Source organism: Streptomyces sp. NPDC050448 (genome assembly GCF_040655295.1).
GTDB lineage: Bacteria > Actinomycetota > Actinomycetes > Streptomycetales > Streptomycetaceae > Streptomyces.
Window position 1 is genome coordinate 65,995 of the sequence record NZ_JBFAJR010000016.1, and the last position, 103,100, is coordinate 169,094.

Consider the following 103,100-nt stretch of genomic DNA (forward strand, 5'->3'; position numbering starts at 1 on the left):
GCCGCACCCCCCCCCGGGGCGGGCCCGCCCCGGCGCGGGCGCCCCCCCCCGCGCCCGCGGCGGGCGGGGCCCCGCGGCCCCGGGGGGGGGGGGAGCCCGGGTCCCGGCGAGGGTCCAAGGCGCAACCCGTGGCGGCGGAGGGCGGCCGGGCCGAGCGGCGCCGGCTGGCCCGCCGGGTCCGGCGGCGCAGGCGTACCCGCCGGGTGGGCGAGGTGCCGCTGCTGATCGTCGTGGCGCTGTGCATAGCGCTCGTCCTCAAGACCTTCCTCGTGCAGGCCTTCTTCATCCCGTCCGGATCCATGGAGCAGACGATCCGGATCGGCGACCGGGTACTGGTCGACAAGCTGACCCCGTGGTTCGGATCCAAGATCGAGCGCGGCGACGTCGTCGTGTTCAAGGACCCCGGCGGCTGGCTCAAGGGCGAGTCCGCGCGCCCGGCTCCCGACCCGGTCGGCGTCAAACAGATCAAGGAGACGCTGACCTTCATCGGCCTGCTGCCCTCCGCCGACGAACAGGACCTGATCAAGCGGGTCATCGCCGTCGGCGGAGACACCGTCATGTGCTGCGACGCCAAGGGCCGCGTCACGGTCAACGGGTCGCCGCTCGAAGAGCCGTACGTGAGCCCCGGCAACGCACCCTCCGAAATCCGGTTCGAGGTGCAGGTGCCCTCGGGCCGGCTCTTCGTCATGGGCGACCACCGGGCGAATTCGGCCGACTCCCGCTTCCACCTCGACGAGGCCTTCGACGGCACCATCGACGAGAAGGGCGTCGTGGGCCAGGCCGTCGTCATCGCCTGGCCGTTCGACCACTGGCGCAAGCTCGAACAGCCCGCGACCTTCCGAACGGTGCGCGATCCGGCGCCGAGGGGGCGACGCGGCCGTCGTGGGCGCCGTCGTGGTCCTCCGTTCGCATAGTGTGTCCTCGGTCTCCCGCGCCCTAGGGAACTCCCGCTCGTTAAGGGAGGGGAGGGCCCGTGCCCGATCCGGCACGGGCGGCGACTTGCGAGTGAGGAGTGGATGTGGGGGATGTGGCGGTAGGCGCGCGATCCGGACGCGACGAAGGCGAGGAGCGGCCGGACGAAGCCGAGCGCGAGGCCGAGGACGGTGGTGCCGAGGCGCGCCCGCACCGCTCGTTCTGGAAGGAGCTTCCGCTCCTCATCGGCATCGCCCTGCTGCTGGCCCTGCTGATCAAGACCTTCCTGGTGCAGGCGTTCTCGATCCCGTCCGACTCGATGCAGAACACCCTGCAGCGCGGCGACCGGGTGCTCGTGGACAAGTTGACCCCGTGGTTCGGCTCGGAGCCCGAGCGCGGCGAGGTCGTGGTCTTCCACGACCCCGCGAGCTGGCTGGCCGGGGAGCCCACCCCGGAGCCCAACTTCGCGCAGCAGATCCTCAGCAAGATCGGCCTGATGCCGTCCGCGGACGAGAAGGACCTGATCAAGCGGACCATCGCCATCGGCGGTGACACGGTCGAGTGCAAGAAGGGGGGACCTGTCATCGTCAACGGCAAGGCGCTGGACGAGCCGTACATCTTCCCGGGCAACACCCCGTGCGACGATGCTCCGTTCGGCCCGATCACCGTGCCCAAGGGCAAGATCTGGGTGATGGGCGACCACCGGCAGAACTCCCAGGACTCCCGCTACCACATGCAGGACTCCACCCAGGGCTTCGTGCCGGTCGGCAAGGTCGTCGGGCGGGCCGTGGTGGTGGCATGGCCGATCACCCGCTGGGCCACCCTGCCCGTCCCGGACACGTTCGACCAGCCGGGCATCGGGAACCAGACCAAGGCGACCGCGATGGGTCTCGGGGCCGCCGGACTGGCTCCGGTCGGGCTCGGCCCGGCCGCGCTGGGCCTCGTCGGCGCGGTTCCGGTCGTGATGTGGCGCCGGCGGAGGCTGACCGACGGGACTACCGGCAGGTAGGGTGCCGCCCAGGTCGTCGATCCCGGAAGTGTGGGGGCGCTGCAATGGGCGGAACGCAGGCAAGCGGTACAGAAGGTATACGCGGTGGCAAGGACGGCCGCGGCGGTCTCGGCCATGTGCTGTCGGGACTCGCCGTGGCCGTCGGCTTTGTGCTCTTCCTGGGCGCCTTCGTGTGGGGGGCGCTCGTCTACCAGCCGTACACGGTGCCGACCGACTCGATGATGCCGACGGTGAAGCCCGGGGACCGGGTGCTCGCGCAGCGGATCGACGGCGGTGAGGTGCGGCGCGGCGACGTGGTCGTGTTCACTGATGCCATGTGGAGTGACTCGCCCATGGTCAAGCGGGTCGTCGGCATCGGCGGCGACACCGTGAAGTGCTGTGGCGAAGGCGGCCGGCTCACCGTGAACGGCAAGGAACTCGACGAGCCCTACATCGAGCACACCAAGCCCGAAGCGGCGGCCGCGGGCACGGGTCTGGGCGTGGCCTCCGACACGCCGTTCGAGGTGAAGGTGCCCGAGGGCAACCTCTTCCTGCTGGGCGACCGGCGGTCCGCCTCGCTCGACTCCCGGGCCCACCTCCAGGAGGCCGGCCAGGGCACCGTGGCCCGGTCGGCCGTACGCGCCCGGGTCGACGCCCTCGCCTGGCCCTCGATGACGATGCTCGACCGGCCCGCCACGTACGCCTCCCTGCCCGGCGGGACCTCGCAGCCGGGGCCGCTGACCCTCCAGCTGGCCGCGGTGGCGGCCGGAGCCGCCCTGGTGGTGCTGGGGGCCGCGTACGGGCCTCTCGTACGGGTCCTGGGACGCGGGCGGCGGCGGGAGCCGGCCGGTGTCCGCTGACACGGCCGCCGAGCACGGCCCCCGCAAGGTGTCACGGGTGATCCTGCTGGACCCCTCGGACCGGATCCTGCTGCTGCACGGCTGCGAGCCGGACGACCCCGCGGACCACTGGTGGTTCACCCCGGGCGGCGGGCTCGAGGGCGCCGAGACCCGGGAGCAGGCCGCGCTGCGGGAGCTCGCCGAGGAGACCGGGATCACCGAGGTGGAACTGGGGCCGGTGCTGTGGCACCGGTACTGCTCCTTCCCGTTCGACGGGCGGCGCTGGGAGCAGGACGAGTGGTACTACCTGGCCCGGACCACCCGGACGCGGACCGAGATGGGCGGGCTCACCGAGCTGGAGCGGCGCAGCGTCACCGGTGCCAGGTGGTGGACTTCCGAGGAACTTCTCGCGGCCCGTGAGACGGTGTACCCGACCAGACTCGCCGAGCTGCTCCGTACGCTGCTCGACGACGGTCCTCCGGGTGCGCCGGTGGTCCTGGCCCCGGAAATCGTTTAGGGGCGCACGGCCCTGGCGCACAATAGGGGGACGCACGGCTGAAGGGGAACATGCCATGAGCGCCGAGGACCTCGAGAAGTACGAGACCGAGATGGAGCTGAAGCTCTATCGCGAGTACCGCGACGTCGTCGGGCTGTTCAAGTACGTGATCGAGACCGAACGTCGGTTCTACCTCACCAACGACTACGAGATGCAGGTGCACTCGGTCCAGGGGGAGGTGTTCTTCGAGGTCACGATGGCCGACGCCTGGGTGTGGGACATGTACCGGCCGGCCCGCTTCGTGAAGCAGGTGCGGGTGCTGACCTTCAAGGACGTGAACATCGAGGAGCTCAACAAGAGCGACCTCGAGCTGCCGGGCAGCTGACGCCCGGACCTTCGCCGCCTGCGCGCTCCCTCGCGCGTCCCGCCATGGATTCCCCCTCAGGAGTGAGGGGGTTGTCCACAATGCCCTGGCTGTCCACCAAGATCCACAGGGTGGGCGGGATCGCGGGATCGTCGGCGTCGGAGGTGGTGCCCGATGAACGCGAAGGGCGTGGCACAGCAGGCATTGGGGCGGTACGGCGAGGAGCTCGCGGCGAGGCGGCTGGCCGAGGCCGGGATGACCGTGATCGCGCGGAACTGGCGGTGCCGCAGCGGGGAGATCGACATCGTCGCGCGGGACGGGGACGCCCTCGTCGTGTGCGAGGTCAAGACGCGCCGGTCGGGGGAGTTCGAACATCCCATGGCCGCCGTCCGCCCGGGCAAGGCCGAGCGATTGCGCCGGCTCGCCGGGCGCTGGCTCGCCGACCACGGCGGACCGCCCCCGGGCGGGGTGCGCATCGACCTCGTGGGAGTCCTGCTGCCGCGGCGCGGTGCGCCCGTGGTGGAGCACGTCCGGGGGGTGGCGTGATGGGGTTCGCACGAGCCTGCTCGGTCGCCCTGGTGGGGGTCGACGGCGTGGTGGTGGAGGTCCAGGCGGACCTGGAGCCCGGGCTCGCCGCCTTCACCCTGGTGGGGCTGCCCGACAAGACGCTGGTCGAGAGCCGGGACCGGGTGCGGGCCGCCGTCGTGAACTCGGGTGCCGCATGGCCGCAGAAGAAGCTCACCGTCGGGCTCAGCCCCGCCTCCGTACCGAAATCGGGCGCGGGATTCGATCTGGCTGTGGCGGCGGCGGTGCTGGGCGCCGCCGAGGTGGTCGACCCCGCCGTGATCGCGGACCTGGTGCTCATCGGGGAACTGGGCCTGGACGGCCGGGTGCGGCCCGTCCGGGGCATCCTGCCGGCGGTCCTCGCCGCGTCGGACGCCGGGTACCGCAACGTGGTGGTGCCGCAGCAGTGCGCCGCCGAGGCCATGCTCGTCCCCGACGTCTGCGTGCTCGGTGTCCGCAGCCTGCGCCAGCTGATCGCGGTCCTGACCGATGGGGAGGTCCCCGAGGAGGAAGCACCGGATCTGCAGGGGCGGCCGGACCCGATGCTGGCCGGGCTGGTGGTCCCGGGTGCGGGACTCGGCACCGGGATCTCCCGGAGCCGGGGCGGGGAGGGGGAGGCCCCGGACTTCCCCGACCTCTCCGACGTCGCCGGGCAGCACGGCGCCCGCCGGGCCCTGGAGGTGGCGACCTCCGGCGGCCACCACCTCTTCCTCAGCGGGCCCCCGGGAGCCGGCAAGACGATGCTGGCCGAGCGGATCCCCTGGATCCTGCCGCCGCTCTCGCGGCAGGACTCCCTGGAGGTCACGGCCGTCCACTCGGTCGCCGGGATCCTGCCGCCCGGCGAACCGCTGGTCGCCCGGCCCCCTTACTGCGCGCCCCACCATTCGGCGACCATGCAGTCCCTGGTCGGCGGCGGAGCGGGGGTGCCCCGGCCCGGGGCCGTCTCCCTGGCCCACCGGGGGGTGCTCTTCCTGGACGAGGCCGCCGAGTTCAGCACCAAAGCACTCGACGCGCTGCGCCAGCCCCTCGAATCGGGGCACGTGGTCATCGCCCGGGCCGCCGGGGTGGTGCGGCTTCCGGCCGGATTCCTGATGGTGCTCGCGGCGAACCCCTGCCCCTGCGGGCGGCACACCCTGCTCGGCGCCGGCTGCGAATGCCCGGCCTCGGTGATCCGGCGCTACCAGGCGCGGCTGTCCGGGCCGCTGCTGGACCGGGTGGACCTGCGGGTGGAGGTCGAGCCGGTCACCCGCTCCGACCTGCTGGGGCACGGCGGCCGCGGGGAGGCCACGGCCGTCGTCGCCGACCGGGTGCGCGAGGCCAGGGACCGCGCCGCGGCCCGGCTCGCCGACACCCCGTGGCGGCTCAACGCCGAGGTGCCCGGGCACGAGCTGCGGACCCGCTGGCAGGCGGTCCCCGGGGCGCTGGCGCAGGCCGAGCGGGACCTGGAGCGCGGACTGCTCACCGCCCGCGGGCTGGACCGGGTGCTGCGGGTCGCCTGGACCGTGGCCGACCTGCGGGGCCGGGACCGCCCGGAGAGGCTGGACGTGGCCGTCGCCCTGGAACTGCGGACCGGGATCGCCCGCGGGGCGGCCCTGGCCATGGGGGCCGGGTCATGAGCGCCGCCGACGGGTCCGGGCCGGCGGCCGGGCCCGAGAGAGCTGCCGGGCCCGATCCGGAGCTGCTGGCCCGGGCCGCGCTGACCCGGGTGCTGGAGCCCGGCGACGAGCACGGCGGGCGATGGCTGCGCGAACACGGCGCCGTCGGGCTGATACGGCTGCTGACCGGCCCTGACGCCGAGGCGGCGGCCCTGGCCGGGGTGGGGGAGCAGCGGCTCGCCGGATACCGCAGACGGGCGGTGCTCGCCGATCCGCGGCGGGACCTGGCGACCGCCGCCCGCAGCGGCGGCCGGTTCATCTGCCCCGGCACGGCGCAGTGGCCGACCCAGCTGGACGACCTCGGCGACGCCAGGCCCGTCGGGCTCTGGCTGCGGGGCAGACCGGACCTGCGGACCTGGGCCCTGCGCTCCGTCGCCGTGGTCGGGGCCCGGGCCTGCACCCCGTACGGCGCACACATGGCGCAGACGCTGGCCGCCGGGCTCGCGGAGCGGGGCTGGGTGGTGGTCTCCGGGGCGGCGTACGGGGTCGACGCCGCGGCCCACCGCGGGGCCCTCGCCTCGGGCGGCGCCACGGCCGCGGTGCTCGCCTGCGGGGTGGACATCGCCTATCCCCGCGGCCATTCCGGGCTGCTCGACCGGATCGCCGGCCAGGGGCTCGTGCTGGGGGAGCTGCCGCCCGGCAGCCACCCGACCCCCAGCCGGTTCGTCCTGCGCAACCGGGTCATCGCCGCACTCACCCGGGGCACCGTGGTGGTCGAGGCGGCTCACCGCAGCGGCTCGCTGGTCACGGCCCGGCGGGCCCAGCAGCTCGGGCGGTTCACCATGGGCATCCCCGGACCGGCCACCAGCGGGCTCTCGGGCGGAGTGCACGAACTGCTGCGCGGCGAGGCCGTGCTCGTCACGGACGCCGCCGAAGTGGTCGAGCTGGTCGGCGGCATGGGCGAACTGGCTCCCGAGCGCCGCGGCCCGGTGCTCGCCCGGGACCTCCTGGACCGGGACACCGCCCGCGTGCTCGAAGCCCTCCCGGCAGGCCGCCTCGCGCACGCGGACGAGGTGGCACTCGCCTCGGGCACCGGCACCGATGAAGTCATCGGCAGACTGTACGAACTTCACTCTCTGGGGTTCGTCGAACGGCAGGGCGAGGGCTGGCAGTTGACCACACAATCACCTGAAGGAGGCACACAAACCGGTGGCACCCGGCGAGGCGGTCGTTGACCTGGGGTGTTCCGGTGAAAGAGTGAAGCCGATGAGAGACGCGGTCTTCCCGGTGGCAGCCGCCGGGGCCGAGCGCCAGGCGCCGGTCCCGGGTCGCCCGCGCGAGTCAGGACGCCCCGGTGCCCGTGCGCGATCCCGTACTCTTCGCGCACCGCGACACTTCCGTCACGCTACGCTCCCAAGGATTCCGGCTCCGGCAAAGGCGAAGCATGCCCCAGCACACCTCAGGGTCTGACCGCGCTGCGGTGCCCCCCGCTGCCCGCGGCGGCGTGCGGACCACCGCGCCCTCGTCCCTCGAGGTGCTCTGGCGCTCGTACAAGGAGAACGGTGACGAGCGGCTGCGGGAGCAGCTGATCCTGCACTACTCGCCCCTGGTGAAGTACGTGGCCGGCCGGGTCAGCGTGGGCCTGCCGCCCAATGTGGAACAGGCCGACTTCGTCTCCTCCGGGGTCTTCGGACTGATCGACGCCATCGAGAAGTTCGACATCGACCGGTCCATCAAGTTCGAGACGTACGCGATCACCCGAATCCGGGGCGCGATGATCGACGAGCTGCGGGCGCTGGACTGGATCCCGCGCTCGGTCCGGCAGAAGGCGCGGGCCGTGGAGCGGGCCTACGCCACGCTCGAGGCCCAGCTGCGCCGCACCCCGACCGAGCACGAGGTCGCCGGCGAGATGGGCATCGGTGTGGAGGAACTCCACACCGTGTTCAGTCAGTTGTCCCTCGCCAACGTGGTCGCCCTGGAGGAGCTGCTGCACGTCGGAGGGGAGGGCGGCGACCGCCTCTCGCTGATGGACACCCTGGAGGACACCGCCGCCGACAACCCGGTCGAGGTGGCCGAGGACCGCGAGCTGCGCAGGCTCCTGGCCCGGGCCATCAACACCCTGCCGGAGCGTGAGAAGACCGTGGTGACGCTCTACTACTACGAGGGCCTCACGCTGGCCGAGATCGGCAACGTACTGGGCGTCACCGAGAGCCGGGTCAGTCAGATCCACACCAAGTCGGTGCTCCAGCTGCGGGCCAAGCTGGCGGATGTCGGCCGGTGAGCTTGCGGCACCTCCGTAGAGTGGATGCGTGCCCAGGATTCGAGCGGCCTCCGTGGCCGAGCACCGGTCGATGCAGCGCGGCGCCCTGCTGGACGCTGCGCGCTCCCTGTTGTCCGAGGGCGGGACGGAAGCGCTGACCTTCCCCGCCCTGGCGGAGCGCACGGGCCTTGCCCGGTCCTCCGTGTACGAGTACTTCCGCTCCCGCGCGGCCGTGGTCGAAGAGCTGTGCGCGGTGGACTTCCCCGTCTGGGCCGCCGAGATCGAGGCGGCGATGGAGCGGGCGCAGTCGCCGGAGGCGAAGGTCGAGGCCTACGTGCGGAGCCAGCTGGGGCTGGTCGGGGACCGGCGGCACCGGGCGGTGGTCGCGATCTCGGCCAGTGAGCTGGACGCCGGGGCGAGGGAGAAGATCCGTGCTGCGCACGGGGGACTCGTGGCCATGATCGTGGAGGCGCTCGGAGCCCTCGGGCACGAGCAGCCCCGGCTTGCCGCGATGCTGCTGCAAGGTGTGGTCGATGCCGCGGTCCGGCGCATCGAGCTCGGCGCCGCCGAGGAGCCCTCCGTCGTGACGGAGGCGGCCGTGGCCATGGCGCTGCGGGGCGTGCGCGGCTGAGGTCCCGGTGGCTCCCTCCCCCGCCTCAGCCGCCCGTCGCCCCGAGCGGCAGGAGTCTTGGAGTGGGGCGGGGGAGGAGGGTCAGGGGGTTCAGGTAGGTGGCGCCTGACAGGAGGCCCCAGTGGAGGCAGGGCATCCCGCAGTGCGTGCCTTCCGTGAGGACGGCGACCACCTGGCCCGCCGTGACCTCCTCGCCCTCCGCGACCAGGGGCCGCACCGGCTCGTACGTGGTGCGCAGGCCCCCCGGGAGCGTGAGGGAGAGGACGCCGCGGCCGGCGACCAGGCCTGCGTAGTGCACCCGGCCCGGACCGACCGCGCGGAGCTCCGTACCCACCGGGGCGGCCAGATCCACCCCGCGGTGCCCCGCCGCGTACGGGGTCGGGGGCGGGTCCCACCAGCGGGCCACCACCAGTGGGGGCGGAAGCGGACGGGCCCCCGGTGCGAGTGTCTGGGCCAGGGTCAGCAGCAGCGTGAGCAGCAGTGTCGTCATGCCGTCCAGGTTGCCGCGGCCTCGCGCGGGGTGACCGGGCCTGTGGACAGGCGGCCGGGTGTGGACAACGGCGTCACCTGGCATACCGCCCGGTCCCGTACACTTCTTACGGCGATCCGGGTCACCGGGTCGACTTCGCACGCCCCAGCACCAGCCGCTCAGGCCGGGTGAAAGCGCCTCTCGGTCCCCTCGTCGGGGGCAGGGCGCGGTGGGGCGTCAGGAACCAAACCGAGAAACCAAGGAGATGGCCATGGCCGTCGTAACGATGCGGGAGCTGCTGGAAAGCGGCGTCCACTTCGGTCACCAGACCCGTCGCTGGAACCCGAAGATGAAGCGCTTCATCTTCACCGAGCGCAACGGCATCTACATCATCGACCTGCTCCAGTCGCTGTCGTACATCGACCGCGCCTACGAGTTCGTGAAGGAGACCGTCGCCCACGGCGGTTCCATCATGTTCGTCGGTACCAAGAAGCAGGCCCAGGAGGCCATCGCCGAGCAGGCGACGCGCGTTGGTATGCCGTACGTCAACCAGCGCTGGCTGGGTGGCATGCTCACCAACTTCTCCACCGTCTACAAGCGCCTTCAGCGTCTGAAGGAGCTTGAGGCGATCGACTTCGAGGACGTCGCCGCCTCGGGTCTCACCAAGAAGGAGCTCCTGGTCCTCTCCCGCGAGAAGACCAAGCTGGAGAAGACCCTCGGTGGTATCCGCGAGATGTCGAAGGTCCCCAGCGCCGTCTGGATCGTCGACACCAAGAAGGAGCACATCGCCGTCGGTGAGGCGCGCAAGCTCCACATCCCGGTCGTCGCGATCCTCGACACCAACTGCGACCCCGACGAGGTCGACTACAAGATCCCGGGCAACGACGACGCGATCCGCTCCGTCACCCTGCTCACCCGCGTGATCGCCGACGCCGTCGCCGAGGGCCTCATCGCCCGCTCCGGCGCTGCGACCGGCGACTCGAAGCCGGGCGAGAAGGCCGCCGCCGAGCCGCTCGCCGAGTGGGAGCGCGACCTGCTCGAGGGCGAGAAGAAGGCCGACGACGCCGAGGCCGCCCCGGCCGAGGCCGCTGCCCCGGCCGCCGACGCCGAGGCTGCCCCGGCCGTCGAGGCTGTCGAGGCCCCGGCCGCCGACGCCGAGCAGGCCTGACCCACTGAGAGCGCCCGGCGTTCACGCGCCGGGCACTCGCAGCACGGACGATGACGGCGGGGGAGCCGCGCCTGGGGCGCGGCGCCTCCGCCGTTCACCCGTAGATCTACGACTTCGAGAGAGAATCACAGACTCATGGCGAACTACACCGCCGCTGACGTCAAGAAGCTCCGCGAGCTCACCGGCGCCGGCATGATGGACTGCAAGAACGCGCTGGTCGACTCCGACGGTGACGTCGACAAGGCCATGGAAGCGCTCCGTATCAAGGGTCAGAAGGGCGTCGCCAAGCGCGAGGGCCGTTCTGCCGAGAACGGTGCCGTCGTCTCCCTCATCGCCGACGACAACACCTCCGGTGTCATCGTCGAGCTGAAGTGCGAGACGGACTTCGTCGCCAAGGGCGAGAAGTTCCTGGCCGTCGCCAACCAGCTGGCCGCCCACGTCGCCGCCACCTCCCCCGCCGACATCGAGGCGCTGCTCGCGTCCGAGATCGAGGCCGGCAAGACCGTCCAGGCGTTCGTGGACGAGGCGAACGCGAACCTCGGCGAGAAGATCGTCCTGGACCGCTTCGCGCAGTTCACCGGCGGTTACGTCACGGCGTACATGCACCGCACGATGCCCGACCTGCCGTTCCAGATCGGTGTCCTGGTCGAGCTCGACAAGGAGAACGCCGAGGTCGCCCGCGGCATCGCGCAGCACATCGCCGCGTTCGCCCCGCAGTGGCTGTCCGCCGAGGACGTCCCGGCCGAGAAGGTCGAGTCCGAGCGTCGCATCGCCGAAGAGGTCACCCGCGCGGAGGGCAAGCCCGAGGCTGCCATCGCCAAGATCGTCGAGGGTCGCGTCAACGGCTTCTTCAAGGAGGCCACCCTCCTCGGCCAGCCGTACGCGCTGGACAACAAGAAGTCCGTCCAGAAGGTTCTGGACGAGGCTGGTGTCACCCTGAAGCGCTTCTCGCGCATCAAGGTCGGCATCTGAGTCCGTCCGTACAACGACGGACACCGGACCCCGATAGGGTCTGAAGCAGTCGTCCGCGCACGCGCGCAGCGACCGCAGATCTGACGAGGAGGCCATTGCCGTAGAGGGAACCGCGAGGACCCACCGGCAATGGCCTTCTTCGTATGTGCACGAGGAGATCTCCATGAATCAGGGCGTGGACCCCCACACCGCTTCCGACGACAAGAGCGACCACGGGAAGAAGGGCCGCCGCTTCATGCTGAAGCTGTCGGGCGAAGCCTTCTCCGGTGGTGGAGGACTGGGCGTCGACCCCGACGTCGTCCATGCCATCGCGCGAGAAATCGGCGCGGTGGTCCGTGACGGCGCGGAGATCGCCGTCGTGATCGGCGGCGGCAACTTCTTCCGCGGCGCCGAACTGCAGCAGCGCGGCATGGACCGTGCGCGGTCCGACTACATGGGCATGCTCGGCACCGTCATGAACTGCCTCGCCCTCCAGGACTTCCTGGAGAAGGAAGGCATCGACTCCCGCGTGCAGACCGCCATCACCATGGGCCAGGTCGCGGAGCCGTACATCCCGCTGCGCGCCGTACGGCACCTGGAGAAGGGCCGCGTCGTCATCTTCGGCGCCGGCATGGGCATGCCGTACTTCTCCACCGACACCACGGCGGCCCAGCGCGCCCTGGAGATCGACGCCGAGGCCCTGCTCATGGGCAAGAACGGCGTCGACGGGGTCTACGACTCCGACCCGAAGAAGAACCCCGACGCGGTGAAGTTCGACGCGCTCGAGTACAGCGAGGTGCTGTCCCGCGACCTCAAGGTCGCCGACGCCACCGCCATCACGCTGTGCCGCGACAACAAGCTGCCGATCCTGGTCTTCGAGCTGCTCGCCGAGGGCAATATCGCCCGCGCCGTCAAGGGTGAGAAGATCGGCACGCTCGTGAGCGACCAGGGCACCCGGGCCTGAGCGTCCCGACGCCGGGCCCGGCCCCACTGGGCCGAGCCCGCCCCGCCCGCCTGAACCATCCAAATCTGACATGCAGGAGCACGTGGTGATCGAAGAAATCCTCCTCGAGGCCGAGGAGAAGATGGAGAAGGCCGTCGTCGTCGCCAAGGAAGACTTTGCGGCGATCCGCACCGGTCGTGCGCACCCGGCGATGTTCAACAAGATCGTGGCGGACTACTACGGCGCCATCACCCCCATCAACCAGCTCGCGTCCTTCTCGGTGCCCGAGCCGCGCATGGCGATCGTGACCCCGTTCGACAAGAGCGCCCTGCGCAACATCGAGCAGGCCATCCGGGACTCCGACCTGGGCGTCAACCCCAGCAACGACGGCAGTATCATCCGGGTGACCTTCCCCGAGCTGACGCAGGACCGCCGCAAGGAGTACATCAAGGTCGCGCGCACCAAGGCCGAGGACTCCAAGGTCTCGATCCGCTCGATCCGCCGCAAGGCGAAGGACGCCCTCGACAAGCTCGTCAAGGACAAGGAGTCCGGCGAGGACGAGGTGCGCCGCGCGGAGAAGGAGCTCGACGACACCACCGCGAAGTACGTCGCGCAGGTGGACGAGCTGCTCAAGCACAAGGAAGCCGAGCTCCTCGAAGTCTGATGAACGACTCTCCCTGGGCCACGGAGCCGGTTCCGGCGGGTCCCGCATACGATGCGCTGGTGGGCCCGCACACTCGGCCCATGCCCATCGTGCCCGATGCCGCCGGCCGTGACTTCGACGACCGGGAAGCACGCGATCGGGGGGCCGCCGCCGACGGCGGCCACCCGATCCGCGCCGAGATGCCGCCGCAGGAGCCCATGCCCAGCCCCCCGCCTCCGCCCTCGCAGGCACCGCAGGACGCCTCGCCCCCGCCGCCGAAGAAGCGGGCGGGGCGAGACCTGCGTGCCGCCATAGGGGTCGGTGTCGGCCTCGGTGCGGTGATCTTCGCTTCGCTGTTCATCGTGAAGGCGGTCTTCGTCGGCGTCATCGTCGTCGCGGTCGTCGTGGGCCTGTGGGAGCTCACCTCCCGGCTCCAGGAGAAGAAGGGCATCAAGGCGCCGCTCGTCCCGCTCGCGGTCGGCGGCGCCGCCATGGTCATCGCCGGTTACGTCCGGGGGGCCGAGGGCGCCTGGGTTGCCATGGCCCTGACCTCGCTGGCGGTCCTGGTCTGGCGGATGACCGAACCGCCCGAGGACTACCTCAAGGACGTCACCGCAGGCATCTTCGCGGCGTTCTACGTGCCCTTCCTGGCCACCTTCGTCGCGATGCTGCTCACCGCCGACGACGGCCCGCAGCGGGTGGTCACCTTCCTGGTCCTGACCGTGGTCAGCGACACCGGGGCCTACGCGGTGGGCTGGCGCTTCGGCAAGACCAAGCTGGCGCCGCGCATCAGCCCCGGCAAGACCCGCGAGGGGCTGTTCGGCGCGGTGGCCTTCGCGATGGCGGCCGGCGCGCTGTGCATGGAGTTCCTGATCGACGGGGGCGCCTGGTGGCAGGGCCTGCTGCTCGGTCTCGCCGTCGCGGTCAGCGCCACGCTGGGCGACCTCGGCGAGTCGATGATCAAGCGGGACCTGGGCATCAAGGACATGGGCACGCTGCTGCCTGGCCACGGCGGCATCATGGACCGGCTCGACTCCCTGCTGCCGACCGCCCCGGTGGTGTGGCTGCTGCTGGCGGCGTTCGTCGGCACGGGCTGACACCGGCCTCCGCGGGTTCCGCCCGGCGGGTGGTTCACCAGGGGATCCCGCTGAGCCGGGACGTCGTACATCCGAAGGCTTTGGGTGGGTCCGGGCGGTTACTCTTGAAAGGCGCGCTGCTTCTGCGGCGCGCCTTTCGTCTTACGAGGAGTACCAGCCATGGCCCGCCCTGTCCCGGGAGAGCTCACCTTCGTCGCCCCTCGCGGAGCCAAGAAGCCGCCCCGGCATCTCGCCGACCTCACGCCCGAGGAGCGGCGCGAGGCGGTCGCCGCGATCGGTGAGAAGCCCTTCCGGGCCAAGCAGCTCTCGCAGCACTACTTCGCCCGGTACGCGCACGACCCGGCCGAGTGGACCGACATTCCGGCGGGCTCCCGCGAGAAGCTCCAGCAGGAGCTTCTGCCCGAGCTGATGAACGTCATCCGGCACATCTCGTGCGACGACGACACCACCCGCAAGACCCTGTGGAAGCTGCACGACGGCACGCTCGTCGAGTCCGTGCTGATGCGCTACCCCGACCGGGTCACCATGTGCATCTCCTCGCAGGCCGGGTGCGGCATGAACTGCCCGTTCTGCGCCACCGGCCAGGCGGGCCTGGACCGCAACCTGTCCACCGCCGAGATCGTCCACCAGATCGTCGACGGCATGCGCGCGCTGCGCGACGGCGAGGTCCCCGGCGGGCCGGCCCGGCTGTCCAACATCGTCTTCATGGGCATGGGCGAGCCGCTGGCCAACTACAAGCGGGTCGTCGGCGCGATCCGCCGCCTCACCGACCCCGAGCCCGACGGCCTGGGCCTGTCGCAGCGCGGCATCACCGTCTCCACCGTCGGCCTGGTTCCGGCGATGCTGCGGTTCGCCGACGAGGGCTTCAAGTGCCGCCTCGCGGTCTCGCTGCACGCCCCGGACGACGAGCTGCGCGACACCCTCGTCCCCGTGAACACCCGCTGGAATGTCCGCGAGGTCCTCGACGCGGCCTGGGAGTACGCCGAGAAGTCCGGCCGCCGGATCTCCATCGAGTACGCGCTGATCCGCGACATCAACGACCAGGCCTGGCGCGGCGACCTCCTCGGCCGGCTGCTCAAGGGCAAGCGTGTCCACGTCAACCTGATCCCGCTGAACCCGACGCCGGGCTCGAAGTGGACCGCCTCGCGCCCCGAGGACGAGAAGGCCTTCGTCGAGGCCATCGCCCGCCACGGCGTGCCGGTGACCGTCCGTGACACCCGCGGTCAGGAGATCGACGGCGCGTGCGGCCAGCTGGCTGCCTCGGAGCGCTAGCCTGCGGTTTTCTCCGCCTCGGTTCGGCCGCGGGGTACCCTGTGGCCGAACCAATCGCATATTCCGACAGGGGAGCGCCACAGCGCTGAGAGTGCGGTAACCGTCATCCGCAGACCCTCTGAACCTCGCCCCGGTCATTCGGGGTAGGAAGTTCGGTCATCACTCAAGCTGTTGCGCCCTGCCCGGCGACCGCTCGCACTGAGCGCCGGGCAGGGCCGCGTCTTCTCCTGGTCATCCCAGGAGGAATCACCAGTGAGCACCACCAAGAAGTTCGCGGGCGCAGCACTCGCGGCCGCGGTCGGCGTCGCCACGCTCAGTGCATGCGGCGGCGGCGATGCCAAGGACAAGTCCGGCGCGAGCGAGGCGCCGAAGTCCAAGACGGTCACGCTCGTGTCCCACGACTCCTTCAACGTGACCGACACGGTCCTCAAGGAGTTCGAGCAGCAGAGCGGCTACACCGTCAAGGTCCTGAAGTCCGGGGACGCGGGCGCCGCCCTCAACCAGGAGATCCTCACCAAGGGCTCCCCCCGCGGCGACGTCTTCTTCGGTGTGGACAACACGCTCCTCTCGCGCGCCCTCGACAACGGGATCTTCACGCCGTACGAGGCCAAGGGCCTGGCCGAGGTGAAGCCGGAGTACGTGCTCGACAAGGAGCACCGGGTCACCCCGGTCGACTCCGGCGACATCTGCGTCAACTACGACAAGGCGTACTTCGCCGACAAGAAGCTCGCCCCGCCGCAGACGCTGGACGACCTGATCAAGCCGGAGTACAAGAACCTGCTGGTCACCGAGAACGCGGCGACCTCCTCGCCGGGCCTCGGCTTCCTGCTCGCCTCCGTCGGCAAGTACGGCGAGGACGGCTGGAAGGACTACTGGAGCAAGCTCAAGGCCAACGGCGTCGAGGTCGTCGACGGCTGGGAACAGGCCTACAACGAGCGCTTCTCGGGCTCCGCGGGCGGCAAGAAGGCCAAGGGCGACCGCCCGCTGGTCGTCTCCTACGCCTCCAGCCCGCCGGCCGAGGTCATGTACGGCGAGCCGCAGCCGGCCGAGGCGCCCACGGGCGTCTCCACCGGCACCTGCTTCCGCCAGGTCGAGTTCGCGGGCCTGCTCAAGGGAGCGAAGAACGAGGAGGGCGGCAAGGCGCTCCTCGACTTCCTGGTGAGCAAGAAGTTCCAGGAGGACATGCCGCTCCAGATGTTCGTGAACCCGGTGGTCAAGGACGCGAAGCTGCCGGAGCTGTTCACGAAGCACGGCGTGGTCATCGAGAAGCCGGAGAACGTGGCTCCGGAGACCATCGCCAAGAACCGTGAGCAGTGGGTCAAGGCATGGTCCTCGCTCGTCGTGAAGTAGGACGCGAGAGCACTCCCGTGAAGGAGGGCGTACGCGGTACGGCCGTCAGGCTCGCCCTGATGGCCGTACCGCTCGCCTTCTTCGGGCTGTTCTTCGCCTATCCCGTCGCCGCGATCGTCGGCCGCGGGATCAAGACCGAGGCCGGCTGGCAGTTCGGCCGGATCGGCGAAGTGCTCACCCGGCCCGACATCGCCGAGGTGCTCTGGTTCACGACCTGGCAGGCGTGCGCGTCCACGGCGCTCACGCTGCTGATCGCACTCCCCGGCGCGTACGTCTTCGCGCGCTTCGAGTTCCCCGGCAAGCAGCTGCTGCGGGCGGTGGTCACCGTCCCGTTCGTGCTGCCGACCGTGGTGGTCGGCACCGCCTTCCTGGCGCTGGTCGGGCGGGGCGGACTGCTGGACGAGCTGTGGGGCGTGCGGCTGGACACCACCGTGTGGGCGATCCTGCTCGCGCACGTCTTCTTCAACTACGCCGTCGTCGTACGGACGGTCGGCGGGCTGTGGGCGCAGTTGGACCCGCGCCAGGAGGAAGCCGCCCGCGTGCTGGGCGCCGGGCGGTTCGCCGCCTGGTGGCGGGTGACGCTGCCCGCGCTCGGGCCGGCGGTGGCCGCGGCCTCGCTGATGGTGTTCCTGTTCACCTTCACCTCCTTCGGCGTCGTGCAGATCCTGGGCGGGCCCTCGTACGCCACCCTCGAGGTGGAGGTCTACCGGCAGACCGCGCAGCTGCTGGACCTGGCGACGGCCGCCGTCCTCACGATGGTCCAGTTCGTGGCGGTCGGCCTGATCCTCGCCGTCCACGCCTGGACCGTGCGCAGGCGGGAGACCGCCCTGCGGCTCGTGGACCCCGCGCGGACCGCGCACCGGCCGAGCGGGCCGGGGCAGCTCGCCCTGCTGGGCGGGGTGCTGCTGACGGTGGCGCTGCTGATCGTGGCCCCGCTGGCGGTGCTGGTGGAGCGCTCCCTCGACGCGCCCGGCGGGTACGGGTTCGGCTTCTACCGGGCGCTCCAGGACGCGGGTGCCGGCGGCGGAACGTTTCTGGTGCCACCGCTGGAGGCGATCTGGAACTCCCTCCAGTACGCGCTCGCCGCCACCGCCATCGCCCTCGTGATCGGGGGGCTCGCGGCCGCGGCACTGACCCGGCGCGCGGGGCGGTTCGTGCGCGGCTTCGATGCGCTGCTGATGCTTCCGCTGGGGGTGTCGGCGGTGACCGTCGGATTCGGCTTCCTGATCACCCTGGACGAGCCGCCGCTGGATCTGCGGACCTCGTGGATCCTGGTGCCGCTGGCCCAGGCGCTGGTGGGCGTGCCGTTCGTCGTACGGACCATGCTGCCGGTGCTGCGCGCCGTGGACGGACGGCTCCGCGAGGCCGCCGCCGTGCTCGGGGCGTCCCCGCTGCGCGCCTGGCGGGAGGTGGACCTGCCGCTGGTGCGGCGGGCGCTGCTGATCGCGGCCGGGTTCGCCTTCGCCGTCTCGCTGGGGGAGTTCGGCGCGACGGTGTTCATCGCGCGGCCCGACCGTCCGACGCTGCCGGTGGCCGTGGCGCGGCTGCTGGGGCGGGCCGGTGAGCTCAACTACGGGCAGGCGATGGCCCTGAGCACGATTCTGATGCTGGTGTGCGCGGTGTCCCTGCTGGTGCTGGAGCGACTGCGCCCCGACAAGACCTCAGGAGAGTTCTGATGACGTTGCTCGAACTGGCCGGGGTGTCGGTCCGCTTCGGCGAGCGTGCCGTCGTCGACGCGGTGGACCTGCAGGTCGCCGAGCACGAGACCGTATGCGTGCTCGGGCCGAGCGGGAGCGGCAAGTCCACGCTGCTGCGGGTCGTCGCCGGACTCCAGCCGGTCTCCGGCGGGCGGGTCCTGCTGGGCGGTGCGGACCAGGCACGGGTGCCCGTGCACCGGCGCGGGGTCGGCCTGATGTTCCAGGACCACCAGCTGTTCCCGCACCGGGACGTGGGCGGGAACGTCGGCTTCGGCCTGCGCATGCGGGGTGCCGGGCGTTCGCCGGGCCGCTCGTCGGGCCGCTCGTACGAAGCCCGGGTCGCGGAACTGCTCGAGCTGGTCGGGCTCCCCGGGGCCCAGGGCCGGCCGGTGTCCTCCCTGTCGGGCGGTGAGCAGCAGCGGGTCGCCCTGGCCCGGGCACTGGCCCCCTCGCCGCGGCTGCTCATGCTGGACGAACCGCTGGGACAGCTGGACCGCGGACTGCGCGAGCGGCTGGTGGTGGAGCTGCGGGGGCTGTTCTCCCGGCTCGGCACCACGGTGCTGGCCGTCACCCACGACCAGGGCGAGGCGTTCGCCCTGGCCGACCGGGTGGTGGTGATGCGGGACGGGCGGATCGCGCAGGCCGGGACCCCGCTGGAGGTCTGGCAGCGGCCGGCCTCGGAGTTCGTGGCGCGGTTCCTCGGCTTCGAGAACGTGATCCCGGCGACGGTGTCGGGCGGGGCCGCCGCGACGGCATGGGGCAAGGTCCTGGTGCCGGCCGGGTCTCCGGAGGGCGAGCGGCGGATACTGATCCGGCCGGCAGGCGTGGTGCTCGCCGCCGCGGGCCTGCGCTGCGAGGTGCTCGCCCGCACCTTCCGCGGCACCCACGTGGCGCTGCGGCTGCGCCCGGAGGCGGGCCCGGAGCTGGAGGCCGAATGCGGTCTGGCCGGCGCCCCGACCGTGGGCGAGCGGATCGCGGTGTCGTTCACCCCGTCCGAGGTGGTCGTCCTCCCGGCGGGGTGACCGCAGCGCGGGGCGGGTCAGGCGACGGGGACCGGAGTCTGATATTCCGAAGAGGCCTCGGCACCGTCGTGGTTGCCGTACCAGGCGACGGCCACGGCGCCGGTCACGGCAAGGACGAAGCCGAGGACCGCCAGCCACGCCAGGCCCGGCCGGGAGGCGTCGCCCAGCCACAGGACGCCGATCGCACCCGGCAGGACGGTCTCGCCGACCACCAGCGCGGCCGTCGCGCCGTTCACCGAGCCGATCTGGAGGGCGACCGTGTGCAGGTACATGCCGCCGATCCCGGCCAGCAGGATGGCATAGAGGGCCGGGTCGGCGAGGAGCGTGCCCAGGTCGAACGGGTCGATGCCGTCGAGGATCCGCACGCCCACGCCCAGCGCGCCGAAGGCCAGGCCCGACAGCAGGCCCGCCAGGATCGCGGCCCGGGCACCCAGGAGGCGGACGGCCACCGTGCCGCCCGCGATGATCAACAGGGTCACGGCGAACAGCCACCAGTGCGTGGACATCGGGGCGTGGTGGCCGCCCTCGTGGCCCGCCGCCGTCGCCAGCAGCACCAGCGCCGCGCAGACGACGCCGATCGAGGTCCATTCCTTCCGGGGCAGCCGGATGCCCAGCATCTTCACGCTGAGCACGGCCGTGATCACCAGGTTGGCGCTGATCACGGTCTGGGAGAGGAAGAGGGGCAGCAGCCGGGCGGCGAGCGCGCCCAGCCCGAAGCCCACGAAGTCCAGGACGGTGCCGACGATGAACTCCCACGTCATCGCCGCCTTGGCGGTGGACGAGAGGTTCGGGCCGCCGTGCGCGGTCACCCCGGCGGCGGCCGGGGACGTCCGGGCCGCCCGTCGTGAGCCCACGGCTTGCAGGACGGACCCCGTCCCGTAGCAGATGGACGCCGCGATCGCGGTCAGCAGGCCTATGAGCACCGAGGGCTCCGTTCACGTCTGGCAGGGTTTTGCACTTTGATTACCTATGGCAGACGTGGGATCGGGCCGGGAAGTTGCCTCGGGCCGGCCCTCACTTCATCGCGGCCCTCACTTCATCGCGGCGGGCACGGCATCGAGGCGAGCACGGCGGGCACCTCGTCCACCGAGTCGACCAGCGCGATCCGGGACTCCATCGCACGCCCGCGCGCCAGCGCCTGGAGCAGCGGCCACGCCGGCAGGTGCTCGGTCCAGTGCCTACGCCCGACCAGCACCATCGGGGTCGGCTCGCCCCGCGACCCGTAGTAGTTCGGCGTGGCGTTGTCGAAGATCTCCTGCAGGGTGCCCGCGGCGCCCGGCAGGAAGACGACGCCCGCGTTGGACCGGGCGAGCAGTCCGTCCTCCCGGGTGGCGTTCGCGAAGTACTTGGCGACGTGGCCGGCGAAGGCGTTCGGCGGCTCGTGCCCGTAGAACCAGGTGGGGATCCCCACCGAGTCGCCGCCGCCGGGCCAGCGGTCCCGTACGGCGAACGCCGCCTGCGCCCAGTCGGACACCGAGGGCGTGAAGGACGGGGCCTTGGCCAGGATCTCCAGGGCCTCCGCAAGGGCCTCGTCCGGGGCGGGCGCCAGGTAGGCGCCCAGGTTGGCCGCCTCCATCGCGCCGGGGCCGCCGCCGGTGGCCACCGTCAGCCCGGACCGGGTCAGCTCCCGGCCGAGCTCCGCCGCGCCCCGGTAGTCCAGGCCACCGCGGGCCATCGCGTGGCCGCCCATGACGCCGACCACCCGGGCGCCGGCGAGGTGCTCGTCGAGGGCGTCGGAGATCGCGTCGTCGTGGATGGACCGCAGCATCGAGGCGAGGACGTCGCCGTCCGCCTTGGTCTCCTGGAACCAGGCGTACGACTCGGCGTCCGGGGTGGCCTCGTAGCCGGCGGCCAGCCCCGCGAACAGCTCGTCCGCGGTGTACAGCAGGCCGCGGTACGGGTTGTAGGGCAGGTCCGGCACCGGCGGGAAGACCAGCGCGCCGTCCGCGCGCACCTTGGCCGAGGCGTCGGGCTCCATCGCGCAGCCCAGGAAGACGGCCGCGGAGGTGTCGGCGGACAGCAGGGCGAACGTGCGCTCCAGCAGGTTGACCGACTGGATCCGGTAGCCGTTGAGCGAGCCGCGGGCCACGACCTGGTCGAATTCGGCGAGCGTCTCGATCTCGATGTCTGCGTTGACCATTCGGCCCACACTAAGGGCTGCCCGGGTCAGCGGGTCAATGCCAGAGAGGTCAGCTGTGCCACACCCCACACGACCGGTACGCACACGGCCACCAGCGCGGTGGCCCGCAAGGTCACGGCCGCGCGCAGGACGGTGCCCGGAGTGCCGAGGTCGCGCAGGGTCTCGCGGGTGGCGGACCGGCCCTGGCGGATCTCCGCGGCACAGGTGAGCAGGGTCGCGGCCGCGCACAGCACCACCAGGGCGCAGGCCGGCCCGGTCAGCGGGCCCAGCGGGAGGGGGAGGCCGCCCCGCTCGCGCAGGGCCGCGGCGGTGAGGGCGCCCGCGCCGACCGCGCACAGCAGCCCGAGCGGGCGGCCCAGCCGGGGCGCCTCCTCCTGGAGGATCCGTCCGGCCAGCAGCCGCATGGCACCCGGCCGGACCGCCTGCACCAGGGTGCCGCAGGCGTAGGCCAGCCCCGGGCCGGCGAGGGAGAGCCCGACGGCGGTGAGTGCCCAGCCGGCCGGCAACCCGGTGCCGCCGAGGCCCGCGTACGCCTCGACCGCCAGTCCGCAGGCGGTGAGCGCGATGCCCCAGGGCAGGCCGGTCTGCGGGGCCAGCGGCGGGTGCGGGCGCAGGGCGAGGGCCGTGGCGGCGGAGGCGGCCAGCGGGACCAGGGCCAGCAGGGTGAGGGCGGCCGTCAGGGGCAGCGGCCGGTCGGCGTGTAGCAGTCCGGCCCCGGCTCCGTCGAAGGGCAGGCCGGCGAGGTCGCCCCGCAGGTGGAGGAAGGCGGCCAGGGCCAGGGCGCTGCCCAGGGTGCACGAGACGGCGGTGGAGACCGCCGCGACGAGGGTGAGCCGTACGGGGCCCAGCCCGACGGCGTCCATCCCTTCCCGGGGCCGGGTCGCGGGGTCGGTCCGGGCGACGGCGACCGCGAACTGTGCGGTGACGGCGAGCGGGACCAGGGCCCACAGCAGGCGCGGGAACGATCCGGCAGGCCGGGCGGTGGCCTCGGCGAGCACGTACAGCAGGAGGAATCCGGTGCCGGCGCAGGCGGCTGCGACCAGCAGTCGGCGCAGCTGGACGAGCGGGCGGGAGCCGCGGGCTAGGCGGAGAGCGAGCACGCGGCCTGGCCCTCCGGGGTCTCGTCGGACGGACCGCCCACGCCGCCCGCGCCGGTGGCAGCGCCGATGGCGGCCGCGGTCCCGGCGGGGCGGCCGTCGAGCAGCGCGACCCGGCGGTCGGCGACGGCGGCGGTCTCCTCGTCGTGGGTGGCCAGCAGCACGGTGATCTCGTGCGAGCGGGCCGCGGTGGTGAGCGCACGGAGCAGCAGGGCGCGCTCGGCGCGGTGCAGCGGGGCGGTGGGCTCGTCGGCGAACACCACTGCGGGCTCGTTGACGAGGGCCCGGGCGAGGGCGACCCGCTGGGATTCGGCGCGGGTCAGGGCGCCGGGGCGCTTGCGGGCGAAGCCGCCGACGTCGAGGCGGTCCAGCCATTCGCAGGCGGCGGCCTTGGCGGTGCGGTGGGAGGCGCCGGCGATCAGCAGGGGCAGGGCCGCGTTCTCCCACACCTTGAGCTCGGGCAGCAGCAGGGGATCGGGGCCGATCCAGCCGAACCGGTCGCGGCGCATCCGTTCGCGGGCGAGGGCGCCCAGGGTGTGGACGGGCACGCTGTTGAACCAGATCTCGCCCTGTTCGGGCACCACGTGTCCGGCCAGGCAGCGCAGCAGGGTGGTCTTCCCGCTGCCGCGCGGGCCGGTCAGGGCCAGGATCTCGCCCTCGCGGACGCCGACCGAGACCCCGATGAGGCCGGGTGAACCGCTGTGGGAGTAGTGAACGGACCGAGCCCAGAGGACGTCATTGTCCGGTGGGGCGTTGTCCGGTGGAGCCACCATGGCGTACACCTCCGTCCGGGGGAACGAAGCGGAGCCGGTTCGGTCACTGGCGCCACACTGAGATGTAAAGAGATGAACGGCTTGGATGGTGACAGCACACGGCCCGGACCCCCGCGTTCTCACTCGAACGGAGGATCCGGGCCGTGTGGTTCGGACTATTTACTGCTCTTTACAGCTTGGTCCACGCCTCGGTGAGCACCGAGCGCAGGATGCCTTCGATCTCGTCGAAGGTGCCCTGGTCCGCGATCAGCGGCGGGGCCAGCTGGATGACCGGGTCGCCACGGTCGTCGGCACGGCAGTACAGGCCGTTCTCGAAGAGCGCCTTGGAGAGGAAGCCGTAGAGCACGCGCTCGGTCTCCTCGTCGGTGAAGGACTCCTTGGTGACCTTGTCCTTGACGAGCTCGATGCCGTAGAAGAAGCCGTTGCCGCGGACGTCGCCGACGATCGGCAGGTCGTGCAGCTTCTTCAGCGTCGAGAAGAAGGCGTCCTCGTTGTCCAGCACGTGCTGGTTGAGGCCTTCCTTGTCGAAGATGTCGAGGTTGGCGAGCGCCACCGCGGAGGACACCGGGTGCCCGCCGAAGGTGTAGCCGTGCAGGAAGGTGTTGTCGCCCTTGTAGAACGGCTCGGCGATGCGGTCCGAGACGATGCAGGCACCGATCGGGGAGTAGCCCGAGGTCATGCCCTTGGCGCAGGTGATCATGTCCGGGACGTAGTCGAACTTGTCACAGGCGAACATCGTGCCGAGGCGGCCGAAGGCGCAGATCGTCTCGTCGGAGACGAGGAGCACGTCGTATTCGTCGCAGATCTCGCGGACCCGCTGGAAGTACCCGGGCGGCGGCGGGAAGCAGCCGCCGGCGTTCTGCACCGGCTCGAGGAAGACGGCGGCGACGGTGTCGGCGCCCTCGAAGAGGATCTCCTGCTCGATCTGGTCGGCGCACCAGCGGCCGAAGGCCTCGGGGTCGTCGCCGTAGATCGGGGCGCGGTAGATGTTGGTGTTCGGCACCTTGTGCGCGCCGGGGACCAGCGGCTCGAAGGGGGCCTTCAGGGCGGGCAGGCCGGTGATGGACAGCGCGCCCTGGGGGGTGCCGTGGTAGGCGACCGCGCGGGAGATGACCTTGTACTTGGTGTGCTTGCCCTGCAGCTTGAAGTACTGCTTGGCGAGCTTCCAGGCGGTCTCGACGGCCTCGCCGCCGCCGGTGGTGAAGAAGACCTTGTTCAGGTCGCCGGGGGCGTAGCCGGCGAGGCGCTCGGCGAGCTCGACGGCCTTGGGGTGTGCGTACGACCAGATGGGGAAGAACGCGAGTTCCTGGGCCTGCTTGTAGGCGACCTCGGCCAGTTCCTTGCGGCCGTGACCGGCGTTGACCACGAACAGTCCGGCGAGACCGTCCAGGTAGCGCTTGCCCTTGTCGTCGAAGATGTAGGTTCCCTCACCCCGAACGATGGTGGGGACGGGGGAGTTCTCGTACGACGACATGCGGGTGAAGTGCATCCACAGGTGGTCGTACGCGGTCTTGGAGAGGTCCTGGCTCACGGGCTATCGAGTTCCCCACATGTAGGTCTGCTTCTTCAGCTTCAGATAAACGAAGCTTTCGGTTGATCGCACGCCGGGGAGCGCGCGGATCTTCTTGTTGATCGTCTCCAGCAAGTGGTCGTCGTCCTCGCAGACGATCTCCACCATCAGGTCGAACGAGCCCGCGGTCATCACCACGTACTCACACTCGGCCATCTGAGTCAGTGCGTCGGCCACCGGGTCGAGGTCTCCCTCGACGTTGATGCCGACCATGGCCTGGCGTCGCAGGCCCACGGTGAGCGGGTCGGTGACGGCGACGATCTGCATGACGCCCTGGTCGAGCAGCTTCTGGACGCGCTGGCGCACCGCCGCCTCCGACAGGCCGACGGCCTTGCCGATCGCTGCGTAGGGGCGGCGACCGTCCTCCTGCAGTTGCTCGATGATCGCCAGGGACACAGCATCGACCGAAGGGGACGGTTGTCTGTTCCTGGAATCTGCGTTTCGACTGACCACGACCTCACTCTGCACGAGGAGTCGTCTGTTCCGCAAGACGGAATCGATGAAATCCGTTGTCTGGCGACCCAGATATCACTGATTTCGTAGTTGGTGGCGTCCGGCCCTGTCGAAAGCGTCCGCGTAGGGGCTAGGCTTGGTATTCGTCTCAATCGTTGGACATGTGATCAGGAGTGTGGCTGGAGTGACCACCGAACTGCGTCGTCTGCGCAACTACATCGGCGGAGAGTTCAAGGACGCCGCCGACGGGCGGACCACCGAGGTGGTCAACCCCGCCACCGGCGACGTGTACGCCACCGCCCCGCTCTCCGGCCAGGGCGATGTCGACGCCGCCATGGCCGCTGCCGCAGCCGCCTTCCCCGGCTGGCGCGACACCACCCCCTCCGAGCGGCAGAAGGCCCTGCTCAAGATCGCGGACGCCTTCGAGGCGCGCGCGGACGAGCTCGTGGCAGCCGAGTCGGAGAACACCGGCAAGCCGCTGGGCCTCACGGCCAGCGAGGAGCTGCCGCCGATGGTGGACCAGATCCGCTTCTTCGCGGGTGCGGCCCGCCTCCTCGAGGGCCGCTCGGCCGGCGAGTACATGGACGGGATGACCTCGATCATCCGCCGTGAGCCGGTCGGCGTATGCGCCCAGGTCGCGCCGTGGAACTACCCGATGATGATGGCCGTGTGGAAGTTCGCCCCGGCCATCGCCGCGGGCAACACCGTGGTGCTCAAGCCCTCGGACACCACCCCGGCCTCCACCGTCCTGATGGCCGAGATCATCGACTCGATCCTGCCCAAGGGCGTCTTCAACGTCGTGTGCGGCGACCGCGAGACCGGCAAGGCCATGGTCGAGCACTCCACCCCGGCGATGGCCTCCATCACCGGCTCGGTGCGCGCCGGCATGCAGGTCGCCGAGAGCGCCTCGAAGGACGTCAAGCGCGTCCACCTGGAGCTCGGCGGCAAGGCCCCGGTCGTGGTCTTCGAGGACGCCGACATCGCCAAGGCCGTCGAGGACATCGCGGTCGCCGGCTACTTCAACGCCGGCCAGGACTGCACCGCCGCGACCCGCGTGCTCGTGCACGAGTCCATCCACGACGAGTTCGTGAGCGCCCTCGCCAAGGCCGCCGCCGACACCAAGACCGGCCAGCCGGACGACGAGGACGTGCTCTACGGCCCGCTGAACAACCCGAACCAGCTCAAGCAGGTCGCGGGCTTCATCGAGCGACTCCCGGCGCACGCCAAGGTCGAGGCGGGTGGCCACCAGGTCGGCGAGAAGGGCTACTTCTACGCCCCGACCGTGGTCTCGGGCCTCAAGCAGGACGACGAGATCATCCAGAACGAGGTCTTCGGCCCCGTCATCACCGTCCAGTCCTTCACGGACGAGGCCCAGGCGCTGGAGTACGCGAACGGCGTCGAGTTCGCCCTCGCCTCCTCCGTGTGGACCAAGGACCACGGCCGTGCGATGCGGATGTCCAAGAACCTCGACTTCGGCTGTGTGTGGATCAACACCCACATCCCGCTCGTGGCCGAGATGCCCCACGGCGGCTTCAAGAAGTCCGGCTACGGCAAGGACCTCTCCGCCTACGGCTTCGAGGACTACACGCGCATCAAGCACGTGATGACCTCGCTCGACGGCTGATCGGTCTTCTCGGCGATCGCATCGATCATCGAAGGAGCCTGAGAGGGCGGGCAGTAGACAATGTGTCTATTGCCCGCCCTCTCCTCGTTCCCCGAGGCTTTGCCCATGCCTGAACTCGCCTTCTCCCGCCGCACGGCACTGCGCGGCCTCGGTGCCGCCGGCCTGTTCGCGGCCCTCACCGGCTGTGGTGTGCCCGCCGCCTACGTCCCCGAGGACCGGCGGGGAGGCCCGGACCAATCCGGCCGGGACAAGCGGGTCGCCTTCTCCAACTGGCCGCTGTACATCGACACCGACGAGCAGGACGGGGAGCGCCGTCCCACGCTGGACGCCTTCTCGGAGAAGACCGGCATCGAGGTCCGGTACACCGAGGAGATCAACGACAACGACGAGTTCTTCGGCAAGGTCAGTCCGGCCCTGATGAACCACCAGGAGACCGGCCACGACCTGGTGGTGGTCAGTGACTGGATGGCCGCCCGCTTCGTCCACCTGGGCTGGGCCCAGAAGATGGACAGGTCGGCGCAGCCCAACGTCGCCGCCCATCTGGACCCGCAGCTGCGGTCACCCGCCTTCGACGAGGGCCGCCTCCACACCGTTCCGTGGCAGTCGGGGATCACCGGCATCGCCTACAACCGCAAGGCGCTGGGCCGGGAGATCAAGTCCGTCAAGGACCTGTGGCACCCGGACCTGGCGGGCAAGGTCACCCTCTTCTCCGGCCTGGACGAGTCCTTCGCCCTGCTGATGCAGGGCAACGGCGTGGACGTCACCCGGTGGACCGAGTCCGACTTCCACCGGATGTGCGACCAGGTGGAGAGCATGGTGAAGAAGCAGCACATCCGCCGCTTCACCGGCAACGACTACACCTCCGATCTGAGCAAGGGCGATGTCCTGGCCTGCCAGGCCTACTCCGGCGACGCCATCCAGCTTCAGGCCGACAACCCCGATATCGAGTTCGTGGTCCCGGAGGAAGGCGCCGAGCTCTGGGCGGAGAGCCTGCTCGTCCCCAACCTGGCCCGGCACAAGGCCAACGCCGAGGCCCTGGTCGACTACTACTACGCCCCGGAGGTGGCCGCCGAGCTCGCCGCCGCCGTCAAATACGTCTGCCCGGTCCCGGCCGCCCGCGAGGTGCTGGCCGGCTCCGGCGACAAGGGGACCGCGCGACTCGCCGAGAACCCGCTGATCTTCCCCGACGAGGAGATGCGCAAGCGGCTCGTCGTGGCCCGGGACATGTCCTCGGCCGAGCGCCGGTCCCTCGCCCAGCGCTGGAACGCCATCGTCGGTCTCTGAGCGCCGACGGGAAACCGATCACGTCCCGCCGCAGGAACTGAACATGTTCATAGATTTGGCTGAACGCGTTCAGAAACCGGCGTAGGCTTCCTCCCATGAGCGAGAGAAGCGCCCTTCAGCGGCGGATCCGTGCCTGGCTGATCCTGTTCATCGTCTGCCTCGTACTCAGCGGTCTCACGGCCTTCCCCCTGGTCAGCGAGCTCCACTGGGCCAACTCCCTCGTGTCCCACGAGTGGCTGCGACGGGTGGGAGACGGGCTGGACCGGGCCGATGCGGACTACCCCTTCCTCCTCTACGGCACCGACTGGCTCGCCTTCGCCCACCTGGTGATCGCGGTGTTCTTCTACGGAGTCCACCGCGACCCCGTCCGCAACATCTGGATCGTCGAAGCCGGCATGATCGCCTGCGCCGGCGTGATCCCCCTGGCCCTGATCTGCGGCCCCATCCGGGGCATCCCCTTCTGGTGGAGCGTCATCGACATGTCGTTCGGAGTCTTCGGGGCCATACCCCTGCTGGTGCTCCGCCGCATGATCAAGCGACTTGAAACGCTGCCCGCCTGACGGCTACTTGGCGAAGGCCGCCGCGACGATCCCGTAGGCCACCTTGTTCATGTCCTGACCCTTGGCGTCCGTGGCGTTGACCGAGTAGACGAGGGTGCGGGAGAGGTCCCGCGTCCCGCCGATCACAGTGCTGTAGCCGTACCGGGAGCCCGTCTTGCCGTAGACCATCGTGCCGTCCGGCAGCACGAACCGCTTCATCCCAGCGGTCTGCACGGCGTCCTTCCCGGACTCGGAGTCCTTCACCACGGGCACCGTGAACATCTCCTCCAGTTGCGCCTTCGGCACCACCCGGCCGCCGAAAAGGGCCCCGGTGAACTTCTCCAGGTCCGCCGTGGTCGATATCAGGTCCCCGGCAGCCCAGTTGGAAGAGGAGTTCCACTCCGTCACATCCACCAGCGAGGTCCCTCCGCCGGGCTTCTCCACCGCCTGGTAGCCGTGGTGGTGCGGTCCCGCTATCCGGTTCTCCCCGCGCGACGGAATCGAAGTGTGGTGCAGCCCCAGCGGCTTGAGGATCCGAGTGGACAGGGCCTGCTCGTACGTCGTCCCCGTCAGCTTCTCGATCAGCACGCCCAGGATCGTGTAGTCGATGTTGAGGTAGTGCTGCTTCTCGCCCGGCCGGAACTCGGGCCCCTTCGCCACCGCTTCTGCGATCAGCGCATGCGGGTCGACCACGTCGAACCGGTGGGCGTACTGCGCCTCGAACGAGTCCCCCGGGCCCTCGGCCGGCTGGATGCCGCTCGTGTAGTTCAGCAACTGCCGCACACTGACGGGCTCGAAGCCCTTCGGGCCGGCCGGCAGCAGCCCCGGCAGGTACCGCTGTACCGGCTCGTCCAGATCGACCTTGCCCTCGGCGGCCAGCTGGAGCACCACCGCCGCCGTGAAGGTCTTGGTCACCGAACCCGCCCGGAACCGGGCGCCGTCGATCGCCTCGCGGCCGGTGCGGACATCGGCCACGCCGGAACTGCCCACCCAGCGGCCGCTCGTACCGCCCACCCGGACCAGCGCGGCCGTCGCGTCCTTGTTGTCAGGGCCGACGCCGGCGATCGCCTTGCGCAGCGCCGCCGCGTCGGGCGGGGTCGTGTAGACGGGCGGCGCCGTGACGCCCGCGGACACCGGGCCGGTCGCCTGCGAGGTCGACGCCGCAGCCGCCGGTCCGGGCGCCGGGGCTGCATGGGCGACGGCCGGCCCGGCCGCGATGCCCAGGACCAGAGCAGTGCCGATCAGTGTGCGCGTACGGACCTTCATGGCGGGAACCCCCTGTGAGCCATCCGGGCCCCAGCGGCCCCGATGACTCAATGCTGCAGGTCAGAGGGGTCTTCGCGGATCACCACCAAGAGGGGTCTTCACCAGTACGACAACTCACCGGCGCGAGGGATCCGACCGCCGGTCTCTCACTCCCCAGAGGGAGATACCCCAGAGCCGGCCCCCGCCCCGGCCGCGATCAGGCCCGTCTCGTACGCGCAGATCACCGCCTGGATCCGGTCCCGCAGCCCCAGCTTCGCCAGCACATTCCCCACGTGCGACTTCACCGTGTGCTCGCTCACCACCAGCGCGGCCGCGATCTCCGCATTCGACAGCCCCCGCCCCAGATGCAGCAGCGTCTCCCGCTCCCGCGCCGTCAGCACCTCCAGCCGCTGCGCGGGCAGCGCCCCCGCGGCCGGGCGCGCCGTCGCCGCCGTGTACTCCTCGATCAGCCGCCGCGCCACCGAAGGCGCCAGCAGCGACTCGCCCGCCGCCACCACCCGTACGGCATGCACCAGGTCGTCCCGGCGCACGTCCTTCAGCAGGAACCCGCTCGCCCCCGCGTGCAACGCCTCGTACACGTACTCGTCCGAGTCGAAGGTCGTCAGCATCACCGTCCGGCACGAGGTCCCGGCCGAGATCGTCCGGCACGCCTCGATCCCGTCGAGCACCGGCATCCGGATGTCCAGCAGCGCCACGTCCGGCCTCAGCTCCCGCACCGCCGCCACCGCCGCCGCGCCGTCCCCCACCTCCGCGACGACCTCGATGTCCTCCTGCACGTCCAGGATCATCGCGAAGCCGCTGCGCACCAGCTCCTGGTCGTCGGCCACCACCACACGGATCGTCAACGCCCCACCTCCAGCGGTGAGGTTACTAGGACGACGCGGACCGAGAACCCCAGGCCATCGGGCCCCGGCCCGCACTCCGCCGTGCCGCCGTGCGCCGCCGCCCGCTCCCGGATCCCGATCAGACCGTGCCCGCCGGCCGGCCCGCCGGGCGCTGTCCCCGTTCCCGGGCCCCGCCCGTCGTCCACCACCGTCACCGTGAGCGCCTCCGGCCCGTACTCCAGCCGTACGGACACCGCCGACGCCCCGGCATGCTTCACCACGTTCGTCAGCGCCTCCTGCACCACCCGGTGCACCGTCGCCTCCAGCGCCGCCGGCAGCGCGCGCACCGCGCCCGTCCGCTCGTACGCCACCTCAGGCCCGCTGCCCCGGACCCGCTCCAGCAGCCCGGGCAGCTCCGCGATCCCGGGCTGCGGCGTGCGCGGCGCCGCCTCACCCCCGCGGTCCGTCCGCAGTACGCCCAGCATGGTCCGCAGCTGCGCCATCGCGTCCCGGCCCGTCTCGGCGATCGCGTCGAAGGCCGCCTCCGCCCGCTCCGGAGCCCTGCGCACCGCTACCGGACCGGCCTCCGCCTGCACGATCATGATGCTGACCGCGTGCGAGAGGATGTCGTGCATCTCCCGGGCTATCCGGGCCCGTTCGCGCGCCGCCGCCTGCTCCGCCTCGATCCGGTTCGCCCGCTCCAGCTCCGCCGCCCGGGCCTCGACGGCCTTCGTGTAGGCCTGCCGGGTGTACTGGAGGCGCCCCAGGGCGTACGCCGCCGCGAAGACGAACAGCGCGAACAGCAGCTCCTTGGCCGTCCCGGTATTGAGCGCCACGGAGGCGAGGATCAGCCCGGTCAGCGTCACGCCCATCGTGATCCGCACCCGGGCCGGGCACAGGAGCGCCATCGTGTAGACGCCGATCAACGGGGCGTACGGCAGCGGCTGCCCGGGGCCGTCCAGCGCCAGCGTGTAGACCGAGCCGACCGCGACCATGCCGAAGATCGCGGGCACGGGCGCCCGCCGCCGCCACACCAGCGGCACATTGCCCAGCGTTGTCAGCAGGTACGCCGACCAGGTGGCCGGCGATTCCAGTGGATCGCGGGGAACGACGAACGGAATCGTCGTCGCCACCTGGACCAGCAGGGTCAGCCCCAGGTCCTGCCACCGCGGATCGGCGCGCCGGATCCGCTCGCCGAGGGTGCGTATCACCGGCCGGACACCCCGAGCCCGGCCCGTACGCCGGCCAGCGCGTCCACGCGGTTGGTGGTGATGGAGTCCACCCCGGCCGCGATCAGCTTGCGCATCGCCCACGTGGTGTCCGCGGTCCAGGCCGAGACCAGCAGGCCCTCCTTGTGGAGCGCGTCCGTCAGCTCCCGGTCCACCAGCCCGAAGCGGTAGTTGAGCCACTTCGGCGCCACCGCGTCGATCAGCACCCGGCGCGGCGGAGCCAGCGTGGTCCACGTCAGCGCGATCTCGGCGCCCGGATCGGCGGCACGCACGGCCAGCATGGTGTCCGGGCCCGCGCAGTAGTACGTACGGTCGCGCGCCCCGCACTCCCGGACCCGGCCGACGACCGTCGTCACGGATTCGGGCGACGCGCCGGGCAGGTCGATCATCACCCGGCCCGCGCCGGCCGCCGCCAGGGCCTCGCGCAGCGTCGGGACCCCACCGTCCGTCAACTCCTTCAACTGCGGGGCCGTGACGGCATCGAGCCGCACGTCATGGCCCCACAGCCGCTGGAGCGTCTCGTCGTGGAGCACGACCGCCTCCCCGTCGCGGGTCAGCCGTACGTCGATCTCGACCGCGTCCGCTCCGCGTGCGAAGGCCGAGCGGATCGAGGGCAGGGTGTTCTCGCGGACACGGTAGGGATCGCCGCGGTGGCCTACGGCCGTCAGGGTGCGCATGACTGCCATTGTCGGCGTTCCCCACGGTCCGTCAGCGCGCCAGCCAGGCGGAGGTGTACGTGTCGATCTCCGCGCTGAGCTTCGCCTTGCCGGCTTCGTCCAGGAACGAGGCCTCGACGGCGTTCTTGGCCAGCTGCGCGAGCCCGCGCTCGTCGAGGTCGAGCAGCCGCGCGGCGACCGCGTACTCGTTGTTGAGGTCCGAGCCGAACATCGGCGGGTCGTCACTGTTGATGGTGACGAGCACGCCCGCCTGCACCATCTCCTTGACGGGGTGCCGGTCCAGGTCGGTCACGGCGCGGGTGGCGATGTTGGAGGTCGGGCAGACCTCGAGCGCGATCCGGTGCTCGGCGAGGTAGGCGAGCAGCTCCGGGTCCTGGGTGGCGCTGGTGCCGTGGCCGATGCGCTCGGCGCCGAGGTCGCGGATGGCGTCCCAGATGGTCTGCGGGCCGGTGGTCTCGCCGGCGTGCGGCACGCTGTGCAGGCCCGCGGCCCGGGCGGCGTCGAAGTACGGCTTGAACTGCGGGCGCGGGACGCCGATCTCGGGTCCGCCGAGGCCGAAGGAGACCAGGCCCTCCGGGCGCAGGTCGACGGCGAGGCGCGCGGTCTCGGCGGCGGCCTCGAGGCCCGCCTCGCCCGGGATGTCGAAGCACCAGCGCAGGATGACGCCGAGCTCGGCCTCGGCAGCCTTGCGGGCGTCCTCGATGGCCTCCATGAAGGCCTTCTCGTCGATGCCGCGGCGGGTGGAGGAGTACGGGGTGATGGTCAGCTCGGCGTAGCGGATGTTCTGCCGGGCCATGTCGCGGGCGACTTCGAAAGTCAGGGTGCGGACGTCGTCGGGGGTGCGGACCAGGTCGACGACGGAGAGGTAGACCTCGATGAAGTGCGCGAAGTCGGTGAACGTGAAGTAGTCGGCGAGTGCCTCGGGGTCGGTGGGGACCTTGGAGTCGGGGTGGCGGGAGGCGAGTTCGGCGACGATGCGGGGGGAGGCCGAGCCGACGTGGTGGACGTGGAGTTCCGCCTTGGGCAGCCCTGCGATGAAGGGGTTCAAGTCGGGCATGAGGGAGCCTCCGGGAGATGCGGATGCGGACGGATCGGGCTTCATCGTAGGCATCTCCGCCGCTGTCGGCGGCAGCGCTTAGCATGGCTGTACGAGAGGGGGGCGCCGCATGACCGACCAGAGCCCCGAGCCGAGGGACCCGTGGGCGCCGCCTGAGCGGCCGGCGGTGGAGCTCGGCAAACCGCGGGCCACGCAGGGCGCGTCGGGTTCGCCGTCCGCGCACGACCAGCCCACGATCGCGGGGATGCCGGGGGCGGACATCCCGCCGGACCAGATACCCGGGGCGACTCCGACGCCTACGCCGATACCGGCTGCGGCGCCCGCGTACGGGTACCCGGCCCAGGCGAATCCCGGCGGTTACGCGTACCCCGGACCGCCGCCCGCACAGCCGACGTACGGCTACCCCGGGTACCCCGGCTATCAGGGATACCCCGGGTACCCGGCCTATCCGCCGAAGAGCAACGGCTTCGGGGTCACCGCCCTCGTCCTCGGCATCACCGGTGTGGTCACCTGCTACCTGGGCCTCCTGTTCGGAGTCCCGGCGGTCATCTTCGGCGCCCTGGGCCGCGGCAAAGTGCGGCGTGGCGAGGCCGACAACGGCCCGATGGCACTGGCCGGCATCATCCTGGGCGCGGTCGGCATCGTGATCAGCCTCCTGATGATCGCGCTCGTCATCGCCGGTGTCCTGCTCGGTGACCGGGGAAGCGGTTCCGACTTCGACGGCCCGTCCTCGCACACGCAGGTCCGCGAGAGGGTCTGACGCACAGGCCACAGGGCAGAGGGCGCAGGCCACAGAGCACAGGGCCGGGACCGGGCAGCGCATGCCCGGTCCCGGCCCTGTCCGTCTGTCCGTCCGCCCGTTCAGGGGCCCACGCCACCCACGGCCGGTCGGCGTCCCGCCCGCCCTCGATCGGGGAGACCGCGCGAAAGGCGGCCGGTTCGCGGACCCGGAGGGCGCGTGGCCCGTCCGGTACCGCCAGGTTCCGGCTGTACACCGGGACTTCGTCGGGGACGAGCCCCAGCCGTCCCGAAGACGTCCGCCGCGTCCGCCCGGTTGAGCTGCGAGCGGTCGGACAGGGGCGCCCACATCGACCCCCGAGCGGTCCACGAGGACCAGCGTCGGCCGGGCAGGGCCGGGACGTTGGCCGACGAGTGGCCGAGCGACTGCTCCAGCGGGTACGCCCAGCGCGGCGAGGGCGCGTGCCGCGTCCATCGGCCCCCCGGAGCCAGCCGGCCAGCGCCTCCCCGGTGATGCCCGCGGCGGCGAGCCGCTCGGCCCCGTCCCGCGCGGTGACCACGGTCCGACGTCGAGCCGCGCTGTGACGTACTCGGCGGCTCCGACCAGCGAGGCGGTGCGCAGCCAGCCAGCCAGCCAGGCAGCCGGGCAGGCCGGCGGTCCATGCAGCGTCCTCGACTGCGAGGCGGCGCACGAGCGCGGAGAACCGGTCGGCGCGGGCCTCGCCGCTCTCGTGGCCCGCCACTCGTTCACTCCGTGGCCGCGGGCGTCAGACCGTCTCCGCTCGCAGCCGGTCGCGGGCCTCCATCAGGGCGAAGCCCAGCAGGTTCAGACCGCGCCAGCGGGACGGGTTCAGCGCGCGGTCGTCGTCCGCGGCCAGGCCGATGCCCCAGATGCGGTCCAGCGGGCTCGCCTCCACCAGCACCCGGTTCCCGGTGGACAGCAGGTACGCGCGCAGCTCGGGGGTGGACGCGAACTTGTGCACGCTGCCCTCCACCACCAGCGCGAACCGCTCCCGCTCCCATATCGACTCGTCGAAGCCGCGCACCAGTCGCCCGGCCTTCTTGGCCGCCGCCGGACTCTTCGCCTCCAGCGCGGCGCGCTCCGCCTCGGCGTCGGCGAACAGCCGGGCCTTGCCGGCCATCATCCAGTGCTCCGCCGTGGCATAACGGACATCACCCACGGTGAACGGGGACAGCCACCACTGGCTCAAGCAGCTCGGGCCGAGCGTCCCGTCCGGGCGCGGCCGGTGCCCCCAGAACGGCAGGTACTTCACCCGCTCACCACGGCTGACCTGCTCGATCAACCTGTCGATCTTCTCCATGCACGCGAGTCTGACAGTCGCCACTGACACTTCGTACGGGATTCGCGGTGTGCCTCGACACATGGTCGACCGATTCCGTCGCGTAATCAAAAGGCAACAACGGAATCACTTGGCGGTGGGGAACACCTCTGCCAGGATCGGCACTCAATTCGAGCTGAAGCTACGGAGAGCGTGAGAGCGTCATGGGTAATCGCTTCCAGGTCAAGGACCGCTTCGCAGACGGCGCGCAGTACATCGACGGGCAGCTGAGGGCCGGTACCTCCGGGCAGTCGCACACCGTCGTCGATCCTGCGACGGGCGAGGAGGTGCTCACGTACGAGCTCGCCTCCACGGCGGACGTCGACGAGGCCGTCGCCGCCGCCAAGCGGGCCTTCCCGGCCTGGTCCGCGGCCACCCCCGGCGAGCGCTCGGACACGCTGCACCGGCTGGCCGCCGTGCTGGCCGAGCAGGCGGAGGACTTCGCGTACGCGGAGTCCCTCCAGTGCGGCAAGCCGATCAAGCTGTCCACCGAGTTCGACGTACCGGGAACCATCGACAACACCGCCTTCTTCGCGGGCGCCGCGCGGCATCTCCAGGGGCAGGCGGCCGCCGAGTACTCAGGGGACCACACCTCCTACGTGCGGCGCGAGGCCATCGGGGTCGTCGGCTCCATCGCCCCCTGGAACTATCCGCTCCAGATGGCCGCCTGGAAGATCCTCCCGGCGATCGCCGCGGGCAACACGATCGTCCTCAAGCCCGCCGAGCTGACCCCGCTCACCTCCCTGATGTTCGCCCAGGCGGCCAAGGACGCGGGCCTGCCCGACGGCGTGGTCAACATCGTCACCGGCGCCGGCCGGGACGCGGGCGAGCACCTGGTGGGGCACCCGGACGTCGTCATGACCTCCTTCACGGGTTCCACCGCCGTCGGCAAGCGGGTCGCCGAGATCGCGACCGCCACCGTCAAGCGGCTCCACCTGGAGCTCGGCGGCAAGGCGCCCTTCCTGGTCTTCGACGACGCCGACCTGGAGGCCGCCGCCCACGGCGCCGTCGCCGCCTCCCTGATCAACACCGGCCAGGACTGCACCGCCGCCACCCGTGCGTACGTCCAGCGCCCCCTGCACGACGCCTTCGTGGCCCGCGTGGCCGAGCTGATGGAGACCGTCCGCCTCGGCGACCCCAACGACTGGGCCACCGACCTCGGCCCGCTGGTCTCGCACGCCCAGCGCGACCGGGTCGCCGGCTTCGTGGAGCGCGCCCGCGGCTACGCCACCGTCGTCACCGGCGGCGAGATCCCGGGCGGCGAGCTCGCCGAGGGCGCGTACTACCGTCCCACCCTCGTCTCCGGCGCCGCCCAGGACAGCGAGGTCGTCCAGTCCGAGATCTTCGGCCCGGTCCTCGTCGTCCTGCCCTTCGACACCGACGACGAGGGCATCGAGCTGGCCAACGACACCCCGTACGGACTCGCCGCCTCCGCCTGGAGCCGCGACGTCTACCGGGCGAACCGTGCCACCCGCGAGATCAAGGCGGGCTGCGTCTGGGTCAACGACCACATTCCGATCATCAGCGAGATGCCGCACGGGGGCTACAAGGCGAGTGGCTTCGGAAAGGACATGAGCGCCTACTCCTTCGAGGAGTACACGCAGGTCAAGCATGTGATGTACGACAACACGGCGGTGGCGGCCAAGGACTGGCACCGCACGATCTTCGGGGACCGCACCTAACCGTCTGCGGCTTTCGCCGCGTGGCAGCCGACCGCCTGACCAGCGGCGCCCACCCATCCCGAAAGGGCAGCTCATGGAGCAGTTCGAGCCCGACCGCCTCTCGGCGGCGCAACTCGCCGCGATGCGGCGCAGCCTCACCAGCGGGCGCGGCGCCCTCACCCGCCGCTCACTGCTGCGCGCCTCCGGAGTCGGAGCGCTCACCCTCGGCGGCCTGGCCTCCCTGTCCGCCTGCGGCATCCCGCCCGCCCAGCGTGCGGGCGACACGGCCGCCGCCTCCGACGACCGCTCGGCCCAGGAGAAGGAGATCAACTTCTCCAACTGGACCGAGTACATGGACACCAGCGAGGACGAGAAGAGCCACCCGACGCTGGAGGAGTTCACCAAGCGGACCGGGATCAAGGTCAAGTACACCGAGGACATCAACGACAACGTCGAGTTCTTCGGCAAGGTCCGCCCGCAGCTCGCGGCCGGCCAGGACACCGGCCGCGACCTGATCGTCGTCACCGACTGGCTCGCCGCCCGCATCATCCGGCTCGGCTGGGCGCAGAAGCTCGACCCCTCCCACCTCCCGCACGCCTACGCCAACCTGATCCCGCAGTTCCGCAGCCCCGACTGGGACCCGGGCCGCTCGTACAGCTACCCCTGGACCGGCATCGACACCGTCATCGCGTACAACGCGAAGGCGACCGACGGCAAGAAGGTCGACTCCGTCACGCAGCTGCTCGACGACCCCTCCCTCAAGGGCCGCGTCGGCTTCCTCACCGAGATGCGCGACACGGTCGGCATGACCCTGCTCGACCAGGGCAAGGACCCGGCGACGTTCACCACCGCCGATTTCGACGGGGCCATCGGCCGGCTGCAGAAGGGCGTGGACACCAAGCAGATCCGCCGGTTCACGGGCAACGACTACACCGCGGACCTCGACAAGGGCGACATAGCCGCCTGCCTGGCCTGGGCCGGGGACATCATCCAGCTCCAGGCCGGCAACCCGGACATCAAGTACGCGATCCCGGCGCCCGGTTACATCACCTCCAGCGACAACCTGCTGGTCCCCGCCCACGCCCGGCACAAGGCCAACGCCGAGAAGCTCATCGACTTCTACTACGAGCCGCCGATCGCCGCCCAGCTGGCCGCGTTCATCAGCTACGTCTGCCCGGTCGAAGGCGTCAAGGAAGACCTCGCGAAGATCGATCCCGGGCTCGCGGACAACCCCTTGATCATTCCGGACAAGGCGATGGCGGCCAAGGCGCACGCCTTCCGCTCCCTCAGCAGTGAGGAAGAGACCGCGTACGAAGAGAAGTTCGCCAAGCTCATCGGAGCCTGACGAACCCCCCGTGCCGGCTCCCGCGCCCCGCACCCTTCCGACGACACCACCACCGAAGGCCGCGACCCATGACTGACAAGACCGCGGGCGGCGACGTCCGCCTCGCCGGGATCAGCAAGCACTACGGCTCGTTCACCGCCGTGCACCCGCTGGATCTCACCATCCCCGAGGGCTCCTTCTTCGCCCTGCTCGGCGCCTCGGGCTGCGGGAAGACCACCACCCTGCGCATGATCGCCGGCCTGGAGGAGCCCTCCACGGGCACGGTCCACCTCGGCGACCGCGAGGTCACCCAGCTGCCGCCGTACAAGCGCCCGGTCAACACGGTGTTCCAGAGCTACGCGCTGTTCCCGCACCTGAACATCTACGAGAACGTGGCCTTCGGACTGCGCCGCCGCGGCATCAAGTCCGTCAAGAAGCAGGTCGAGGACATGCTCGAGCTGGTCGAGCTGGGCCAGTTCGCCCAGCGCAAGCCGCACCAGCTCTCCGGCGGCCAGCAGCAGCGCGTGGCCGTCGCCCGCGCGCTCATCAACCACCCGCAGGTGCTGCTCCTCGACGAGCCCCTCGGCGCCCTCGACCTCAAGCTGCGCCGCCAGATGCAGCTGGAGCTCAAGCGGATCCAGACCGAGGTCGGCATCACCTTCGTGCACGTCACGCACGACCAGGAAGAGGCCATGACCATGGCCGACACGGTCGCCGTGATGAACGGCGGCCGCGTCGAGCAGCTGGGCGCGCCCGCCGAACTGTACGAGAACCCGCGCACCACCTTCGTCGCCAACTTCCTCGGGACGTCCAACCTCATCGAGGCCGAGGTCCTGGAGGCGGGCGGCGCCGATGTCATGGTCAGCTCGGCGGGGACCAAGCTGAGGCTGCCCGCGGCCCGGTGTTCGACCACCCCCAAGTCCGGCGGAAAGCTGCTGGTCGGGGTGCGTCCCGAGAAGATATCCCTGGTCCACGCGGACGAGGAGGACACCATCGCCGCAGGCCGCAACACGGTCCACGGCCGGATCGCGGACTCCTCCTTCATCGGGGTCTCCACCCAGTTCGTCATCGACAGCCCGGTCTGCCCCGAGCTCGAGGTGTACGTCCAGAACATCGAACGCGATGCCCGCCTGGTCCCCGGCGCCGAGGTCGTCCTGCACTGGAACCCGGAGCACACCTTCGGCCTCGATGCGGCTCAATCCATGCTTGCAGGGACGATGGGCGACGCGGGCATCGAGACGGTGGAGGAGGGCGCATGACCGCCACCGCCGCGCCGCCGGAGGCCGTGGCCCTCGCCGAACCCCCGGTCCACAAGGCGTCCCTGCGCAAGCGGCTGATCCCGTACTGGCTGCTGCTCCCCGGCATCCTGTGGCTGCTGGTCTTCTTCGTGCTGCCGATGGTCTACCAGGCCTCCACCTCGGTGCAGACCGGCTCCCTCGAAGAGGGCTTCCAGGTCACCTGGCACTTCCAGACGTACTGGGACGCACTGACCGAGTACTACCCGCAGTTCCTGCGCTCCCTCGCGTACGCCGGCACCGCGACCGTGCTGTGCCTGCTGCTCGGGTACCCGCTGGCCTACCTGATCGCCTTCAAGGCGGGCCGCTGGCGCAACCTGCTGCTGGTGCTGGTCATCGCGCCGTTCTTCACCAGCTTCCTGATCCGCACGCTGGCCTGGAAGACGATCCTGGCCGACGGCGGCCCCGTGGTCGCCGTCCTCAACAAGACCGGCTTCCTGGACGTCGCCGGCTGGCTCGGCATCACCCAGGGCGACCGCGTGCTGGCCACGCCGCTCGCCGTGGTCTGCGGCCTGACGTACAACTTCCTCCCCTTCATGATCCTGCCGCTCTACACCTCGCTGGAGCGCATCGACACCCGCCTCCACGAGGCGGCCGGGGACCTGTACGCCCGGCCCGTCACCACGTTCCGCAAGGTGACCTTCCCGCTCTCCATGCCGGGCGTGGTCTCCGGGACCCTGCTCACCTTCATCCCGGCGAGCGGCGACTACGTGAACGCCGAGCTGCTCGGCTCCACGGACACCCGGATGATCGGCAACGTCATCCAGTCGCAGTACCTGCGGATCCTCGACTACCCGACGGCCGCAGCGCTGTCCTTCATCCTCATGGCCATCGTGCTGATCATGGTCACCATCTACATCCGCCGAGCGGGGACGGAGGACCTGGTCTGATGAGTTGGCTCCGGCGCAATCTCGTCGTCATCTTCGGCCTCGGCACGCTCGCGTACATGATCCTGCCGAACGTCGTCGTGACGGTCTTCTCCTTCAACAACCCCGCCGGGCGGTTCAACTACGCCTGGCAGGAGTTCTCACTGGACGCCTGGAAGGACCCGTGCGGGGTCGCCGACCTGTGCGGCTCCCTGTCCCTGTCGCTCCAGCTCGCCCTGTGGGCCACGATCGGCGCCACCGTCCTCGGCACGGCCATCGCGTTCGCACTCGTCCGCTACCGCTTCCGGGCGCGCGCCGCGGTCAACTCGCTGATCTTCCTGCCGATGGCCATGCCCGAGATCGTGATGGCGGCCTCGCTGCTCGCCCTCTTCCTCAACATGGGCATCCAGCTGGGCTTCTGGACGATCCTGATCGCCCACATCATGTTCTGCCTCAGCTTCGTCGTCGCCGCCGTGAAAGCGCGTGTCCTCTCGATGGACCCTCGGCTGGAGGAGGCCGCCCGCGACCTGTATGCGGGCCCGGTGCAGACCTTCCTACGGGTCACCCTGCCGATCGCGGCACCGGGTATCGCGGCGGGCGCGCTGCTCTCCTTCGCGCTCTCGTTCGACGACTTCATCATCACCAACTTCAACTCGGGCAACACCGTCACCTTCCCCATGTTCGTGTGGGGATCGGCCCAGCGCGGTACGCCCGTCCAGATCAACGTCATCGGCACGGCGATGTTCGTCATCGCGGTGCTGGTGGTGCTCGCCGGCCAGATGGTCGGGAACCGCCGCAAGAAAGCACAGCCCAAGTAGCTCTGTAGGGAGTTGGAAGCCATGGCCCCAGTCGCCATGCGAAGTGTTGCGCAATCCCTTTCCGAAGCACTGCCGGTCTCGTACTGGCTGGACGACCCCGGCAAGCCCGCCGCACGGCCGGCGCTGACCTCCGACGAGGCCTGCGACCTGCTCGTCATCGGCGGCGGGTACAGCGGACTGTGGACCGCGCTGATCGCCAAGGAGCGCGATCCCGCCCGGGACGTCGTCCTGATCGAGTCGAAGGAGGCGGGCTGGGCCGCCTCCGGCCGCAACGGCGGCTTCTGCGCCGCCTCCCTCACGCACGGCCTCGCCAACGGCATGGCCCGCTGGCCGGGCGAGCTCGCCAGACTGGAGGAGCTCGGCGCCCGCAACCTCGACGAGATCGAGGCGGCCATCGCCCGCTACGGCATCGACTGCGACTTCGAGCGCACCGGCGAGATCGACGTGGCCACCGAGCCCCACCAGGTCGAGGAGCTGCGCGAGCTGTACGAGGAGGCCGAGAAGCTGGGCCTGGCGGGCGGCTCGCGCTGGCTGGACCGCGAGGAGCTGCGCGCCGAGGTCGACTCGCCGACGTTCCTGGCGGGTCTGTGGGACACCGACGGCGTCGCCATGCTCAATCCCGCGAAGCTCGCCTGGGGCCTGAAGAAGGCCTGCCTGTCGCTGGGCGTGCGGATCTACGAGAACACCCGCGGGCTGTCCCTCGCCGCCTCGGGCGCCGGGATGGCCGTACGCACCCCGTACGGGCGGATCTTCGCCCGGCGGGTGGCGCTGGGCACGAACATCTTCCCGTCCCTGGTCAAGCGGATCCGCCCGTTCACGGTCCCGGTCTACGACTACGCGCTGATGACCGAGCCGCTGACCGACGACCAGCTGAAGGCGATCGGCTGGCAGAACCGCCAGGGACTGGGCGACAGTGCCAATCAGTTCCACTACTTCCGCATCACCCCGGAGAACCGCATCCTGTGGGGCGGCTACGACGCCGTCTACCCCTACCGCGGCAAGCTCGACTCCGAATACGACCACCGCCCCGAGACGTACCTGAAGCTCGCGCAGCACTTCTTCACCGCGTTCCCGCAGCTGGAGGGCATCAAGTTCAGCCACGCCTGGGGCGGGGCCATCGACACCTGCTCGCGTTTCTCCGCCTTCTTCGGCACCGCGCACGGCGGCAAGGTCGCCTACGCGGCCGGCTACACCGGGCTCGGCGTCGGCGCCACCCGCTTCGGCGCCGACGTGATGCTGGACCTGCTGGACGGGGCCCGCACCGAGCGGACCGGGCTGGAGATGGTGAAGTCCAGGCCGATGCCGTTCCCGCCGGAGCCCTTCGCCTGGACCGGGATCACCCTCACCAAGTGGTCCCTGGCCCGGGCGGACGCCCGCGGCGGCCGCCGCAACCTGTGGCTGAAGGCCCTCGACAAGCTCGGCCTGGGCTTCGACAGCTGACCGGGACCCCCGGTACGCCCCCGGCGCGCGCCGCGGTTCACACCGTGAGCCGTTTCACCACCACGGGGTGGTGAAACCCACGTCATCGCAGGGCCCGGCCCCGCTCTCTCCCGGTGAGGACCCCTCACCCCAGAGAACGGAGGCCGGGCGATGCAGGGCTCGGAGATCAAGACCGCGGTGGAATGGCTGGTGTCGGTGGCGCCGGATCCCGACGCCTGCCGGTGGGAGTGGGAGCGCAACCCCCTCGGGGTCGTCCTGCTGCCCGCCGGCCGGCACTGGGACGTGCTGATCCTGCCCGGGGAGCTGGGGCAGACCGCCCTCGACGTCCTGACACGGCTCCTCGGCCGGCCCGGCCCGGTGCTCGCCGACTTCGGCGACTCGCGGCTGGGCTTTTTCGTGCCCCCGGGCACGGCGGGCCGCTGGATCGCCACCGGCGTACGGGGAGCCGGGCGCGGGACCTGGATCGTGGTCCCGTACCCCGGCCGGGACACGGGCGGGGTGCGCTGGCTGGTGGTCCCGGACGGCCGCGGGACGCTCACCGATCCGGTGCTGCTGGAGCTCGCGATGCACGAGGCCGCGGCCCGGGTGGCGGGGGAGGAGGGCCGGATGCCCTGACGGCGGCGGCTCCGCCCTCAAGGCCACCCCGGCCGGCCAGGACAACGCCCGCTGCTCCCAGACCGTCACCGTCAAGCCCGACTCGACGCACACGCTCGGAGCCTGGGTGCAGGGCGCGTACGTCTACCTCGGCGCGGCCGGGACCGGCACCACCGACGTGTCCACCTGGACGCAGACCCCCGGCGCCTGGAAGCAGTCCTTCCATGAAGGCGAAGTCCAAGAACGGCGCCAGGCTAGGAGGAGGGTCTGACAGTGCGCCGTACGGCCCATCGGACGGCCAGCAGCAGGGGCGTGCACAGGAAGCAGCTGGCCAGCACGTCCAGGGGCCAGTGCCAGCCGCGCAGGATCAGGCCGGTGGCCGTGGCGCCCGTCAGGACGAGGGCGGCGGCCATGGGCCACCGGCGACGGGTGTAGGGGCCGATCAGCAGGGCCGCGCCGATGTAGGCGACGGCGGAGGTGGCGGTGTGGCCCGAGGGGTAGTAGCCGGTGGCCCAGGGCTCCAGGGGGCCCGGGCGGGCGGTCCACTCCTTCAGCGGGACGATCGCGGCCGGGACCAGGGTCATCGCCAGGCCCGCGGCCAGGGCCGGGGCCCAGGCGCGGGAGCGCCGGACGGCGTACGCCATCGCCAGGCCCAGGACCGGCAAGGCGACCTGGATGTTGCCGAGGTCGGACAGGCGCTCGGTGACGGCGTCGGGGACCGTGCGGACCAGGGCGCGGCTGAGGCGCTCGTCCGGTGTGAGCAGCGGGCCCGAGACCAGGACCTGCCAGGTCGTCAGGGCGAGTGCCGGCAGGGAGAGAAGGAGGAGGAGGATGGCCGGCCGTCCCGGAACAGGGGGGATGGTTCCGGGACGGCCGGCCGGATCGGGTTGCCGAGCGCCCCGGGGGGTTTGGGGCGAACGGCCGTCCGATCGGTGAGGAGTGTGCGCGAACGCAGGCCCAGTGCGGCGCTGGGGAAGCCCGGTACTGGTGTCGCCCCCGGTCGCCCGGGAGCGGGGTGTCTCACTCATCTGCAGAAACCGTACGGCAGCGAAAAGGGGACCGACAGCAGGATCGCGGTCCTGCCATCGGCCCCCCACATCTTCTTCACAGGCTCCGACCGTTACCGGCGGTACCTGATGGAGCGTGCGTTCGGATGCTCGCTCAGATGGCCGTGCCGATGGCCGCGAACGCGGCCTCGATGAGGTCCAGGCCCTCGTTCAGCAGGTCCTCGCCAATGACGATCGGCGGGAGGAAGCGGAGCACGTTGCCGTACGTACCGCAGGTGAGGACGAGCAGGCCCTCGGCGTGGCAGGCCTTGGCGAGCGCGCCGGCCGCCTCCGGGAACGGGGTCTTGGACGCGGGGTCCTTGACCAGCTCGATCGCGACCATGGCGCCGCGGCCGCGGATGTCGCCGATGATGTCGTACTTCTCCTGCATGGCCGTCAGGCGGGTCTTCATGACGGACTCGATCTTCTTCGCCGCGGCGTTGAGGTCGAGCTCCTTCATGGTCTCGATGGAGCCCAGCGCACCGGCGCAGGCCACCGGGTTGCCGCCGTAGGTGCCGCCCAGGCCGCCCGCGTGCGCGGCGTCCATGATCTCGGCGCGGCCGGTCACGGCGGCGAGCGGCAGACCGCCCGCGATGCCCTTGGCGGTGGTGATCAGGTCCGGGACGATGCCCTCGTCCTCGCACGCGAACCACTGGCCGGTGCGGCAGAAGCCGGACTGGATCTCGTCGGCGACGAAGACGATGCCGTTGTCGTTGGCGAACTTCACGATCGCCGGCAGGAAGCCCTTGGCCGGCTCGATGAAGCCGCCCTCGCCGAGGACCGGCTCGATGATGATCGCGGCGACGTTGTCGGCGCCGATCTGCTTGGAGATCTGGTCGATCGCCTGGGCGGCGGCCTCGGGGCCGCAGTTCTCGGCACCGGTGGGCCAGCGGTAGCCGTAGGCGACCGGGACGCGGTAGACCTCGGGGGCGAACGGGCCGAAGCCGTTCTTGTAGGGCATGTTCTTCGAGGTCAGCGCCATCGTGAGATTCGTACGGCCGTGGTAGCCGTGGTCGAAGACGACGACGGCCTGGCGCTTGGTGTACGCACGGGCGATCTTGACGGCGTTCTCGACGGCCTCGGCGCCGGAGTTGAACAGCGCCGACTTCTTCGCGTGGTCACCCGGGGTCAGCTCGGCGAGGGCCTCGCAGACCTCGACGTAGCCCTCGTACGGCGTGACCATGAAGCAGGTGTGGGTGAAGTCCGCGAGCTGCGCGGAGGCGCGGCGCACGACGGCCTCGGCGGAGGCGCCGACGGAGGTCACGGCGATGCCGGAACCGAAGTCGATCAGGCGGTTGCCGTCGACGTCCTCGATGATGCCGCCGCCCGCGCGGGCCGTGAAGACCGGGAGCACGGAGCCCACGCCGCCGGCCACCGTCTCGAGGCGGCGGGCCTGCAGCTCCTGCGACTTGGGGCCGGGGATCGCGGTGACGATGCGGCGCTCCTGCGGGACAGCGGTCATAGAGGGCTCCTGGGGGGTGTTTTCGGACGCACTTGTGTCTTTGTCCGCAGGCTAGGCCCGGGGGAGGGGGTACGGCATGCTCCGTTCGGGAGTGGTGCCCGCGTGTCCTTGTCCGTGACGGCCATAGGAAGGATGCGCCGCATGTCTTGTGGACGCTGCGGAGGTACGGGCCGGTACGGGCCCACGGCCGCCTCCGGGCAACTACATTGAGCGACGCAGCGCAGGCACGGGCAGGGGGCAGGGGTTTCATGGACACCGAGGGCACGTACGGCCACAGCCACGGCGGGCCCGGGGGACCCCCCGACGCGACCGCCGCCGGGGCGCACGTGCCCCGCCCGGCCGGGCCGCCGCCCGCCCTCCCGCCCCAGCGGCCCAAGGCCCCGCCGCCACCGCCCGCCTACGCCCCGGGAGCCGGGGCCTCCGGCTCCCCCTTCACCGCCTGGCTGCGCACGCCCCGCCCGGCGGCGGAGCCCGGCATCTGGCGCTTCGCCTATACCCAGGCCCCACCGAAGCCCGCCGGCACCGACCGCTCGGTGCTGGTCCGGGTGGTCGTCGCCTTCCTCGTGTATTTCGTGTGCTGGCGGATGTTCGTCAACGGGAAGCTCCCCTTCCTCGGCGCCCCCCTCTACTACTTCACCCCCGCCAGCTGGTGGGACGGCAGCCTCACCCCCGGCCCGGTCGACCACCGCGGCGCGGCGGCCCAGGATCTCTACGAGCTGCTGGGCACCGTCGGCATGTTCCTCGCCTTCGCCAAGATCGGCGGCTGGCGGGCCGCCTTCGACCGCCTGGTCTGCGCCCGCGGCCCGTGGTACCGCGCGCTGGGCGCCGCGGCCGGGGCCTTCGCCGTGGTGCTTCTGATCGAGAGCCAGACCCTGTCGGTCTACCCGCTGGCCTTCGGGCACCTGCCGTACGCGGAGCTCGGCAGCACGGCCGCCTCGGTGGTCACCTACGCCCTCTACGCCCTGATCTACCTCCCCGTGCTCCTCGTCTTCGCCCGTCTCGGCGGCTGGGCCCCGCTGCTGGCAGGCCTCTTCACCCCGGCCGGACCCGCCTCCGACGTCCTCGCCGCGACTCCGGGTGGCCCGCAGGACCCGGCCGGCTGGCCGCAACTGCGCGCCGCCGGGCTGGGGGAGTCCGCCGACCGGCTGATGGCCGAGGCCGAGGCGGGCCGCATGAACGACGTCGACCTCGCGCGCATCCGCCGCGCCTGGGAGTCCGTAGTGGTCGATCCCTCGCGCCGCACCGCCTTCGTTCAGGCCGTGCAGGCCAAGGGCGCGGCCGCCTGCGGCCACCCCTCGGGATCGCGCGATCTGCCGCTGCGCGTCGCCTCCCACGACTTGGCCGTTGCCCAGGTCCGCCTGGGCCGGGTCACCGACGCCGAGCCCAACCCGTATGAGCGGCGCGGGACCGGGCTGGCCTTGGACCCCGGGGTCCTCGGCACCTCGGTGCTCGCCGTCGGCCCCTCGGGCGCCGGAAAGACGAGCCTGTTGGTCAGGCCGCTCGTCGAGTCTCTGGCGCTCCAGGCTCTCGCCGGAGAGGCGGCGGTGATCGCAGTCGGTGCTGCTGGAAGCCGGCTCGGACCCGACGACGCCTTTGACATCGTGGTCCGTCCCGGCGACCCCGCGTCCGTCCACGACCTGGACCTCTACGGCGGCACCACCAACCCCGACGAGGCCGCCTCCCTCCTTGCCGAGGCGTTCATCGGTGAGACGCCGGGGCTCGACGTACGCCGGGCTGCGACCGCGCTCGCCCAGCTCCTCGGCCCCTTCCGGGCCGCGTACGGACGCTTTCCCACCGTGCCCGAGCTGCGGGCGCTGCTCGAGCAACTGCCCGCCGCGCTCGCGGAACTGCGCCAGGAGCTGGAGAGCGCCGGGCATCAGGCCATGCTGCGCGAGCTCGACGCCCGCGCCCGCCAGCACACCGCCCCCGACGATCCGGGAACGGCTCTCGCCGACCGTGTGGCGCTGCTCGACCGGCCGGCCTTCCACGGCTTCTTCGACAGCACCGCCGCCAGCCGGCCCTTCTCCATGCGCGCCCTCGAACACCCGATCCGGGTCCGTGTCGACCTCCCCGAGCGCAGCCACCCCGACGCGTCACGGATGCTGGCCCGGCTGCTCCTCGCGCAGTTCAACGCCTCCGCCACGGCCCGCGCCGACCGCTCCCTCTTCGCCTTCCTCGCCCTCGACGATGCCGCGCACACCCTCACCCCGGATGTTGTGCGCGGCGTACAGAGGCTCCGCACGGCGAACGCCGGAGTGCTGCTCACCCTTCGCACCCTGGACGACGTACCTGAAACGCTCAGGACTCCGCTCCTCGGGTCGGTCGGCTGCCGGATGGCTTTCTCCGGGGTGACCACCTGGGACGGCAAGTGTTTCGCCGATGCCTGGGGCACCGAGCTCGTCGAGACGCGGGACGTCACGAGCCGGACGGTCTACGCCGATCAGCCCTTCACCCGGGCTCTGCACGCCGTACGCAAGCTGATCACCGGCAAGGCGGTCGCGACCGAGGCGGTGACCGTGCGCCAGGTCGAGCGGGAGCGCTGGTCGGCCTCGGCCCTGGCCAACACCGTGCCGCCCGGGCACGCCGTGGTCTCGCTGACCTCCGTCAAGGGGGAGCGGGCGGCTCCGTTGCTGGTTCGGCTGGCCGCGACGGGCTGAGCCGACCCGTACGGGGTGGCAGAATCGAGCTGAGTCGTTCATACGACAAGGCGAAATTCCCTGCCGTGCCCCTCCCTCTTTTAAGGCCCCTGGTACCCGATGCCGCTCACCCTCGCCTCACTCGTCCAGCACTCGGCGCTCAAGCTGAGCGTCCGGGCGGGGGAGGGGCGCCTCGACACCCCCGTGCGCTGGGCCCACGTCAGCGAGCTCGCCGACCCCGTCCCCTACATGGAGGGCGGGGAGCTGCTCCTGATCACCGCGATGAAGCTGGACGCGGAGGATCCGCAGGAGATGGGCCGGTACGTACGGCGCCTCGCCGCGGCCGGGGTCGTCGGCATCGGCTTCGCCGTCGGCGTGAACTACGAGGCGGTCCCGGAGGCGCTGGTCGAGGCCGCGCGGGCCGAGGACCTGCCCCTGCTGGAGGTGCCGCGCAGGACCCCGTTCCTCGCGATCAGCAAGGCCGTCTCCGCGGCGCTCGCCGCGGACCAGTACCGCGCGGTGACCGCCGGCTTCGAGGCCCAGCGGGAGCTGACGCGGGCCGCGCTGTCCGCCGACGGCCCCGCCGAGCTGCTGGCGAGGCTGGCGGCGCACGTGCACGGCTGGGCCGCCCTGTACGACACCTCGGGCGCGGTGGTCGCAGCCGCCCCGGAGTGGGCCGCGCGGCGCGCCGCGCGGCTGACCCCCGACGTGGAGCGGCTGCGGGAGCGGCCGGCGCCCGCGAGCGCGGTGGTGGGCGGCTCGGAGGACCGGGTCGAGCTCCAGTCGCTGGGGACGGGGCGGCGGGCCCGCGGTGCGCTCGCCGTCGGCACGGGGGCCCCGCTGGGCACGGCCGAGCGGTACGCCGTGCACTCGGCGGTGGCGCTGCTGACCCTGACCACCGAGCGGTCGAGGTCGCTGCACGACGCCGAGTCCCGGCTGGGGGCGGCCGTGCTGCGGATGCTGCTGGACGGGGAGGCCGAACATGCGCGTGCGGTGGCCGGGGACCTGTACGGGGCGCTGCTGGAGGCGCCGTTCCGGCTGATCGTGGCGGAGCCGGCGCTGCCGGGGACCGCGCAGCCGGAGGGGCTGGCGCTGCTGGCCGATGCGGTGGAGTCGGCGGCAGCCCGTGCGGGGGAGGCGCTGCTGGTGGTGCCGGAGCCGGGGCGGCTGGTGGTGCTGGCTGCCGACGGGGGCTCGGCGGTGCAGGCCTGCGCGGAGCACGCCGAGGCGCTGGAGTCGCGGCGCGGCCGGGAGGCCACGGGTCCGGAGCCGGACGAGCTGGTGGTCGGCCTGTCCGCCCCGACGGTGCCTTCGGGGGTGGCGGCGGCCTTCAAACAGGCCGACCAGACGCTGGCCGTGGCCCGGCGGCGGGGGCGGCCGATGGTGGAGCACGAGGACCTCGCGGCGGGGTCGGTACTCCCGCTGCTGGCGGACGAGGCCGTACGGGCCTTCGCGGACGGCACCCTGCGGGCGCTGCGCGAGCACGACGAGAAGGGGCGCGGCGACCTGGTGGCCTCGCTGCAGGCGTGGCTCTCGCGGCACGGGCAGTGGGACGCGGCGGCCGCCGACCTCGGCGTGCACCGGCACACGCTGCGCTACCGGATGCGCCGGGTCGAGGAGATCCTCGGCCGCTCCCTCGACGACCCGGACGTCCGCATGGAGCTCTGGCTCGCCCTCAAGGCCACCTCACCTGCGGCGTAGCCGCGGTAGTCGGCGGGCCGCGCAGCGGTACTCCGCACGGCGACAGTGACAAAGCGGCGTGGCCGAACCTCCGCATGCTCCACCCCGGATAAACGCCGAATCCCGGGCGGAGTCCTACGGTGGAGGAGACAAGGACCCGCACACATCCGAAGGGCCGGGATTCGCATGACTTCCACCCACGCCTTCTGGCTCGCCGGCCGCCAGGCCACCGGCGAGGCCAGCTTCGACGTCCACTCCCCGTGGGACGGCCGACTGGTCGGCAGCGTCAGCGTGCCCACCGACGCCCAGGTCGAAGAGGCCGTGGCCGCGGCGTACGCCGTGACGGCCGAGTTCTCCGCTGCTCCCGCCCATGTCCGTGCCGCCGCCCTGGACCACGTGTCCAAGCGGCTCGTCGAGCGCACCGAGGAGATCGCCCAGCTGATCTCCGCCGAGAACGGCAAGCCCATCAAGTGGGCCCGCGGTGAGGTCGGCCGTGCGGTGTCCGTGTTCCGCTTCGCCGCCGAAGAGGCCCGCCGCTTCAACGGCGGAGAGGCCCAGCGCCTCGACACCGACGCCGGTGGCGTCGGCCGTCTCGCCCTGACCCGCCGCTTCGTCAAGGGCCCGGTCCTCGGCATCGCGCCGTTCAACTTCCCGCTGAACCTGTGCGCCCACAAGGTGGCCCCGGCCATCGCCGTCGGCGCGCCGATCATCCTGAAGCCGGCTCCGGCCACCCCGCTCTCCGGCCTGATCCTGGGTGAGCTGCTCGCCGAGACCGACCTCCCGGCCGGTTCCTGGTCGGTCCTGCCGGTCGCCAACGACAAGATGCCGGCCCTGGTGAAGGACGAGCGCCTGCCCGTCATCTCCTTCACCGGCTCCGACAAGGTCGGCTACGCCATCCAGCAGTCGGTGCCCCACAAGCACTGCACCCTGGAGCTCGGCGGCAACGCCGCCGCCGTGGTCCTGGACGACTGGTCCTCCGAGGCCGACCTCGACTGGGCCGCGACCCGCATCGCGACCTTCTCGAACTACCAGGCCGGCCAGTCCTGCATCTCCGTGCAGCGCGTGATCGCCGACGCCTCCGTCTACGACCGCCTCGTCGAGAAGGTCGTCGCGAAGGTCCAGGCCCAGGTCACCGGCGACCCGTCCGACTCCGCCACCGACGTCGGCCCCCTGGTCTCCGAGGACGCCGCCAAGCGGGTCGAGGCCTGGGTCGACGAGGCCATCTCCGCCGGAGCCAAGCTGCTCACCGGTGGCAAGCGCGAGGGCGCCTCGTACGAGCCGACCGTCATCGCCGAGCTGCCCGCCGACACCACCCTCGCCGTCGAGGAGGTCTTCGGGCCGGTGCTGACGCTCACGAAGGTCGAGAACACCGACGAGGCCTTCGCCGCCGTCAACGACTCGAAGTTCGGCCTGCAGACCGGCGTCTTCACCCGGAACATCCAGACCGCGTTCCGCGCCCACCGCGAGCTCGAGGTCGGCGGTGTGATCGTCGGCGACGCGCCGTCCTACCGCGCCGACCAGATGCCCTACGGCGGCGTCAAGCAGTCCGGTGTGGGCCGCGAGGGTGTCCGCTATGCGATGGACGACTACACGTACGAGCGAGTCCTGGTCCTGACCGGCCTCGACATCTGATTCTCGTACGGCCAAAAAGCCGACGGCCGGAGCCTACTGTGCGGGGGCTCCGGCCGTCCCCCTTTTCCCGCGGGCCCGGATTGGGTACGACTCACAGGTAGCACCGGCCAGTAGGCCGGTACCACCGACTCCGGCGGCGAGGTGAGCCCCCTCATGTCCGCAACACAGCCCGCACAGCCCAAGGTGACCGAGCGCGAGGCACGGCAGGTCGCGGAAGCGGCCCGGGAACAGGACTGGCGCAAGCCCAGCTTCGCCAAGGAACTCTTCCTGGGGCACTTCCGGCTCGACCTGATCCACCCGCACCCGATGCCCGCGGACGAGGACGTCCGGCGCGGCGAGGCCTTCCTGGCCCGGCTGCGGGCGTTCTGCGAGACCGAGCTCGAAAACGGTCTGGCCGCGCGCATCGAACGCGAGGCGAAGATCCCCGACGAGACCGTGCGCGGGCTCAAGGAGCTCGGCGCCCTCGGCATGAAGATCGACCCCAAGTACGGGGGCCTGGGCCTCACCCAGGTGTACTACAACAGGGCGCTGGCCCTCGTCGGCTCGGTCAGCCCCGCCATCGGGGCCCTGCTCTCCGCGCACCAGTCGATCGGCGTCCCGCAGCCGCTGAAGATGTTCGGCACGCAGGAGCAGAAGGAAACCTTCCTGCCGCGCTGCGCGACCACCGCCATCAGCGCCTTCCTGCTCACGGAGCCGGACGTCGGCTCCGACCCGGCGCGGCTGGCCACCACCGCCGTCCCCGACGGGGAGGACGCGTACGTCCTCGACGGGGTGAAGCTCTGGACCACCAACGGGGTCGTCGCGGACCTGCTGGTGGTGATGGCCCGGGTGCCGAAGTCGGAGAACCACCGGGGCGGGATCACCGCCTTCGTCGTCGAGGCCGATTCGCCCGGGATCACCGTCGAACACCGCAACGCCTTCATGGGCCTGCGCGGCCTGGAGAACGGCCTCACCCGCTTCCACCGGGTCAGGGTGCCCGCCTCGCAGCGCATCGGCGCCGAGGGCGCCGGTCTCAAGATCGCGCTGACCACCCTGAACACCGGCCGGCTGTCCCTGCCCGCCATGTGCGTCGGCGCCGGGAAGTGGTGCCTGAAGATCGCCCGCGAATGGTCCGGCGTACGCGAGCAGTGGGGCCGCCCGGTCGCCCGGCACGAGGCCGTCGGCGCCAAGATCTCCTTCATCGCCGCCACCACCTTCGCCCTCGAAGCGGTCGTCGACCTGGCCTCCCAGATGGCCGACGAGGACCGCAACGACATCCGCATCGAGGCCGCCCTCGCCAAGCTCTACGGCAGCGAGATGGCCTGCCTGATGGCCGACGAGCTCGTCCAGATCCGGGGCGGGCGCGGCTTCGAGACCGCCGAGTCGCTGGCGGCCCGCGGCGAGCGTGCCGTCCCCGCCGAGCAGATGCTGCGCGACCTGCGCATCAACCGGATCTTCGAGGGCTCCACCGAGATCATGCACCTGCTGATCGCCCGCGAGGCCGTCGACGCCCACCTGTCCGTCGCCGGCGACCTCATCGACCCCGAGAAGGCGCTCGGCGACAAGGCCAAGGCCGGAGCCCGCGCGGCCGGGTTCTACGCCCGCTGGCTGCCCAAGCTCGCCACCGGGCCGGGCCAGGTCCCCGGCGCGTACCGCGCGTTCCACCCGGGCGGTCACCCCGACCTCTCGGTCCATCTGCGCTACGTCGAGCGCAGCGCCCGCAAACTCGCCCGGTCCACGTTCTACGCCATGTCCCGCTGGCAGGGCCGCATGGAGACCAAGCAGGGCTTCCTCGGCCGGATCGTCGACATCGGCGCCGAGCTCTTCGCGATGAGCGCCGCCTGTGTGCGCGCCGAGCACCTGCGCGCCTCCGGGGACCACGGCCGCGAGGCCTACCAGCTGGCCGACGCCTTCTGCCGGCAGTCCCGGATCCGCGTCGAGGAGCTCTTCGGCCGGCTCTGGTCCAACACCGACGACCTGGACCGCAAGGTCGTCGCCGGGGTGCTCTCCGGCACCTACACCTGGCTCGAGGAGGGCGTGCTCGACCCGTCCGGCGACGGGCCCTGGATCGCCGACGCCGCCCCCGGCCCGTCGACTCAGAAAAACGTGCACCGCCCCATCCGCTGACCTGCGATCATCGATATCAGTCGGAAGGATGTACGGGTACGGGTACGCGTACGGGCACGAAGGCAGGGCGGACAGCGATGTCGACGGCCGTGGAAGACCGCAACAGCCGGCGGCTGGCCTGGTGCGTGGCGCACGTCCTGCGCCACGCACCGGACCGCATCGCCTTCGACCTCCTCGGCCGGCTCGACCGGCCGACCCGCAAGTACCTGTGCCGCGACGAGTGGCTCCCCGCCTCGGCCGTCACCCTGCTGCTGCGCCACGGGTCCGAGGCGGACCGCCGGTTCATCGCCCGCAACCCCCGCGTCGTCGGGCGGCCGCTGCCCGGCCTGCCCGGACCCGAACGGTACGCGCGGCGCCGGACCCCGCCCGAGCTGCTGCCCGTCCTGCGCGCCGAGCTCGGCCGGGACCCCGCGGACGGCGCCCTGACCACCGGCGAGCTGGTCGGCCTGCTGCGTCTGCACGGCACGCGCCGCCCCCGGACCGCCCTCGACGTCCTGCGGCTCCCGTACGAACTCGACCCGCAGGAGCTGAGCGCCGAGCACGCCCGGCAGCCGCTGCCGACCGGATCCGCCGAGGCCCTGCTGCTCGTCGCCGACCTGCCCGCGGAGACCGCCCGGGCGCTGCTCGCCGTTCCCGCCGCCGACGAGGACGGGCGCTCCTGGCACCGGCCCGCCGTCCGCGCCGTCCGCATGGGCCGGCTCACCCACGAGGAGCTCGTCGCCTGCGTCGCCCCCGCCCGCCGCACGCTGCTCCTGGGCCGGCTCCCCGCGTACCCGGCCCTGCGCTGGACCCTGCCCGAACAGGCCGGCATGCAGACGGCCGTCACCCGGGCCCTGGCCCCGCTGAAGGACGACCCCCGCCTGTGGTCCGAGCTGCTGCGGCACGCCCCCGGTTTCCCCGGGCCGCTGCCGGACCTGGTGGCCGCCGTGGCCGCGGGAAGCCTGCCCGGACCGGCGGGCCCGGTTGCCCCGCTCGCCGCCGGCGCCCCGGCGGAGCCCGGCGAGGACCTCGTCCGGGCCGTGCGCCACCTGGCGCCCACGGCCGCCGAGCCGGAGACCGGGGGAGTGGAGCGGGAGCTCGCCCTGGCCAGCCTCGCCGTTCCGATGGAGACCGTCCAGGAGGACATCCGCTGGGTACGGGACTGCCTGGACCGGGGCCTGCTCACCGGCGCCGACGTGGTCCGGCACAAGCTGCCGGCCTGCTGGGCCCTGGACGAGGACCACTGGCTCGGCGACGTGGACCACCCCGACCGGCACGACCGGCCGGGCGCCGTGCTCGCCGCCCGCGCCGAGGCGGACCGGCTGTTCACCCTGGCCCTCGGCGAGGACCCGGAGGCCTGGTGGCGGGTGGCCCGTACCCTCCCCGACTTCGCCGGAACGCTGCCGCACCTGCTCCTGCGCGTCACCGACGGGGACTCCGTGTCCGACCGCTCCTGAGTTGCGGCAACAATGGGGGCATGAGCGACCGCCCAGCCCCCCTCGCCGATCCGCACCTCCTCTTCGACCCCGCGGCCGGCCGGCGGGACATCGTCATCCTCGGGTCCACCGGGTCCATCGGGACCCAGGCCATCGACCTCGCCCTGCGCAACCCGGACCGGTTCCGGGTGACCGCGCTGTCCGCCGCCGGCGGGCGCGTCGGGCTGCTGGCCGAGCAGGCCCGCCGGCTGCGGGTGAACACCGTGGCCGTCGCCCGCGAGGACGCCGTACCGGCCCTGAAGGAGGCGCTGAACGCCCAGTACGGCGCCTCCGAGCCGCTGCCCGAGATCCTGGCCGGGCCCGACGCGGCGACCGAGCTCGCCGCCTCCGAGTGCCACACCGTCCTCAACGGCATCACCGGTTCCATCGGTCTCGCGCCCACCCTCGCCGCGCTGCGGGCGGGCCGCACCCTGGCCCTGGCCAACAAGGAGTCGCTGATCGTCGGCGGCCCGCTGGTCAAGGCCCTCGCGAAGCCCGGCCAGATCATCCCGGTCGACTCCGAGCACGCGGCCCTCTTCCAGGCCCTCGCCGCCGGCACCCGGGCGGACGTGCGCAAGCTCGTGGTCACCGCCTCCGGCGGGCCCTTCCGCGGCCGCACCCGCGCCGAGCTGGCCGGCGTCACCGTCGAGGACGCCCTCGCGCATCCCACCTGGGCCATGGGCCCGGTGATCACCATCAACTCGGCGACCCTGGTCAACAAGGGGCTGGAGGTCATCGAGGCGCACCTGCTCTACGACATCCCGTTCGACCGCATCGAGGTCGTGGTCCATCCGCAGTCGTACGTCCACTCGATGGTGGAGTTCTCCGACGGCTCCACGCTCGCCCAGGCCACCCCGCCGGACATGCGCGGACCCATCGCGATCGGCCTCGGCTGGCCGCAGCGCGTCCCGGACGCGGCCCCCGCCTTCGACTGGACCAAGGCGTCGGCCTGGGAGTTCTTCCCGCTGGACACCGAGGCCTTCCCGTCGGTGGGACTGGCCCGGCACGTGGGCACCCTGGGCTCCACCGCCCCCGCCGTGTTCAATGCGGCGAACGAGGAGTGCGTGGAGGCGTTCCTGGCCGGTCGGCTGCCGTTCACAGCAATCATGGATACGGTCTCTGCCGTGGTCGATGAGCACGGGACGCCGGATGCGGGAACTTCTCTCACCGTCCGGGACGTCCTCGAAGCGGAGACCTGGGCCAGGGCCCGGGCACAGGAGATGGCGGCCAGGGCCGCCGTGGAGGCGCGCGCATGACAGCACTCATGACGGTGCTCGGAATACTCATCTTCGTATTCGGGCTGCTCGTCTCCATCGCGTGGCACGAGCTCGGCCACCTCTCCACGGCCAAGCTCTTCGGCATCCGCGTGCCCCAGTACATGGTCGGCTTCGGCCCGACCATCTGGTCGCGGCACAAGGGCGAGACCGAGTACGGCATCAAGGCCATCCCGATGGGCGGCTACATCCGCATGATCGGGATGTTCCCGCCCGGTGAGGACGGCAGGGTGACCGCGCGGTCGACCTCGCCGTTCCGCTCGATGATCGAGGACGCCCGCTCGGCGGCGTACGAGGAGCTCCAGCCCGGCGACGAGTCGCGGCTGTTCTACACGCGCAGGCCGTGGAAGCGCGTGATCGTGATGTTCGCGGGCCCCTTCATGAACCTGGTGCTGGCGCTGGCGATCTTCTTCGGCGTCTGGATGAGCTTCGGGATCAACCAGACGACCACCCAGGTCGCGAGCGTCTCGCCGTGCGTCATCCAGCAGAGCGAGAAGCGCGAGGTCTGCAAGGCCGGCGACCCGGTCGCCCCGGCCAAGGCCGCCGGCCTGCTGGCAGGCGACCGGATCGTGGCGTTCAACGGCCACAAGGTGGCCGACTGGGCCGCCCTGCAGAAGCAGATCCGCGACACCGTCGGCCCCGCCACCGTGACAGTCGTCCGGGACGGGAAGCAGCAGTCCCTCCCGGTCAACCTGATCGAGAACAAGGTCGCCATGACGGACGGCCACGGCGGGTACGTCAAGGGCCGGTACGTGACGGCCGGCTGGCTCGGCTTCAGCCCCAAGAGCGAGATCGCCCCGCTGTCCTTCGGCCAGTCCGTGGACCACATGGGCGAGGTCGTCGACAACAGCGTCCAGGGGCTGTTCAAGCTCCCCGCCAAGATCCCGGCGCTGTGGAACGCGGCCTTCAGCGGAGCCGAGCGCGAGCCCGACTCCCCGATGGGCATCGTCGGCGCGGCCCGGATCAGCGGTGAGATCGCCACCCTGGACATCCCGGCCGAGCAGCGGCTGGTGTTCTTCCTCCAGCTCGTCGGGTTCTTCAACCTCTCCCTGTTCCTGTTCAACATGCTCCCGCTGCTGCCGCTCGACGGCGGGCACATCGCGGGCGCCCTGTGGGAGTCGGTCCGGCGCAATGTGGCCCGGGTCTTCCGGCGCCCCGACCCCGGCCCGTTCGACGTGGCGAAGCTGATGCCCGCCGCGTACGTGGTGGCCGGCGTGTTCGTCTGCTTCACGCTGCTCGTGCTCGTGGCCGACGTGGTGAACCCCATCAAGATCACCTAGTACGTCCGCATGTGCGCACGACGTAGGGAGCCGGGCACGCTTCGTGCCCGGCTCCCTACGTTCGGGTGTTCCGGGCCCTCGGATGCGTGGGCCGCTCCGTGGTTGGCGTAATCTCGAAGCCTGGAGCCCGCCGATCTCGGGACCTTGATCCACACCTTGGGGTTGCACAGCAGATGACTGCCATCTCTCTCGGAATGCCGGCCGTGCCGACGAAGCTTGCCGACCGCAGGGTCAGCCGCAAGATCCAGGTCGGTTCGGTGGCCGTCGGTGGCGACGCACCCGTTTCGGTGCAGTCGATGACCACCACCCGTACCTCCGACATCGGCGCCACCCTCCAGCAGATCGCCGAGCTGACCGCCTCCGGCTGCGAGATCGTCCGCGTGGCCTGCCCGACCCAGGACGACGCCGACGCCCTCGCCGTCATCGCGAAGAAGTCGCAGATCCCGGTCATCGCCGACATCCACTTCCAGCCCAAGTACGTGTTCGCCGCGATCGACGCCGGCTGCGCCGCCGTCCGCGTGAACCCGGGCAACATCAAGCAGTTCGACGACAAGGTCAAGGAGATCGCGAAGGCCGCCAACGACGCGCGCACTCCGATCCGCATCGGCGTCAACGCGGGCTCCCTCGACGCCCGGCTGCTCAAGAAGTACGGCAAGGCCACCCCCGAGGCGCTCGTCGAGTCCGCGCTGTGGGAGGCCTCCCTCTTCGAGGAGCACGGCTTCAGCGACATCAAGATCTCGGTCAAGCACAACGACCCGGTCGTCATGGTCAACGCCTACCGCCAGCTCGCCGCCCAGTGCACGTACCCGCTGCACCTCGGCGTCACCGAAGCCGGCCCCGCCTTCCAGGGCACCATCAAGTCCGCCGTCGCCTTCGGCGCGCTCCTCTCCGAGGGCATCGGCGACACCATCCGCGTCTCCCTCTCGGCCCCGCCGGTCGAGGAGGTCAAGGTCGGCATCCAGATCCTGGAGTCGCTGAACCTCAAGCCGCGCCGGCTGGAGATCGTCTCCTGCCCGTCCTGCGGCCGCGCCCAGGTGGACGTCTACAAGCTGGCCGAGGAGGTCACGGCGGGCCTGGAGGGCATGGAGGTCCCGCTGCGCGTCGCGGTCATGGGCTGCGTCGTGAACGGCCCGGGCGAGGCCCGCGAGGCCGACCTCGGTGTCGCCTCCGGCAACGGCAAGGGCCAGATCTTCGTGAAGGGCGAGGTCATCAAGACCGTCCCCGAGTCGAAGATCGTGGAAACCCTCATCGAAGAGGCGATGAAGATCGCCGAGCAGATGGAGAAGGACGGCGTGACGTCCGGCGAGCCCAGCGTCGCCATCGGCGTCTGAGCACCGGGCGCCCCGGCGCCCCGCAGCATCGGCCCCGGCCCCGTTCCCGCAGCTCGCGGGCGGGGTCGGGGTTTTTTCGTGACCTGTGGGACCAGGCATCCTCCGGTGGCGGCGGGTACAGTTCGGAGATCAGCAGACTTGTATGGTGAGGCCCCAGTGTTGACGCAGACCACCACCCGGGTCCTTGAGCCCAGTGATCTCGACGCCGCCCTCGAAGTCCTCGGACGCGAGCCGGTCGAGAACGCCTTCGTCACCTCCAGGGTCCAGGTCGCCGGACTCGACCCCTGGCGCCTGGGCGGCGAGATGTGGGGCTACTACGCCGACGGGGAACTGCGCTCCCTCTGCTACGCGGGCGCCAACCTGGTCCCCGTCTGCGCCGACTCCGACGCCGTCCGCGCCTTCGCAGACCGGGCCCGCCGCACCGGCCGCCGCTGCTCCTCCATCGTCGGCCCCGCGGACGCCACCCGGCTGCTGTGGCGGCTCCTGGAGCCCAGCTGGGGACCCGCCCGCGACGTCCGCTCCCACCAGCCGCTGATGGTCACCGAGCAGGCGTCCGCCGAGGTGCGCCCCGACCCGCTCGTCCGCCGGATCCGCAAGGACGAGATGGACCTGATCATGCCCGCCTGCGTGTCCATGTTCACCGAGGAGGTCGGCGTCTCGCCGCTGGCGGGCGACGGCGGGCTGCTCTACCAGGCCCGCGTCGCCGAACTGGTCGGCACCGGCCGCTCCTTCGCCCGCATAGAGGGCGGCAAGGTCGTCTTCAAGGCGGAGATCGGCGCCGCGACCGCCAGGGCCTGCCAGATCCAGGGCGTGTGGGTGGCTCCCGAGTTCCGTGGTCGCGGGCACTCCGAGAGCGGGATGGCCGCCGTCGTCGACTTCGCGCTGCGCGATGTCGCACCCGTGGTCAGCCTGTACGTCAACGACTTCAACACCGCGGCGCGGGCGGCGTACCGGCGGGTGGGGTTCCGTGAGGTCGGCGCGTTCATGAGCGTCCTCTTCTAGCGCACGGTTCGGCGCCCGCTTCCGGCAGCCGGTGGCCGGAAACGCGGCCCCCGGAGGCATACCGGCAGGCCGGGACCGCCCAGTAAGGTCGGCCGCATGCTGCCTACCCCCGAGGGCGACGGCCCCGCCCGGCCCGCCGGACTCCGCATCGGTCCCCTCGACCTCGCCGACCGCGTGGACGAGGCCCTGCGCGTGCAGGCCGTGGCCTTCGGGCTCAGCGAGGAGGAGGTCGGCATCCGGCGCTACATCGTGCAGCGCCACATGACCTGCCGCGGAGCCCGCGCGCTCGGCGCGTTCACCGAGGACGGGGCGCTCGCCGGGTTCGTGTACGGGATGCCGAACGACCGGGCGTACTGGTGGTCCTCGGTCGTCGAGCCGTATCTGCGGGCCGAGGGGCACGAGGGCTGGCTCGACGGCTCCTTCGTGATCACCGAGCTGCACGTCCACCCCGGCTTCCAGGGCCACGGCGTCGGCCGCACCCTCATCACCCGGATCACCGACACCGCCGAGGAACCCCGCTCCATCCTCTCCGCCGTCGACACCGAGAGCCCGGCCCGCGGGCTCTACCGGGCCCTCGGCTACACGGACCTGGCCCGCCAGGTGCACTTCCCGAGTGCGAGCCTGCCGTACGCCGTGATGGGAGCCCCGCTGCCGCTGCGCCGGCCCTGAGGCGGCGCCCGCGAATTGGTTTCCGGCGTCCGGGCGGCCCCCGGTAGCCTCGCGACATGTCTACGCAACACGTGCAGCGCATGTCCCGCCTCATGGCCAAGACCCTCCGCGAGGACCCGGCCGACGCGGAGACCCTCAGCCACCGGCTCCTCGTCCGCGCCGGGTACGTCCGCCGCAGCTCCGCGGGCGTGTGGACCTGGCTGCCGCTCGGCAAGAAGGTCCTCGACAACGTCTCGCGCATCGTCCGCGAGGAGATGGACGCGATCGGGGCGCAGGAGGTGCTGCTCCCGGCGCTGCTGCCGAAGGAGCCGTACGAGGTCAGCGGGCGCTGGTCGGAGTACGGGGACCTGCTCTTCCGGCTCAAGGACCGCAAGGGCGCGGACTACCTGCTCGGCCCCACCCACGAGGAGATCTTCACCCTGGTGGTGAAGGACCAGTGCACGTCCTACAAGGACCTGCCGGTCATGCTCTACCAGATCCAGACCAAGTACCGGGACGAGGCCCGGCCGCGGTCCGGCGTGCTGCGGGGCCGCGAGTTCCAGATGAAGGACTCGTACTCCTTCGACGTGAGCGACGAGGGCCTCGCGGAGTCGTACGCCCTTCATCGGGCCGCGTACCAGCGGATCTTCGAGCGCCTCGGCCTCGACCACCGCATCGTGTCCGCGGTGTCGGGTGCGATGGGCGGCTCGGCGTCGGAGGAGTTCCTGGCGCCCGCCCCGGCGGGCGAGGACACCTTCGTGGACTGCCCGTCGTGCGACTACGCGGCGAACACGGAGGCGGTGACCTTCGCGCTGACCCCGGTGGACGCCGAGCACCCCGCGATCGAGGAAGTGGACACCCCCGACACCCCGACGATCGAGACGCTGGCGGCGCACCTGGGCGTGCCCGCGTCGGCGACGCTGAAGAACCTCCTGGTGAAGGTCGACGGCGAGATCGTGGCCGTGGGCGTACCCGGTGACCGGGAGGTCGACCTCGGCAAGCTCGGCGAGCATCTGGCGCCCGCCGTCGTGGAGTTGGTGACGGCCGAGGACTTCGTCGACCGCCCGGACCTGGTACGCGGCTACGTGGGCCCGCAGGGGCTCGACAAGGTCCGCTACCTGGCCGACCCCCGCGTCGCGCCCGGCACTTCGTGGGTGACGGGCGCCAACCGCGAGGACACGCACGCCCGTCACGTGGTCTGCGGGCGGGACTTCGAGGTGGACCAGTACCTCGACGTGGTCGTCGTCGAGCCCGGCGACCCCTGCCCGCGCTGCGGAGCCGGTCTCCGGCTGGACCGCGCGATCGAGATCGGGCACATCTTCCAGCTGGGCCGCAAGTACGCGGACGCGTTCGGGCTGGACGTGCTGGGCCGGGAGGGCAAGCCGGTGCGGGTCACGATGGGCTCGTACGGCATCGGCGTCTCGCGGGCGGTGGCCGCGCTGGCCGAGCAGACCGCCGACGAGCGCGGCCTGGCCTGGCCCGCGGCGGTGGCCCCGGCGGACGTCCACGTGGTGGCGGCGGGCAAGGCGGTCCCGCTGGCGCTGGCGGAGGAGGCGGCCACCGCTCTGGCCGCCGCGGGCCTGCGGGTCCTGCTGGACGACCGGCCGGGCCTGTCCCCGGGTGTGAAGCTCACGGACGCGGAGCTGATCGGGGTTCCGTGGATCCTGGTGGCGGGCCGCCGGTCCGCCGACGCGGTCGTCGAACTCCAGCACCGCGCCACGGGCCATCGTGAGGAACTCCCCCTGGCAGAAGCCCTCGCCCGCCTGACGTGACCCCGGGCACGGCCCCGCTGCGAAGCTAGCCGGCCGCAGGCTCGTCGGGGGCGGGGCCCGGCTGGACGGAGTCCCGGGAGGGCCCGTCCGCAGCGGGATCCGGCGAGCCGTCCACGGTCGGCCCGGGGCCCGGCGATCCGTCCGGCGACGCGGGCCCGGGGCCCGGCGAGCCGTCCAGTGCCGGGCCGGGGTCCGGCCGGGTGACCGGGTTCGGCTGCTCCGGCGTCGGTGCGGCCCCGCCCGGTGTCGGGGCGGCCCGCTCCAGGAAGCGCAGGAGCTCCACCGGGAACGGCAGCACCAGGGTGGAGTTCTTCTCCGCGGCCACCGCCACCACCGTCTGCAGCAGCCGCAACTGCAGCGCCGCCGGCTGCTCCGACATCACCGCCGCCGCCTCGGCCAGCTTCTTCGAAGCCTGCAGCTCCGCATCTGCGTTGATGACCCGAGCCCGGCGCTCGCGGTCCGCCTCCGCCTGGCGTGCCATGGAGCGCTTCATCGTCTCCGGCAGCGAGACGTCCTTGATCTCGACCCGGTCGATCTGCACGCCCCACCCCACCGCCGGACTGTCGATCATCAGCTCCAGGCCCTGGTTCAGCTGCTCCCGGTTGGACAGCAGATCGTCCAGGTCCGACTTGCCGATGATCGAGCGCAGCGAGGTCTGCGCCATCTGCGAGACCGCGAAGCGGTAGTCCTCCACCTCGATGATCGCGTTCGCCGGGTCCACGACCTTGAAGTACACGACCGCGTCCACCCGGACCGTGACGTTGTCCCGCGTGATCCCCTCCTGCGCGGGCACCGGCATCGTCACGATCTGCATGTTCACCTTGCGCAGGCGGTCGACGAACGGGAGGACCATGGTGAAGCCCGGCCCGCGGATCCCCTCCCGCAGGCGACCGAAGCGGAAGACCACGCCCCGCTCGTACTGCCGTACCACCCGTGCGGCCACGCCCGAGTACACCGCGACTCCCGCGGCTGCCGCGATTGCCGCTGTCAGCAGTTCCTGGACCATGACGGCCTCCTGCGGGGCATCCACCCGTATCTACGGTATGCCCTACAGCCAGGCCGCGAACTCCAGAAGCAGCTCCGCGTCCCGGCGCCGCCCGGCGGCCAGCGCCCTATTCCCGGATTCCACCGCGCGGAACAGAGTCCAGCCCCGCAGCCGCTCCCGGTCCAGCTCCAGGGAGTCGGCCAGCTTGTTCACCCGGCGCCGGGCGCCCGCCGCCCCCGCCGAGGACGCGACCTGGTCCTCCAGCCGGTCCCGGACCAGCCGGGCCAGGTCGTACGCACGGTCCCCGATCAGCGGGTCCGGGCCCACCGCCAGCCACGGCGCCCGCTCGCCCGCCAGCACCTTGCCCTGCCGGAAGTTCCCGTGCAGCAGCAGCTCTTCGCCGGGCTGGGCCGTCAGCTCGTCGCGGATCGCGAGCGCCGCTGAGGCCAGCGCCTCGGCCTCCGGCGGGGCCTTGCGCAGCGCCTCCGCCTGCTGCGCGGTGCGCTCCGCCACCGTCTCGAACGGGTGTCCGACCGGCGGGGTCACCCACAGCCTGCGGAGCGTCCCGCAGGCCTCCAGCAGGGCCTTCGCCTCCGGCAGCGACCGCAGCGACACCTCCGGGTGGAGCCGCTCCAGCAGCAGCGCCCCGTCCTCCTCGTGGTGCCGGGTGTCCAGGATCCGTACGGCCCCGAACCCGCCCCAGTGCGCCAGCGCGGCCAGCTCCCGGTCGGGCCGCGCGTACGGGGGAGCCAGCTTCAGCGCGGCCGGGGTCCCGTCGGCGTAGTGCACGAGGACGACCAGACTGCTCCGGCCGCCCGGGGCCTGCACCCGCTGGGCCTGAACCCCCCGCCGGTCCAGCGCCTCCTGCGCGAGCCGGGGCAACTGCCCCAGCCAGTCCGCGTTCTGCGCCGAATCCGGCGTCTCGCCGAGCGCCCGTACAAGCCGCTGCGGCGGTTCGAAAGCCATGCGTGCGTGATCCCTTTCAGCTGGTCCGGGCTCGTTCTCCACGTTCCGTGAGCCCAGGGAAGGCTACGCCGACACCGCGCCAGCGTGCCGCGCGCACGGCCGCGGCGCTCAGCGCGTCGGCCGCCTCGCGGCGCAGCCGGCCGTCCGCAGCCCGCACCAGATCGGAGTACGCGCCCGCCACCCGGTCCTCGATCTCGGCGGCCAGCCGCTCGGCGTCGGCCGGGGTGCGCACCTCGAAGGGCAGCGCGTACGCCGCCTCCGCGGGCCGGGGCGAACCGCCCATCTCGCGCACCGTCCGGGCGAGCACGTCCCGGCGGGAGAGGTGACCGCCGTACGCCTCGCGGGCTTCGGCCGCGCGGGCGGACGAGGCCCGGGCGCCGACGACCCCGTAGCCGTACGCGGCCGCGTGCTCGGCGGCGAGCGCCGACTGCGCGGCCTCCAGGGCGCGGTTCGCGGGGGAGGGTTCGGGCTTCACGGCTTGTCTCCCTGGGGCGAGGTCAGCAGGTATGCGTGTACTGCGCCGCACGCGGCCACCGAGGCCAGCAGCCGGGCCAGCTCCCCGGGCGCCCCGGCGAGGGCGATGGTCCGGGCCTCGGCCAGGCTGCGCTCGGCGTCCGCGAGGGCGGTCAGGGCCTCTTCGGGCTTCGGCGGCACGGGCTCGCCGCTCACCGCGGGAGCGCCGGCCGGCGCGGACGCGGCGGGGGAGGAGGGCGAGGCGGAGCGCGGGGGCTTGCCGGTCGCGGCGTCGGCGGAGGCCAGCGCCCCGGTGTGCGCGGCGACCGCGGCCCGCAGCGGCGCGAGGCGCTCGGCCAGGGCCGGATGGGCGACCGCGGTGGCGTCGTACCGTTCCAGCAGCCGCCCGCTGTCCCGAACGGCCTTCTCGCGCATCCGCCGTTCGAGTGGAACCCCGGTGCCGGTGTCGGACGAGCCGTCGTCGTCGGAGCACCCGGTGAGCAGCGCGGCGCCGGCCGCACCGGCGGCACCGGCGAGCAGGCTCCTGCGAGAGAGCCGCGAAGGCAGAGTCCAGGGCACGGCGACGTCCTCGAGGGTGGTGGCGGGGCAGGGTGTGATCACCGTACCCGGGGCCCTGTCTCCACGGAGGACGGCAACACCCTCCGCGACCGGATACCCTTTGACCTGACACGCGACGTAAACCACAACAGCACACGCGGCCGAGGAGTCACCCGGATGAGCACCACCCAGAGCGACAGGCTGCGCGGATTGCTGGAGCCGCTTGTCGCCGCCAAGGGCCTGGATCTCGAGGACATCGAGATGTCCAAGGCCGGCAAGCGCCGGATGCTGCGCATCATCGTGGACTCCGACGAGGGCGTGGAACTGGACGCGTGTGCCGAGCTGAGCCGCGAGGTCTCCGACAAGCTCGACGCAACCGATGTGATGGGCGAGGACGAGTACGTCCTCGAAGTGAGCTCGCCGGGCGCCGACCGCCCGCTGACCGAGCACCGTCACTACGTACGGGCGATCGGCCGCCTCGTGAAGTTCCAGCCGGTCGAGGGCGGGGAACTGATCGCCCGCATTCTCGACGTGGACGACGAGGGAATGGACCTCGAGGTTCCGGGTGTGAAGGGCCGCAAGGCGACCGCCCGGCGCATTGCTTTCACCGACATCGCCAAGGCGCGGGTCGAGATCGAGTTCAACCGCAAGGACAAGAAGGAAGAGGAGGCGTAGCCGTGGACATCGACATGAGTGCCCTGCGGGGTCTGGTCCGGGAGAAGGAGATCTCCTTCGACCTGCTCGTCGAGGCGATCGAGTCGGCCCTCCTCATCGCGTACCACCGCACCGAGGGAAGCTTCCGGCGGGCGCGCGTGGAGCTGGACCGCACCAACGGCCACGTCGTCGTATGGGCGACGGAGGACCCGCGGGACCTGGAGGAGGGGCAGGAGGCCAAGGAGTTCGACGACACCCCGTCGGACTTCGGCCGGATCGCCGCGACGACCGCCAAGCAGGTGATTCTGCAGCGTCTGCGCGACGCCGAGGACGACCTGACCTTCGGCGAGTTCGCAGGCCGTGAGGGCGACGTCATCACCGGCGTCGTCCAGCAGGGCAAGGACCCCAAGAACGTCCTCGTCGACATCGGCAAGCTCGAGGCCATCCTGCCGGTGCAGGAGCAGGTCCCCGGCGAGGAGTACACGCACGGACTCCGCATCAAGGCGTACGTCGTACGGGTGGCGAAGGGTGTCCGCGGTCCCTCCGTGACCCTGTCGCGCACCCACCCCAACCTGGTGAAGAAGCTCTTCGCGCTGGAGGTCCCGGAGATCGCGGACGGCAGCGTCGAGATCTCGGCGATCGCCCGCGAGGCCGGCCACCGCACCAAGATCGCCGTACGGTCCACCCGCTCGGGCCTCAACCCCAAGGGCGCCTGCATCGGCCCGATGGGTGCCCGTGTGCGCAATGTCATGGCCGAGCTGCACGGCGAGAAGATCGACATCGTCGACTGGTCGGACGACCCGGCGGAGATGGTCGCGAACGCGCTGTCACCCGCCCGGGTGAGCAAGGTCGAGGTCGTCGACTGGGACTCGCGCTCCGCCCGGGTGACCGTGCCCGACTACCAGCTGTCGCTGGCCATCGGCAAGGAGGGCCAGAACGCCCGCCTCGCCGCCCGGCTCACCGGCTGGCGCATCGACATCCGTCCCGACACCGAGGCGTCCCCGGACGCCGACCGGGCCCGGGGCGGGGAATAAATCCGGTACCGGTCGGAGCTGTCCGGCCGGTAGACAGGATCAAGACAGCAGATCTCGACAACATCCGTTCGATTTTTCGCCCGAAGGGGTGAGGTCGGTGCGGGGAGGTAGACTTAGGCGTGTCTGGCCGGACGCAAGCCCGCGCATGCCCCGAACGAACCTGTGTGGGGTGTCGGGAGCGAGCGGCCAAGAGCGATCTGCTGCGCATCGTGGCGATCGGGGACGAATGCGTCCCCGATCCAAGCGGTACGCTGCCCGGCCGGGGCGCCTATGTGCACCCTGCCGTGGTCTGTCTGGACAAGGCGGTCCGTCGCAGAGCGTTCCCCCGGGCCCTTCGGTCCCCGGGAGCACTCGATACGACCGGACTGAGCAAAGCCGTGGCCGTCGTGGCCGAGGCGACACCGTAAGACGTAGTACGGCACGGATACCCCGTGCGGTCAGGTACCTCGCGAGTTGGAAGTAGGTCGAGATTGCGATGAGCACTCGATGAGTACGCGATGAGTACGCCCATGAAGTAGCGACGGTCCGGCGTAACCCGGACCTAAAAGGAGCGAAGTGGCTAAGGTCCGGGTATACGAACTCGCCAAGGAGTTCGGAGTTGAGAGCAAGGTCGTCATGGCCAAGCTCCAGGAACTCGGTGAGTTCGTCCGTTCGGCGTCCTCGACGATCGAGGCGCCGGTTGTACGCAAGTTGACTGACGCACTGCAGGGGCCCGGCGGCAGCGCCGGCAAGTCCGCTGCGAAGCCGGGTGCGCCCCGCAAGGCCGCGCCCGCCAAGCCCGGGGTTCCCACTCCGGGTGCTGTTGCACGTCCCGCTGCCCCGAAGCCCGGCGCCCCGGCCCCCAAGCCGGCCGCTGCCGAGGCTCCGGCTCCCAGCGCGTCCGCCCCGGTGACTCCGGCCGGCTCCGGCCCGCGTCCCGGCCCGAAGGCTCCGGCCGCCCCGAAGCCCGCTCCGGCGGCTCCCGTGGCGACCGAGTTCTCCGCGCCTCCGGCGGCCCCGGCCGCCCCGGCGCGCGCCGAGCGTCCCGCCGGTCCCGGCGCGACCCCCGGCCCGCGTCCGGCGCAGCAGCGTCCCGCGGCCCAGGGTGGCCAGGCCGGTGCCCGTCCCGGCGCCCCGCGCCCGGCCGGCACCGCCCCCGGCGGTCAGGGTCAGCGTCCCGCCGGTGGCCCCGGCTCGCAGGCCCCGCGTCCGCAGGGCGCCCGTCCGGCCGGTCCCCGTCCGGGCAACAACCCGTTCACCTCTGGTGGCTCCACCGGCATGGCGCGCCCGCAGGCGCCCCGTCCGGCCGGCGCGCCCCGTCCCGGTGCCCCCGGCGCCGGTGGCGGCCAGGGTGCTCCGCGCCCGCAGGGTGGTCCCGGTGGCGCTCCGCGTCCCCAGGGTCCCGGCGGCGCCCGTCCGACCCCGGGCGGCATGCCCCGTCCGCAGGGCGGCGCCCCGCGTCCCGGTGGTGCTCCCGGCGGTAACCGTCCGAACCCGGGCATGATGCCGCAGCGTCCCGCTGCCGGTGGTCCCGGTCCCCGTCCCGGTGGCGGCCCCGGTGGCCGTGGTCCCGGCGCCGGTGGCCCGCGTCCCGGTGGCGCCGGTCGTCCCGGCGGCGGCGGCTTCGCCGGCCGTCCGGCCGGTCCGGGCTCGCGTCCCGCGGGCGGCGGCGGCTTCGGCGGCCCGCGTCCGGGTGGCGGCGGCTTCGGCGGCGGCCCGGCCGGTGCCGGTGGCGGCGGTCGTCCCGGCTTCGGCGGTCGTCCCGGCGGTCCCGGTGCCCGTGGTGGCACGCAGGGTGCCTTCGGCCGTCCCGGCGGGCCCGCCCGTCGCGGTCGCAAGTCAAAGCGTCAGAGGCGCCAGGAGTACGAGGCCATGCAGGCCCCGTCCGTCGGCGGCGTGATGCTGCCCCGCGGCAACGGCGAGACCGTTCGCCTGTCGCGCGGTGCGTCCCTCACCGACTTCGCGGAGAAGATCAACGCGAACCCGGCGTCGCTGGTCGCGGTCATGATGAACCTCGGCGAGATGGTCACTGCCACGCAGTCCGTCTCCGACGAGACCCTCCAGCTCCTCGCGGGCGAGATGAACTACGAAGTTCAGATCGTCAGCCCGGAGGAGGAGGACCGCGAGCTCCTCGAGACCTTCGACATCGAGTTCGGCGAGGACGAGGGCGGCGAGGAATACCTCATGCCGCGTCCGCCGGTCGTCACCGTCATGGGTCACGTCGACCACGGTAAGACCCGACTGCTCGACGCCATCCGCAAGACGAACGTCGTTGCGGGCGAGGCCGGCGGCATCACCCAGCACATCGGTGCCTACCAGGCTGGTACCAACGTCAACGGTGAAGACCGCAAGATCACCTTCATCGACACCCCGGGTCACGAGGCGTTCACCGCCATGCGTGCCCGTGGTGCCAAGTCGACCGACATCGCGATCCTCGTGGTCGCGGCCAACGACGGCGTCATGCCGCAGACGATCGAGGCGCTGAACCACGCCAAGGCCGCCGGCGTCCCGATCGTCGTCGCGGTCAACAAGATCGACGTCGAGGGTGCCGACCCGGTCAAGGTGCGCGGTCAGCTCACCGAGTTCGGTCTGGTCGCCGAGGAGTACGGCGGCGACACGATGTTCGTCGACATCTCCGCCAAGCAGGGTCTGCACATCGACTCCCTGCTGGAGGCCGTCGTCCTCACCGCCGACGCCTCGCTCGACCTGCGCGCCAACCCGGAGCAGGACGCTCAGGGTATTGCGATCGAGTCCCACCTCGACCGCGGCCGCGGTGCCGTCGCCACCGTCCTCGTCCAGCGCGGTACCCTCCGCGTCGGCGACACGATGGTCGTGGGCGACGCCTACGGCCGTGTGCGCGCCATGCTCGACGACAAGGGCAACAACGTCGAGGAAGCGGGTCCGTCGACCCCCGTCCTGGTCCTGGGTCTCACCAACGTCCCCGGCGCCGGCGACAACTTCCTCGTCGTCGACGAGGACCGCACCGCCCGTCAGATCGCCGAGAAGCGTGCTGCGCGTGAGCGCAACGCCAACTTCGCCAAGCGCGTCCGCCGGGTGTCCCTGGAAGACCTCGACTCGGTCCTCAAGGCCGGTCTGGTCCAGGAACTCAACCTCATCATCAAGGGCGACGCGTCCGGTGCGGTCGAGGCTCTCGAGTCCTCGCTGCTCCAGCTCGACGTCGGTGAAGAGGTCGACATCCGCGTCCTGCACCGCGGTGTGGGTGCGGTCACCGAGTCCGACATCGCCCTGGCGATGGGCTCCGACGCCATCGTCATCGGTTACAACGTCCGTGCGGCCGGCCGTGCCGCGCAGATGGCGGACCGCGAGGGCGTCGACGTCCGCTACTACTCGGTGATCTACCAGGCCATCGAGGAGATCGAGGCGGCCCTCAAGGGTCTGCTCAAGCCGGAGTACGAAGAGGTCGAGCTCGGTACGGCGGAGGTCCGCGAGATCTTCCGCTCGTCCAAGCTGGGCAACATCGCGGGTGTTCTCATCCGCTCCGGCGAGGTCAAGCGCAACACCAAGGCGCGGCTCCTGCGCGATGGCAAGGTCATCGCCGAGAACCTCACCATCTCCGGTCTGCGCCGCTTCAAGGACGACGTCACCGAGATCCGCGAGGGCTTCGAGGGTGGTATCAACCTCGGTTCCTTCAACGACATCAAGATCGACGACGTCATCGCGACGTACGAGATGCGCGAGAAGCCCCGCGCGTAAGCGCGAGGCGGTTCGCACCGTGTCGTAACACCGGGGCCGGTCGGCGGAATATCCGTCGATCGGCCCCGGCCGTTGCGTGTACGGTTCTGGTGACCCTGCCGCGCGAAGGCCGGCAGGCCACCGAACCCGCACCGGCGGGATATCCGGAACTGAATGTACGTGGGGACTCTGTCCTTCGATCTGCTCCTCGGCGACGTCCACTCGCTGAAGGAGAAACGCTCCGTCGTCCGGCCCATCGTCGCCGAGCTCCAACGCAAGTTCTCCGTGAGCGCGGCCGAGGTGGGCGACCAGGATCTGCACCGCAGGGCCCGTATCGGGGTCGCTCTGGTCAGTGGGGACGCGGGGTTCCTCTCGGATGTACTGGACCGCTGCGAGCGGCTGGTCGCGGCACGTCCGGAAGTGGAGCTGCTGTCGGTGCGACGGCGGCTGCACGGTGATGAAGACTGATTGCAAGACAAAGAAGGAGACGGACCAGTGGCCGACAATGCGCGGGCGAAGAAGCTGGCGGACCTCATCCGGGAGGTGGTGGCCGAGAAGCTGCAGCGTGGTGTCAAGGACCCCCGCCTCGGTACGCACGTGACCATCACGGACACCCGGGTCACCGGCGACCTGCGGGAGGCCACGGTCTTCTACACGGTCTACGGTGACGACGAGGACCGCGCCAGCGCGGCAGCGGGCCTCGAGAGCGCCAAGGGCGTACTGCGTTCCGCGGTCGGCCGGGCGGCGGGCACCAAGTTCACGCCCACCCTGACCTTCGTCGCGGACGCCCTCCCGGAGAACGCCAAGACCATCGAGGACCTCCTCGACAAGGCGCGCGCCTCCGATGCCCAGGTGCGCGAGGTGTCCTCCGGCGCGAAGTACGCCGGCGACGCCGACCCGTACAAGAAGCCGGGCGAGGACGACGAGGACGCAGCCGCGGAATGAGCACCAACGCAGGGAAGACTCCGGACGGCCTTGTCATCGTCGACAAGCCGTCCGGCTTCACTTCGCACGACGTGGTCGCCAAGATGCGCGGGATCGCCAAGACCCGCCGCGTCGGCCACGCCGGCACGCTCGACCCGATGGCGACGGGAGTCCTCGTCCTGGGCGTGGAGAAGGCCACCAAGCTCCTCGGCCACCTCGCGCTCACCGAGAAGGAATACCTCGGGACGATCCGCCTCGGTCAGAACACTCTGACGGACGACGCGGAGGGTGAGATCACCTCCTCGACGGACGCCTCCGCGGTGACCCGCGAGGCCGTGGACAAGGGCATCGCCAAGCTGTCCGGCGAGATCATGCAGGTCCCGTCGAAGGTCAGCGCCATCAAGATCAAGGGCGTGCGCTCCTACAAGCGCGCGCGGGACGGCGAGGACTTCGAGATCCCCGCCCGCCCGGTGACCATCTCGTCGTTCCAGGTGTACGACATGCGGGACGCGGAGGCCGAGGACGGCACCAAGGTCGTCGACCTCGTCGTCTCCGTGGTCTGCTCCAGCGGTACGTACATCCGCGCCCTGGCCCGTGACCTGGGCGCCGATCTCGGCGTCGGCGGGCACCTCACCGCGCTGCGGCGCACCCGCGTGGGCCCGTACAAGCTCGACCGGGCGCGGACCCTGGACCAGCTCCAGGAGGAGCTGACCGTCATGCCGATCGGCGAGGCGGCGGCCGCGGCCTTCCCGCGCTGGGACCTGGACGCCCGGCGGGCCTCGCTGCTCGCCAACGGCGTGCGGATCGAGATGCCGAACGCATACCCCGCGGGCAAGCCGGTGGCGGTCTACGGGCCGGAGGGCCAGCTGCTCGGGCTCGTGGAGAGCAAGGGCGGCAAGGCGAAGTCGCTGGCCGTCTTCGTCTGATCCGCTTTGTCGTGGAGCGGCGAGCGCACATCGCCTGTTGCTCACCGCTCCACGACCCCCCTCGGGTAGGTCTCTATCCAGCCGGACCCCCGTATTCACCCGTCCGAGCAGGCGTGCGGAGTGACTGAGGGAGCACAAGGGGGCGCTTTCCGCCGCGCGGGCCCCCACTGCCGCCCGTTCCTCGCCGCGACCGACCGGCCTCGCGACCCCGGCTATCTCTTGGCGGCCCCACCTGGCGTGACGAGAACCTCGCTCGGAGTGTCCCCGGGCAGGCCGGGGCGACCGGACGCCGAGTCGGTCTTCGCGGGGTTCCTCGGGGGCTCGTCGCCGACCCAAGTGAGGTTCTCAGGGATGCAGGAGGGCACCAGCGAGGTGCGCAGCGAGCCGAAGGAACCTCGCCTGGGGCTCTTCTCGGACATGGCGAAGACCAGGGTGTGGCCCGCTGGAAGCGTCTTTGAGTTGATCTTCAAGAGCGCTCCGTCGCCCTCGCTCGTGACGAGCCCGTCCGCCTGGTCGAAACCTCCGGGCGGCCACTCGGAGCACTCGCTCGCCGGCTTCACGGGAATCCTCGCGATGCCGACCCCCAGCGCGCGGAGCTCGCGCTCCAGGCCGGGCAGCCCCTCGGGATTGAACAGTTTGACCGTGATGGTGCCGTCACCGCTCTTCGTCAGGGCGTACGCGGGGGAACTGCCGCCGTCTTCGCCGACGACCGGCAGGGCGAGCAGTGCGACGGCCGCCGCCGCTGCCACGCCGACGGCGAGCGGCATCCGGAACCGGCGGACGGGGGAGCGGACGGTGAAGTCGACCTGCTCCTCGATCCGGCTCCGATCGGCCGCGATCGCCAGGAGCTCCTCCTTGAGCCGTTCCTCGAACCGGGTGGGCCTGCTGTTCATCGGACTGCCTCCAACTGCGGTGCAGGGACGGGGTGTTCGGAGGGTGTGGACGCGATCCGCAGAATGCGCCGGGCGCGGTGCAGGCGGACCCGGACGGTGGCCTGGGTGACGCCGAGGGCCTGCGCGGCCTCGGCCGGGCTGAGCCCGTCCACGACGACCAGGTCGAGGACGGCCCGCAGCGGCTCGGACAGGGCGGCGTGTCTCTCGGCCAGCACCCGGAACGCCCGCTGGGCGTCGATCCGCTCCTCCAGCGCGGCGACGTCCTCGTCGTCGAGCAGCCGGCGGCCGCTGAGCCGCTCCAGTGCGCCGCGCTCGCGGGCACGGCCGCGGGCATGGCCGGCCAGGACATGCCGCGCGATGCCGTACAGCCAGGCGACCGGGACGCCCCGGTCGGGCTGGTAGCCCGGAGCAGCCTTCAGCGCCGCGAGGAAGATGTCGGCCGTCAGATCCGCCGCCAGATGAGGGTCGCAGACCCGGCGGGTGACGAACCCGAGAACCGCCTCTATGTGCTTCTGGTAGAACGCCCCGAATCCCTCGGGTGTGGTCAGATCCGGCGGTCCGACCCCCGCCGGCACGGTCTCCTGCTCGGTGCTGCCCACCGGGCCCCCTCCCTGGTGTCGGGGACCCGGACAGGTCCCTCACCCTCTACTTGGCCGCAGCCGCCCCGACCGTTTCATCCGCGAACCGGGGCATCGCCCCGCCGAGATGACACAGAGCGCCCCCAGCCAGATGCCGATGCGGGGCCCCGGGCACGGGCATGGCAGTCTTAGACCTGCAATCGGCAACCAGTACAGGGCCTACACGGTTCGGGCGAGGAGCGGTCACAGTGCAGCGCTGGCGTGGCTTGGAGGACATCCCCCAGGACTGGGGACGCAGCGTCGTCACCATCGGCTCGTACGACGGTGTGCACCGGGGCCATCAGCTCATCATCGGGCGGGCCGTGGCCAAGGCGCGCGCGCTCGGCGTCCCGTCCGTCGTCGTCACCTTCGACCCGCACCCGAGCGAGGTCGTGCGCCCCGGCAGCCACCCGCCGATCCTGGCCCCGTACGACCGCCGTGCCGAACTCATGGCCGGGCTGGGTGTGGACGCGCTGCTGATCCTGCCGTTCACGGCGGAGTTCTCGCAGCTCTCCCCGGCCGATTTCATCGTGAAGGTGCTCGTCGACAAGCTGCACGCGCGGGCCGTCATCGAGGGCCCGAACTTCCGCTTCGGCCACCGGGCCGCCGGGAACGTCGACTTCCTCCGTGAGCTCGGCGGCACGTACGACTACGAGGTCGAGGTCGTGGACCTGGTCGAGCGCGGCTCGGCCGGCGGCGGCGTGCCGTTCTCCTCGACCCTGGCGCGCAAGCTGGTCGCCGAGGGCGACATGGACGGCGCGGCCGAGGTCCTCGGCCGGCCGCACCGGGTCGAGGGCGTCGTCGTACGCGGCGCCCAGCGCGGGCGCGAGCTCGGCTACCCGACGGCCAACGTCGAGACGCCCCCGCACACCGCCATCCCGGCGGACGGCGTGTACGCGGGCTGGCTCACGGCCAACGGCGAGCGGATGCCGGCGGCGATCTCGGTCGGCACGAACCTCCAGTTCGACGCCACCGAGCGGACCGTGGAGGCGTACGCGATCGACCGGGTCGGCCTGGACCTGTACGGCCTGCACGTGACCGTCGACTTCCTCGCGTACGTGCGCGGCATGGCGAAGTTCGAATCGCTGGACGGCCTGCTCGAGGCCATCGCGGACGATGTGAAGCGGGCGCGGACGCTGACCGAGGCGTACGACGCGGAGCACTGAGCCGCGGGCGGCTGCCCGGCTCGAACGAGAAGGGCCCGTACCTCCCCCGGGGGAGGTACGGGCCCTTCCTGCTGCCGTCGTCAGCCGAGGCGCGGGTCGCGCGGGGGCTGCTGCGGGTGCGGCTGTTGGGGCGGCTGCTGCTGGGGCTGCCAGGGCTGGCCGGGCTGCGGGTACGGCTGCGCGTACGGCTGCGGAGGCTGCTGGTACGGGGACGGGCCCTGGGGCTGGCCGTAGGGCTGGCCCTGCGGCTGGGGCTGGGGCGGCTGAGGCTGCTGGGGCTGCGGCTGGGGCTGCTGAGGTGCTCCCCAGTGGCCCTGGGGGGCCTGCTGGGCGGCGCGGACGAAGTCCTCGGCCACGAGCGCGGAGAGGTTGAAGTACGCCTCCCTGGTCTTCGGCCGCATGAGGTCGAGGTCGACCTCGGCACCGGCCGCGAGGTGCTCGTCGAACGGCACCACGACGACGCCGCGGCAGCGGGTCTCGAAGTGCTGCACGATGTCCTCGATCTTGATCATCTTGCTGGTCTCGCGGACCCCCGAGATGACGGTGAGGGAGCGGGAGACCAGGTCGGCGTACCCGTGCGCGGAGAGCCAGTCGAGCGTCGTGCTCGCGCTGCTGGCACCGTCCACCGACGGGGTCGAGATGATGATCAGCTGATCGGCCAGGTCCAGGACGCCGCGCATGGCGGAGTAGAGGAGGCCGGTGCCCGAGTCGGTGAGGATGATCGGGTATTGGCGGCCGAGCGTCTCGATGACGCGCCGGTAGTCCTCGTCGTTGAAGGTCGTGGAGACGGCCGGGTCCACGTCGTTGGCGATGATCTCCAGGCCGGAGGGGGCCTGGGAGGTGAACCGCCTGATGTCCATGTACGAGTTCAGGTACGGGATCGCCTGGACCAGGTCCCGGATCGTGGCACCGGTCTCGCGGCGGACGCGGCGGCCGAGGGTGCCGGCGTCGGGGTTCGCGTCGATGGCCAGGATCTTGTCCTGGCGCTCGGTGGCGAGGGTGGCGCCGAGGGCCGTGGTGGTCGTGGTCTTGCCGACGCCGCCCTTGAGGCTGATGACAGCGATGCGGTAGCAGGACATGACCGGGGTGCGGATGAGCTCGAGCTTGCGCAGACGCTCGGCTTCGGCGGCCTTGCCGCCGAAGCGGAAGCCGGAGCGCTGGGGCTTGGGCTTCTGCTTGCCGCGCAGCAGCCGGTCGGAGGACAGCTCGACGGCGGCGGTGTAGCCGAGCGGCGCCCCGCCGCCGGCCTGGCCGGGCTGGTAGCGGGGGTCGTGCGGCTGCGGGCCCGGCTGGGGCCCGGCGGACCACTGGGCGCTGGCACGGGGATCGTACTGCTGCGGCTGCGGCTGCGGCTGCTGAGGCGGTACGGGCGCGGGGGCCGGGGCCGGGGCGGGCTGCGCGGGCGGGAAGGCGTAGTCGCCCGCGTCCACGGGCGGCTGCGGCTGCGGCTGTGCCGGTGCGGGCGGGAAGCCGTGACCGTCCTGCGGCGCTGCCGCGGCCGGTGCGGGGGCGGGCGGGAAGCCGTACCCGTCCTGCGGTGGGGTGGTGGCCGGGCCGGGAGCCGGGGGGAAGCCGTATCCGTCCTGCGGTGCTGCCGGTGCCGGCACCGGTGCGGGCGGGAAGCCGTGACCGTCCTGCGGCGCTGCCGTGGCCGGTGCGGGGGCGGGCGGGAAGCCGTACCCGTCCTGCGGTGGGGTGGTGGCGGGGCCGGGAGCCGGGGGGAAGCCGTACCCGTCCTGCGGTGGGGTCGTGGCGGGGCCGGGGGCGGGCGGGAAGCCGTGACCGTCCTGCGGTGGGGTGGTGGCGGGGCCGGGAGCCGGGGGGAAGCCGTATCCGTCCTGCGGCGCTGCCGTGGCCGGCGGGAACCCGTAGCCGCCCTGCGGTGGGGTGGTGGCGGGGAACGCGGGCGGCAGCTCCGGCAGTTCGCTGCCGGGTCCCCCGAAGGGGGTCTCCACGGGCGGGTGAACCGCATCCACGGGGCTGACGGGCTCCGGAGCCTCCGGTACGGGGGGCGCGAAGGGCGCAGGGACGGCGTCGGCCACCGGCGCGGGAGCGGCCTCCTGGGGAACCGCCGGAGCCACGGGCTCGGGGCTCGCGAACGGGATGGCCGTCCCGTCGGGCGGGGTGTCGTGCCGCTGGACGGAGGCGGATCCCCCGAAGGGGGCCTTCACGAACGGTCCTGCCGCACCGGCAGGGGCCTCGGTGGCGGGCGTGCCGAAGGGTGCCGGAGCCGGGTCCGGGAACGCCGAGGACGGGCCGGCGTGCTCGGCGGGTGCCGGGGCCGGCAGGGCGGCTGCCTCGGGGGGCGCCGGGAGTGCCGAGGGCGCGCCGGTGCTGTCGGCCGGGATGCCGAAGGGTGCCGGTGCCGGCAGCAGGGGTGCCTCGGCCGGGACCGGGAAGGTCTGAGGCGCGCCGGTGGTGTCGGCGGGTGCCGGTGCCGGGAACGTTGCAGGCAGGGCGGCGTTCCCGGCCGGGGTGCCGAAGGGCGCCTGGGCCGCCTGGGCCGTCGGCGCCGGGAACGGCGACGGTACGCCCGCACCGTCCGAGGGGGTGCGCGGGGCCGATGGGGCCATCCGCATCGTCGAGGGCGAGACCACGTCCGACGGGCGGTGGGGTTCGAAGCCGCTGCCCTCCGGGAGGCCCGGTACCGGAGTGGCCGGGGCCGCGCCCTGCGTGTACCAGGCCGGCGGGGTGTAGTCGATGGTGAACTCGCCCGTCACCTCGGGCTCCGCGTCGGACTGATCGTCCGTCGGGACGTTCCAAGTCCCGCCGCGCCTCTCGTTCCGATCGCCGCTCACTGGTCCTCCTGGTCTGTCGAACACTGGTCCGGCGCCCACCTCGACGCCGCGCCCGCGCTCAGCCTAATCGCGCGCCGACACCGGTGTCCGCCCCCGTTGGACGTCCCGCGGCGCGGGGCCCTTGCGGGCCTGCGTGGTGCCGGCGTCCTTGCCGTCCTGCCTACAGGGTGGCTGCCTCCTGAGCAACCGTCATCGGTCCCGGCGGGGTGCGGTGCCGCTGCGCGGGGCTTTCTCCCCGCCCCGCCCCTTACCTCCCCCAGACTCCGTCCGGGGGACCCCCACTCCGGACTCTGCCCCGGACCCGCGCCTCGAACGCCGGCGGGGCTGGAGAGGACTCCGGGTTCCGTCCCGGGCCCCGGGCCCCGCGCCTCGAGCGCCGGCGGGGCCGGGTGGTGTCGGCCGGCCCCGCCCCCGGCCCGCCGCCCCCGGCCAGGGGTGGGGCAGGGCGGTCAGTCGATGCGGCGGGAGGGGCCCAGGAGGCCCGTTTCCGCCTCCGTGCCCTGGGTCATCACGAACTGGCGGTCCCGCGGCGTGCACCACAGGGTGACCCCGTCGCCCAGCGTCGGCAGTGAATCCACCGCAGCCCGCGGCAGGTTCATCAGGCGGCCGAGCTGTTCCGCCTCGTCCGGGGACACCCGCTGGACGCCCACCAGCGACGAGTTCTGCAGCAGCCTCGGCGCTGTCGGGCTCAGGTACGGCAGCAGCGTCAGCACCGACTGCCAGGGGCCCGCCACCACGCGCCCGCGCGGCGGCCGCATCCCGCAGTCGCGGATCACCAGCACCGGGCTGCCCGCCGACGCGCCCTGCGGCGGCACCCGGCCGACCTCGTGCAGGGTCACGCACTGCTGGCCGCCGCCCGCAGCCTGGGCCAGCCCCGACCACGCCTGCCCGCGGCCGGTCTCCACGGCCACCCGTGCGCCCGTGGCCGCCGCGCGCAGCGCCAGCACCTGCGCCGTCCACAGACCGCCGATCAGCGTCACCTCGTACGGCGTCGGCCGGTTGATGCCGAGCACCGCCGGACGGCCTTCGGCGTCCACACCGATGACGACCCCGTCGTCCCCGACCGGCAGCGCCAGCGTGTCCAGGTCCACCGCGGGGACCGCGTGCCGTTCCCGGCGCGGGCCGATCAGCCCGAACCCGCCTCTCATCGCGCCCCTCCCAGCGGCAGCGAAGCCAGCAGCCCCGGTACCTGTTCACGGTCGAGCCGGACCAGCCCGGTGCGCACACCGCGGGCCGTCCGTTCCAGTTCCCGGCGGGCCGCGACCAGTTCCTCGTCGCTGCGCCCCGTGACCCGTACGTGGCCGGTCAGCGTCACGCCCTGGCGCTCCGCCGGTGCCATCGTCAGGCTGAAGTTCGTGGCCAGCGCCGGCAGCGAGGTCAGCAGTGCCACGAACTGCGGCAGCGACGCCGCCCCGCTGCCGCCGAGCTGCGGCCAACGGCCTATCCAGTACGTGGTGTGCCGCCGGTCGTCGCAGCGCCAGATCCGCGCCGTCTCCTCCGTCCGCCGGCCGGTGCTCGCAGAGCGCCCCGCCTGCGTGATCGCCATCGGGTTCGCGCACGAGGACGTGGCCAGCGCGGCCGTCAGCTCCTGCTCGGTCAGCACGGTCGCCCGGAAGCCGGCACCGGTCAGCCGGCTCGCCAACTGGTCGGCGGCCCGCACCACACAGCGCTGTGCGCCGGCGAGCCCGCCGCCGCGCGCGGTGACCGCCTCGGGGCACAGCTCCGGGTCGAGCTTGAGCGCGATCCAGGTCAGCCGCACCGCCGGAGTGCCCGTAGTGGCCTGCAGCGGCGCGTAGTTGCGGGTGGCCATCGACTGGGCCGGCAGATGCGGGGCCGGCGCGGGCTGGGTGTGCTGCACCAGCTGCGCGGACTCCAGCCGGATGCCGTCGACTTCGAGGATGTCCCGTACGACGGCCAGCGGCAGCGGACGGGCGCCGCGGTCGGGCCGCAGCGCGGTGGCGTCCATGTCCACCTGGACGACGGCGGTCAGGAACGTCCCGTCACCGACCATCCCGACGGGCCGCCGGTCGCGGTCGCTGAACGTGAGGGTCCGCAGCGCCGGATCGGCCTCGACGAGCGGGGCCAGCCCCGGCTCGGTGCCCGCGGGCACCGCGAACGCCGCGGCCCGGCGCCGCCGGGAGCGCAGCGCGAGCGCGCTGCCGATCCACTCGGGCAGGGAGCGCTGGTGGCGGCGTACGACGGCGAGCACCACGAGGACGAGCGCCAGCACACCGGCGGGAACCAGGAGCAGCGGCTCCACGACCCAGGCCACCAACAGGGCGGCCGCGGCGATCTGGAGCAGTACGAGTTGTTGCAATCGGAACGGACCGAAGCGGCCCGGGCTCGACTTCGGATACGGCGTCACCCCGCCGCGTGTGGGTGCGGGCGCGCCCGTCTGCGGCTGAGTCGCGGTGGCCGTCACTCGCCCACCTCCCCTTTCCGTGGCCATGCCCCGTGAGTGCCGGAGCTGGGCGCTGCCCGCCGCATGACCCCGGAATCTCCCCAATCCACCCCAACAAGCCCTGATGCCCCGACGACCCCTGAATGGTGTGGTCCGGAAAGGCAGTGAGCGGCAGCCTCACCCTACCCGGCCCGTACGCACCCTCCACCAAGAGGCATAGTAGGTCCCCGGTCCGACAATCGAGGCCCGGGGACCGTACTCACCTACCGGGCCGTGCGGGGAGAAGCAGGCGGTCATGGCATCACGACGTGATGAACTCAACGCGTACACCTTTGCGAAGCGGCGCACGGTGGCCGCGTTCCTCCAGCCTTCCGCCACGGGCTCCGAGGAAGGTGCGCCGCGTCCGCTGCGCGCGGTCCTGCCCGGGCTGGTGGCGGGGGCGCTCGTCCTCGCCGCGTTCGGCGCCTGGGGGATGTTCAAGCCGCAGGCCCCCAAGGGCTGGGACGAGGCCGGCACCAAGGTCATCGTGGGCAAGCAGTCGACGACCCGGTACGTGGTGCTGACCACCAAGGTGAACGGCAAGGACCAGACCCGGCTGCACCCGGTGCTCAACCTCGCTTCCGCCCGACTCCTGCTGGATCCGCAGAAGTTCAAGGTTATCCAGATCGACGACAAGATCCTGGACGCGGGCAAGCCGCCGCGCGGGCCCATCATCGGCATCCCGTACGCCCCCGACCGGCTGCCGGCACCGCAGGACGCCGGCAAGGCCAAGCGCTGGGCCGTCTGCCAGGCGCCGGGCGGCAACGGCAAGACCGTGCAGACGGCGACCTTCGTCCTCGCCGACCGGGAGGCGGGCCTGATGGACGACGCCCGCAAGGTCACCGACAGCCAGATGCTGTACGTGCAGAGCACGGGCGGGGCCAAGGAGCGCTACCTGGTCGACGCCGCGGGGACGAAGTACAAGCTCCCCGAAGGCGGCGCGGACGCGGGGAAGATGACCAACGCGCTGGTCGGCAGCACCGGCGCCACCCCGCAGCAGGTCACCGAGCAGTGGCTGGCCACCCTCAACTCCGGGGACGACCTGGCCTTCCCGCAGCTGCCCGCCGCGGCCGGCACGAAGGCCGACGTCCAGGGCCTGACCACCGGCGACAACAAGGTCGGCATGGTGCTGAAGGCGCAGACCGGCTCCGGTGCGCAGCACTACGTCGTGCTGCCCGGGAAGGTCGCCCCGGTCTCCGACTTCGTGGCGTGGCTGCTGATTTCGGCGCCCGCGACCGACGGCCTCAACATGCACGGAAAGCCCCGCGAGGTCGACCTCCAGTCGCTCAACCCGGATGCCACGGCGTTCAAGGGCGAGGCCAAGTGGCCGCAGAAGAAGTCCGACCGGATCAACCAGGCCGCCGGCGCGGACACCGCGCAGGGCGCCGGCGCCCAGCACGCCGGCGCCCGCGACACCGTCTGCAACGTGCTGCGTTCGGTCGACGGCCAGGGCAACCAGACGCTGAGCACCTGGGCCGGCACCGGATTCCCCATCGACATCACCGCCAGCGGCACGAGCGCGTACGTCACGCCGGGCTCGGGACTGCTCTACACGCAGGTACAGGGCAAGCAGACCACGGCGGGCGGCTCCCTCTTCCTGGTCACCGACACCGGCCTGCGGTACGCGGTGCAGGCCAACGGGGACAGCGACGCCGAGAAGTCGAAGATCGGTGCCCCGGACCAGCAGAACGGCCAGGCCGGCGCGGACGGCCGCCCCGAGGCCAGCCAGGCGCAGATCCGGCTCGGCTACGGGACCGTCGCACCGGCCATGGTGCCCATCGCGTGGTCCGAGTTCCTCTCCAAGGGGCCGCGCCTGGACACCAACTCCGCCCGTCAGCCCCAGGGTTCGTGAGGACACCGCCGATGCCCATGCCCTCGTACACGCGCAGCGCACTCGCCACCGCGGCCCTCGCCGTGGCCGCCCTGTCCGGCACGACCGGTGCGGCAGCCGCGGCCGGCGGCGCCGCCACGGCCGTGCCGCACCCGGAACCCGTCCGCGCACCGGCCCTGAACCTCGCGGGCGCCGGCGAGTGCACCTTCCCGATGAAGAAGCAGATCGCCGACCGCCCCTGGGCCCTGCAGCGGCTGCTGCTCGACGCGCTCTGGGCGCAGACCAAGGGCAAGGACAAGGACGGCAAGCCCGTTCGCGTCGCGGTCATCGACACCGGCGTGGACCGCGCGAACCCGCAGCTCAGCGGCGCCATCGACGTCGGCGCGGGCAAGGACCTCGTCGACCCCAAGGGCGGCGACGGCACCACCGACACGGTCGGCCACGGCACCAAGGTGGCCGGGCTGATCGCGGCCCGCCCGCAGGACGGCACCGGCTTCGTCGGCCTGGCCCCCGACTCCACCATCATCCCGATCCGGCAGAACGACGGGCAGGGCAAGGGCAACGCACTCTCCCTGGGCCAGGCGATCGACCACGCGGTGTCCAAGGGCGCCCAGGTGATCAACATCTCCCAGGACACCGACGTCCCCCTGAGCGCCGACTCCGAGCTCGGCAAGGCCGTCCAGCGGGCCGTCGACGCGAAGGTCGTGGTCGTGGCCTCGGCGGGCAACGACGGCATGAGCGGCGAGAAGCGCAAGACCTACCCCGCGGCCTTCCCCGGCGTCCTCGCCGTGGCCTCCTCGGACCGCAACAACGAGCGGGCCGCCTTCTCCCAGCCCGGCGACTTCATCGGGGTCGCCGCACCCGGCGTCGACATGGTCTCCACCGTCCCCGGCTTCGGCCAGTGCATCGACAACGGCACCAGCTTCTCTGCTCCCTACGTCGCCGGAGTCGCCGCCCTGCTGCGCGCCAAGCACCCGGACTGGTCCCCGCAGGAGGTCGTCTGGCAGATCCAGGGGACCGCCGAGCGCTCGGTCAACGGCCGTGACGACTACGTCGGATGGGGCGTCGTCGACCCGGTGCGCGCGGTCACCCAGGACCACGACCGCCCCAAGGCCCCCGTCCCCGACCCCGGCCCGCCCCCGGCGGCCGCCCCCGAGGCGGCGGCGCTGCGGATGACCGAGACCGCGCAGGAACGCGAGGAGCGGTTCGGCACGTACGCTCTCGGGATCGGAGCCGTACTGATCGCGGTCATCGCGGGTACGGCGACGGTGGTCCGGGATGCCCGCAAGCGCCGAGGCCGTTTGCAGTGAACCGTCACAGTTCATCAACGGAAGCGGCCTGCCGGTGTTGGGACCGTCAGATGAACTGGCTAGAGTGACACCAGGCTTCACGACTGTGATCGGGGGATCGCGTGAGGCGGAGGGGGAATTCCAGGGCGCGTGGCAGGAGTCCGCGCCGGGAACGTCCGCTCTGCTGCGCAATCCGCCGGTTCTGCCGGCGAATTGAGAAGTGAGGAGCTTCGGATGAGCAATTTCGGACTCGCAGACGATCCGATCGTCCAGGCGAAGAACAAGATCGAGACGACGGCCAATGCCGTCACCACCCAGTCCCGCGAGCTGGCCGACATTCTCGCCACGGTGAGTGCCGGCTGGACCGGTGTGGGTGCCTCGGGCTTCGTTTCCGCCCAGACGGTCGTCAACGAGGACCACGACGAGATCCGTCGTCTGCTCGGGGTGCTGCACAACGCGGTCGCGCAGACCAAGAACCTCAGCAACGCGCAGGACGACGACGTGCGCGCGGCGTTCAAGACGGTACAGGCCTCCGCGGGCCAGGGCGGCTCCGGCCTCAACGGCATCTGACCTGCCCTTTTACGTCGTTCCCCACTCAGCTCAGCCCAGCGCGAAGGAGAAGAACATGGCTGGTTCCGACGGCCACACCAAGGTCCGGTATGAGAGCGTCCAGGAGATGGCGAACCGCATTCGGGTCGTCTCGAAGAAGATCATGACGGACCTGGAGGAGATGGACCAGGCCCTCAAGGTCGTCACCGACACCTGGGACGGTGAGGCGCACCAGGCGTACGTCACCCTCCAGGGGAAGTACAAGGGCAAGGCCGAGCACATGAAGAACCAGCTGGAGCAGGTCGCCCAGCTGATCGAGCGCGGCAAGGGCGACTACCGCGCCACCGACGTGAAGGCCTCGCGCCTGTTCACCGAGGCCTACTGAGCCCGGCAGTCGGCGTCCGTACGCCACGAGGGGGCGCGCCCGCACCGGGCGCGCCCCCTCGCGTTTCGGCCGCCGTGTCAGCGCGGGCCGCGGTCGAGGTCGAACTCCCCGTCCCTGGCCCCGAGTACGAAGGCCTCCCACTCGGCCGCCGTGTAGCGCAGGACGGTGTCCCGGTCGAGCGAGGACCGCATGGCGACGGCGCCCTCGGGCAGCCGCGCGATCTCGACCCGTTCCTCGTCGGGGCTGGTCCCGGGCGGGCCCTCCCACTCCACGCCGCTGATGTCGAGCGCGTACAGCTCGTCCTTCTCCTGCTGAGTGCCCATGTGCGGCCCTTCCCTCGGCGGTGCGGTGCTACCGCGGTCTTCCGTACCGATTATCGGTGCCGCGGGCGGGGACGGGGGAGTGTTTCCCCTTGATCACCCCCGCAGTCAGCCGCCGATCTGGCCGGCGAGCGCCCGGGCGAGGTCCTCGACCTGGTCCCGGCTCAGTCCGCTGTGCCCCGCGTCCCCGGCGGTCAGCAGCAGCGACGCGTCCCCGTCGCCGTCGAGTTCGAGCCGTACGGCGGCCACGTTGCCGCTCGTGGCCAGGACCGGCGTACCCGCCTTCGCCGCGGCCGTCTCCTCGCTGAACGGGATCAGGCCCTCGGGACCCACGCCGGCCGCCTTCGAGACCACGGGGAGCAGCACGGACAGCGCCTGCGGCTTCTGCGTCGCGACGGTGTGCACCTCCAGGTCCTCCTGCCCGATGTGGAAGACGCAGCTCACCAGCGCCCCGGGATTGCGGGCCAGGGGGGCGTCCCGGTCGGCTCCCTCGCCGGTCTCGGCCGAGATGGCGGGCAGCACGCCCCGGGCATGCCCCGGACCCGCGTCCCCCGCCACCCCGGCGGCCGTGGCCGCCTTGGCGAAGTCGTAGGGCAGGGGGCACTCGATGCCGCCCTCCGGATCGACTCCGCCGGCGATCTCCTGCAACTCGTCCACGCTGAGGGCGTCCCCGCCCCGGCAGCCGGCCAGCAGGACCGCGGCGGCGACGAGGGCCACCGGGGCCGCATACCGGCGGCTGCGCTGTCTCTGACGTCGTATCACCGTGTGTTCAGCCTCTCTCAAAGGATCACGTGGACGCCACACCGGGCCACGATGCGAACAGGGCGGTGCCGAAAAAGCGGGGCCCGGTCGCCCAGGCCCCGCCTCTCACAGCCGCATCCCGCAGCCGTTTCTCACATCCCCGGCAGCCGTCCCAGCTGCACGAGCGACGTTCCCCGCTTGCGCGAGGAGAAGTACGCCCGGCCCGGCGGCATCGGCCGCGGCCGGACACTGCCGATCAGGTCGCCCTCGGACGGGTCGCCCGACAGCACCACGCCCTGCGCGCCGAGCTCCTTGATGCGCTGCATGAACGGCTCGTACAGCGAACGCGAGGCACCCGCCGAGTTGCGCGCGATGATGAAGCGGACACCGGTGTCCCGGGCGAACGGCAGGAACTCGACCAGCGGGGCCAGCGGGTTGCCCTGGCTGGTGGCCACCAGGTCGTAGTCGTCGATGACGATGAACACGTCCGGGCCGGTCCACCAGCTGCGGTCGCGCAGCTGCTGCGGGGTGACGTCGGTCGGCGGCTGCCGCCGGGAGAACACGCCGCCCAGCGCCTCCATGTGCGTCTGCAGGGAGTTCGCCATCGGCGCGTACTCCAGCAGGTGCTCCTCCGGCAGCGCACCGAGCAGGCTGCGCCGGTAGTCGCCGACGACGAGGCGGGCCTGGTCCGGGGTGTACCGCTCCGCGATCTGCTGGCAGATCAGCCGCAGCAGGTTCGTCTTGCCCGACTCGCTCTCGCCGAACACGAGGAAGAACGGGTCGCTCTCGAAGTCGACGAACACCGGCTCCAGGTCCGTCTCGTCGATGCCGATGGCCAGCCCGCGGCCGGGCTGGTCCCCGCCCCTGGGCAGCTGGTCGGCGTGCAGCAGCCGCGGCAGCAGCCGTACGCCGGGAGCCGCGGCCCCCGCCCAGTTCTGCTTCACCACCGACACGAAGGCGGCCGTGGCCTCCGAGAGGTCCTCCGGGTCGTGCGCGCCGTCGATCCGCGGCAGCGCGCCCAGGAAGTGCAGCTTCTCCGCCACCTGGCCGCGGCCCGGCATCCCCGTCGGCACGTTCGCCGCGACCTTGCGGTCGAACTCGGAGTCCATGACGTCGCCGAGGCGCAGCTCCAGCCGGTTCAGCATCTGGTCCTTGAGCGCGGCCCGCACCTCCATGTACCGCGCCGCGGTGATCACCACGTGGATGCCGTAGCCCAGACCGCGCGAGGCGATGTCCGTGACGATCGACTCCAGGCCCTCGTACTCGGTCCGGAAGCCGCCCCAGCCGTCGATGAGGAGGAACACGTCGCCCCACGCCTCGCCGGGCAGCTCGCCCGCCGCGCGCCGCCGCCGGTACGTGCCGATGGAGTCGACGTTGTTCGCGCGGAAGAACTCCTCGCGGCGGTTGAGGATGCCCCCCACCTCCGCGACCGTACGCCGCACCCGCTCCGGGTCCAGGCGCGAGGCGATCCCGCCCACGTGCGGCAGCTCCGCCACCGCCGACAGGCTGCCGCCGCCGAAGTCCAGCCCGTAGAACTGCACCTCGCGGGGCGTGTGCGTCAGGGCGAACGAGGAGATCAGCGTCCGCATCAGCGTCGACTTGCCCGACTGCGGACCGCCGACCACCATCATGTGACCCGCCGCACCCGAGAAGTCCCGGTACAGCACCTCGCGGCGCTGCTCGAAGGGCTTGTCGATGAGGCCGAGCGGTACGACGAGCCCGCCGGGCCGCGTGTACCCCTCCGCGCGCAGACCGCGCTCCGCCGAAGGCGCCAGCGCGGGCAGCAACTGGTCCAGCGGCGGGGCCTGGTCGAGCGGCGGCAGCCACACCTGGTGCGCCGGCACCCCCTGGCCCTCCAGCCGGGCCACGATCACGTCCAGCACCGTGTCGGCGAGCGCGTCGTCCTCCCGCTGCGACTGCGCCGCCAGGTACGCCGGGTCCGGCGCCGCGTACACGACCGGCACCGGCGTCGCCGTGAACAGGGCGGGACGCCGCTCCACCGGGAACAGGCCCACCGACAGGTCCGGCCCGCCCGAGCGGTAGGTGCCCGAGACGTACGCCGCCTTGAACCGCGTCATCTCGTCCGTACCGAACTTCAGATAGCCCGAACCCGGCACCGACGGCAGGTGGTACGCGTCCGGCACGCCGATCGCGGTCCGCGACTCCGCCGCCGAGAAGGTCCGCAGACCGATCCGGTACGACAGGTACGTGTCCAGCCCGCGCAGCTTGCCCTCCTCCAGGCGCTGCGAGGCCAGCAGCAGGTGCACGCCCAGCGAACGGCCGATGCGGCCGATCTGGATGAACATGTCGATGAAGTCGGGCTTCGCGGTCAGCAGCTCGCTGAACTCGTCGATGACCAGCACCAGCGAGGCCAGCGGCTCCAGCGGGGCACCCGCCGCGCGCGCCTTCTCGTAGTCGTGGATGTTCGCGTAGTTGCCCGCCGAGCGCAGCAGTTCCTGCCGGCGCTGCAGCTCGCCGCGGATCGAGTCGCCCATGCGGTCCACGAGCGTGAGGTCGTCCGCCAGGTTGGTGATGACCGCGGCCACGTGCGGCATCTGCCCCATGCCCGTGAAGGTCGCACCGCCCTTGAAGTCCGCGAGGACGAAGTTCAGCGTCTCCGAGGTGTGCGTGACCGCAAGGCCCAGCACCAGCGTGCGCAGCAGCTCCGACTTTCCGGAACCGGTCGCACCCACGCACAGGCCGTGCGGGCCCATGCCCTCCTGCGCGGCCTCCTTGAGGTCCAGCATGACCGGGGCGCCGTCCTCGCCGACACCGATCGGCACGCGCAGCCGCTCACCGGCGGAGCGCGGCCGCCAGGTCCGGGCCACGTCGATCGAGGCCGCGTCGCCCAGGTTCAGCAGATCCGTGAAGTCCAGGTTGGCCAGCAGCGGTTCGTCGTCGTCTCCGCCACCCGTGCGCAGCGGCGCCAGCTGCCGCGCGAGCGCCTCCGCCGCGGGCAGCGACAGCGTGTCCGGTACGCCCTCGTACGCGATCCCCCCGCCCGACTCCAGCCGCAGCCGGCCCGGCCGCACCACGACCGACAGCCCGCCGCGCGGCTCGTCCAGCTCGCCCGCGACCACCTCGACGATGGTCACGCCCTGCAGCCCCTCGGCCGCCGCGAACGCCGAGTCCGGCGGCACCAGGCCGCCACGGGAGTTCGCGTCCAGCACGACGACCAGGTGCGGCTGGTCCAGCACCGGGGACACGTCCCGGCTGAACCGCGGCCGCCCCTCCAGCCGGGGCGCCAGCAGCCCCTCCAGCTCGGTCAGGTCATCGCTGAACAGGCGCTTCGTACCGGCCCCGTCGACCTGCCCCGGGACCTGCGTGTGCGGCAGCCACTTCGTCCAGTCCCACGAGGGCACCGCGCCGGGAGCGGCCACGACGGCCACCACCAGGTCCTCGGGGGAGTGCAGCGTCGCCAGCTGCGCCACCAGCGCCCGCGCCGCCCCGCGCGCCGACTCCGGCTCCCCGGACACCGTCACGTGGTAGAACGCCCGCAGCGACACCGCCACCGGCAGCCCGTCCAGCGAGGAGTGCACCTTCAGGAAGCGCTGCATCGCGCCCGCCGTCAGCGGCTCCAGCTCGTCCACCGGCGCCGTGTCCGGCGCGACCAGCGGAGTCGAGAGGCGCTGCGCGCCCAGCCCGAGCCGGGCCTGCCCGAAGTCCTCGTCGCCGACGCGCCGCTCCCACAGCCGCGAGCCCTCGGCCACCACCGACCACAACTGCTCGGGGGCCGGGTGCAGATACAGCTGCGCATCGCGCTGCGCCCGCGCGGTCCTGCGGACCTGACGGCGGGTCTGCGCGAGATATTTCAGGTAGTCCCGGCGCACATCGGCCATTTGCCCCTGCGTACCGCGCCGGTGGCGCACCAGCTGGGCGAGGACCATGCCCACCGTGGACACCAGCATCAGCACACCCATGATGCGCATGAAGGGCGCCGCACCCGGCATGAAGAAGAAGACGACGGACGAGCCCATGCCGAGCATCGGCAGGAGCTGCATCAGCATGCCCTCCTGCTGCCCGCGCGGAAGCTCCGGCGGAGCCTCCAGCCTCAGCTCGTCCGAAGGAACTTCGGGCGGCAAGGACCGCGGCGGGCGTTTGACGACGATCTGACTCACCGGAGCATCAATCCCTCGAAAACGGACGGGACGTCGCTACCGGCGCCCCCAAGTCCCGGGCGCGAAGGGGGTCTCCCCTGCGCGACGGTGATCCTACTTGCCGACAGTCATGCATACTCCCGGTAGGGTGGCCCGCGCAGTATGCGCATCCGCGAATCCAAGGCGACGGCCCATGCACCCGCTTCGCCAACCAGGGGGGTCACACAGGTGAGTACGGCCGCAACGACGGGCTTCTGCAGGGTCACCGTCGTGGCTCCCGACAGCCGCATCGACGTCGCTCTCCCCGAGGACATCGCCGTCGCCGACGTCTATCCCGAACTCCTGCGCCTCACCGGCCAGACCCAGCCCGTCGGCGCTCCCACAGGTTTCCACCTGGTCCGCCGCGACGGCACGGTCCTCGACGGCGCCCGCACCCTCGCAGCCCAGCAGGTCCTCGACGGCGAGGTGCTGAGCCTGCGCCCGTTCGCCGAGTCGCTGCCGCCCGCAGTCTTCGACGACGTCTCCGACGCCGTCGCCTCCGCCGTCGTCCGCGACCGCCACCGCTGGAGCGACGACATGCTGCGCGGCGCGGGCCTGGCCGGCGCCGCCCTGCTGCTCGTCCTGCTCGGCTTCGTCCTCTGGTACGCCGACCCGGTCCGCCACGACATGCACGGCCTGCCCGGGATCATCGCCGGCGCCGTGGGCGTGCTCCTCACCGCCGCCGCCGGAGTGCGCGCCCGGGTCTACCGCGACCGCGGCTCCGCCGTCGCCCTCGGCCTCGGCGCCCTCCCGCACCTGCTGATCGCCGGCTCCGGGATCATCGCCGCCGCCGCCGGCGAGGGACCCGGCCGGCTCCAGTTCCTGCTCGGTTGCGTCTGCGTCCTGGTCGCCTCCGTCGCCCTGGTCGCTCTCACCCCCAACGGGGACGCACCCTTCGTCGCGGCCACCTTCCTCGCCGCCACCGGAACCCTGGCCACCTTCGTCGCCATCGTCACCGAGGCCTCCGCCACGGCGACCGCAGCGGTCTGCGCCCCCGTGGCCATCGGCCTCGTCGCCTTCCTGCCCGGCCTCTCCGCCCGCTTCGCCCGGCTGCCCATCGGCTACGCCGCCCCGCAGAGCGCCGCGGAGGACTACGAGACACCGGACCGCTACGAGACCGAGCCTTACGGAGACCCCTCCGGCTCCGAGCAGCATGACGCGGGCGCCCCGCTCGACGCCGAGGCCATAGCCGCCCAGGCCCGCCGCGGCCACGAGATGCTGCTCGGCCTGGTCGGCGGCTGCGCCGCGGTCGTCGTCGGCTCCGCCGCCGTCCTCGGCTTCTCCGACAACACCTGGGGCCGGCTGCTGGCCCTCGTCACCGGGCTGGCCATGCTGCTGCGCGCCCGCCTCTTCCGCTACACCTCCCAGGTCGTGTGCACCCTGGTCGCCGGCCTGGCCGCCATCGGACTGCTGATCCTCGGCCTGGCCCTGCACCCGCCGGCCGACCTGGTCCGGGATCTCGTCCAGTACCACGACCACGGCGGCCTGGACCTCCGTACGATCTGGCTCTCCGCCGCCGTCGCCGCCGGCGCGGCCCTCCTCGCCGGAATTGCGCTTGTCATCCCCCGCAAGGGCCTGTCACCCTTCTGGGGACGGCTGCTCGACCTCACCGAGGCGGCAGTACTGCTCAGCCTTGTCCCGCTGGCTCTCGCCGTGCTGGACGTCTACGCCCGGGCCCGCGCTCTCACCAGCTGAGACAGGGGCCGCGCGGCAGCCTGGTACGCTGTGTGACGGCCGTTTGTGTACGCGCCCCCGGAAATTCCTCTGGAGGCTGCGCTCAGCGGACCCCGCCTCCCGAGTTACGGAAGATCCCCAGAGAATTCGACCTGGGGCACTCGGTGGCCACGAAGACCTATACGAGGAGTACGCGTGTCGCTCGACGCCGCTACGAAGAAGCAGATCATCGCCGAGTTTGGTGCCAAGGAGGGCGACACCGGCTCCCCCGAGGTCCAGGTTGCGATGCTCTCCAAGCGCATCTCGGACCTGACCGAGCACCTCAAGACCCACAAGCACGACCACCACTCCCGCCGTGGTCTGCTGATCCTGGTCGGCCAGCGTCGCCGCCTGCTGCAGTACCTGGCCAAGAAGGACATCCAGCGCTTCCGCGCGCTGGTCGAGCGCCTCGGCATCCGCCGCGGTGCGGCCGGCGTCAAGTAAAGACGCTGTGAAGGGAGCGGTTCCCACACTGAGGGGGCCGCTCCCTTTGCTGTACGTGCTGTCGCTCTACATGCGGGACGTACCGGACGCTTTGTAGTCTGGACGCACGTGCATGGCGAACCACGTGCACAACTGAAGAGGAGGAGCGCCCTCCCTAAGCCGCCGGTCCTCGGTAGTGGTACCCGGAAAGCCCCACGGGCACCGAACCGGGTACTTCGATCGAAGACCGGCCCGCACGCAAGGAGCGCTTCTCCGCAACCGTCCGCAGCCACACGGGCAGTGGACGGAGACGACGAAAATGGAGAAAACGCTAGTGGAGAACGAGACCCACTACGCCGAGGCCGTCATTGACAACGGTTCCTTCGGCACTCGCACCATCCGCTTCGAGACGGGCCGCCTGGCCCGCCAGGCCGCCGGCTCCGCCGTTGCCTACCTGGACGACGACACGATGGTGCTTTCCGCCACCACCGCGTCGAAGAAGCCCAAGGACCAGCTCGACTTCTTCCCCCTGACGGTGGACGTCGAGGAGCGGCAGTACGCGGCTGGCAAGATCCCCGGCTCCTTCTTCCGCCGCGAAGGCCGGCCCTCCGAGGACGCGATCCTCACCTGCCGCCTGATCGACCGCCCGCTGCGCCCGTCCTTCAAGAAGGGCCTGCGCAACGAGATCCAGGTCGTCGCCACGATCATGGCGCTCAACCCGGACCACCTGTACGACGTCATCGCGATCAACGCCGCGTCCGCGTCCACCCAGCTGGCCGGTCTGCCCTTCTCCGGCCCGATCGGCGGCGTCCGCGTCGCGCTGATCCGCGGCCAGTGGGTGGCCTTCCCGACGCACACCGAGCTCGAGGACGCCGTCTTCGACATGGTCGTCGCGGGCCGCGTCCTGGAGGACGGCGACGTCGCGATCATGATGGTCGAGGCCGAGGCCACCGAGAAGACCATCACCCTGGTCAAGGGCGGCGCCGAGGCCCCGACCGAGGAGATCGTCGCCTCCGGTCTGGACGCCGCGAAGCCCTTCATCAAGGCCCTCTGCAAGGCCCAGGCCGACCTGGCCGCCAAGGCCGCCAAGCCCGAGGGCGAGTTCCCGGTCTTCCTGGACTACCAGGACGACGTGTACGAGGCCCTCGCGGCCGCCGTCAAGGGCGAGCTCTCCCAGGCGCTGACCATCGCGGGCAAGCAGGACCGCGAGGCCGAGCTGGACCGCGTCAAGGAGATCGCCGCCGAGAAGCTCCTCCCGGCCTTCGAGGGCCGCGAGAAGGAGATCTCCGCCGCCTACCGCAGCCTGACCAAGGCCCTGGTGCGCGAGCGCGTCATCAAGGACAAGGTCCGCATCGACGGCCGCGGCGTCACGGACATCCGTACGCTGGCCGCCGAGGTCGAGGCCATCCCGCGCGTGCACGGCTCGGCGCTGTTCGAGCGTGGCGAGACCCAGATCCTGGGCGTCACCACCCTCAACATGCTCCGTATGGAGCAGCAGCTGGACACCCTTTCCCCGGTGACCCGCAAGCGCTACATGCACAACTACAACTTCCCGCCGTACTCCGTCGGTGAGACCGGCCGCGTGGGCTCGCCCAAGCGCCGCGAGATCGGCCACGGCGCGCTCGCCGAGCGCGCGATCGTGCCGGTCCTCCCGACCCGCGAGGAGTTCCCGTACGCGATCCGCCAGGTGTCCGAGGCCCTCGGCTCCAACGGTTCGACGTCCATGGGCTCGGTCTGCGCCTCCACCATGTCGCTGCTGAACGCCGGTGTGCCCCTCAAGGCCCCCGTCGCCGGTATCGCCATGGGCCTGATCTCCCAGGAGATCGACGGCAAGACGCACTACGTCGCCCTCACCGACATCCTCGGTGCGGAGGACGCCTTCGGCGACATGGACTTCAAGGTCGCCGGCACCAAGGAGTTCGTGACCGCCCTCCAGCTGGACACCAAGCTGGACGGCATCCCGGCCTCCGTCCTGGCCGCGGCCCTCAAGCAGGCCCGCGACGCCCGCCTCCACATCCTCGACGTGATGATGGAAGCGATCGACACGCCGGACGCGATGTCCCCGTTCGCCCCGCGGATCATCACCGTCAAGATCCCGGTGGACAAGATCGGTGAGGTCATCGGCCCCAAGGGCAAGATGATCAACCAGATCCAGGAGGACACCGGCGCCGAGATCACGATCGAGGACGACGGCACCATCTACATCGGTGCCTCCGACGGCCCGGCCGCCGAGGCCGCCCGCGCCACGATCAACCAGATCGCCAACCCGACCATGCCGGAGGTCGGCGAGCGCTACCTGGGTACGGTCGTCAAGACCACCACCTTCGGTGCCTTCGTCTCCCTGATGCCCGGCAAGGACGGCCTGCTGCACATCTCGCAGATCCGCAAGCTCGCCGGTGGCAAGCGCGTGGAGAACGTCGAGGACGTGCTCGCGGTCGGCACCAAGGTCCAGGTCGAGATCGCCGAGATCGACCAGCGCGGCAAGCTCTCCCTGATCCCCGTGATCGACGGCGAGGCCGCCGGCGACGACGCTGACAAGGACGACTCCGACAAGTGACGTCGCGTAGTTCCCGTGTGACGGCCCGCCCCTCTTCGGAGGGGCGGGCCGTCGCCCGTACCCAAACCCTCCTCAAGGGCGAGAACGGCATCGGCACCGTCCGGCGCACGGTCCTCCCCGGCGGACTGCGCATCGTCACCGAGACGCTGCCCTCGGTCCGCTCCGCCACCTTCGGCATCTGGGCGCACGTGGGCTCCCGCGACGAGACGCCCACGCTCAACGGTGCCACGCACTACCTCGAGCACCTCCTCTTCAAGGGCACCGGCAAGCGCAGCGCCCTCGACATCTCCTCCGCGATCGACGCGGTCGGCGGCGAGATGAACGCCTTCACGGCGAAGGAGTACACCTGCTACTACGCACGGGTGCTCGACACCGACCTGCCGCTGGCGATCGACGTCGTCTGCGACATGCTCACCGGCTCGCTGATCCGCGAGGAGGACGTCGACGCCGAGCGCGGCGTCATCCTCGAAGAGATCGCGATGACCGAGGACGACCCGGGCGACTGCGTGCACGACCTGTTCGCGCACACGATGTACGGCGACACCCCGCTGGGCCGTCCCGTCCTCGGCACCGTCGACACGATCAACGCCCTCGGCGCCGACCGGATCCGCCGCTTCTACAAGAAGCACTACGACCCCCGCCATCTGGTGGTGGCCGCGGCCGGCAACGTCGACCACAACAAGGTCGTACGCCAGGTCCGTGCGGCCTTCGAGAACGCCGGCGCGCTCAAGCACACCGACGCCGAGCCGATCGGCCCGCGCTCCGGAGCCAAGCGCATCCGCACCTCCGGCCGCGTCGACCTGATCAACCGCAAGACCGAGCAGGCCCACGTGGTCCTCGGCATGCCCGGCCTGGCCCGCACCGACGAGCGCCGCTGGGCGCTCGGCGTGCTGAACACGGCCCTCGGCGGCGGCATGTCCTCCCGCCTCTTCCAGGAGGTCCGGGAGAAGCGCGGCCTGGCCTACAGCGTGTACTCGTACACCTCGGGCTTCGCCGACACCGGGCTCTTCGGCGTGTACGCGGGCTGCCGCCCGAACCAGGTCCACGACGTGCTGCGGATCTGCCGCGGCGAGCTCGACAAGGTCGTCTCCGAGGGGCTCACCGACGAGGAGATCAAGCGGGCGATAGGCCAGCTGTCCGGCTCCACCGTCCTCGGCCTGGAGGACACCGGCGCGATCATGAACCGCATCGGCAAGAGCGAGCTCTGCTGGGGCGACCAGATGTCGGTCGACGACATGCTGGCCCGGATCGCGTCCGTGACCCCGGACGACGTCCGCGCGGTCGCGCAGGATGTACTGGCCCAGAGGCCGTCGCTCGCGGTGATCGGCCCGCTGAAGGAGAAGCAGGCCGCCCGCCTCGACGAAGCGGTGGCCTGAGGCCCCGAGACCCTGACACCTTGAGGGCGCGGGCACCGGCCGCCGGCCGGTGCCCGGCCCCGTACGACAGGAAGCGAAGAAGCATGAGCAGCAAGCTGCGGGTGGCCGTTCTCGGCGCCCAGGGCCGCATCGGCTCCGAGGCGGTCAAGGCCGTCGAGGCCGCCGCCGACATGGAACTGGTGGCCGCCCTCGGCCGCGGCGACAAGCTGGAGACGGTGGCCGAGGCCGGCGCGCAGGTCGCGGTCGAGCTGACCACCCCTGCCTCGGTCATGGAGAACCTGGACTTCCTGATCCGCCACGGAATCCACGGAGTGGTCGGCACCACCGGCTGGACCGAGGAGCGCCTCGCCCAGCTGAACACCTGGCTCGCCGCCTCCCCGCAGACCGGCGTCCTCATCGCCCCGAACTTCTCCATCGGCGCCGTGCTCACCATGAAGTTCGCCGCCCAGGCCGCCCGCTACTTCGAGTCCGTCGAGGTCGTCGAGCTCCACCACCCGAACAAGGTCGACGCCCCCTCCGGCACGGCGACCCGCACCGCGCAGCTCATCGCCGCCGCCCGCGCCGAGGCCGGATGCGCCCCGCAGCCCGACGCCACCGCCACCGCCCTGGACGGCGCGCGCGGAGCGAACGTCGACGGCGTCCCGGTGCACGCGATCCGCCTGCGCGGCCTGCTGGCCCACCAGGAGGTGCTGCTCGGCGGCGAGGGCGAGACCCTGACCATCCGCCACGACTCCCTGCACCACAGCAGCTTCATGCCGGGCATCCTGCTCGGCGCGCGCCGCGTCGCGGCGACCCCGGGCCTCACGTTCGGCCTGGAAAACTTCCTCGACCTCGGCTGATGAGCAGGCAGTAGCACCCATGCGCGCGAAGATCACTTACTTCCTCACGGCCGCCGTCCTGGTCGTCTACTTCGTCCTGGTCGGCAGCCGGGGGGTGATGCTGCTCCGGCAGGGCACCTGGCTGACCGTGACGTTCGGTGCGGCCGTGCTGATCCTGCCGGTCATCGGTGTCTGGTTCCTCTGGAAGAACACGCAGTTCGTGACGAGGGCGAACCGGCTCGCGACCGAGCTGGAGACCGAGGGCGGACTGCCCGTGGACGAGCTGGAGCGGGACCAGTACGGCCGGATCCTGCGGGACTCCGCCGACGAGGTCTTCGCGCGCCGCAAGGCCGAGACGGAGGACGCGCCGGGGGACTGGCGCAGCTGGTTCCGCCTCGCCGTCGCGTACCACGACGCCCGCGACACCCCGCGGGCCCGCAAGGCCATGCAGCGGGCCATCGCCCTGCACGACGGGCCGCGCCGATAGGTTCCGGCCGTACAGGCCTGAGCGGATCCTGTACGGCCTTGCCATCCTGTACTGCCTTCCCGTGCAGCGCCCGTACGGGTCAGGCGGGCACGGCCCGGTATTCGTCGGCCCAGGCCTCGACCCTGTCGGCGGCCCGGTCGAACGCCTCGGTCCGCGACAGGAAATCGGCGTTGTGGTCGGTCAGCAGCACCGGCAGCTCCGCGCCGTCGCGCCCGGCCGCCGTCAGGGCCTGGCCCTGGACGGTCCGCGGCAGCCCCAGCCAGCGCACCGGCTGCTGGACCGTACGGACTTCGGCGATCTCGTCCCAGGTGACCGAGCGGGTCGTGAAGAAGCCCACCCGGCGAAGCCCCGCGGGGCTCACCCAGACGCCCGCCATGAGCAGCCGTACCGCCGTCCCGATCACGCCGAGCGCGGCCGCCAGGCAGACGCCGGCGCCGGCCCAGGCACCCGCGAACGCGATGATCATCGTGGCGAGCAGCATGAACGCCGCCAGCAGGAGCAGCAGGGCGGCGCCGGCCACCCGCCAGGGGCCGGGCCGGTAGGGCCGGCGCCAGCGGTCGGGGTCCTCGTGGGCGAGTACGTCGTCGCCGGCACTGTCTTCGTGCGCGTCGAACGCGCCGTCGGCCGTCAAGAAGGGCAGGGGCACGGCTGTACCTCACTCACATGCACGTTCGGTTGGGCTGTGCCCGTGAGGCTACCGCCCCTCGGAGGCCTCCGACTGCTGCGACTTGGCGGGCGCCTGGTGGGGTTGTAGTGCCGGCATGCCGAAGAGCAGGGCGCCGACGAGCCCCGCCACCACGGTCACCCCGACCAGACTACGGGCGGCTATCTGGGCCGTGCCCAGACGCTCGCGCGGCGGCGGAGTGACATTGCTGCGGAAACGGTCGGCCTCGGCGACGAAGGCGAACGGGACGGGTTCGCTGGGGGTACCGCCCAGCGGTGGCTGGGGGAGAAACATGGAGCGACTCTCCTCACGGTCAGGGCCTTGGGGCGGCGATGGCGGGTGCGTACGGCGTGTACTGGTGAAGACGTACGAGCCGCCCAATCCGTGCCGGAATTCGGGACATTAACCAAATTTTATGGCTGGGCGTCGGCTGAAAGGGTGGCCGAGCCGCCTCCGCGGCCTGCGCGGCATCCGCGCGAGAGCTGCACGGGGAGCCGCGAGGCGCGCCGTAGAGTGGGCGCGCCCCATGTGAGTCGTTCGGAAGGACCCCCGGTGAGCGAGACCGCCGCTTCAGACCTGAAACCAAGCTTCCGCAGTGATGTGACGGTGGAGCTGGTGAAGCACTCCGCCGCCGACTCCGACGTGCTGTGGGCCGCCCGTGTCTCCACGGCCGGTGAGCAGTCGCTCGAAGAACTGCAGAAGGACCCGGAGCGCTCCAAGGGCCTCATCAACTACCTGATGCGGGACCGCCACGGCAGCCCCTTCGAGCACAACTCGATGACCTTCTTCATCAGCGCCCCGATCTTCGTGTTCCGCGAGTTCATGCGGCACCGCGTCGGCTGGTCGTACAACGAGGAATCGGGCCGCTACAGGGAGCTCGAGCCGGTCTTCTACGTCCCGGACGCCGAGCGCAAGCTCGTCCAGGAGGGCCGCCCGGGCAAGTACGTCTTCGTCGAGGGCACCGCGGCGCAGCAGGAACTGACGGGCCGGGTCATGGAGGACTCGTACCGTCAGGCCTACGAGGCCTACCAGGAGATGCTGGCCGCGGGCGTGGCCCGCGAGGTTGCCCGTTCGGTCCTGCCGGTCGGACTTTTCTCCTCGATGTACGCCACCTGCAACGCGCGCTCGCTCATGCACTTCCTCGGCCTGCGCACGCAGCACGAGCTCGCGGCCGTCCCCTCCTTCCCGCAGCGGGAGATCGAGATGGTCGGCGAGAAGATGGAGCAGCACTGGGCCGCGCTCATGCCGCTGACGTACGCCGCGTACAACGCCAACGGTCGCGTCGCCCCGTAAGGACTGGTACAGCCCGATGGGCGCGGATGGACCCATTCCGTACGGATGTGCGGAGTCAAGTCTGAAGTGTCCGTATTGCCACGTTTCGTAAAGTTCATCTAGGCTGATCAAACGGACCCGGCACTGCTTGAACCCCCGAGCAGGCAGTGCCGGGATCCAACACTCCTGACAGCCCGTGCCGGGAGCCACCCCCTCTTGACGTCCCCCGAGGGACCACCGCGAGCATGGCAGCGAGTAGCGTGTTACCCATGGCTCCGATCTCGACTCCGCAGACCCCCTTCGGGCGGGTCCTCACCGCCATGATCACGCCGTTCACGGCTGATGGCGCACTCGACCTCGATGGCGCGCAGCGGCTCGCCGTCCACCTGGTGGACGCAGGCAACGACGGCCTGATCATCAACGGGACCACCGGCGAGTCCCCGACCACCACCGACGCGGAGAAAAACGACCTCGTACGAGCCGTCCTCGAAGCGGTCGGTGACCGTGCCCACGTCGTCGCCGGCATCGGCACCAACGACACCCGCCACACCCTCGAGCTCGCCCGCCAGGCCGAGCGCACCGGCGCTCACGGCCTGCTCGCGGTGACCCCGTACTACAGCAAGCCGCCGCAGGAAGGCCTCTACCGGCACTTCACGGCGATCGCCGACGCCACCGAGCTCCCGGTGATGCTCTACGACATCCCCGGCCGCAGCGGTGTCCCGATCAACACCGAAACCCTGGTGAGGCTCGCCGAGCATCCCCGTATCGTGGCCAACAAGGACGCCAAGGGCGACCTCGGCCGCGCCAGCTGGGCGATCGCCCAGAGCGGACTCGCCTGGTACTCCGGCGATGACATGCTGAACCTGCCGCTGCTGTCCGTCGGCGCCGTCGGCTTCGTCTCCGTGGTCGGCCACGTGGTCACCCCCGAGCTCCGCGCGATGCTCGAGGCCCACCTGGGCGGCGACGTACAGAAGGCCACCGAGATTCACCAGAAGCTGCTCCCCGTCTTCACCGGCATGTTCCGCACCCAGGGCGTGATCACCACCAAGGGCGCCCTGAACCTGCAGGGGCTGCCCGCGGGACCGCTGCGGCTCCCGCTGGTCGAGCTGACGGCCGAAGAGACGGCCCAGCTCAAGATCGATCTTGCCGCCGGCGGGGTACAGCTCTGACATCAGACTTCACAACTGAATAAGCAAGACGAACAAAACAGACGAATGCAAGTGCACGAATGACATGCGCGCCACGTGCCATATGAGGTACGTGGCGCGTGTGGTGAGGAGAGACTTTTGAGCCATCCGCATCCTGAACTCGGGCCGCCGCCGAAGCTCCCCAAGGGCGGCCTCCGGGTCACCCCCCTGGGCGGTCTCGGCGAGATCGGCCGCAACATGACCGTCTTCGAGTTCGACGGCCGCCTGCTGATCGTCGACTGCGGCGTTCTGTTCCCCGAGGAGGAGCAGCCGGGCATCGACCTGATCCTGCCGGACTTCTCGTCCATCCGGGACCGGCTCGACGACATCGAGGGCATCGTCCTCACGCACGGCCACGAGGACCACATCGGCGCCGTCCCCTACCTCCTCCGGGAGAAGCCGGACATCCCGCTGATCGGCTCCAAGCTGACGCTGGCCCTCATCGAGGCCAAGCTCCAGGAGCACCGGATCCGCCCCTACACCCTCGAGGTGAAGGAAGGCGACCGGGAGAACCTCGGCGTCTTCGACTGCGAGTTCATCGCGGTCAACCACTCCATCCCGGACGCCCTGGCCGTCGCCATCCGCACCCCCGCGGGCCTGGTGGTCGCGACCGGCGACTTCAAGATGGACCAGCTCCCGCTGGACAACCGCCTCACCGACCTGCACGCCTTCGCGCGTCTGAGCGAAGAGGGCATCGACCTCCTCCTCTCGGACTCGACGAACGCCGAGGTCCCCGGCTTCGTCCCGCCCGAGCGCGACATCTCGAACGCCATCCGCGGCGTCTTCGCGGGCGCCCAGAAGCGGATCATCGTGGCGAGCTTTGCCAGCCACGTCCACCGCATCCAGCAGATCCTGGACGCCGCGCACGAGTACGGCCGCCGCGTCGCCTTCGTGGGCCGTTCGATGGTCCGCAACATGGGCATCGCCCGTGACCTGGGCTATCTGCGGGTCCCGGCCGGCCTCGTCGTCGACGTGAAGACCCTCGACGACCTGCCGGACGACGAGGTCGTGCTCGTCTGCACGGGTTCCCAGGGCGAGCCGATGGCGGCCCTGTCCCGCATGGCCAACCGCGACCACCAGATCCGGATCGTCCCCGGCGACACGGTGATCCTCGCGTCGTCGCTGATCCCGGGCAACGAGAACGCGGTCTACCGCGTGATCAACGGCCTGACCCGCTGGGGCGCCAACGTCGTGCACAAGGGCAACGCCAAGGTGCACGTCTCCGGCCACGCCTCCGCGGGCGAGCTGCTGTACTTCTACAACATCTGCAAGCCGCGGAACCTCATGCCGGTCCACGGCGAATGGCGCCACCTGCGCGCCAACGCCGAGCTCGGCGCCATGACGGGCGTCCCGAAGGACCGCATCGTCATCGCCGAGGACGGCGTGGTCGTCGACCTGATCGACGGCAAGGCCCGGATCTCCGGCAAGGTCCAGGCCGGCTACGTGTACGTGGACGGCCTCTCGGTCGGCGACGTCACCGAGGCCTCCCTCAAGGACCGCCGGATCCTCGGCGACGAGGGCATCATCTCGGTCTACGTCGTGGTCGACAGCACCACGGGCAAGGTCGTCAGCGGCCCGAACATCCAGGCCCGCGGCTCCGGCATCGAGGACTCGGCCTTCACCTCGGTCATCCCGAAGATCGAGGAAGCCATCGCCCGCGCCGCCGCCGACGGCGTCGCGGAGCCGCACCAGATCCAGCAGCTCATCCGCCGGACCATGGGCAAGTGGGTCTCGGACGGCTACCGCCGCCGCCCGATGATCCTCCCGGTCGTCGTCGAGGTCTGACCTTCGCCGTAGCGCCGTCACTGGAGCGGGGCAACCGGATTTGCGTCCGGGGGCCCCGCTCCAGTACGTTTACGGCTCCACCTCGCACGGCACCCCGGCACATACGTGTGCCCGGACGTGTTCTGCGAGCGGGTGGGATTCAAGACCCAGGGAGACCTGATAAAGTCTGATCCGCCCGAAAGGGAAAGGCCCTCCAACGGCCACCGAATTCAATCCCACTCCGGAAACGGAGCGGAAAGAATCTGGTAAGGTTGGAATCGCCGGAAAGGGAAAACGCGAAAGCGAAGG

The 103,100-nt window shown here is 71.6% G+C and carries 91 protein-coding genes, 2 pseudogenes and 1 riboswitch; of the genes and pseudogenes, 63 read left to right on the forward strand and 30 right to left on the reverse strand.

The window, feature by feature from the left end; all coding sequences use genetic code 11:
- The first annotated feature begins 128 nt into the window (after window positions 1–128).
- The 10 genes from lepB (AB0I68_RS20310) to AB0I68_RS20355 all read left to right on the forward strand — a co-directional run bounded on the left by lepB (AB0I68_RS20310) (window position 129) and on the right by AB0I68_RS20355 (window position 8,649).
- Complete coding sequence (lepB, locus tag AB0I68_RS20310) at window positions 129–914, forward strand: signal peptidase I (RefSeq protein ID WP_363178712.1); 786 nt, start codon at window positions 129–131, stop codon at window positions 912–914.
- 113 nt (window positions 915–1,027) lie between these two features.
- Window positions 1,028–1,921 (forward strand): signal peptidase I, encoded by an 894-nt coding sequence (gene lepB / locus AB0I68_RS20315; protein WP_363178794.1) that lies wholly within the window; start codon window positions 1,028–1,030, stop codon window positions 1,919–1,921.
- Window positions 1,922–1,965: 44 nt separating this feature from the next.
- On the forward strand, window positions 1,966–2,760 hold the full coding sequence (lepB, locus tag AB0I68_RS20320; RefSeq protein WP_363178713.1) for a signal peptidase I: 795 nt from the start codon (window positions 1,966–1,968) through the stop codon (window positions 2,758–2,760).
- A complete protein-coding gene (locus AB0I68_RS20325) occupies window positions 2,750–3,256 on the forward strand; it encodes an NUDIX hydrolase (RefSeq protein WP_363178714.1) in 507 nt (168 codons plus the stop codon). The genes lepB (AB0I68_RS20320) and AB0I68_RS20325 overlap by 11 nt, the downstream gene beginning before the upstream one ends.
- Window positions 3,257–3,311: 55 nt before the next feature.
- On the forward strand, window positions 3,312–3,620 hold the full coding sequence (locus tag AB0I68_RS20330; RefSeq protein WP_006139554.1) for a DUF2469 domain-containing protein: 309 nt from the start codon (window positions 3,312–3,314) through the stop codon (window positions 3,618–3,620).
- 153 nt (window positions 3,621–3,773) lie between these two features.
- Window positions 3,774–4,145 carry a YraN family protein gene (locus AB0I68_RS20335; protein ID WP_363178715.1) on the forward strand — a complete coding sequence of 124 codons (372 nt, stop codon included), beginning with the start codon at window positions 3,774–3,776 and terminating at the stop codon, window positions 4,143–4,145.
- A complete protein-coding gene (locus AB0I68_RS20340) occupies window positions 4,145–5,779 on the forward strand; it encodes an ATP-binding protein (protein WP_363178716.1) in 1,635 nt (544 codons plus the stop codon). Before AB0I68_RS20335 ends, AB0I68_RS20340 begins: the two co-directional genes overlap by 1 nt.
- Window positions 5,776–6,993, forward strand: a complete 1,218-nt coding sequence (dprA, locus tag AB0I68_RS20345) for a DNA-processing protein DprA (RefSeq protein WP_363178718.1) — start codon at window positions 5,776–5,778, stop codon at window positions 6,991–6,993. The genes AB0I68_RS20340 and dprA overlap by 4 nt, the downstream gene beginning before the upstream one ends.
- Before the next feature lie 209 nt (window positions 6,994–7,202).
- Window positions 7,203–8,039 (forward strand): RNA polymerase sigma factor WhiG, encoded by an 837-nt coding sequence (gene whiG, locus AB0I68_RS20350; protein ID WP_363178719.1) that lies wholly within the window; start codon window positions 7,203–7,205, stop codon window positions 8,037–8,039.
- Window positions 8,040–8,091: 52 nt separating this feature from the next.
- On the forward strand, window positions 8,092–8,649 hold the full coding sequence (locus tag AB0I68_RS20355) for a helix-turn-helix domain-containing protein (protein WP_363178795.1): 558 nt from the start codon (window positions 8,092–8,094) through the stop codon (window positions 8,647–8,649).
- A 25-nt stretch (window positions 8,650–8,674) separates the two neighbouring features.
- Here AB0I68_RS20355 and AB0I68_RS20360 read toward each other — a convergent pair whose 3' ends face one another.
- On the reverse strand, window positions 8,675–9,139 hold the full coding sequence (locus tag AB0I68_RS20360) for a M23 family metallopeptidase (protein ID WP_363178720.1): 465 nt from the start codon (window positions 9,137–9,139) through the stop codon (window positions 8,675–8,677).
- Window positions 9,140–9,389: 250 nt separating this feature from the next.
- Here AB0I68_RS20360 and rpsB point away from each other — a divergent pair, with 250 nt between their 5' ends.
- From rpsB to AB0I68_RS20405, 9 genes are all read left to right on the forward strand, one after another.
- Window positions 9,390–10,286, forward strand: coding sequence for a 30S ribosomal protein S2 (gene rpsB / locus AB0I68_RS20365; RefSeq protein WP_363178721.1), 897 nt, complete (start codon window positions 9,390–9,392; stop codon window positions 10,284–10,286).
- Between the two features lie 135 nt (window positions 10,287–10,421).
- Complete coding sequence (gene tsf, locus AB0I68_RS20370) at window positions 10,422–11,258, forward strand: translation elongation factor Ts (protein ID WP_363178722.1); 837 nt, start codon at window positions 10,422–10,424, stop codon at window positions 11,256–11,258.
- Between the two features lie 163 nt (window positions 11,259–11,421).
- Window positions 11,422–12,201 carry a UMP kinase gene (gene pyrH / locus AB0I68_RS20375; protein ID WP_363178723.1) on the forward strand — a complete coding sequence of 260 codons (780 nt, stop codon included), beginning with the start codon at window positions 11,422–11,424 and terminating at the stop codon, window positions 12,199–12,201.
- Window positions 12,202–12,286: 85 nt separating this feature from the next.
- Complete coding sequence (gene frr, locus AB0I68_RS20380) at window positions 12,287–12,844, forward strand: ribosome recycling factor (RefSeq protein ID WP_363178724.1); 558 nt, start codon at window positions 12,287–12,289, stop codon at window positions 12,842–12,844.
- Window positions 12,844–13,920 carry a phosphatidate cytidylyltransferase gene (locus AB0I68_RS20385; protein ID WP_363178725.1) on the forward strand — a complete coding sequence of 359 codons (1,077 nt, stop codon included), beginning with the start codon at window positions 12,844–12,846 and terminating at the stop codon, window positions 13,918–13,920. Before frr ends, AB0I68_RS20385 begins: the two co-directional genes overlap by 1 nt.
- A gap of 159 nt (window positions 13,921–14,079) precedes the next feature.
- Window positions 14,080–15,192 carry a 23S rRNA (adenine(2503)-C(2))-methyltransferase RlmN gene (gene rlmN, locus AB0I68_RS20390; protein ID WP_363178726.1) on the forward strand — a complete coding sequence of 371 codons (1,113 nt, stop codon included), beginning with the start codon at window positions 14,080–14,082 and terminating at the stop codon, window positions 15,190–15,192.
- A gap of 58 nt (window positions 15,193–15,250) precedes the next feature.
- Window positions 15,251–15,360: riboswitch (TPP riboswitch) on the forward strand.
- A gap of 84 nt (window positions 15,361–15,444) precedes the next feature.
- On the forward strand, window positions 15,445–16,542 hold the full coding sequence (locus AB0I68_RS20395; protein ID WP_363178728.1) for a thiamine ABC transporter substrate-binding protein: 1,098 nt from the start codon (window positions 15,445–15,447) through the stop codon (window positions 16,540–16,542).
- A gap of 59 nt (window positions 16,543–16,601) precedes the next feature.
- Window positions 16,602–18,218, forward strand: coding sequence for an iron ABC transporter permease (locus AB0I68_RS20400; RefSeq protein WP_363178796.1), 1,617 nt, complete (start codon window positions 16,602–16,604; stop codon window positions 18,216–18,218).
- Window positions 18,218–19,261 carry an ABC transporter ATP-binding protein gene (locus AB0I68_RS20405; RefSeq protein WP_363178729.1) on the forward strand — a complete coding sequence of 348 codons (1,044 nt, stop codon included), beginning with the start codon at window positions 18,218–18,220 and terminating at the stop codon, window positions 19,259–19,261. Before AB0I68_RS20400 ends, AB0I68_RS20405 begins: the two co-directional genes overlap by 1 nt.
- Before the next feature lie 17 nt (window positions 19,262–19,278).
- On the opposite strand, the gene AB0I68_RS20410 is transcribed toward AB0I68_RS20405, so the two are convergent.
- The 6 genes from AB0I68_RS20410 to AB0I68_RS20435 form a co-directional block, all read right to left on the reverse strand.
- Complete coding sequence (locus AB0I68_RS20410) at window positions 19,279–20,184, reverse strand: hypothetical protein (protein ID WP_363178730.1); 906 nt, start codon at window positions 20,182–20,184, stop codon at window positions 19,279–19,281.
- Window positions 20,185–20,297: 113 nt separating this feature from the next.
- Window positions 20,298–21,401 (reverse strand): LOG family protein, encoded by a 1,104-nt coding sequence (locus AB0I68_RS20415; protein WP_363178731.1) that lies wholly within the window; start codon window positions 21,399–21,401, stop codon window positions 20,298–20,300.
- A 26-nt stretch (window positions 21,402–21,427) separates the two neighbouring features.
- Window positions 21,428–22,501, reverse strand: a complete 1,074-nt coding sequence (locus tag AB0I68_RS20420) for a hypothetical protein (RefSeq protein ID WP_363178732.1) — start codon at window positions 22,499–22,501, stop codon at window positions 21,428–21,430.
- The gene (locus AB0I68_RS20425; RefSeq protein ID WP_363178733.1) at window positions 22,483–23,271 is read right to left on the reverse strand and encodes an ATP-binding cassette domain-containing protein; all 789 of its coding nucleotides are present in this window, start codon (window positions 23,269–23,271) and stop codon (window positions 22,483–22,485) included. Before AB0I68_RS20425 ends, AB0I68_RS20420 begins: the two co-directional genes overlap by 19 nt.
- A 169-nt stretch (window positions 23,272–23,440) precedes the next feature.
- Window positions 23,441–24,802, reverse strand: a complete 1,362-nt coding sequence (locus AB0I68_RS20430) for an aspartate aminotransferase family protein (protein ID WP_363178734.1) — start codon at window positions 24,800–24,802, stop codon at window positions 23,441–23,443.
- Window positions 24,803–24,805: 3 nt separating this feature from the next.
- Window positions 24,806–25,309: an Lrp/AsnC family transcriptional regulator gene (locus AB0I68_RS20435; protein ID WP_363178735.1), complete on the reverse strand. Its 504-nt coding sequence runs from the start codon at window positions 25,307–25,309 to the stop codon at window positions 24,806–24,808.
- 169 nt (window positions 25,310–25,478) lie between these two features.
- Between AB0I68_RS20435 and AB0I68_RS20440 the strand changes: the two genes are divergently transcribed.
- The 3 genes from AB0I68_RS20440 to AB0I68_RS20450 all read left to right on the forward strand — a co-directional run bounded on the left by AB0I68_RS20440 (window position 25,479) and on the right by AB0I68_RS20450 (window position 28,762).
- Window positions 25,479–26,918: a gamma-aminobutyraldehyde dehydrogenase gene (locus AB0I68_RS20440; protein WP_363178736.1), complete on the forward strand. Its 1,440-nt coding sequence runs from the start codon at window positions 25,479–25,481 to the stop codon at window positions 26,916–26,918.
- Between the two features lie 105 nt (window positions 26,919–27,023).
- Window positions 27,024–28,202, forward strand: a complete 1,179-nt coding sequence (locus AB0I68_RS20445) for a spermidine/putrescine ABC transporter substrate-binding protein (protein WP_363178737.1) — start codon at window positions 27,024–27,026, stop codon at window positions 28,200–28,202.
- Window positions 28,203–28,297: 95 nt separating this feature from the next.
- Window positions 28,298–28,762: a hypothetical protein gene (locus AB0I68_RS20450; protein ID WP_363178738.1), complete on the forward strand. Its 465-nt coding sequence runs from the start codon at window positions 28,298–28,300 to the stop codon at window positions 28,760–28,762.
- Window positions 28,763–28,765: 3 nt separating this feature from the next.
- Here AB0I68_RS20450 and AB0I68_RS20455 read toward each other — a convergent pair whose 3' ends face one another.
- The 5 genes from AB0I68_RS20455 to AB0I68_RS20475 form a co-directional block, all read right to left on the reverse strand.
- Window positions 28,766–30,007, reverse strand: coding sequence for a serine hydrolase domain-containing protein (locus AB0I68_RS20455; protein ID WP_363178739.1), 1,242 nt, complete (start codon window positions 30,005–30,007; stop codon window positions 28,766–28,768).
- A 146-nt stretch (window positions 30,008–30,153) separates the two neighbouring features.
- Window positions 30,154–30,852, reverse strand: coding sequence for a response regulator transcription factor (locus AB0I68_RS20460; RefSeq protein WP_363178740.1), 699 nt, complete (start codon window positions 30,850–30,852; stop codon window positions 30,154–30,156).
- Entirely contained in the window at window positions 30,849–32,042 is a 1,194-nt protein-coding gene (locus tag AB0I68_RS20465; protein WP_363178741.1) for a histidine kinase, read from the reverse strand. Before AB0I68_RS20465 ends, AB0I68_RS20460 begins: the two co-directional genes overlap by 4 nt.
- A complete protein-coding gene (locus tag AB0I68_RS20470; protein ID WP_363178742.1) occupies window positions 32,039–32,746 on the reverse strand; it encodes a glycerophosphodiester phosphodiesterase in 708 nt (235 codons plus the stop codon). The genes AB0I68_RS20465 and AB0I68_RS20470 overlap by 4 nt, the downstream gene beginning before the upstream one ends.
- A 22-nt stretch (window positions 32,747–32,768) precedes the next feature.
- Window positions 32,769–33,794 (reverse strand): adenosine deaminase, encoded by a 1,026-nt coding sequence (locus AB0I68_RS20475; protein WP_363178743.1) that lies wholly within the window; start codon window positions 33,792–33,794, stop codon window positions 32,769–32,771.
- 109 nt (window positions 33,795–33,903) lie between these two features.
- On the opposite strand from AB0I68_RS20475, the gene AB0I68_RS20480 reads away from it, so the two are divergent.
- Window positions 33,904–34,554: a DUF4190 domain-containing protein gene (locus AB0I68_RS20480; protein WP_363178744.1), complete on the forward strand. Its 651-nt coding sequence runs from the start codon at window positions 33,904–33,906 to the stop codon at window positions 34,552–34,554.
- A 254-nt stretch (window positions 34,555–34,808) separates the two neighbouring features.
- Here the strand turns inward: AB0I68_RS20480 and AB0I68_RS20485 are convergent.
- A pseudogene (locus tag AB0I68_RS20485) lies at window positions 34,809–35,107 on the reverse strand (hypothetical protein); the annotation flags it as partial.
- 192 nt (window positions 35,108–35,299) lie between these two features.
- The gene (locus tag AB0I68_RS20490) at window positions 35,300–35,854 is read right to left on the reverse strand and encodes an NADAR family protein (protein WP_363178745.1); all 555 of its coding nucleotides are present in this window, start codon (window positions 35,852–35,854) and stop codon (window positions 35,300–35,302) included.
- A gap of 182 nt (window positions 35,855–36,036) precedes the next feature.
- Between AB0I68_RS20490 and AB0I68_RS20495 the strand changes: the two genes are divergently transcribed.
- The 8 genes and pseudogenes from AB0I68_RS20495 to AB0I68_RS20530 form a co-directional block, all read left to right on the forward strand.
- Window positions 36,037–37,554 (forward strand): gamma-aminobutyraldehyde dehydrogenase, encoded by a 1,518-nt coding sequence (locus AB0I68_RS20495; protein WP_363178746.1) that lies wholly within the window; start codon window positions 36,037–36,039, stop codon window positions 37,552–37,554.
- Window positions 37,555–37,627: 73 nt separating this feature from the next.
- A complete protein-coding gene (locus AB0I68_RS20500; protein ID WP_363178747.1) occupies window positions 37,628–38,878 on the forward strand; it encodes a spermidine/putrescine ABC transporter substrate-binding protein in 1,251 nt (416 codons plus the stop codon).
- 68 nt (window positions 38,879–38,946) lie between these two features.
- On the forward strand, window positions 38,947–40,116 hold the full coding sequence (locus AB0I68_RS20505; protein ID WP_363178748.1) for an ABC transporter ATP-binding protein: 1,170 nt from the start codon (window positions 38,947–38,949) through the stop codon (window positions 40,114–40,116).
- A complete protein-coding gene (locus AB0I68_RS20510; protein ID WP_363178749.1) occupies window positions 40,113–41,042 on the forward strand; it encodes an ABC transporter permease in 930 nt (309 codons plus the stop codon). Before AB0I68_RS20505 ends, AB0I68_RS20510 begins: the two co-directional genes overlap by 4 nt.
- A complete protein-coding gene (locus AB0I68_RS20515; RefSeq protein ID WP_363178750.1) occupies window positions 41,042–41,836 on the forward strand; it encodes an ABC transporter permease in 795 nt (264 codons plus the stop codon). The genes AB0I68_RS20510 and AB0I68_RS20515 overlap by 1 nt, the downstream gene beginning before the upstream one ends.
- Window positions 41,837–41,857: 21 nt before the next feature.
- Window positions 41,858–43,276, forward strand: a complete 1,419-nt coding sequence (locus tag AB0I68_RS20520) for an FAD-dependent oxidoreductase (protein ID WP_363178751.1) — start codon at window positions 41,858–41,860, stop codon at window positions 43,274–43,276.
- 150 nt (window positions 43,277–43,426) lie between these two features.
- Window positions 43,427–43,891, forward strand: coding sequence for a hypothetical protein (locus AB0I68_RS20525; protein WP_363178752.1), 465 nt, complete (start codon window positions 43,427–43,429; stop codon window positions 43,889–43,891).
- 10 nt (window positions 43,892–43,901) lie between these two features.
- Window positions 43,902–44,087: pseudogene (locus AB0I68_RS20530) on the forward strand (chitinase); the annotation flags it as partial.
- 37 nt (window positions 44,088–44,124) lie between these two features.
- Here the strand turns inward: AB0I68_RS20530 and AB0I68_RS20535 are convergent.
- Entirely contained in the window at window positions 44,125–44,898 is a 774-nt protein-coding gene (locus AB0I68_RS20535; RefSeq protein WP_363178753.1) for a phosphatase PAP2 family protein, read from the reverse strand.
- A gap of 133 nt (window positions 44,899–45,031) precedes the next feature.
- Complete coding sequence (gabT, locus tag AB0I68_RS20540; protein ID WP_363178754.1) at window positions 45,032–46,378, reverse strand: 4-aminobutyrate--2-oxoglutarate transaminase; 1,347 nt, start codon at window positions 46,376–46,378, stop codon at window positions 45,032–45,034.
- 248 nt (window positions 46,379–46,626) lie between these two features.
- Between gabT and AB0I68_RS20545 the strand changes: the two genes are divergently transcribed.
- The 11 genes from AB0I68_RS20545 to AB0I68_RS20595 all read left to right on the forward strand — a co-directional run bounded on the left by AB0I68_RS20545 (window position 46,627) and on the right by AB0I68_RS20595 (window position 63,193).
- On the forward strand, window positions 46,627–49,035 hold the full coding sequence (locus tag AB0I68_RS20545; RefSeq protein ID WP_363178755.1) for an ATP/GTP-binding protein: 2,409 nt from the start codon (window positions 46,627–46,629) through the stop codon (window positions 49,033–49,035).
- A 99-nt stretch (window positions 49,036–49,134) separates the two neighbouring features.
- Window positions 49,135–50,715, forward strand: coding sequence for a PucR family transcriptional regulator (locus tag AB0I68_RS20550; protein WP_363178757.1), 1,581 nt, complete (start codon window positions 49,135–49,137; stop codon window positions 50,713–50,715).
- Between the two features lie 165 nt (window positions 50,716–50,880).
- On the forward strand, window positions 50,881–52,326 hold the full coding sequence (locus tag AB0I68_RS20555) for an aldehyde dehydrogenase family protein (protein WP_363178758.1): 1,446 nt from the start codon (window positions 50,881–50,883) through the stop codon (window positions 52,324–52,326).
- A gap of 153 nt (window positions 52,327–52,479) precedes the next feature.
- Window positions 52,480–54,432 (forward strand): acyl-CoA dehydrogenase family protein, encoded by a 1,953-nt coding sequence (locus AB0I68_RS20560; RefSeq protein ID WP_363178759.1) that lies wholly within the window; start codon window positions 52,480–52,482, stop codon window positions 54,430–54,432.
- Window positions 54,433–54,509: 77 nt separating this feature from the next.
- Complete coding sequence (locus tag AB0I68_RS20565; RefSeq protein WP_363178760.1) at window positions 54,510–55,868, forward strand: hypothetical protein; 1,359 nt, start codon at window positions 54,510–54,512, stop codon at window positions 55,866–55,868.
- A 20-nt stretch (window positions 55,869–55,888) separates the two neighbouring features.
- Complete coding sequence (dxr, locus tag AB0I68_RS20570; RefSeq protein WP_363178761.1) at window positions 55,889–57,142, forward strand: 1-deoxy-D-xylulose-5-phosphate reductoisomerase; 1,254 nt, start codon at window positions 55,889–55,891, stop codon at window positions 57,140–57,142.
- Window positions 57,139–58,440: a site-2 protease family protein gene (locus AB0I68_RS20575; protein ID WP_363178762.1), complete on the forward strand. Its 1,302-nt coding sequence runs from the start codon at window positions 57,139–57,141 to the stop codon at window positions 58,438–58,440. Before dxr ends, AB0I68_RS20575 begins: the two co-directional genes overlap by 4 nt.
- A 173-nt stretch (window positions 58,441–58,613) precedes the next feature.
- On the forward strand, window positions 58,614–59,771 hold the full coding sequence (ispG, locus tag AB0I68_RS20580; protein ID WP_363178763.1) for a flavodoxin-dependent (E)-4-hydroxy-3-methylbut-2-enyl-diphosphate synthase: 1,158 nt from the start codon (window positions 58,614–58,616) through the stop codon (window positions 59,769–59,771).
- 156 nt (window positions 59,772–59,927) lie between these two features.
- Window positions 59,928–60,773: a GNAT family N-acetyltransferase gene (locus AB0I68_RS20585; protein ID WP_363178764.1), complete on the forward strand. Its 846-nt coding sequence runs from the start codon at window positions 59,928–59,930 to the stop codon at window positions 60,771–60,773.
- A gap of 96 nt (window positions 60,774–60,869) precedes the next feature.
- Complete coding sequence (locus AB0I68_RS20590) at window positions 60,870–61,442, forward strand: GNAT family N-acetyltransferase (protein ID WP_363178765.1); 573 nt, start codon at window positions 60,870–60,872, stop codon at window positions 61,440–61,442.
- A gap of 56 nt (window positions 61,443–61,498) precedes the next feature.
- On the forward strand, window positions 61,499–63,193 hold the full coding sequence (locus tag AB0I68_RS20595) for a proline--tRNA ligase (protein ID WP_363178766.1): 1,695 nt from the start codon (window positions 61,499–61,501) through the stop codon (window positions 63,191–63,193).
- 25 nt (window positions 63,194–63,218) lie between these two features.
- Here the strand turns inward: AB0I68_RS20595 and AB0I68_RS20600 are convergent, their stop codons facing one another.
- From AB0I68_RS20600 to AB0I68_RS20615, 4 genes are read right to left on the reverse strand one after another with little or no spacing between them, the layout of a single operon-like run.
- Window positions 63,219–64,199 (reverse strand): SPFH domain-containing protein, encoded by a 981-nt coding sequence (locus AB0I68_RS20600; protein ID WP_363178797.1) that lies wholly within the window; start codon window positions 64,197–64,199, stop codon window positions 63,219–63,221.
- 42 nt (window positions 64,200–64,241) lie between these two features.
- Window positions 64,242–65,144, reverse strand: a complete 903-nt coding sequence (locus tag AB0I68_RS20605) for an aminoglycoside phosphotransferase family protein (protein ID WP_363178767.1) — start codon at window positions 65,142–65,144, stop codon at window positions 64,242–64,244.
- A 16-nt stretch (window positions 65,145–65,160) separates the two neighbouring features.
- Window positions 65,161–65,619 (reverse strand): ferritin-like domain-containing protein, encoded by a 459-nt coding sequence (locus tag AB0I68_RS20610; RefSeq protein WP_363178768.1) that lies wholly within the window; start codon window positions 65,617–65,619, stop codon window positions 65,161–65,163.
- Entirely contained in the window at window positions 65,616–66,176 is a 561-nt protein-coding gene (locus tag AB0I68_RS20615; protein WP_363178769.1) for a hypothetical protein, read from the reverse strand. The genes AB0I68_RS20610 and AB0I68_RS20615 overlap by 4 nt, the downstream gene beginning before the upstream one ends.
- Window positions 66,177–66,332: 156 nt before the next feature.
- On the opposite strand from AB0I68_RS20615, the gene rimP reads away from it, so the two are divergent.
- From rimP to truB, 7 genes are all read left to right on the forward strand, one after another.
- Entirely contained in the window at window positions 66,333–66,830 is a 498-nt protein-coding gene (rimP, locus tag AB0I68_RS20620) for a ribosome maturation factor RimP (protein WP_363178770.1), read from the forward strand.
- A 2-nt stretch (window positions 66,831–66,832) separates the two neighbouring features.
- On the forward strand, window positions 66,833–67,843 hold the full coding sequence (gene nusA / locus AB0I68_RS20625; RefSeq protein WP_363178771.1) for a transcription termination factor NusA: 1,011 nt from the start codon (window positions 66,833–66,835) through the stop codon (window positions 67,841–67,843).
- Between the two features lie 119 nt (window positions 67,844–67,962).
- On the forward strand, window positions 67,963–68,250 hold the full coding sequence (locus tag AB0I68_RS20630; RefSeq protein WP_078622365.1) for a YlxR family protein: 288 nt from the start codon (window positions 67,963–67,965) through the stop codon (window positions 68,248–68,250).
- 148 nt (window positions 68,251–68,398) lie between these two features.
- On the forward strand, window positions 68,399–71,536 hold the full coding sequence (gene infB, locus AB0I68_RS20635; RefSeq protein WP_363178772.1) for a translation initiation factor IF-2: 3,138 nt from the start codon (window positions 68,399–68,401) through the stop codon (window positions 71,534–71,536).
- Window positions 71,537–71,689: 153 nt separating this feature from the next.
- Window positions 71,690–71,983 carry a DUF503 domain-containing protein gene (locus AB0I68_RS20640; RefSeq protein WP_030651158.1) on the forward strand — a complete coding sequence of 98 codons (294 nt, stop codon included), beginning with the start codon at window positions 71,690–71,692 and terminating at the stop codon, window positions 71,981–71,983.
- A gap of 27 nt (window positions 71,984–72,010) precedes the next feature.
- Complete coding sequence (rbfA, locus tag AB0I68_RS20645) at window positions 72,011–72,460, forward strand: 30S ribosome-binding factor RbfA (RefSeq protein ID WP_363178773.1); 450 nt, start codon at window positions 72,011–72,013, stop codon at window positions 72,458–72,460.
- The gene (truB, locus tag AB0I68_RS20650) at window positions 72,457–73,365 is read left to right on the forward strand and encodes a tRNA pseudouridine(55) synthase TruB (protein ID WP_363178774.1); all 909 of its coding nucleotides are present in this window, start codon (window positions 72,457–72,459) and stop codon (window positions 73,363–73,365) included. The genes rbfA and truB overlap by 4 nt, the downstream gene beginning before the upstream one ends.
- Window positions 73,366–73,577: 212 nt before the next feature.
- Here truB and AB0I68_RS20655 read toward each other — a convergent pair whose 3' ends face one another.
- Window positions 73,578–74,258, reverse strand: coding sequence for a hypothetical protein (locus AB0I68_RS20655; protein WP_363178775.1), 681 nt, complete (start codon window positions 74,256–74,258; stop codon window positions 73,578–73,580).
- On the reverse strand, window positions 74,255–74,857 hold the full coding sequence (locus AB0I68_RS20660) for an RNA polymerase sigma factor (RefSeq protein WP_363178776.1): 603 nt from the start codon (window positions 74,855–74,857) through the stop codon (window positions 74,255–74,257). Before AB0I68_RS20660 ends, AB0I68_RS20655 begins: the two co-directional genes overlap by 4 nt.
- A 227-nt stretch (window positions 74,858–75,084) precedes the next feature.
- Between AB0I68_RS20660 and AB0I68_RS20665 the strand changes: the two genes are divergently transcribed.
- Window positions 75,085–76,041 (forward strand): bifunctional riboflavin kinase/FAD synthetase, encoded by a 957-nt coding sequence (locus tag AB0I68_RS20665; RefSeq protein WP_363178777.1) that lies wholly within the window; start codon window positions 75,085–75,087, stop codon window positions 76,039–76,041.
- Between the two features lie 80 nt (window positions 76,042–76,121).
- On the opposite strand, the gene AB0I68_RS20670 is transcribed toward AB0I68_RS20665, so the two are convergent.
- The 3 genes from AB0I68_RS20670 to eccE form a co-directional block, all read right to left on the reverse strand.
- Window positions 76,122–78,839, reverse strand: a complete 2,718-nt coding sequence (locus AB0I68_RS20670) for an SCO5717 family growth-regulating ATPase (protein ID WP_363178778.1) — start codon at window positions 78,837–78,839, stop codon at window positions 76,122–76,124.
- 449 nt (window positions 78,840–79,288) lie between these two features.
- Window positions 79,289–79,987 carry a hypothetical protein gene (locus tag AB0I68_RS20675; RefSeq protein WP_363178779.1) on the reverse strand — a complete coding sequence of 233 codons (699 nt, stop codon included), beginning with the start codon at window positions 79,985–79,987 and terminating at the stop codon, window positions 79,289–79,291.
- Window positions 79,984–81,261 (reverse strand): type VII secretion protein EccE, encoded by a 1,278-nt coding sequence (eccE, locus tag AB0I68_RS20680; RefSeq protein WP_363178780.1) that lies wholly within the window; start codon window positions 81,259–81,261, stop codon window positions 79,984–79,986. Before eccE ends, AB0I68_RS20675 begins: the two co-directional genes overlap by 4 nt.
- Before the next feature lie 274 nt (window positions 81,262–81,535).
- On the opposite strand from eccE, the gene eccB reads away from it, so the two are divergent.
- The 4 genes from eccB to AB0I68_RS20700 all read left to right on the forward strand — a co-directional run bounded on the left by eccB (window position 81,536) and on the right by AB0I68_RS20700 (window position 85,333).
- Window positions 81,536–83,131: a type VII secretion protein EccB gene (eccB, locus tag AB0I68_RS20685; protein ID WP_363178781.1), complete on the forward strand. Its 1,596-nt coding sequence runs from the start codon at window positions 81,536–81,538 to the stop codon at window positions 83,129–83,131.
- 17 nt (window positions 83,132–83,148) lie between these two features.
- Complete coding sequence (gene mycP / locus AB0I68_RS20690; protein ID WP_363178798.1) at window positions 83,149–84,420, forward strand: type VII secretion-associated serine protease mycosin; 1,272 nt, start codon at window positions 83,149–83,151, stop codon at window positions 84,418–84,420.
- A 213-nt stretch (window positions 84,421–84,633) separates the two neighbouring features.
- On the forward strand, window positions 84,634–84,969 hold the full coding sequence (locus AB0I68_RS20695; protein ID WP_363178782.1) for a WXG100 family type VII secretion target: 336 nt from the start codon (window positions 84,634–84,636) through the stop codon (window positions 84,967–84,969).
- A gap of 55 nt (window positions 84,970–85,024) precedes the next feature.
- Entirely contained in the window at window positions 85,025–85,333 is a 309-nt protein-coding gene (locus AB0I68_RS20700) for a WXG100 family type VII secretion target (RefSeq protein ID WP_352214083.1), read from the forward strand.
- Window positions 85,334–85,410: 77 nt separating this feature from the next.
- Here the strand turns inward: AB0I68_RS20700 and AB0I68_RS20705 are convergent, their stop codons facing one another.
- The 3 genes from AB0I68_RS20705 to eccCa all read right to left on the reverse strand — a co-directional run bounded on the left by AB0I68_RS20705 (window position 85,411) and on the right by eccCa (window position 90,512).
- Entirely contained in the window at window positions 85,411–85,656 is a 246-nt protein-coding gene (locus AB0I68_RS20705; RefSeq protein ID WP_030303613.1) for a DUF397 domain-containing protein, read from the reverse strand.
- Window positions 85,657–85,761: 105 nt separating this feature from the next.
- Complete coding sequence (locus tag AB0I68_RS20710) at window positions 85,762–86,370, reverse strand: hypothetical protein (RefSeq protein WP_363178783.1); 609 nt, start codon at window positions 86,368–86,370, stop codon at window positions 85,762–85,764.
- A gap of 176 nt (window positions 86,371–86,546) precedes the next feature.
- The gene (gene eccCa, locus AB0I68_RS20715; protein WP_363178784.1) at window positions 86,547–90,512 is read right to left on the reverse strand and encodes a type VII secretion protein EccCa; all 3,966 of its coding nucleotides are present in this window, start codon (window positions 90,510–90,512) and stop codon (window positions 86,547–86,549) included.
- A 207-nt stretch (window positions 90,513–90,719) separates the two neighbouring features.
- On the opposite strand from eccCa, the gene eccD reads away from it, so the two are divergent.
- The 6 genes from eccD to AB0I68_RS20745 all read left to right on the forward strand — a co-directional run bounded on the left by eccD (window position 90,720) and on the right by AB0I68_RS20745 (window position 97,904).
- Window positions 90,720–92,225, forward strand: a complete 1,506-nt coding sequence (gene eccD / locus AB0I68_RS20720) for a type VII secretion integral membrane protein EccD (RefSeq protein WP_363178785.1) — start codon at window positions 90,720–90,722, stop codon at window positions 92,223–92,225.
- Between the two features lie 174 nt (window positions 92,226–92,399).
- Complete coding sequence (gene rpsO / locus AB0I68_RS20725) at window positions 92,400–92,687, forward strand: 30S ribosomal protein S15 (protein WP_030859744.1); 288 nt, start codon at window positions 92,400–92,402, stop codon at window positions 92,685–92,687.
- 313 nt (window positions 92,688–93,000) lie between these two features.
- Complete coding sequence (locus AB0I68_RS20730) at window positions 93,001–95,223, forward strand: polyribonucleotide nucleotidyltransferase (protein WP_363178799.1); 2,223 nt, start codon at window positions 93,001–93,003, stop codon at window positions 95,221–95,223.
- The gene (locus AB0I68_RS20735; RefSeq protein ID WP_363178786.1) at window positions 95,220–96,599 is read left to right on the forward strand and encodes a pitrilysin family protein; all 1,380 of its coding nucleotides are present in this window, start codon (window positions 95,220–95,222) and stop codon (window positions 96,597–96,599) included. Before AB0I68_RS20730 ends, AB0I68_RS20735 begins: the two co-directional genes overlap by 4 nt.
- Before the next feature lie 83 nt (window positions 96,600–96,682).
- The gene (gene dapB / locus AB0I68_RS20740; RefSeq protein ID WP_363178787.1) at window positions 96,683–97,438 is read left to right on the forward strand and encodes a 4-hydroxy-tetrahydrodipicolinate reductase; all 756 of its coding nucleotides are present in this window, start codon (window positions 96,683–96,685) and stop codon (window positions 97,436–97,438) included.
- Between the two features lie 19 nt (window positions 97,439–97,457).
- Window positions 97,458–97,904 carry a hypothetical protein gene (locus tag AB0I68_RS20745; protein ID WP_363178788.1) on the forward strand — a complete coding sequence of 149 codons (447 nt, stop codon included), beginning with the start codon at window positions 97,458–97,460 and terminating at the stop codon, window positions 97,902–97,904.
- Window positions 97,905–97,983: 79 nt separating this feature from the next.
- On the opposite strand, the gene AB0I68_RS20750 is transcribed toward AB0I68_RS20745, so the two are convergent.
- Both AB0I68_RS20750 and AB0I68_RS20755 read right to left on the reverse strand, forming a co-directional pair.
- Window positions 97,984–98,550, reverse strand: a complete 567-nt coding sequence (locus AB0I68_RS20750; RefSeq protein WP_363178789.1) for a PH domain-containing protein — start codon at window positions 98,548–98,550, stop codon at window positions 97,984–97,986.
- A 48-nt stretch (window positions 98,551–98,598) separates the two neighbouring features.
- Window positions 98,599–98,862: a hypothetical protein gene (locus AB0I68_RS20755; protein WP_363178790.1), complete on the reverse strand. Its 264-nt coding sequence runs from the start codon at window positions 98,860–98,862 to the stop codon at window positions 98,599–98,601.
- A 258-nt stretch (window positions 98,863–99,120) separates the two neighbouring features.
- On the opposite strand from AB0I68_RS20755, the gene thyX reads away from it, so the two are divergent.
- From thyX to AB0I68_RS20770, 3 genes are all read left to right on the forward strand, one after another.
- Window positions 99,121–99,861 (forward strand): FAD-dependent thymidylate synthase, encoded by a 741-nt coding sequence (gene thyX, locus AB0I68_RS20760; protein ID WP_266636204.1) that lies wholly within the window; start codon window positions 99,121–99,123, stop codon window positions 99,859–99,861.
- Window positions 99,862–100,109: 248 nt separating this feature from the next.
- Window positions 100,110–101,009: a 4-hydroxy-tetrahydrodipicolinate synthase gene (gene dapA / locus AB0I68_RS20765; protein ID WP_363178791.1), complete on the forward strand. Its 900-nt coding sequence runs from the start codon at window positions 100,110–100,112 to the stop codon at window positions 101,007–101,009.
- A 117-nt stretch (window positions 101,010–101,126) separates the two neighbouring features.
- On the forward strand, window positions 101,127–102,812 hold the full coding sequence (locus AB0I68_RS20770) for a ribonuclease J (RefSeq protein WP_363178792.1): 1,686 nt from the start codon (window positions 101,127–101,129) through the stop codon (window positions 102,810–102,812).
- Window positions 102,813–103,100 lie beyond the last annotated feature (288 nt).

Bases quoted from the DNA above. Each gene is read 5' to 3' on its own strand.
- dapA (WP_363178791.1), top strand. From the start codon at position 100,110: ATGGCTCCGATCTCGACTCCGCAGACCCCCTTCGGGCGGGTCCTCACC.
- tsf (WP_363178722.1), top strand. From the start codon at position 10,422: ATGGCGAACTACACCGCCGCTGACGTCAAGAAGCTCCGCGAGCTCACC.
- rimP (WP_363178770.1), top strand. From the start codon at position 66,333: ATGAGCACCACCCAGAGCGACAGGCTGCGCGGATTGCTGGAGCCGCTT.
- AB0I68_RS20425 (WP_363178733.1), bottom strand. From the start codon at position 23,271: ATGGTGGCTCCACCGGACAACGCCCCACCGGACAATGACGTCCTCTGG.
- AB0I68_RS20525 (WP_363178752.1), top strand. From the start codon at position 43,427: ATGCAGGGCTCGGAGATCAAGACCGCGGTGGAATGGCTGGTGTCGGTG.
- AB0I68_RS20555 (WP_363178758.1), top strand. From the start codon at position 50,881: ATGACTTCCACCCACGCCTTCTGGCTCGCCGGCCGCCAGGCCACCGGC.
- rlmN (WP_363178726.1), top strand. From the start codon at position 14,080: ATGGCCCGCCCTGTCCCGGGAGAGCTCACCTTCGTCGCCCCTCGCGGA.
- AB0I68_RS20640 (WP_030651158.1), top strand. From the start codon at position 71,690: ATGTACGTGGGGACTCTGTCCTTCGATCTGCTCCTCGGCGACGTCCAC.
- AB0I68_RS20595 (WP_363178766.1), top strand. From the start codon at position 61,499: ATGTCTACGCAACACGTGCAGCGCATGTCCCGCCTCATGGCCAAGACC.
- AB0I68_RS20515 (WP_363178750.1), top strand. From the start codon at position 41,042: ATGAGTTGGCTCCGGCGCAATCTCGTCGTCATCTTCGGCCTCGGCACG.
- lepB (WP_363178713.1), top strand. From the start codon at position 1,966: ATGGGCGGAACGCAGGCAAGCGGTACAGAAGGTATACGCGGTGGCAAG.
- AB0I68_RS20605 (WP_363178767.1), bottom strand. From the start codon at position 65,144: ATGGCTTTCGAACCGCCGCAGCGGCTTGTACGGGCGCTCGGCGAGACG.
- AB0I68_RS20560 (WP_363178759.1), top strand. From the start codon at position 52,480: ATGTCCGCAACACAGCCCGCACAGCCCAAGGTGACCGAGCGCGAGGCA.
- pyrH (WP_363178723.1), top strand. From the start codon at position 11,422: ATGAATCAGGGCGTGGACCCCCACACCGCTTCCGACGACAAGAGCGAC.
- ispG (WP_363178763.1), top strand. From the start codon at position 58,614: ATGACTGCCATCTCTCTCGGAATGCCGGCCGTGCCGACGAAGCTTGCC.
- mycP (WP_363178798.1), top strand. From the start codon at position 83,149: ATGCCCTCGTACACGCGCAGCGCACTCGCCACCGCGGCCCTCGCCGTG.
- whiG (WP_363178719.1), top strand. From the start codon at position 7,203: ATGCCCCAGCACACCTCAGGGTCTGACCGCGCTGCGGTGCCCCCCGCT.
- AB0I68_RS20590 (WP_363178765.1), top strand. From the start codon at position 60,870: ATGCTGCCTACCCCCGAGGGCGACGGCCCCGCCCGGCCCGCCGGACTC.
- AB0I68_RS20500 (WP_363178747.1), top strand. From the start codon at position 37,628: ATGGAGCAGTTCGAGCCCGACCGCCTCTCGGCGGCGCAACTCGCCGCG.
- AB0I68_RS20510 (WP_363178749.1), top strand. From the start codon at position 40,113: ATGACCGCCACCGCCGCGCCGCCGGAGGCCGTGGCCCTCGCCGAACCC.
- dxr (WP_363178761.1), top strand. From the start codon at position 55,889: ATGAGCGACCGCCCAGCCCCCCTCGCCGATCCGCACCTCCTCTTCGAC.
- dprA (WP_363178718.1), top strand. From the start codon at position 5,776: ATGAGCGCCGCCGACGGGTCCGGGCCGGCGGCCGGGCCCGAGAGAGCT.
- AB0I68_RS20600 (WP_363178797.1), bottom strand. From the start codon at position 64,199: ATGGTCCAGGAACTGCTGACAGCGGCAATCGCGGCAGCCGCGGGAGTC.
- AB0I68_RS20745 (WP_363178788.1), top strand. From the start codon at position 97,458: ATGCGCGCGAAGATCACTTACTTCCTCACGGCCGCCGTCCTGGTCGTC.
- AB0I68_RS20335 (WP_363178715.1), top strand. From the start codon at position 3,774: ATGAACGCGAAGGGCGTGGCACAGCAGGCATTGGGGCGGTACGGCGAG.
- AB0I68_RS20495 (WP_363178746.1), top strand. From the start codon at position 36,037: ATGGGTAATCGCTTCCAGGTCAAGGACCGCTTCGCAGACGGCGCGCAG.
- AB0I68_RS20385 (WP_363178725.1), top strand. From the start codon at position 12,844: ATGAACGACTCTCCCTGGGCCACGGAGCCGGTTCCGGCGGGTCCCGCA.
- rpsB (WP_363178721.1), top strand. From the start codon at position 9,390: ATGGCCGTCGTAACGATGCGGGAGCTGCTGGAAAGCGGCGTCCACTTC.
- eccB (WP_363178781.1), top strand. From the start codon at position 81,536: ATGGCATCACGACGTGATGAACTCAACGCGTACACCTTTGCGAAGCGG.
- AB0I68_RS20340 (WP_363178716.1), top strand. From the start codon at position 4,145: ATGGGGTTCGCACGAGCCTGCTCGGTCGCCCTGGTGGGGGTCGACGGC.
- AB0I68_RS20505 (WP_363178748.1), top strand. From the start codon at position 38,947: ATGACTGACAAGACCGCGGGCGGCGACGTCCGCCTCGCCGGGATCAGC.
- AB0I68_RS20360 (WP_363178720.1), bottom strand. From the start codon at position 9,139: ATGACGACACTGCTGCTCACGCTGCTGCTGACCCTGGCCCAGACACTC.
- AB0I68_RS20535 (WP_363178753.1), bottom strand. From the start codon at position 44,898: ATGAGTGAGACACCCCGCTCCCGGGCGACCGGGGGCGACACCAGTACC.
- AB0I68_RS20755 (WP_363178790.1), bottom strand. From the start codon at position 98,862: ATGTTTCTCCCCCAGCCACCGCTGGGCGGTACCCCCAGCGAACCCGTC.
- AB0I68_RS20330 (WP_006139554.1), top strand. From the start codon at position 3,312: ATGAGCGCCGAGGACCTCGAGAAGTACGAGACCGAGATGGAGCTGAAG.
- truB (WP_363178774.1), top strand. From the start codon at position 72,457: ATGAGCACCAACGCAGGGAAGACTCCGGACGGCCTTGTCATCGTCGAC.
- AB0I68_RS20470 (WP_363178742.1), bottom strand. From the start codon at position 32,746: ATGGCAGTCATGCGCACCCTGACGGCCGTAGGCCACCGCGGCGATCCC.
- AB0I68_RS20695 (WP_363178782.1), top strand. From the start codon at position 84,634: ATGAGCAATTTCGGACTCGCAGACGATCCGATCGTCCAGGCGAAGAAC.
- AB0I68_RS20475 (WP_363178743.1), bottom strand. From the start codon at position 33,794: ATGCCCGACTTGAACCCCTTCATCGCAGGGCTGCCCAAGGCGGAACTC.
- AB0I68_RS20565 (WP_363178760.1), top strand. From the start codon at position 54,510: ATGTCGACGGCCGTGGAAGACCGCAACAGCCGGCGGCTGGCCTGGTGC.
- AB0I68_RS20490 (WP_363178745.1), bottom strand. From the start codon at position 35,854: ATGGAGAAGATCGACAGGTTGATCGAGCAGGTCAGCCGTGGTGAGCGG.
- AB0I68_RS20480 (WP_363178744.1), top strand. From the start codon at position 33,904: ATGACCGACCAGAGCCCCGAGCCGAGGGACCCGTGGGCGCCGCCTGAG.
- AB0I68_RS20550 (WP_363178757.1), top strand. From the start codon at position 49,135: ATGCCGCTCACCCTCGCCTCACTCGTCCAGCACTCGGCGCTCAAGCTG.
- AB0I68_RS20655 (WP_363178775.1), bottom strand. From the start codon at position 74,258: ATGAACAGCAGGCCCACCCGGTTCGAGGAACGGCTCAAGGAGGAGCTC.
- dapB (WP_363178787.1), top strand. From the start codon at position 96,683: ATGAGCAGCAAGCTGCGGGTGGCCGTTCTCGGCGCCCAGGGCCGCATC.
- AB0I68_RS20545 (WP_363178755.1), top strand. From the start codon at position 46,627: ATGGACACCGAGGGCACGTACGGCCACAGCCACGGCGGGCCCGGGGGA.
- gabT (WP_363178754.1), bottom strand. From the start codon at position 46,378: ATGACCGCTGTCCCGCAGGAGCGCCGCATCGTCACCGCGATCCCCGGC.
- AB0I68_RS20445 (WP_363178737.1), top strand. From the start codon at position 27,024: ATGCCTGAACTCGCCTTCTCCCGCCGCACGGCACTGCGCGGCCTCGGT.
- AB0I68_RS20455 (WP_363178739.1), bottom strand. From the start codon at position 30,007: ATGAAGGTCCGTACGCGCACACTGATCGGCACTGCTCTGGTCCTGGGC.
- AB0I68_RS20700 (WP_352214083.1), top strand. From the start codon at position 85,025: ATGGCTGGTTCCGACGGCCACACCAAGGTCCGGTATGAGAGCGTCCAG.
- AB0I68_RS20450 (WP_363178738.1), top strand. From the start codon at position 28,298: ATGAGCGAGAGAAGCGCCCTTCAGCGGCGGATCCGTGCCTGGCTGATC.
- AB0I68_RS20405 (WP_363178729.1), top strand. From the start codon at position 18,218: ATGACGTTGCTCGAACTGGCCGGGGTGTCGGTCCGCTTCGGCGAGCGT.
- AB0I68_RS20675 (WP_363178779.1), bottom strand. From the start codon at position 79,987: ATGAGAGGCGGGTTCGGGCTGATCGGCCCGCGCCGGGAACGGCACGCG.
- AB0I68_RS20400 (WP_363178796.1), top strand. From the start codon at position 16,602: ATGGCCGTACCGCTCGCCTTCTTCGGGCTGTTCTTCGCCTATCCCGTC.
- AB0I68_RS20575 (WP_363178762.1), top strand. From the start codon at position 57,139: ATGACAGCACTCATGACGGTGCTCGGAATACTCATCTTCGTATTCGGG.
- AB0I68_RS20415 (WP_363178731.1), bottom strand. From the start codon at position 21,401: ATGGTCAACGCAGACATCGAGATCGAGACGCTCGCCGAATTCGACCAG.
- AB0I68_RS20705 (WP_030303613.1), bottom strand. From the start codon at position 85,656: ATGGGCACTCAGCAGGAGAAGGACGAGCTGTACGCGCTCGACATCAGC.
- AB0I68_RS20520 (WP_363178751.1), top strand. From the start codon at position 41,858: ATGGCCCCAGTCGCCATGCGAAGTGTTGCGCAATCCCTTTCCGAAGCA.